Origin of the sequence: Lysobacter sp. Root667, from assembly GCF_001427715.1 — a bacterium.
Classification (GTDB): Bacteria; Pseudomonadota; Gammaproteobacteria; order Xanthomonadales; family Xanthomonadaceae; genus Lysobacter.
In genome coordinates this window covers 395,991-510,251 of the sequence record NZ_LMHF01000009.1, presented here as the reverse complement: position 1 = coordinate 510,251, position 114,261 = coordinate 395,991, and the positions used below count along the sequence as shown (strand labels likewise).

Below are 114,261 nucleotides of genomic sequence, written 5' to 3'. Positions count from 1 at the left end.
CCTGCGCCCGCGACTTGGCTTGTCTCGACTGAGAGCGACGGGTTAGCGCGGGAGCGCGGCCGCCTCGGTATGCTGGCGTTCCGATACCGTGCGCCGCCGCCCTCATGTCCGTAGCCGATACCGCCCTATCCCCGCTCAGCCCGGTCGCCTTCATCGGCGGCGGCAACATGGCGCGCAGCCTGATCGGCGGCCTGGTCGCGCGCGGCGGCGACGCCGACGCGATCCGCGTCGCCGAGCCGGTGGAGGTGCTGCGCGAAGCGCTGCAGCGCGACTTCGGCGTACGCAGCTACGGCAACGCCGCCGAGGCCGCGGACGGTGCCAGCGTGTGGCTGCTCGCGGTCAAACCGCAGGTGATGCGCAGCGTCTGCGCGGCGCTGGCGCCGCTGGCGCAGGCGCAGCGGCCGCTGGTGATCTCGATCGCGGCCGGCATCACCGCCGGCCAGCTCGAGCATTGGCTGGGCGGCGGACAGGCGGTGGTGCGGGCGATGCCGAATACGCCGGCCCTGCTCGGCGCCGGCATCACCGGGCTGTACGCCAACGCCGTCACCGGCGCGCCGCAACGCGCGCGCGCCGCGGCGCTGCTGGACGCGGTCGGGCCGACGGTGTGGATCGAACAGGAAGCGCAGATGGACGCAGTCACCGCGGTGTCCGGCAGCGGCCCGGCCTATGTGTTCCTGCTGGCCGAGGCGATGCAGGCCGCGGGCGTGAGCCAGGGCCTGACCCCGGACGCCGCACGCGCCCTGGTCAACCAGACCCTGCTCGGCGCGGCGACCATGCTGACCCGCAGCGACGAAGCCGCGCAGGTGCTGCGCGCGCGCGTGACCTCGCCCGGCGGCACCACCCAGGCCGCGATCGAAACCTTCGAGATGGGCGGCTTCCGCGCCCTGGTCGAGGCCGCGATCAAGGCCGCCACCGAACGCGGCCGCGAGCTCTCCGCCGCCAACGATTGATCTCCCGACCACCGGAACCGCCGCCATGCGCACGACTCTCGCCCTCTGCCTGCTCACTCTCGCGCTGCTGAGTGCTTGCGGCCGCGAGGCTGCGGTGCCCACCGGCTCCGGCAGCGTCGGCGCCGCGCCGCAGGAGGCGACCGCGCGCAGCGGCGACGTCACCGTGCACGCCAGCGTCCTGCAGACGTCGGCGCTGTCGCCGGCGGTCGCGCAGCAGTACGGGATCGTGCGCGACGACGCGGTGGTGATGCTGCTGGTGGCGGTGCGGCGCGGTCCCGACGGCCAGGACGTCGCGGTTCCGGCGCGCGTCAGCGCCACCGCGACCGACCTGCGCGGCCAACGCCATACCCTGGAACTGCGCGAGCTGCGTACCGGCGAAGCCGGCAGCGCGCAGTTGCTGGACTACATCGGCACGGTCGACATCGCCTTGCCCGATACCATGCGATTCGACGTGACGGTGGTGCCGGAAAGCGGCGTCGGCACCAATCTGCAGTTCAGCCGCGAGTTCTATCCGCGCTGAGCGTCGGCGAACGCTTCATCTGCCCGGATCGTCGCGGGTCAGCGCTTCGATGCGCAGCCGTTCGCGCGCATCGAACGGCGCCAGCAAGGCGGCCAGCCGGACCTGGCGTTGCGCCGCATCCAGACTGCGATCGGCCAGCACTCGCTCGCGCCCGGCGCGATACGCGGCCACGCGTCGATTCCATTGCGCGCGGCGCTGGTCGAGCTCGGCCAGCCGTTGCGCCGCCTCGGGCCCGAACGTCGCCTCGCGTTCGGCGTAGCGGCGTTCCGGCGCGGCGCCCTGCGCTTCGAACTGCGCGCTCTGGCGCATCGCCAGGGCCACAGCGTCGCTTTCGGTGCGGGTCGGATCGGCGTCCAACCCGTATGCAACATCGAGTTCCCGCAGGCGCACGGCGCGTTGCGCAGGCGTGAGCCTGCGATCGTGCAGCAGCGCCTGGCGCGCGATCGCGTGCTCGAGGCGGCGCTCTTCCTCGCCGTACCAGGCCTGCGCGACCGTGGCGCCCAGGCGACGCCGGCGCAGCTCGCGCCGGCGTTCGAGATCGGCGCGCAGATCGCTGCCCGTGTCCAGGGCCGCGCTTTCGCGCTCCAGCGCGACATAGGCATCGAACCAGGCCAGTACCTGCGCGAGCACGGCCGCACCGACGCGCGGCTGCAGATGGCGGCGCAGGTCGTCGCGGATCTCCGCGGGCGAGCGCTCGCCCAGGCGGGTGAGGAAATAGTCGAACAGGCGTCGCATGGCGCGGTCCGGCACCGCCTTGCCCGCGGCATTCAGGGTCAACGCCCCGTCGACGGCGGTGTCGCGCAGGGAGTCGTCTTGGGCGCCCGCGGGGGCATGCGCGCGCCCGCGCTGCGCAGCCAGGGCCGCCTGCACGCTCGCCGCCGACGGTCCGGCCGCGCGGGTTGGCGCCGCGTCGCGACGCCAACCCGACAGTCCCAGCACCAGCGCCACGGCGGCGGCCAACATCAGTGCGAGGGTGAAGCGCAGCATCTAGAGTCCGGCGTTTTTCAGTCTGTTGAGGTGGGCACGATAGACGCTGGGCGGGCTGGATGCGAACAGGCCGCGCAGGCCGGCGACCTGATTGACCTCGTCGAGATGGTTCCAGGCGTAGTCGTCGCGGATCACGCTGCCCAGGTGCGAGGAACAGCGTCCGACCAGGCCGTCGTTGGCTTCGAAACCGAAGAACAGCGCGCCCGCGCCCATCAGCAGGTCGCTGGGGTCGAACGCGTTGCTCAGCGGCGAGGTGCCGCCCATCGAGTAATAGCGCACGCCGCGCACGCTGGCAGCGCCCTGGCCGCAGGCGCTGGCCGGCAGGCCTTCCGGATAGCGGGCGTTGAACGCTGCCGCGCCGGCGCTGTCGAGCGAGGCCAGGGCGGCCAGCGCATCCTGCGGATCGTCGTCGCCGGACAGGAATTCCAGGAACGAGCCCAGCGCGTCGGCGAGGCCGGCGACCAGGCCGCGCCCCGGCGATCCCGGCGGGAACGCGGTGCCGATACCGTCGGCGACCTTGCTGCCGGTGTGCGGGCTGCCCATGGAGGTGATCGAGGCGACCAGGTCCGGCCGCACCGAGGCGACATAACGCACGGTCGGGCCGCCATGGCTGTGGCCGATCAGGTTGAAGCGGCTGTAGCCGTAGGTCGCCTGCAGGGTTTCCAGGTAGTCGATCAGCTGCTCGCCGCGCAGTTCGCTGGAGTTGGCCGAGGACACGTTGGCGACGTAGACCTTGGCCCCGCCCGCGCGCAGTTGCCCGGGAATGTCGTACCAGTAGTCGTAGATGCCGCCGAGTTCGTCGAAGCCGAACAGGCCGTGCACCAGCACGACCGGGTTCTTGGTCTTGGTGTAATCGTCGGCGCTGGCCGGCAGGGCCGCCGCCAGCAACAGCAGGACCGCGAGCACGCGGCCCCAGACTCCGATGCGCAGCGCGCCCGGACGCAGATTCGATCGCGACATGTTCCCTCCCAGAAACCGTGCCGTACCGTTGGCGAGGCCGGCGGCGCCGGCCCGGTCGACTGTACGAATGCGTATGGAGCCTGCACGCCGCAGCGCACCATACGGGAGCGAACTGTGATGCCCATCGCGCCGCCCTCCGCAGGAGGCCGAAGCGGCGCCGGCTAATTGTTGCGCTGCACCCAGGCGCGGATATGGCCGGCGATTTCGCGCACTCCGTCGCTGAGTGCGGCCGGCCCCGGCTGCAGGATCAGCGGCGACTTGATCTCGTGCAGCTCGCCGTCGCGCACCGCCGGGATCGCCTCCCAGCCCGGGCGCGCAGCGACCCGCTGCGGACGGAACTTCTTGCCGCACCACGATCCGAACACGATGTCCGGCGCCAGCGGGATCACTTCGGCCGAGTCGGCGAGGATGCGGTGCTTGGCCAGCGACTGCGCGGCGTGCTGCGGGAACACGTCGTCGCCGCCGGCGATCCGGACCAGCTCGGCGACCCAGCGGATGCCGGTGATCAGCGGCTCGTCCCACTCCTCGAAATACACCTTGGGGCGGCGCGGGTACGCGAGCGTCTCGCGTTCGATCTCCTCCAGCCCGCGGCGCAGTTCGCCGGCGTAGGCCACGGCCTTATCGGCGGCGCCGACCAGGGCGCCCAGGCGCACGATGTAGTCGAGGATGCCTTCGACGCTGCGGTGATTGCTGATCCATACCTCGATGCCCTGCTTGATCAGCGCGGCGGCGATCTCGGACTGGATGTCGGAGAAGCCGATCACGAAGTCGGGTTCGAGCTTCAGGATCTCGTCGATCTTGGCGCTGGTGAAGGCGCTGACCTTGGGCTTCTCCTTGCGCGCGATCGCCGGGCGCACGGTGAAGCCGCTGATGCCGACGATGCGGTGCTGCTCGCCGAGCGCGTACAGGGTCTCGGTGGGTTCTTCGGTGAGGCAGACGATGCGTTGGGGGCCCATGACGGGATTGTCGCATTACCGGCTTGCGCGCGCCGGCGATTGCCATCCGCGTCGTGCGATGCGATCTTCGCGTCCATGGAACCCGCCATCATTTATGCCCGCGAGGCCAGCGTCGCCGTCGCCGACTTCCGCCAGGTATTGGTCGACTCCGGACTGGGCGCGATCCGCCCGGTCGGCGACGAGCCGCGCCTGCAGCAGATGCTGGATGCGGCCAACCTGATCGTGACCGCGCGCCGGCCCGACGGCGAGCTGGTCGGGATCGCGCGCTGCGTGACCGACTTCGCCTGGTGCTGCTATCTGTCGGAACTGGCGGTGTCGCAATCGGCGCAGGGGCTGGGGATCGGCGAAGGCCTGCTCGACGAGGCGCGGCGCCAGCTTGGCCCCAGCGTCAGCCTGATCCTGGCCTCGGTGCCCGACGCGGTCGGCTTCTACGAACGCGCCGGCATGGCGCCGATGCAGCACACGTTCTGGTACAAGCGCGAGTATTGAGCGCTGGTTGCGGTGGCATCCATGCCATCGGGCTGCCGCGCGGTGCGCCGATGCGGCGCGGCGGCGACCACACCATCGTGGTTACGAGCCTCAGCGCAGCGACTTGCGGAAATACACCACGCGCTCGGTTTCCTCGAAGCCGCAGGCCGCGTGCGCGCGATGCGCGTCGCGGTTGTCGAGCAGGGAATCGGAGGCGAGTTCCGCGCAGCCGCGCTGCTTCGTCCAAGCTTCGACCGCGGCGATCAAAACCCGACCGACGCCGTTGCCGCGCAGTTCGGGCACCACGTACCAGCCTTCGAGAAAGCCGACCGGCGAGCCGTCGGTGCCGTTGACGTAGTCGGTACGCAGACTGGCCTCGGCGAAACCGCAGGCTTGGCCGCGCTCATCGAAGGCGAGCAGGCAGACATTGCGATCCGGACGCGACAGCAGCCCGTGCATGTCGTCGCCGTGACCGGACGGCGTCTCGCCCTCGTCGTCCGGCCACAGGGCGCGGCGCAGCTGCGCCCAGGCCGCGAGATCGGCCTCGGTCGCCGGCCGCACCCGCCAGCCGTCGTTCACGGATACAGCATCCGCTTGGACCATTCGCCGGCGCGGTCGCATTCGTACAGCCAGCGCTCGTGCAGGCGGAAATCGGCGCCGTACCAGAACTCGATCTTTTCCGGGCGCACGCGCAGGCCGGTCCAGCGCGGCGGGCGCGGCACCTCGCGGCCGTCGAAGCGCTGCTCGACCTGGCTCAGGCGCTGCTCGAAGGTCTCGCGCGACTCCAGCGTCTCCGACTGCAGCGAGGCCCAGGCGCCGAGCTGGCTCACGCGCGGACGCGAGGCGAAGTAGGCGTCGGCTTCGGCGTCGGAGACGATCTCGACCGCGCCCTCGACCCGCACCTGCACGCCGTTGCGCACGCGCGGCCAATGGAACAGCAGCGCGGCGTGCGGATTGGCCTGCAGCTCGCGGCCCTTGCGGCCGTCCAGATGGGTGTAGAACACGAAACCGCGCGCGTCGTGCGCTTTCAACAGCACGGTGCGCGCCGACGGCCGCGCGTCCAGGCCGGCGGTGGCGACGGTCATGGCGGTGGGATCGGGCTCGCCGGCGACACGCGCTTCCTCGAACAGGGCGGAGAAACCGGCGACGGCTTCGGCTAACAGAGTGTGTGTGGTCATTGGGTTATTGTGGCGCGATGCCGTCCGCCGCGCACCCCTCCGCCTCCGACGCTTACGGTGCGGATTTCGTCGAGCGCGTGCTGGACGACGCGCTGAGCCACGGCGCCCGCGTCTATGCCATCGCCGGCCTGCAGGGCAGCGGCAAATCGACCCTCGCCGCGCAGGTCGCGGCGCGCGCCCGGGAACGCGGCTTGCGGGTGGCGGTGCTGTCGGTCGACGACTGCTACCTCGGCCGCCGCGAACGCGCGCGCCTGGGCCGCGACGTGCATCCCTTGCTGGCCACGCGCGGGCCGCCGGGCACGCACGAACCCGAACTGGCCTGCGCGACCCTGGACGCCCTGCGCACGCGCGGCGCGGTGCGGCTGCCGCGCTTCGACAAACTCGGCGACCGGCGCCTGCCGCCGTCGCGCTGGCCGCAGGTGCGCGGCATCGACCTGACCCTGTTCGAAGGCTGGTTCCTCAAGACCCCGGCGCAGTCGGCGCAGGAACTGATCGAGCCGGTCAACGCGCTGGAACGCGACGAAGACCGCGACGGTCTCTGGCGCGGCTATTGCAACCGCGCCCTGGCGCGGGACTACCCGCCGCTGTGGGCGCGCCTGGACCGGCTGCTGTTCCTGCAGCCGCCGGGCTTCGAGCACGTGCCGGAATGGCGCTGGCAACAGGAGCGCTCGTTGCAGGCCGCCAGCCCCGGACGCGTCGGCATGGACCGCGCCGGGATCGAACGTTTCGTGCGCCTGTTCGAACGCGTGAGCCGGCAGGCGCTGGCGCGGCTGCCGGAGATCGCGGACTGGACGGTGGCGGTCGACGCGCGCCGGCGCGTGCTCGGCTAGAGCGCCGCGCCGCCGTGCGGCGACGGCGTCATTCGACGATGAAGCTCACGCGCAGGTTGACCCGCCACTCGCTGACCGTGCCGTCGTCGTCGGTCACGACCTTGATCTCGTTGACCCAGGCGCCCTTGATGTTCTTCACCGATTCGGCGCACTTCTTCAGTCCCGATTTGACCGCGTCCTCCATGCTGGTCTTGGAGGATGCGTTGAGTTCGATGATCTTGGCGATCGCCATGGCGTGCTCCTGTCTGGCCGGCGCGCGGGCTTGCGGCCGGAACAGCGAGCCTAGGCCGGCCGGCGTTAAGGCGACGCAACAATTGGCAGGCGCCAATGCCGGGCCGCGGCTGGCTACAATCGCCGCATGAATCCCGCGAGCAATCTGATCCTGGTGGGCCCGATGGGGGCCGGCAAGAGCTGTATCGGCCGCCGCCTGGCCGAGCGCTACGGCCTGCGCCTGGCCGACGCCGACCGCGAGATCGAGCAGCGCACCGGGACCACGGTCGCGACCATCTTCGAATGCGAGGGCGAGGCCGGCTTCCGTGCCCGCGAGCGCGCCACCCTGGCCGAACTGCTGGCCGCGGACGGGCTGTTGCTGGCCACCGGCGGCGGCGCGGTGCTGGACCCGGACAGCCGCGCGCTGCTGCGCGAACGCGGCTATGTGGTGCACCTGCAAGTGAGCGTAGAGGCACAGTTGGAGCGCCTCGCGCGTGACCGTACTCGCCCCTTGCTCGCACGCGACGACCGCGAGGACGTGTTGCGCACGCTGTCCGCGCAACGCGCGCCGCTGTACGCCGACGTCGCCGACCTGCGCTTCGATACCGAACGCATGACCGCGGCCGAGGCCGCGGACAAGCTCGCCGACCAACTCGATATCCGCTGGCGCCGCCTTGCGCACGCGCACGGAGCCCCCGCATGACCGCAGCGTCCACCCCCGTCCTGCATCACGTCAAAGTCTCCGGCGACGCGAGCTACGCGATCGACATCGGCCCCGGCCTGCTCGCGCAGGCCGAGCGCATCGCCGTGCACCTGCGCGGCCGCCATGCGCTGATCGTCAGCGACGGCAACGTCGCGCCGCTGTACGCCGATGCGCTGGAAACGGCGCTGCGCGCGGCCAAGCCGAAACTGGCGCTGGCGCGTTACGTGCTGCCGCCGGGCGAACACGAAAAGACCCTGGCCCGCTTCGGCGAATGCCTGGCCGCGCTGGCCCAGCTCGGCGCGACCCGCGACGCCACCGTGCTGGCGCTGGGCGGCGGCGTGGTCGGCGACCTGGCCGGTTTCGCCGCGGCCTGCTGGATGCGCGGCGTCGACGTGGTGCAGCTGCCGACCACGCTGCTGGCGATGGTCGACTCCTCGGTCGGCGGCAAGACCGCGGTCGACCTGCCCAGCGGCAAGAACCTGGTCGGCGCCTTCCATGCACCGCGCGCGGTCTTCGCCGACACCTCGACCCTGCGCAGCCTGCCCGCGCGCGAACTGCGCGCCGGCCTGGCCGAAGTGGTGAAGTACGGCGCGATCTTCGACGACACGTTCCTGGACTGGCTGGAAGCGCATGCCGAAGCGCTGCTGGCCGGCGACGATGCGGCCCTGGCCCAGGCGATCGCACGCAGCTGCGTCTACAAGGCCGACGTGGTCGCGCGCGATCCCTACGAGCGCGGCGACCGCGCCCTGCTCAACTTCGGCCACACCTTCGGCCATGCGATCGAAACCGAACAAGGCTATGCCGGCGCCACCGGCGACGGCCTCAACCACGGCGAAGCGGTCGCGGTCGGCATGGTCCTGGCGGCACGGCTGTCGGCCGAGCTGGGCATGGCCAGCGCCACCGACGCGCAGCGCCTGCGCGCCCTACTCGAACGTTTCGGCCTGCCGACTGCGATTCCGGCCGGGCTCACGCCGGAAGCCCTGCTCGCGCGCATGCGCCTGGACAAGAAAGCCGACGCCGCCGGCCTGCGCTTCGTCCTCTGGGACCACGCCGGTCAGGCCAGGGTCGTCGCGGGCGTGGCCGACGAGACGGTACTGCGCGTACTCGCCAGCGGTTGAGGCGGGTTGCCGCGGCGAGCGCCGCGCATCCGGCCTTGCCTGAACAACGTCCGGGCCGCACAGTGCGCCACCGGCCTGCGAGGTCGGCGGGCCGCTGCCGCAACCGGCGGCCCCATCCGTTGCAGGCGCACAGGGGCGACCGCATGAGCTCGCAGTTCGAATTTCTCGACAAGCATCACTGCGCGACCGACTCGGCCCAGGTCGCGGCGCAAATCGCGTTCGAGCGCTACGGTCCCTTCCCGCGCACCCGCACCGCCGTGGTGATCTACGCCATCGACTGGCAGGCCTGGACCGAATCCATCGCCCAGGTGGTGCGCGCCTATTCGGATCGCGGCGCGGGATCCGCGGCCGGCACGGCCACGCTGGACGCCGGAAAACGGCAATGGCGCATCGTCCTCACCGACATGCGCTTCGTCAGCGCCGGGCGCTATTCGCAAGGCGGCGGCACGGTCTATCGGGTCAATGAGTATCGCGACGGCGCGGTCCAGGTGACGGCGACCGCGGTCGGCAATCCGCCGCAGCTGGGCGAGGTCGTGCACTTCGAGCATCTGTTCGGGACGCTGGTCGGTCCGGTCGAACTGCCGCCGCAGTAGGGTTCGGAGCGCTTGGCACTTGGGAACGGTTGGAGTGGCGCGCTTCGCCTTCCAGCCCGCCCCGGCCCGACCGCACAGCGGCCGGGCGTTCAGTGCAGCGCGAGCCTCACTCCGCGATCCGGAGAGGGGCACGCGACCTGCGATGTCGAGGCGTGGTGACGTTGAGCAAGCTTTAGGGTTGCGGGCGTCGCGCTTACGCCGCCGCCTTCACCCGCGCCAGCGCCCTTTGATTCGACGCATACGGATTGTCGAGGTACGGCGCCGCGTCGCTCGCGAGCGCGGCGATCCATTCGTCGGTGCCCAGCACCGCGGCGAAGCGGCTCTGGAACACCACCGAGAACACGCGATGGATCTCTTCGGCGCTGGCCCGGCCGGCGCTGTTCTCGTACGACAGCGAGCCGCTGGCGTCGCTGAGGAATTCGACGTTCAGGCCCAGGTGCGCGGCTTCGAAGATGGTCGAGGCGTCGCAGTTGTGGGTCATGTAGCCGACCACCGTCAGGGTGTCGACGCCGTTGTGCGCGATCCAGTCCTTGAGGTCGGTGCCGGTGAAGACGCTGGGCAGGTTCTTTTCGATGTAGTGATCGCGCGGACGCGAGGCGACCACCTCGTTGAGCTCCCAGGTCGGCGTGCCTTTGACGAACACCGGCGCATCCGGGCGCGCGGTGTTCTGCACCACCACCACCGGCACGCCGGCGGCGCGGGCGGCGTCCATGGCGCGGCCGATGTTGGGCAGGGTCTGGCTCACCGGCGGGTGCTCGATGAGCAGGCCGCCGCTGAAGTATTCGTTCTGGACGTCGACGACGATCAGGGCGCGCTTGCGGGTCATGGCGGAACTCCTAAGTGATGAGAGGTGCGGGATGGGAAGAAGCTGACGACGCCTATGCTCCGCCTGGGCCGGAATCGCCGACAGTGGCCCGACTGCCAATATTCGATAGAATCGGGCCATGAATCCCGACACCATCGCCGTGGTCGCCTTCGACCGCATCAGCCCCTTCCACCTCTCGGTGCCCTGCATCGTGTTCGAGGACCGCGGTTTCGACGGCCAGCCGCGCTTCGAGCTGCGGGTCTGCGCGGCCGAACCCGGGCCGCTGCGCACCCAGGCCGGTTTCAGCATCGGGCCCGAACACGGCCTGGAGGGCCTGGACGATGCCGGGGTGGTGATCGTGCCGTCCTGGCGCAACGCCGACGAACGCCCACCCGAACCGCTGCTGCAAGCCCTGCGCCGGGCCCACGCGCGCGGCGCGCAGATCGTCGGCCTGTGCCTGGGCGCTTACGTGCTGGCCGAGGCCGGCCTGCTCGACGGCCGCCGCGCCACCACCCACTGGCACTGGAGCGAGCATTTCGCGCGCCGCTATCCGCAGGTAGGGCTGCAGTGGGACGTGCTCTATGTCGAAGACGGCGAGCTGACCACCTCGGCCGGGACCGCGGCCGCGCTGGACTGCTGCCTGCACCTGCTGCGCCGGCGCTGCGGCGCCGAACTCGCCAGCCGGGTCGCGCGGCGCCTGGTCGTGGCCCCGCACCGCCAGGGCGGGCAGGCCCAGTACATCGAACAGCCGGTGCCGGCCTCGGCCCAGGACGAGCGCCTGTCGGGCGTGCTGAGCTGGGCGCTGGCGCATCTGGACCAGCCGCACAGCCTGGACGCGCTGGCCGAACGCGCGCTGATGAGCCGGCGCAGCTTCACCCGCCGCTTCCGCCAGACCACCGGCACCACGGTCGCGCAGTGGCTGCTGAGCCAGCGCCTGGCGCGGGCGCAACGCCTGCTGGAAACCACCGACCGCGCGGTCGAGGCGATCGCCGCCGACACCGGCTTCGGCTCGGCGGTGTCGCTGCGCCAGCGCTTCGCCGCCGCGCTCAAGACCTCGCCTTCGGCCTACCGGCGCGACTTCCGCGGCGCCTGAACCCCGCCGCGACGCCGCCTGCCGCTACGACATATAGCTACAATCGGGCCGTGCGCCTGCTCCTACAACAACGCCCCGACGGCCGCGAAGCCCCGCGCTTCGTGCAACTGATGCTGCAGCCCGACCTGCTCGGCGGCTGGGCGCTGGTGCGCGAAACCGGCCAGATCGGCGGCCGCAGCACGCTGCGCCGGGAGCAGTTCATGGATCGCGACAGCGCCTTGGCCGCGCTGGAAAAGGCGCGCGACCAGCAGTTGAAGCGCGGCTTCCATCTGATGTTCGCGCAGGGCGCGGAAGCGCCCAAGTAAGCGCCGGCCCCGCCCCGCCGTCCGAATCGGGCAGTACCGTGCGCAACAGAAACGATGGAGGCTCCGTCCGCCGCCTGAGCGCTGCCGACGGCATGGCGGCGAGCCTTCAGACCGGGCCGGCACCGCAACAGAACACAGCAACGCCCCTGTCCGGCTCGCGCCGCACCCCGCCGGGCCGCGATAATGCGCCCCCGAACCGACGCCCCACGCACCAGGACCCCGAATGACCGCTCCCCACACCACGCCCGCCAACGACCGATTCCTGCGCGCCCTGCGCCGCGAGCCGGTCGACCGCACCCCGGTGTGGCTGATGCGCCAGGCCGGCCGCTACCTGCCCGAGTACCGCGCCACCCGCGCCCAGGCCGGCAGCTTCCTCAACCTGGCCAAGAATCCCGAACTGGCCTGCGAAGTCACCCTGCAACCGCTGCGCCGCTTCCCGCTGGACGCCGCGATCCTGTTCTCCGACATCCTCACCGTGCCCGACGCGATGGGCCTGGGCCTGTACTTCGCCGACGGCGAAGGCCCGAAGTTCGAGCGTCCGATCCGCAGCGCCGCCGACATCGACCGCCTGGCCGTGCCGGACATGGAAGGCGAGCTGCGCTATGTGATGGACGCCGTGCGCACGATCCGCCGCGAACTCGACGGCTCGGTGCCGCTGATCGGCTTCTCCGGCAGCCCCTGGACCATCGCCTGCTACATGGTCGAAGGCGGCGGCAGCGACAACTATTCCAAGGTCAAGGCGCTGGCGCTCAACGAGCCGGCGGCGATGCACAAGCTGCTGGGCGTGGTCACCGACGCGGTGATCGCCTACCTCAAGGCCCAGCACGCGGCCGGCGCGCAGGCGCTGCAGGTGTTCGACACCTGGGGCGGCGTGCTGTCGCCGTCCATGTACCGCGAGTTCTCGCTGCGCTACCTGCAGCGCATCGCCGCCGAGCTGCCGCGCGGCGAAGGCGCGGCGCGCGCGCCGCTGATCCTGTTCGGCAAGGGCAACGATCCGTATCTGGAAGACCTCGCCGCCAGCGGCGCCGAAGCGGTCGGCGTCGACTGGACCATCGGCCTGGGCGACACCGCGCGCCGCATCGGCGGCCGCGTCGCGATCCAGGGCAACCTGGATCCGGTCACCCTGTACGCCACGCCCGCGGCGATCCGCAGCGAAGTCGGCCGCGCCCTGGACGACTACCGCGACGGCAACGGCGGTTCGCGCGAGGGCCACGTGTTCAACCTCGGCCACGGCCTGTCGCCGGACATGAGCCCCGACCACGTCGCGGCCATGGTCAGCGCGGTGCACGAACTCAGCGCGCGCTGATCCTGGCCGCCGGGCGGTAAAGAAAAAAGCCGGCGCATGCGCCGGCTTTTTCGTGTCCGCGTTTCCAGCGCCCGCGTGCGGCGCTCAGCCGACGTCGATCTTGTTGCTGCGCAGCCGCCGCGACGGATCCGCCGGCGCGTCGCTGGGCACGCTGTATTCCAGTCGGATCTCGCGCATGTCCTTCGGCACCGACTGCTCGATGTCTTCGGGCGGCTCGCAGCCCGGGAGCAGGCGCTTGCCCAGGCCCATGCCGATCATCATCAAGGCCTGCGCCTCGTCCGACTGGGGTTCGCGCGCGAGCACCCGGTCGCCCATCAGATACGCGCTGTCGCGGCCGTCCTTGGATACCGACGACACCGCGCCGCTGGGTTTGGGCGCGCCGGCTTCGAGCTTTTCGATCGGCAGCGGATTCCAGCAGCGGCCGGTGCTGGCCACGGTCAAGCGTGCGGACAGATCGGCCATGAACTCCTCCAGCGAACCGCGCGCCTGCTCGCGCGACGCCGCCTTGGCCGCGACGCTGTAGCGGCCCTTGATCAGGTACATGCGATCGAGCTGCAAGGTCATCGCCGAACTCTTGCGTTCGCCCTGGCTGTCGAAGCCCAGGTCCAGCGAACGCCCGCTCAGCGCGGCGCCGTTGCGGCGCGCGTAGGCGAAGTCGCGCAGCTCGCCCATCTCCATCGCTTCGTAGCCGCCGGACTGTTTGCCGATCTGCGCGAGCGCATCGCGCTCCTCGCGCGCGATCTGTTCGAACTCGCTCGGCGTCAGCAGGCCCGCGGGATAGAAATAGACGTCGATCCAGCGGTCGCTGCGGTTGCTCAGCGCGTAGCGCACCGAGACGCCGAACTCCTGCCGATCGAAGCGGTGTTCGTCGACCGCCTGCCACTTGCCCAGGCGCAGCGGATAGACCACGCGGGTCTCGCGCAGAAAGCCGCCCAGCAGCGGGATCGCCGGCTCCTTGGCGGCGCCGGCGGGCGCGCTCGACGTCACGCTCGCGGTGGTGGTGTCGGCGGCGATCGCCGCGCCCGGCGCCGACGCGAGCGCCAAGGCCCAGCCGACGGCTACTGCGCAGGCACCTGCGCGAACTTGCTTACCGATCATCGCCGCCACCCCGACTCCGCTGCACGCCATCGCGCCCGATCCGACCCCAACCCGACTCCAACCTATTCCGTCGCGATGTCCCGCCGCGATCATGCGCCGCTTCCGCGCCGCCGGCCAGTCCATGCGGCGCGGGAGGATATTGCGCCCACCGCGCCGCCTTCACCGCGCCGGCGGCAGCGCGACGTCGAGCACCGCGGCCAGCAGCGAGCCGGTTACCGGTTTACGCAGGAAACAGTCGAAACCGGCCGCGACCGCCTGCGGCTCGGCCTCGGCATCGGCGCGCGCGGTAACCGCGATCAGCGGCCGCGCATAGCCCTGGGCGCGCAACTGGCGCGCCAGGTCCAGGCCATTCAGGCCGGGCAGGTCCAGATCCAGCAGCGCGGCGTCGTAATTCGCGGTGGCGATCTCGGTCAGCGCGGCCAGGCCATTGCCGACATGGGTGACCCGATGCCCCTGCACGCGCAGCAGCCCGGCGAGGACCTGGGCCACGGTCGGGTCGTCCTCGACCAGCAGCAGCGCCAGCGGCGCGCGCCGCGATTCGCCGACCCGGTCGGGCGCGGTCGCGCCGCCGCCGACGATCGCCGCCGGCAGCGGCAGTTCGAACGAGAAGCGCGCGCCCTCGCCCAGGGTGCTCTCGACCACGATCCGGCCGTTCATCGCCGCCGCCAGTTCCTGGCAGATCGCCAGGCCCAGGCCGCTGCCGCCGTAGCGCACCGCGGTGCGCACGCCTTCGGCCTGCTCGAAACGGCGGAACAAACGCGACTTCTGCTCCTCGTCCAGGCCCGGCCCGGTGTCGGCGACCTCGAAGCGCACGCCCTGCGGCACCAGCACCGACACCCGCAGCGAGACCTTGCCGCGCTCGGTGAACTTGATCGCGTTGCCGAGCAGGTTGAGCAGGATCTGCCGCACCCGGTGCGGATCGCCGCGCAGGCCGCGCGGCACGTCTTTCGCGACATCCAGTTCGAATTCGAGCCCGCGCTTGCGCGCCAGCGGCGCCATCAACGCGCTCGCGTCCTCGACCAGCACGCGCAGATCGAAGGCTTCGTCGGTCAGTTCGAGCTTGCCCGATTCGATCCGGGCCAGATCCAGGGCGTCGTTGACCAGGCGCAGCAGGTGCTTGCCGGCGCGCTGGATCGATTCGGTGTAGCCGCGCTGCTGCTGATCCAGCGGCGTATCCAGCAACAGCTCGCTCATGCCGAGCACGCCGGTCATCGGCGTGCGCACTTCATGGCCGAGCGTGGCCAGGAACCGGGTCTTGGCCAGCGAGGCCTGCTTGGCGATCTCGCGTTCGTGCTCGGCGGCCTGCCAGTCCAGCCTGCGCTTCAGGCGCCGGCGGTAGCGGTCGGCCGCCCACCACGCGCCGAGGATGATCAGACCGACCAGCGCCGCCAGCGCCGGCGGCGTGCGCCACCACGGCGGCTGCACGGTCAGCGAAAACTGGCGCGACTGCGACCAGATGCCGTCGGCGTTGGCCGCCTGCACTTCCATCCGGTAGCTGCCCGGTTCCAGTTTCGAGAACACGCGCTCGCCGTTGGCGGGCTGGATCACCCAGTCCGGGTCGTAGCCGTGCAGGCGGAAACGGTAGCGGTGCGATTGCAGATCGACGAAGGACAGCAGGCGCGCCGACACGCGCAGGTCGCGGTCCTGCGGTCCCAGCACCACCGGGCGGTCGGGATCGAGCTTGAATTCGTCCTCGTCGCGGCGGTAGCTCAGGGTTTCGATCACCAGCCGCGGCGCCTTGGCCTCGCCGAACGCGCGTCCGGCGTCGAACAGGACCACACCGTCCATGGTGCTGGCGACCGCGATGCCGGAACGGGTGAGCAGCGGATTGCGTTCGGTGAACTCCTGGCTGGGCAGGCCGTCGCGCATGCCGTAGATGCGCAGCCGCTCGCGGCGCTGGTTCCAGCAGATCAGGCCGCGGCGCGTGGTCAGCCAGACGTTGTCGCCCCAGGCCAGCACGCCGCCGGATTCGGTCGCGGGCAGGCCTTCGTCGCCGCTGACGCGCTTGAGCAGGCGCAGCCCGCGGCCGTCCCAGGCGTACTGTTCCAGCGCTTCTAGCCGATGCAGCCAGAGCCGGTCCTTGCCGGCCATGGCGAAGCCGAACACGCGGCCCTCGGGACCGCCGGGCAAGGCGTCGAAGCGGCGTGTGCGGACGTTCCAGCGCGACAGGCCGTTGGGCCCGGCCATCCACAGCGCGCCGTCCGGGCCGACCTCGATCTGCTCGATGTAGAGCGTGCTGACGCCACGCTCGTCCTCCGGCTTCACCGCCAGCTGCACCCGGCCTTCGCTGTCGCGCATCTGCAGGGACGGCGGCATGTAAGAGACCCAGACGTTGCCGTCGGGGGTCTCGACCAGTTGGTCCGGAATATCGCTGAAGGTGGCGTCGCGCGGCGAAGTGACGGTCCAGTCGCGCACCGGGCCGCCGTCCTCGGACACGCGCGCCAGTCCGAGCGTGCTGCCGAACCACATCACGCCCCGGCGCGTTTCCATCACCGAGTACAAGGCGGCGTCGGCCAGCAGCGGCACCGCCAGCGAATGCGAGCGGCCGTCGCCCAGATCGAGGCGATCGATCACGCCGCGCTCGCCGACCATCCATACATTGCCGTCGCGGGCCGGGGCCAGATCGCGCATGTAGGCCACGCGCGGCGCACCCGGGCGGCCGGTGCCGGGCTTGAGCACGGTGAACTGGCGCCAGTTCGGCGCCAGGTAGGCCACGCCCTTCTCCTCGGTCGCGAACCACCAGCCGCCTTCGTGATCCTGGAGCAGATCGAGCGTGTTGATCTGCGCGATGGCGACATCGCCCGCCAGCGGCGTGAGCCGTCCACCCAGCACGCGGCGCAGACCGCGATGGGTCGCGACCCAGTAGTTGCCGGGGCCGTCGCCGACCACGCCGTAGACGCCGGTCTTGTCGCCCGGCGCGAACCACGGCTTCTGCTCGATGCGGCCGTCGGGCGTGCGCCGAAACGCGCGCAAGCCGGCGCCGATCCACAGCGAACCGTCGTCCGCCGGCGACAGCGCGGTGACCCATGCGCCGCTGATGCCCGGATGCGCGACCGTGCGGAAACGCGTGCCGTCCCAATAGCCCAGGCCGGTGGTGGTGCCGACCCAGAGCCTGCCGGCGCTGTCGGTCTTCAGGGTCCAGATGTATTCGCCGGGCAGGCCGTCCTGGCCCGCGTCCCGGCTCGGCATGTAGCGGGTGATGCGGCCGTCCGCGTCGAGCCGGTGCACGCCGGCGCCGTCGGTGCCGAACCAGATCGCGCCGTCGGACGTGGACGCGATCGTGTAGATCTCGTCGCTGCCGATGTCGGGATGGGTGTCGCGGCTGTAGTGGACGAAGTTCTGGCGCTCGCGATCGAGCATGTGCAGACCGCCGCCGCTGAGCCCGACCCAGACCCGGTTGCGCGCGTCCACGTGCAGGGCCTGGATCATATTGCTGGGCAGCGAACCCGGATCGCCGGGCACGTGCCGCCAGACCCTGAAACTGATCCCGTCGTAGCGCGCCAGGCCATCGTGGGTGGCCAGCCAGATGTAGCCTTCGGCGTCCTGCGCCAGGGCGGCGACGGTGCTCGACGGCATGCCCTCGGCGACGCCGTAGTAGCGGAACTGCGGCGTCTCCGGCAGCGCCGCGCGCGCCGGCAGGGCCAGCGCCGCGAGCAGCAGCCACAAGGCCCAACCCGCCCAAGCGGGGCTTCCGTGCACCACCGCTGGCCTGAGCATCCCCGGTCCGATTCCTTCGCAGTACGGACGCTAGGCTCCCCGATCCGGCCCCGGCGAAGCAAGGGCCGCGACCGCGCAACTCATAGGTGCGTTCCGCGGCCGGTCCGCAACGGACCGTTGCGGACACGGCTCTACGGGTTCATCGTGCGGTCCATAGAATCCCCGGACGATGCAGGCTGGCCCTGCCTTTGGAGCGTCGCGTGCCGAACCAGCCCATCCGACCGCTCGTCTGTGCGCTCGCGCTTTGCGTGCTGGCGCCGGGCGTGCGCGCCGCCGGGCCGGACACTTACGCGCTGGATCCGGTGCATACGCGGGTGATGTTCGCGATTTCGCACGCCGGCTTCTCCAAGGCCCTGGGCACCGTCTCCGGCAGCACCGGCACGCTCAGTTTCGACCGCGACGACTGGCGCAGCGCGCGCCTGGACGTGCGCGTGCCGATCGCCAGGCTCGACCTGGGCGACGCCAAATGGAACGCCGCCGCGCTCGCCGCCGGCCTGCTCGACGGCGAGCGCCATCCCGAAGCGCGTTTCGTCTCCGACCAGATCGAACCGGTCGACGCCGACCACGCCCGGGTCTGCGGCCAGCTCAGCCTGCGCGGCCAGCCCCGGCCGCTGTGCATGGACGTGACCCTCAATGCGCTCAAGCGCCATCCGCTGCCGCCGTTCCGCCGCACCGCCGGCTTTTCCGCGACCGCCACCCTGAGCCGCGCCGAGTTCGGCATCGACGCCTGGAAGTCGATGATCGGCGACAGCGTCGAGCTGCGCATCGAGGCCGAAGCGGTGCGCGAGCGCAACGCCGGCGAGCCCGACGACGCCATGCCGGCGCCGTCCGAACCCGAAGCCGCGCCACCGGGTCCGCCGAGCAAACCCGACAACGATCCCTACGAACCCGTCCCGGTACCGCACGCATGACGATCAAGAACACCGAACTACGCTGGGGCGCGATCAGCCAGTTGCTGCATTGGGCCATCGTGCTGCTGATCACGGCGATCGCGATCCTCGGCCTGACCATGACCGACATGGCCAACGGCCCGTCGAAGATCAAGATCTACGCCCTGCACAAATCCCTGGGCCTGACCCTGCTGAGCCTGGTCGTGCTGCGCCTGCTGTGGCGCTACTACGCCGGCGCGCCCAAGCCGGTGCCCGGCACGCCGCACTGGCAGGAGCGCATCGCGGCGCTCACCCACGGGGCGCTGTACCTGCTGATGTTCGCCCTGCCCATCACCGGCTGGCTGTTCAACTCCAGCTCCGGCTACCCGCTGCAGTACTTCGGCCTGTTCAACCTGCCCAAGATCGCGGCGGTGAACCCCGGCCTGGCCGACCTGAGCCAGTCGCTGCACGCGAACGGCTTCTGGCTGCTCCTGCTGCTGGTGCTCGCGCATGCGGGCGCCGCGTTCTACCACCACCTGTTCCAGCACGACGACACCCTGCGACGCATGCTGCCGATGCGCCTGCGCCAGGCGCCGGTCGCGGTCGAAGCTGTGCCCGCCGTCGTCGCCCCCGCCCCCACTCCGGAGAACCCCGATGTCCCTTAAGCCCCTCGCCTACGCTCTGCTGTTCGCCGCCGCACCGGCCTACGCCGCCGACTACGTGCAGGCGCCCGGCTCGACCCTGACCTTCGCCACCAAGTACCAGGGCGAGGTGTTCAGCGGCCGCCTGCCCGGCTTCACCAGCAAGATCAGCTTCGATCCGGCCCGGCTGGACACCTCGAAGTTCGATGTGACCATCCCGCTGGCCGGCGCCGACACCAAGAACGCCGAGCGCGACGACACCCTCAAGGGCACCGATTTCTTCAGCATCGCCAAATTCCCGCAGGCGCGCTTCGTCGCCACCAAGTTCCGCAGCATGGGCGGCAACAACTACGCCGCCGACGGCAGCCTGACCCTGCGCGGCGTGAGCAAGCCGGTCACCCTGACCTTCACCTGGACCGGCGGCGCCAAGCCCGTGCTCAGCGGCAAGGCCACGGTCAAGCGCCTGGACTTCGGCGTCGGCGGCGGCGATTGGGCCGACACCTCGATCATTCCGAACGAAGTCGCGGTCAGCACCAAGGTAATCCTGGTGCCGGCGGCGAAGTAAGCCGGCGGCAGCGGTGCGGTGCGATGCGGTTACCGCCGCATCCACCGCCCGTAGCGTTCAGTCAGCCGAAGGCGCACAGCACGGCGCTCCAGCGACACCCCGAGCCGAATCAGGCGCCCAGAAAATCCTGCAGGCGCGCCGCATCGAACGGCCATTCCAGCTCGCGCCCGCGGCCCTCGTCGCGCAGCACCGGCACGCGCGTACCGTAGCGCTCCTCCAAGGCCTCATCCTCGTCGATGAAGACGCTGTCGAACTCGGGCGCGCGCGCCTGCGCCAGCACCTCCAGGGCCAGGTCGCAGAGGTGGCAATCGTCGCGCTGGTAGAGAATCAGGTGCATGCGCTTGCGTACTGAGGTGGCGGGGTTCGCGAGCGTCTAGAATACCTGGAGTCCATTTTGGGACGGGTTCATGGTCCTCCGCTCGATCCGCACCGCGACCCCGGGCGCGCCGCTGCCGGCGCCCGCCGCGGGCAGGAGCGACCGGCGAACCCCGCCGCCGCGCGAACCCGCAGAACGCCGCGGCGCCCGCCACCGCAAGACCGCCAACGGACGCTGATCGCGTCCCATCGCCCTCCAGCCGAGCATCCCCCAGCCCATGGCCGTCAGCACCTTCGATCTTTTCAAAATCGGCATCGGGCCGAGTTCCTCGCACACCGTCGGCCCGATGAGCGCCGCCGCGCGTTTCGTCGAACGCTGGCTGATCGAAGGCGGCACCGGTAACGGCAGCGACCTCGAACGCTGCACGCGCGTGCGCGCCGAAGTGTTCGGCTCGCTCGCCCTCACCGGCCGCGGCCACGGCACCGACAAGGCCGTGCTGATGGGCCTGGAAGGCCATTGGCCGAACCAGATCGATCCCGACATCATCCCGGACGCGCTCGAGCGCATCCGCAGCAGCAAGCGCCTGCGCCTGTTCGGCCAGCGCGAGATCGGCTTCGACGAGAAGCACGACCTGATCATGAACAAGCGCCAGAAGCTGCCGTTCCACACCAACGGCATGCGCTTCACTGCCTACGACAGCGAAGGCGAAACCATCGCCACGCGCGACTATTACTCGGTCGGCGGCGGTTTCGTGGTCAATCAGGACGAAGCGGCCGAAGACCGCATCGTCGCCGACACCACCGACCTCCCCTACCCCTTCCACTCCGGCGACGCACTGCTAGCCCAGGCGCAGCGCAGCGGGCTGAGCATCGCCGATCTGATGTTCGCCAACGAGCAGGCCTGGCGCACGCCGGAACAGATCAACGCCGGCCTCGACGAAATCTGGAAGGCGATGCAGGCCTGCGTCGAACGCGGCATCCGCCAGACCGGCACCCTGCCCGGCGGCCTGCACGTGTCGCGGCGCGCGCCGGCCTTGTTCGCCGAACTGTCGAGCAAGCCCGAGGCGGCGATGCGCGACCCGCTGACCGTGCTGGACTGGGTCAACCTGTACGCGCTCGCGGTCAACGAAGAGAACGCCGCCGGCGGTCGCGTGGTCACCGCGCCCACCAACGGCGCGGCCGGCATCATCCCCTCGGTGCTGCACTACTACGACCGCTTCTGCCCCGGCGCCAACATCCAGGGCATCCGCAACTTCCTGCTCACCGCCGCCGCGGTCGGCATCCTGTACAAGGAAAACGCCTCGATCAGCGGCGCCGAAGTCGGCTGCCAGGGCGAGGTCGGCGTGGCCTGCTCGATGGCCGCCGCCGGCCTGGTCGCGGCTTTGGGCGGCACCGCCAGCCAGATCGAGAACGCGGCCGAGATCGGCATGGAACACAACCTGGGCCTGACCTGCGACCCGATCGGCGGCCTGGTCCAGATCCCCTGCATCGAGCGCAACGCGATGGGCGCGGTCAAGGCGATCAACGCCTACCGCATGGCCATACGCGGCGACGGCAAGCACAAGGTCAGCCTCGACAAGGTCATCAAGACCATGCGCGACACCGGCCGCGACATGCAGGACAAGTACAAGGAAACTTCGCGCGGCGGTTTGGCGGTCAACGTCATCGAGTGCTGAGGAACGTGCGGAGCACGGCATGAGCGACGAGACGCGGCCCCAGGAGCTCGCCGTCGAACCGGCCCGCCATCGCGATACCGGCCTGGGCCTGTGGTCGTTCGCGCAACGCGTCGAAGTCCGCTGCAAGCGTTGCGACCGGCCCGGCGCGGTGACGGCCAGTTGGGTCGAACGGCGCTGGACCGCGCGCTACGTGTGCACGCATTGCGGCCTGGAAGCGCGCAGCGAGCGCCACGACTGGCTGGGTCCAGTCCGCCTGTGGGGCCGCCGACCCTGCGGCTACTGCGGCCATCAGTGGCTGCACGTGAACGAGCGGCGCGACGACGAAGCAGGCTCGACCCAGGTGCCGGATCTGTATTCGAGCCCCGGATTCGGCCGCCTCGCCCGAACCTGTCCGATCTGCGGGCGCAGCAGCATGGTGGAAGTATCGGCGCAGCGCCTGCACGTCGCCGACGGTCGCGATCCGCACTTCGGTCTGCCGCTGCGGCTGATCGAAACGACCAGCGCCGGCCCGCTGTGGGTGTACAACCGCGCCCATCTCGAAGAGCTGCGCCGCTATGTAGGCGCGCAGCAGCGCGAACGGCGGGTCCTGACCAACCGCTCGATGATTTCGCGCCTGCCGACCTGGATCAAGCTCGCGCGCAACCGCGGCTACGTATTGCGCATGCTGGATCGCCTGCAGCTGCGCCTGCCGACATCCGACGAGGCCTGAGCATGCGCTGCCTGCTGCTCCCGGGCATGGACGGCACCGGCGCGCTGCTCAGCGATTTCGCCGCGGCGCTGGCGCCGCAGTTCCGCCCCGAAGTCGTCGCCTATCCGCGCGACGCGGCCTGGGGCTACGACCCACTCACCGACTACGTGCGCGCACGCCTGCCGCGCGACCAGCCCTTCGTGCTGCTGGGCGAATCCTTCTCCGGGCCGATCGCGATCCGCATCGCCGCATCGCGTCCCGACGGTCTGCGCGGCCTGGTGTTGTGCGCCAGCTTCGCGCGGGCACCCAGTCCGCCGGGCTGGCGGTTGCCCGCCTCGTGGCTGGGCCGGATCGGTGCCGTCTTGCCGATCGGCCGACTCCCGACCCGACTGACGGCGGCGGCGATGCTCGGCGCCTGGGCCAGCGAGGAATGGCTTACGCGCACGCGCGAGGTGCTGGCCACGCTGGATCCGGCGGCGATCCGTGCGCGCATGCATGCGGGCAGCACGGCCGAGGAAACCGCGGCCCTGGCCCGGGTCGCCTGCCCGCTGCTGTACCTGCGCGGCCGCCGCGACCGGCTGGTGTCGCGGCACAGCTGGGAGCACATACGCGCGATCCTGCCGCTGGCGAACTACGTGGAACTCGACGGCCCGCACTTCCTGCTGCAGGCGAAGGCCGTCGAGGCGGCCGACGCGATCAAGCGCGCGTTCGCGATCTAAGCGCGCCACGTCGACGGCCGACGTCCCTGTTCGCGCAGCCTTGCGCGGCCGGTGCGGCGCGGATGCCCGCAACGGTCCGATGCTTACGCCGGCGTGGACGAGGCCTCGAAGCGGCCGGGCTGAGCGGCCGTCGCCCTCGTCCTCACGATGCCTACACATCGCCGAAGGAGAAAGCGCGCCCGGCGCCGGCCACGCGGCGCAAGGCGATTTTTCCCGCCGGACTTGTGGTTACTATTCGCCAGAGCCAGCTAGGACGCCCTCCATGCCAGCCCGCCTCAGCCGTCGCGATTTCCTCAAATGCAGCGTGGTGGCCGGCATCTCGGTCTACGTCGCCGCGCCGGGCAGCGCCGCGCTGGCGGCCCTGTTCGAACGCGACCGCCTGCGGCCGATGCCCTGGGACGCGACCACCGGCAAGATCCGCTACCGCACCGACGCCACCGCCAAGGTCTGCGGCGAAAAGCTCTTCAGCTTCGACGTGCGCGCGCGCGACCTGCCGGGCTGGCCGCAGGAGCAGGCGCACGCGATGCTGCTGCGGGTGACCCGCGCCGACCGCGCCTACGCCGGGTTCGACCTGTCGGTGCTGGGCGACGGTCTGCAGCCCGACCGCATCGTCACCGCCGCCGATCTCGCCCGCGACGGGCTCGGGTTTCCGCCGTTCTACGGAGAGCACATGCTGCTGCCCGAAGGCCGGACGCCGGCCTATCTGGGCCACGCGGTGGCGCTGCTGATCTGGCACGACTTCGCGCGTTTCCGCGCGGCCAAGACCCGGCTGAAGTTCCGCGACGACCTGATCCGCTGGGGCGCGCAGACCGGGCCGCTGGAACGCGAGCCCTGGGCGAGCTTCCGCTACGTGCGCGTCGGCGGCGCGACCGCGTTCGACGACGACGCCTATTCCAGTCTTAAAGACACGCCGCTGTTCCCGGCCGGCTATCGCAAGAACCAGCCGCAATGGCCGCAGGCCGACGCGGCGGGCGCGATCGATGCCCAGGGCATGGCCCACGCAAGCGCGATCGCGGCCAGCCTGGACGCGCCCGACGACGGGCGCCTGGTGTTGCAGCGCGAATACTTCTCGCAATCCATCGACACCGCCGCGCTGGAGCCCGACAACGGCAACGGCTGGTTCGACCGCGACAGCGCCAGCTTGCACCTGGTCGTGGCCACGCAGTCGCCGCAGGAAATCGCCGAGGACGGCGCGCGCGCGCTCGCCGCCAGCGGCTTGGACGTGAAGCGGCTGGTGCTGCATCCCTGCTACACCGTCGGCTACGGCTCCAAGGATCACAATCCGTATCCGTTCTATGCCTTGGTCGCGGGCCTGTACGGCGACGGCCGCGCGGTGCGCCTGGCCAACGACCGTTACGAACAGTTCCAGGCCAGCCTCAAGCGCCACAGTTTCCGTATGCGCTATCGGATCGCGGTGGATCGCAAGAGCGGCCGCTTCGAGATCCTGCAAGGCGAGATGCGCGGCGACGGCGGCGGCCGGCGCAACTTCTCGCCCTCGGTATGCCTGGTCGCGGCGACCGCGGCGCAGTCGATCTACTACTTCCCGCGCAGCGACCTGGCCAGCACCGTGATCTCATCGCGCGCGCTCGACGCCGGCTCGGCGCGCGGCTACGGCACGCTGCAAAGCATGGGCGCGACCGAGATACTGGTCGACGAGGTCGCGGCCGAACTCGGGCTGGACCCCATCGAACTGCGCGAGCGCAACGTGTTCAAGTCCGGGATGAAGAACACCCAGGGCGCGATCCCGGGCGGCGCCCAGCGCGCCGACGAAGTGCTGGCCAAGGCCAAGGCGCATCCGCTGTGGCGCGAACGGGCCGAGCGCAAACGCGAATACGAAGCCGCGCACCCGGGCAAGCGCTATGGCGTCGGCTTCGGCTGCGTGCAGAAGGATTTCGGCACCGGCGCCGAATCGGCTTTCGCCGAAGTCTCGCTGTCCCGCGACGGCCGCGTCGGGCTGCGCCATGTCGCGGTCGAAATGGGCACCGGCATGACCACCAGCCAGGCCGCGCTCTGCGTGCAGTGGCTCGGCCGTCCCGCCGACGACGTGCGCACCGGCGAGAGCGACTGGCCGGAGCTGCCGATGGTCGCGACCGGCGATCCCTGGCTGATGTCGCAGGCCGACCAGGATCGCCAGCAGGGCGATCCTCGCTGGACTCCGAACCGGGTGATCCCGAGCAGCGCCAGCAACTCCGCGTATTTCTACGGGCACGCTACCCGCGAAGCCTCGCGGCTGCTGTTCACCCAGGGCCTGTGGTCGGCGGCGCTGGCGCTGTGGGGCCAGGGCTACGGCGGCGGCCAGCTGGCGCCGCTGGCGGTGCGCCGCGAGGACGCGCGCTGGGTCGAAGGCAAGCTCACCGCCGGCGGACTGGTGGCGCTGACGCTGGCGCAACTGGCGGCGAAGGCGCACGAACTGGGGCTGGCGACCGGCGCGATCGTGCACACCTTCAACCGCTGGCAATGGGCCGAAGCCGAGTTCCCATTGCCCGGCGACGACGCGCGCCTGCCGCTGGACGGCATCGCCCTGCGCTGGGGCGACGGCAGCGGCGCCGGTGCCGGCACGCCGACCGCGAACGGCTACCGCATGATCGAACGCACGCGCGCCCATTACCCACCGACCCAGCGCAACAACGCCGGCGTCGTCTACTACAGTGCGATCGGCACCCTCGCCGAAGTCGCGGTCGACACCGCCAGCGGTGCGGTCGAACTGCTGAACCACCATTCCATACTCGAATGCGGCAATCAGATCGTGCCCGAGCTGGTGTCCGGCCAGTTGCAGGGCGGGCTGGCGATGGGCATCGGCCATGCCCTGCACGAGTTCCTGCCGCTGTACGAGGACGGACCCGGCAACGGCACCTGGAACTTCAACCGCTACAGCCTGCCGCGCGCGCGCGACGTCGCGGTATGGAAGCAGAGCGGCGAAGTGCTGCCGGCGCTGTCCGACACCGATCCGCCCAAGGGCATGGCCGAAGTGGTGATGATCGCGGTGGTGCCGGCGATCGCCAACGCGGTCGCGCACGCCACCGGGCACCGCTTCCGCGAGCTGCCGATCACCCCGGACAAGGTGCGCGCGGCGTTGTCGGGCGCGGCCACGGAAACCAATGCTTCGGAGAGCGCCGCATGAGCGCGCCCATCGTCAAACGACCGCTGGCCCTGCACGTCAACGGCCGCGCCCACGGCCCGATCGACGTGCCCGAAGACATGATGCTGGTCGACGTACTGCACGAATACCTCGGTCTCACCGGCACCCGCTTCGGCTGCGGCCAGGGCGTGTGCCGCGCCTGCACGGTCATCGTCGACGACGAGAACGGCCCGCGCGAAGTGCGCAGCTGCATCACCGGCGCGCACTACTTCGCCGGCAAGCGCATCCGCACCGTCGAAGGCCATGCCAAGCGCGACGACGCCGGCGCCATCGTCGAGCTCTCGCCGGTGCAACAGGCCTTCCTCGACCATTTCAGCTTCCAGTGCGGCTACTGCACGCCGGGCTTCGTCAACGCCGCCACGGTGCTGCTGGAGCGGCTGAAGAAAACACCGGTGGCCGCCGCCGAAGTCGAAGCCGCGATCACCGAAGCCCTGGACCCACACCTGTGCCGCTGCACCGGCTACGTGCGCTACTACCAGGCGGTGAAGGCGCTGGTGCTGGCGACGCCGGGCCTGGTGCGGGAGAACGCGCCATGACTCGGATCGGCTGGCGGCGCATCGTCGCCTGGGCGGTGCTGCTGATCGCGATCTGGCTGATCGGCTGCTGGCTGCTGCAGTGGTGGGCCGGGCGCGGCCCGGTGCGGAAGGTCGACGCCACGGCCGCGCAACTCGCGCGCGGCCGCTACCTGACCGACGCCGCCGACTGCGCCGCCTGCCACACCGCGCCCGGCGGCGCGCCGTTCGCGGGCGGCGTGCCCCTGGCCTCGCCGTTCGGCACCATCCACGGCACCAACATCACCCCCGATCCCGACCACGGCATCGGCCGCTACGACGCCGACGACTTCCACCACGCGCTCACGCGCGGCGAAGCGCGCGACGGCCACCAGTTGTATCCGGCGATGCCCTACGTGTCGTATCGCCCGATCGCGCGCGAAGACTCGGACGCAATCTACGCCTATCTGATGAACCAGCCCGCGGTGGCACAGGCCAATCGCAAGAACGACGTCGGTTTCCCGTTCAACATCCGCAGCGGCATCGCGCTGTGGAATCTGGCCTTCGCCGGCGCCGGGGCCGACGCGGCACCGGCTTCGCAAGGATCGTCGCCTGCCTGGCGGCGCGGGCGCTATCTGGTCGACACCCTCGGCCATTGCGGCGAATGCCACAGCCCGCGCGGCTGGGCGGGGCAACTGAAACGCGCGCAGCCGCTCGCCGGCAACAACGAACTCGGACGCTTCGCCGCGCCCGACATCACACCGCAAGGCCTGGTCGCGCGCGGCTGGAACGCGGCGCAATTGCGCGGCTACCTCGCCACCGGGCTCAGCGCCCGTGCGGTGGCTTCCGACGAGATGCTGACCGTGGTGAATCTGTCGACCAGCCGGCTTACGTCTGCGGACCTGGATGCGATGACCGCCTACCTGCTCGGCGATACGACGCCGAAAGCGAAGTCGGTCGTGAACCTGTCGAATGCCGGGTTCTCCGAGTCCGCCCGTCTCGACTACGCCAATCTCTGCGCCGGCTGCCACGGCAGCGACCGCCAGGGCGTCCCGCACGTCGCGCCGGGCCTGCGCGACAACAGCAGCGTCCGCGACAGCGATCCGCACAATCTGATAGTCGCCATCCTGGACGGTTTCCCCGAACACGATCTGCCGGGGCTGGAGCGGATGCAGGCCATGCCGGGCTTCTCCCAGGATCTCGACGATGCCGAGGTCGCCAAGCTCGCGAGTTGGCTGCGCGCGCAGCGCGGCGCCGCCCCCGTGAACGCCGACACCGTCGCCAAGCTGCGCAAGGACCAGCGCGCGCACTGAGCCCCCCAAGCCCGCGCTCGGCTTTGGGGTAGGAGCGGTGTAAGCCGCGACCGCACCAATCCGCATGGCCGCGGCGCATGGTCGGTCGTGAGATCACGGTCGCGGCTTACGCCGCTCCTACCCCAAAGCTAAAAGCTATCGGCCGACTCCATACCTTCAGGCGCCGTCGCAGCGCATGATGCGATTGTCTTCCGGTCATTTCTGACTCGTTGCGATGCAACAAACAGGGCCTCTGCTGACCGACGTTGTCATCAATATTTGTGAACTGCGCCGCAAACCCATACTGACGCGATTGACAACGTTGTCAGCAAAAAACAGCCTCGACCCCCGAAACAGGCGCAGGGACCGCTGAAACGGCCCGCGCGCCGCCGCAACGGCATGGGGAGGAACCAGCAGGCAACACGCGCGGGCCGCGCCCGCTCCGCTTTCGCGCCGCACTGCGGCGATCTACGAGGAGGTCCGAACCTCCCGCGCAGCACCGAGGCCACGCGCCTCCTTTCCGAACACAGAGGGACAGCACCGGCCGGCGACGGCCCGGGATTTCGCATCGGACTTCGCACAGGGAGAGGACGCTCATGAAGCACGCAAGATCGACCACACTGGCGCTATGGACCTGCCTGCTGGCAGCGTCCTGGGGCTCGAACGCGTTGGCGCAAAGCGCCAGCTGCGCCAACATTCCGGCCTGGAACGCGTCGACCATCTACAACCCCGGCGACAAGCTGGTCTATCAGAACCGGCTCTACCAGGCCAACATCCAGATCTGGAACGCGCCGCCGACCCACTGCCCCAGCTGCGGCTGGTACCAGGACCTCGGCGCCTGCAGCGGCGGCGGCACCAACCAGCCTCCCAGCGTCAGCCTGACCTCGCCGGCCAACGGCGGCAGCTACACCACCGGCGCCAATATCGCCGTCAGCGCCAACGCCTCCGACAGCGACGGCAGCGTCGCCCAGGTCGAGTTCTTCCGCGGCACCGTTTCGCTGGGCGTCGACACCAGCTCCCCCTATAGCGTGACCTGGAGCAACGCCAGCGCCGGCAGCCACGCCTTCAAGGCGGTGGCGACCGACAACCAGGGCGCCAGCACGACCTCGGCGACTTCGACGATCACCGTGACCGCGCCGTCCACCGACACCACCCCGCCAAGCGTGCCCGGCGGCCTGAGCTCGCCCTCGCAGACCTCCAGCAGCATCTCGCTGACCTGGAACGCGTCGACCGACAACAGCGGCGGCAGCGGCGTGGCCGGCTACGACGTGTACCGCGACGGCAGCCTGGTCGGTTCGCCGACCGCGACCAGCTACACCGCCACCGGCCTCAGCGCCAACACCGCCTACGCCTTCCGCGTGCGCGCCCGCGACAACGCCGGCAACGCCTCCGCGCAGAGCGCGCAGATCAGCGCCAGCACCACCCAGGGCGGCGGCGGCGGCAACAAGCGGGTGATCGGCTACTTCGCCCAGTGGGGCATCTACGGCCGCAACTACCGGGTCAAGAACATCGACACCAGCGGCTCGGCGGCCAAGATCACCCACATCAACTACGCCTTCGGCAACGTGCGTAACAACCGCTGCGAAGTCGGCGTGATCCAACCCTCCGATCCCAACACCGGCGCCGGCGGCGACGCCTTCGCCGACTACAGCAAAGCCTTCGGCGCGGCCGAAAGCGTGAGCGGCGCGGCCGACACCTGGGACCAGCCGCTGCGCGGCAACTGGAACCAGCTCAAGCAGCTCAAGGCCAAGTACCCGGGCCTGAAGGTGCTGATCTCGCTCGGCGGCTGGACCTGGTCGCGCGGTTTCGCCAGCGCGGCACGCCCGGAGAACCGCCAGGCCTTCGTCGCCTCGTGCATCGACGCCTACATCCGCGGCAACCTGCCGGTCACCGACGGTGCCGGCGGCGTGGGCGCGGCAGCCGGCGTGTTCGACGGCATCGATCTGGATTGGGAATACCCCGCAGCCTGCGGCCTGACCTGCGGCACGCCCGAGGACAACGCCAACTTCACCGCCCTGCTGGCCGAGTTCCGCAGCCAGCTCAACGCGGTGCGCCCCGGCCTGTTGCTGACCATCGCCGCGGGTGCGGGCGTCGACAAGGTGCGCGTCACCAACCCGGCCGCGTATCACTCGTATCTCGACTTCATCAACGTGATGACCTACGACTTCCACGGTACCTGGGATGCGAAGACCAACCATCACTCGGCGCTGTTCAATTCGCCGAACGATCCGTCGACCGGCGACCAGAAGTTCTACAACACCAACGATGCGCTCGAGGCCTTCCTGTCGCGCGGCGTACCGGCGGCCAAGCTCAACCTGGGCATCGGCTTCTACGGCCGCGGCTGGACCGGCGTGGCCAACGTCAACAACGGTCTGTACCAGAGCGGTAGCGCGGCGCCCGGCACCTACGAGGCCGGCAACGAGGACTACAAGGTGCTCAAGAACCGGCCCGGCACGATCTACACCGACGCCAACGCGCGTGCGACCTGGAAGTACGACGGCAGCACGTTCTGGAGCTACGACACGCCGGCCATGGTCATCGAGAAGATGAGCTACGTGAAGGCGCAGAACCTCGGCGGCGCGTTCTTCTGGGAGTTCAGCGGCGACGACGCCCAGGGCAGCCTGGCCACCGCGATCCGCGACGGCCTGCAGTGAGCTTGTGCAGCGCCGGACCGTTCGCGGTCCGGCGCTTGCCTCGGGGCGCCGGCCTCCCCTCGGGTCGGCGCCCCGGATTTATCCGGGCATGCTTTGCCCAGGCATGATTTTCTTGGGCATGATTTTTCTGAGTATGAAGACGACGGCCGCATGCCTGCATGCGGCCGTCTTGCATGAGCGGCACGCGAACGCCGCACGAGGTCCGACTCAGACGCTGCGCGAGCCGGAGCGGAACCGGCTCGGCGTCGCCCCCGCCGAGCGCCGCATCAGCCGGCGCAGCGCGGTCGCGTCCTCGTAGCCGACTTGCGCGGCGACCTGCTCGATCGTCATGCGACTGCTCTCGATCAGGGCCCGTGCCCGGTTCAGGCGCACGCTCTGGACCAGGGCCAGTGCGCCGGTACCGGTCGCGGCGCGCACGTGCCGGGCCAGGGTACGCGGCGACATCGCGAACTCTTCGGCCAGGGCCGCGACGCTGGGCGGCCGCGGCAACGCGGCTTCGATGCGCTGGGTCAGGCGCCGCACCAGCTCGTTGCCGTTGGACAGCATCGACGGCACCACGAACGGCGCCTGGGCCTGGCGTCCATCGATCAGCAGCACCTTGCCGACCATGTCGGCGAGCGCAGTGCCGAAGCGGCTGCGCAGCAGATGCAGCATCAGATCCGACTGCGCGAACGCCGCACCGGCGCTGCTGACCGGGCCGTCCGCGCAGACCATGCGATCGGCATCGACCACGCAATCGGGTTGCAGCCGGCGCAACTCCGAGGCCAGCCACCACGATGTAGTGACGTGGCGGCCGCGCAGCAGCCCGCCGGCCTGCAGCAGGAACACCGCCGAGCACGAGGCCGCCACCGCGCCGCCGCGCGCGCCATGCCGGCGCAACGCCGCGATCGCGAGCGCGGCGTCGTCGCGGGCCAGGCGCGCGGCGAGTTCGGGCGGGTTGTCCACGCCCAGGCCGGGAACGATCCAGGTCGAAACGTCGGCGCCGGCGCGGCCGGGCAAGGCCCGGGTTCCGATCCGCATGCCGCTGCTCAGCGCCACGTCCCCGCCCTGCGGCGACAGCAAGCGCCAGCGCGGTCGCGGCAGACGCAGGCGCGGCGCGAGTACGGCGGCGGTGCCGAGTATGTCCAATGTGTTCGCGACGCTGCTGGCATAGGCGCCGGGCAGCACCAGGACGCTGAAATCGTGCATGGCCGAAAACGCTCGAAAGATGTCTAAACAGACACTGCCAGTCTAGCGCCGCGCGGTGTGCAATGCCGTCACGCCCACCGAGGAACCATGCGATGCCGAGCCGCAGCCAGACTCAGCCCGATCCGCTGGAGGATTTCGTCGTCCGCCAGATCGTCCTCGACGGCAGCCGCAAGCGCGTCTACGTCGCCGGCAGCGGGCCGGCGGTGATCGTGATGGCCGAAATGCCCGGCATCAGCCCGCAGGTCGCGCGATTCAGTCGCTGGGTGCGCGACGCCGGGTTCACCGTCTATCTGCCCTCGCTGTTCGGCCGCGACGGCGCGATACCGGACCTGGACGAGAGCAAGGCGGTCTTCCAGCGCGCCTGCGTCAGCGCCGAGTTCCGCGCGTTCGCGGGCAAGGGATCCAGCCCGGTGACGCAATGGCTGCGCGCGCTGGCGCGGCTGGCGCATGGCGAATGCGGCGGGCCCGGGATCGGCGCGATCGGCATGTGCTTCACCGGCAACTTCGCCCTGACGATGATGCTGGAACCGGCGATGCTGGCGCCGGTGCTGTCGCAGCCGAGCCTGCCGCTGGACGACCCGGCCGGTATCGAGATGGCGCCCGAGGAACTGTCGGCGGTGCGGCAGCGCCTGGAGCGCGACGATCTCAGCGTGCTGGCCTACCGTTTCGAAGGCGATCGGTTCTGCCAGGCGCAGCGTTTCGCCGCCTATGCGCAGGCGCTAGGCGATCGCTTCGTCGCACGCGTGCTGCCCGACAGCGCAGCCAAACGCGACGAGCTGCCGCCGTTCTTCGAGCACTTGGTCGCCGGGCCGCACAGCGTGGTCACGGCGCATCTGATCGACGAAGCCGGGCAACCCACGATCGCCGCGCGCGACGAGATCCTCGCGTTCTTCGCCCGGCGCCTGGCCGGCTGAAGGCCGGGTCGCGGCCTCGGCGTTCGCGCTTCAGCGGACGAGGCGCAGCACGTCGTCGAGCAGGCCGGCGGCGGTGACCTCAGCGCCCGCGCCCGGGCCCTGGATCACCAGCGGCTGTTCGCGGTAACGGTCGGACCAGATCGCGACCTTGTTGTCGGTGCCGGCGCCGCCGGCCAGCGGATGATCGGCCGGCAGCGATTCCAGGCCTACCCGCGCCGTGCCGTTTTCCAGGCGGGCGATGAAGCGCAGGCGCTCGCCGTTCTTGTAGGCCTGCGCGTAGCGCTCGCGCAACGGCAGGTCCAGCGCCGGCAGGGCGGCGTCGACGCCGTCGCGCGAGAGGATCGCCAGCTCCGGCGGCACCAGCGAGGCGACGGCGACCTCGTCCGCGTCCAGCGCCACGCCGGACGCGCGCGCCAGGATCAGCAGCTTGCGCCGCACGTCTTCGCCGGACAGATCGTCGCGCGGATCGGGCTCGGTGTAGCCGGCGTCGCGCGCCTGCCGCACCAGCGACGAGAACGGGCGCATGCCGTCGTAATGATTGAACAGCCAGGCCAGCGAACCCGAAAGCACGCCGGCGATCGCGCGGATGCGGTCGCCGCCGGCCTGCAGTTCGCGCAGCGAACGCAGCAGCGGCAGGCCCGCACCGACCGTGGCGCTGTCGCCGTAGCCGCTGGCGCCGGCCGCGCAGGCGGCGCGGATCGCGCGCCAGCGCGCCAGCGAGGTGCCCTGGCCGATCTTGCAGGCGGTGACGACGTGGATGCCCTGGGCCAGCCACTGCGCATGATGCTCGGCGACCGCGGTGCTGGCGGTGGCGTCGATCACCACCCGCGACCCGACCTCGCCCAGCGCGGCGGCGACGGCGTCGAGCGAACTGGCCTGCGGCGCCTCGGCCAGCAGCGAAGCCGCGCGTTCCGGCGCCAGGCCGTCGGCAGCGGCCAGGGCCCGGCGCGAATTGGCCACATGCACCAGCGCCAGACGCTCGCCCAGCGGCGCGCCCTGCCAGCTTTGCAGGCGCGCCAGCACGGCGCTGCCGACGGTGCCGGTGCCCAGCAGCGCCAGCCGCGCCGGCGCCGGCGCGCGATAGGGATGCGGCGCGGGCGCCTGCTGAACCTGCACCTGCTGCAGGACGTCGGCCGCGGCGCTCATCGTTTCGCGCGCGCCGCCGTGGCCATCGCGTCGGCGGCGCGCTCCAGCGCGGCCTCGAGGTCGGCGATCAGATCGTCGACGTGCTCGATGCCGACCGACAGGCGCAGCAGGCCGTCGCCGATGCCGGCCGCGGCGCGCGCTTCCGGCGACATGGCGGCATGGGTCATGGTCGCCGGATGCGCGATCAGGCTTTCCACGCCGCCCAGCGATTCGGCCAGGGTGAAGCACTCCAGGCCGTCGACGAAGGCGCGCACGGCCGCTTCGCCGCCTTCGATCTCGACGCTGAGCATGGCGCCGAAGCCACGCTGCTGGCGTGCCGCCAGGGCATGGCCCGGATGCGATTCCAGGCCCGGGTAATGGACCACGCGCACCGCCGGGTGCGCGTCCAGCAGCGCCGCGATCGCGTGGGTGTTCTCCTGGTGCACGCGCAGGCGCGCGTCCAGGGTACGCAGGCCGCGCAAGGTCAGAAAGGCGTCGAACGGCGAGCCGGTCAGGCCCAGCGCGTTGGCCCACCAGGTCAGCTGCTGGTGGTGCTCGGCGCTCTTGGCCACGACCGCGCCGCCGACCACGTCGCTGTGGCCGTTGACGTACTTGGTGGTCGAGTGCACGACCAGGTCGGCGCCGAATTCGATCGGACGCTGCAGCGCCGGCGACAGAAAGGTGTTGTCGACCACGGTCAGCGCGCCCTGCGCGTGCGCGGCCTCGATCACGAAGCGTAGATCGGTGATGCGCAGCAACGGGTTCGACGGCGTTTCGATCCAGACCACGGCCGGCTTGGCCGCCAGCGCTTCGGTCAGCGAACGCGGATCGGTCAGGTCGGCGGTGATCAGTTCGAACGCGCCCTTGGCGGCCAGCGCGTTGAACAGGCGCCAGCTGCCGCCGTAGCCATCGTGCGGCACCACGATGCGGTCGCCGGGCTTGAGAAAGGCATGCAGCACCAGGGTGATCGCGGCCATGCCGGTGCTGGTGACGACGCCGCCGGCGCCGCCTTCGAGTTCGGCCAGGGCTTCGCCGAGCAGGTCGCGGGTGGGATTGCCGCTGCGGGTGTAGTCGTACTGGCGCTTGTCGTTGTAGCCGGCGAAGCTGAAGTTGGACGACAGCACGATCGGCGGCGTGACCGCTCCGTACGCCGCGTCGCGGTCGATGCCGGCACGGACGGCGGCGGTGCAGGCGTTGCGGGTGCGGTTCTGGGTCACGGCGGTCGTTCCTTTGTTATGAGTGCTCATGCCGCCGCCTGGCTACAGTCGGCCAGCGCTTCGCGCAGGATGGTGTCGATGTCGCCGGCTTCCTTGAGGCAGGCGTCGTGTCCGTAGATCGAGCGCAGCACGCGCAGGCGGGTTTCGCCGCGCAGGCGCTCGACCAGGTCGTAGGATTCGGACAGCGGAATCAGGCGATCTTCGCTGACCGCGACCACCGTCACCGGGGCGCGGATCAGGCTCGGGTCGAGTTGCTGCAGGTCGATCGACTCGGACAGGCGCAGGAACGCGGTGGTCGGGGTGCGCGCGACGTACTTGGCGCCGCAATGATCGAGGTAGTCCTCGGCATCGACGCGGACGCGGCCATCGCGCACCTGGGCGGCGCCGAAGCGCTCGGCGAATTCTTCCGGGGTGCGGTAGCTGAGCACGGCCAGTTCGCGCGCCAGCGCCAGGCCCTGGCTTTCGTCGCACTGCAGCGCGCCCAGCGCGACCGCGCGGCGCTGCAGGGCGCGCCAGGCGGCGGCATAGGGATGCGCGCGGTGGGTGCCGCTGATCGAGACCAGCGCGCCGAGCCGCTGCGGATGACGCGCCGCGAACTGCAGGCCGACCATGGCGCCGTAGGAATAGCCGACGAAGGCTTCTAGGCGCTCGATGCGCAGCGCGTCCAGCAAGGCGGCGATCGCGTCGGCCTGGTCGGCCGGGTCCAGGGCCACGTCGAGCGTGCCGTCGGCGCCGAGCCAGTCGAACGAGAGCAGGCGGTGGCGACCCGGATCCAGCGCGCGGCCTGGGCCGACCTGGGCTTCCCACCAGCCGCCCTCGGGGTGGGCGCGGCTGGGCGCAAGGTGGCGGTGCGCGGAGATGCCGCCGGCCACGAACAGCACCGGCAGCGCGGTGTCGCCCTGGACTTCGTAACGCAGTACCACATCGCGGCGGCCGGCGTGGCGCAGGTTCAGCTCGATCCGCAGCTCGCCGCGCACGGCGTCGCGTTCGCTGGCGGCGGCGATGAAGGCCTCGCTGCGCTCGAAGGCGATGGGGGCGTGGGTTTCGGCGAAGGCGGTAGCGGGGGCAAAGCTCATGGCGGGCATCCGAAGTGACGGGGCCATCGAGCTTGCAAGTCGCACGTACGCCAGGGCGCACGTCGCAACCATCTTCCGACCAACGCAGAGCGGGCCGCAGGAATTGGCACCTTCACACGACTTGCGTCGCGTTGGGTTGCCCCGGCTTCAAAGGGCCTGTCCCTCAGCCGGTCTCGATGGATGCGGCCAGTCTGCCCGCGCCTCGGAGGCCTGTCAATCGCTTCATCCGCATATAGCGATTAATCATAAGCCGACAACCGGCATCGCAAAAGCCGGCGGCCGCCGCATACACTTCGCGTCCATGACCCCACGCCTTCTTGTCGCGGCCAGCCTCGCCGCCCTGCTCGCCGCCTGCGCGACCACGCGGACCGCTCCCGCCCCCGCCGTCCGCACCCCGGGCGTCACCTCGATCGCCGAGCGCTACGTCTCGGCCGAGACGCCGAAGGAAGAGCTGGATTCGCTCGCCACCTGGCCGACCGAGGACGGCAAGACCTGGCTGATCGCGACCGCCAAATCGACCCACCGCCTGGACGTCTACGACGCCGACACCGGCGCCGCGTTGCGCACGGTCGGCGGCGAAGGCAAGGCGATCGGCCAGTTCGACCGCCCCAACGGCATCGCGGTCTACGCCGACCACGTGTTCGTGGTGGAACGCGACAACCGCCGCGTGCAGGTGTTCGCGCTGCCCGACTTCACCCCGCTGGGCAGCTTCGGCGAACAGGAGCTGCGCAGCCCCTACGGCATCTGGCTGACCGAGACCGAGCCGGGCGAGCTCGAGGTCTACGTCACCGACAGCTTCATGTACGGCAAGAAGTTCGACGAAGTGCCGCCGTGGGCCGAGCTCGACCAGCGCGTGCGCCGTTACCGCGTCCAGTTCGACCAGGACGGCCGCCTGCGCGCCAACTACGGCGGCTCCTTCGGCGACACCAGCGAGGCCGCAGCCCTGCGCATGGTCGAGTCGATCGCCGGCGACCCGGCCAACGACCGCATGCTGATCGCCGACGAAGACCGCCGCCACGAATCGACCCTGCGCGAGTACACCTTCGGCGGCAAGTACACCGGCCGCAGCCTGCCCGACCGCAGCTTCGGCGCCGAGGCCGAGGGCGTGGCGCTGTGGACCTGCCCGGACGGCGGCGGCTACTGGATCGCGGTCGACCAACTCGCGCCGCTGACCGTGTTCCACCTGTTCGACCGCATCACCCTGGCGCCGGTGGGCAGCTTCGAAGGCAAGGTCACCTCGCACACCGACGGCGTCGCCCTGCACGCCGCCGCCACCGCGGCCTTCCCCAGCGGCGCGCTGTTCGCCGTACACGACGATAAAGCCGTGACCGCGTTCGACCTCGCCGATGTCGCCCACGCGCTAAACTTGAAACCGGGCTGCACCGAGTAGGAAATCGCATGGTTTGGGGGCCGCGCGCCTTAGCCGTATCGCTGTGCGTGGCGGCCCTGGCCGCCGCGCCGCAGGCGCATGCCGCCAAGATCTACCGCTGGACCGACCGCAGCGGCATCACCCACTACGGCGACCACGTCCCCGACGCCGCGCCGCCGTCCGAGGTCAAGGTGATCCCGGTCCACAGCGAGCCCGGCGCGATCGCGCGGCTGCGGATCGAGTCCGACGGCAGCCGCTACCTGGCCTGGGCCGACAACAACCTGTCCGGGCCGATCGAGGTCAAGGTCGACTACAGCCAGAGCTACGGCGGCGGTGTGGGCGGCACTTCGACCCTGCCGGCGCGGGCCACGGTCGCCGCGCGCGCCAGCGCCCTGGTCGCGGTGCTCAGCAGCGAGGATTCCGGGCGCGGCGTGGAACTGCAGATGGAAAGCCTGCCCGGCGACCCCAGCGCGCGTCCGCGCAACGTCGATTACCTGCTGCCGCTGCGCCAGAACAATTTCCGCATCGACCAGGGCTACGGCGGCCAGTTCAGCCACAGCGATCCCGAGAACCGCTACGCGGTCGATTTCGCCGCCGAGATCGGCACCCCGGTGCTGGCCGCGCGCGAAGGCGTGGTGATGCAGGTCGAGTCGGACTTCGACAAGGCCGGCCTCAATCGCGAGCGGTACGGCGGCCGCGCCAACTTCGTCCGCATCGTCCACGACGACGGCAGCATGGCCCTGTACGCCCACCTCAAGGCCGACGGGGCGCTGGTCCGGGTCGGCCAGCGCGTGCGCGCCGGCCAGCAGATCGGCCTGTCCGGCAACACCGGCTTCACCACCGGGCCGCACCTGCACTTCGCGATCCAGGTCAACCGCGGCATGCGCCTGGAGTCGATTCCGTTCCGGATGAACGGGCGGGCGGGGCCGTTGCGGATTTCGGGCGGGCCTTGAGGGCTGGAGCGGTGCTTCGGGGCTGACGACGCAGGCGGGATTCGCGCGCCCCCGTCCGGCCCCGCGGGCCAGCTTCCCCCGCGGGCGGGGGAAGGCAGTCGGTATAGGGCTTTTCCAGGCGGCTATAATCGCCGGCCTACTCCTTACCTTCCGGCGCGCCCGGTGCGCGCCGTCGCCATGTCCGACGTTTCCCTAGAAGCCCTCCGCCGCCGCACCTTCGCGATCATTTCGCACCCCGACGCCGGCAAGACCACCCTGACCGAGAAGCTGCTGCTGTTCGGCGGCGCGATCCAGATGGCCGGCTCGGTCAAGGGCCGCAAGGCCGCGCGCCATGCGACCTCGGACTGGATGGCGCTGGAAAAAGAGCGCGGCATCTCGGTGACCTCGTCGGTGATGCAGTTCCCGTACGAAGGCCGCATCGTCAACCTGCTCGACACCCCCGGCCACGCCGACTTCGGCGAGGACACCTACCGCGTGCTGACCGCGGTCGACTCGGCGCTGATGGTGATCGACGTCGCCAAGGGCGTCGAGGAACGCACGATCAAGCTGATGGAGGTCTGCCGCCTGCGCGACACGCCGATCATGACCTTCATCAACAAACTCGACCGCGAGGGCAAGAACCCGATCGACCTGCTGGATGAAGTGGAATCGGTGCTGGGCATCCAGTGCGCGCCGATCACCTGGCCGATCGGCATGGGCCAGCGCCTCAAGGGCGTGGTGCATCTGCTTACCGGCGAAGTGCATCTGTTCGAACAGGGCCGCAACTTCACCCGCCAGGATTCGACTATTTTCGCCTCGATCGACGACCCGGCGCTGGAGGCGCGCATCGGCGCGGACGCGCTGCGCGAAGTGCGCGACGAGCTCGAACTCGTGCAGGGCGCATCGCACCCGTTCGACAAGCAGGCCTATCTTGCCGGCAAGCAGACGCCGGTGTCGTTCGGCTCGGCGGTCAACAACTTCGGCGTGCAGCTGCTGCTGGATTTCTTCGTCGAGCACGCACCGCCGCCGAAGCCGCGCGAGACCACCGGCCGCGAAGTCGCGGCGACGGAAAACAAGCTCACCGGTTTCGTGTTCAAGATCCAGGCGAACATGGATCCGCAGCACCGCGACCGCGTGGCGTTCATGCGCATCTGCTCTGGCAAGTTCAGTGCCGGCATGAAGGCTTTCCAGGTGCGCACCGGCAAGGAAGTGAAGCTGGCCAATGCGCTGACGTTCATGGCTTCCGACCGCGAGATCGCCGAAACCGCCTACTCCGGCGACGTCATCGGCATCCACAACCACGGCACGATTTCGATCGGCGACAGTTTCACCGAGGGCGAGGCGCTGTCGTTCACCGGCATCCCGAACTTCGCGCCGGAGCTGTTCCGGCGCGCGCGCCTGCGCGACCCGCTCAAGCTCAAGCAGTTGCAGAAGGGTCTGGCCCAGCTGTCCGAAGAGGGCGCGACCCAGTTCTTCCGGCCGCTGATGAGCAACGACCTGATCCTGGGTGCGGTGGGCGTGCTGCAGTTCGACGTGGTCGCCTATCGGCTCAAGGACGAGTACAGCGTCGACGCCAGCTTCGAGCAGGTCAGCGTCGCCACCGCGCGCTGGATCCGCTGCAGCGACGCCAAGAAGCTGGAAGAGTTCCGCGACAAGAACGCGATGAACCTCGCCCTCGACGCCGCCGGCGAACTGGTCTACCTGGCCCCGACCCGGGTCAACCTGCAACTGGCGCAGGAGCGCGCGCCGGGCGTGCAGTTCCTGGCCACGCGCGAGCATGCGCACGCGGTGGCCGTCGACTGATGTCGCGGCTGCGGCAGTGGTGGCTCTACTTGTTGAGCAAGCGCAGCGAAGTCGCCGCGCTCGACTACAAGGACGCCTACATGGCCAAGGTGATCATGGACATCCACCGCCTGCGCAGCGACAAGGCGCAGGCGATGGTGCCGCTGCACGCCCTGCACCCGATCCACCGCATCGACCGCGAATCCGCGCAGCAGGCCACCCGGGCCCGCGCCCAGGCCCTGGCGGCGCGGCGCGAGGAACTGCTCGCCCACGGCCGCCTCGACCTGGCCGCCCTGACCGAGATCATCCCCTCGGTCTCGCAGATCAAGGTCGTCCAGGACGGCGAGCGCTGGCTCGCGTTCGAGGGCAACGGCCGGCTCTATGCCATGCGCGAGGCCTTCGGCGCGGACTGCGCCCTGGCGGTCGAGGTCGAGGAATACCGCTTCGGGCGGCCGCACAAGATCCAGCGCCGGCTGCGGCGGGTGCGCCGGCTCAACGAGCTGGAATGAAACGCTGGGCGCGAAGTCCCGCCCCGCCGCGCAAATTACGCACCCCATCACAAATCTGAATAGATCGGCTAGGATCTTGCCACCGCGGCAGGGGGCCGCGGTATCAACCGCAAGGGGAGCTCTATGTATCTATTGGGTTTGATTTTGAGCGTGGTCGGCGGGCTGTGGATCGTCGTCAACGCGTTCCGTGAAAGCTTGCTGTGGGGGCTGGGTTCGCTGTTGATCCCGTTGGTCGCGTTGATCTTCGCGATCATGAACTTCTCCGCGAACAAGATCCCGCTGCTGATCTGCGTGATCGGCGCCGTGCTGACGGTCATGGGCATGCCGTCGATGTCGGAGATCGCCGCTGGCGCGCAGCCGGCGGCGTGAAGCGGCACCGTCCGGCGCGCTGGCCGCGCCGGACGTCTTGATTCCATCCGCGCCGGAACCCGGCGACCGCTCAGAACTCGTAGCCGAACAGTTCCAGGTCGCGCCGGTACAGCGCGGACACGCCGTCGATCAGTTCTGGATCGTAGTAGTCGCGATAGTGTCCGCGGCGCGAGCTGTTGATCACGCCCAGTTCGGTGGTGGGCAGCCCCAGGCGCGCGCAGATCGCGTCGTACGAGCCCTGCATGTCCTCGACCCGGCCGACCGTGTCGGCCAGCATTTCGCCGTCGGCGCCGGTGACGAAGCTGTGCTGCGGCACGAACAGGATGTGCTGCATCGGCCGCGCCTCGAACAGAATGTGCCGCATCACCCCTTTGGGATTGCGCGAGAACGCGTCGTTGGCGCGGGTCATGAACGCGCAGTAGGACACGAAGCGGTCGTAGGGATTGCGCACGAAGGCGAACTTCAGATAACCGCCGAACGCGTCCTCGCCGAGGAACGGCCGCACCTGCTGCAGGCTGATGTGGCCGTGGGTGATCGCGGCCAGTTCCTCGAACGGGAAGCGCTTGTTCACGAACAGCGCGACCTGCTCCAGATCGTCGGCGCTCATATGCGCGCGCAGGGCCTGGCGCACCGAGTGGGTGCCGGTTTTGGGGATCGCGGCGAAGACGAAACGGTGCTGGTGGGAAATGATCATGCGCGTGGTCGCGGAGCGGTACGCCGATCATAGGCAATCCGGCGCCGGCGTCACACTGAGTAATTGCTCCAGTCCGCGCTAGGATGCTGGTCGTATGCCCACCGCCCACGCCCACCACGGCTCGGTCCGCGAGGAGATCGCCAACGCGCTCACCCACGGCCTGGGCGCGACCGCCGCGCTCGCCGGCGGCGCGGTCCTGATCACCCTCGCGGCGCTGTACGGCAGCACCTGGCAATTGGCCGGCGCGATCGTGTTCGGCGTCAGCCTGCTGCTGCTGTACGTCGCCTCGACCCTGTACCACGCGATCCAGCACCCGACCGCCAAGGCGCGGTTGAAGGTGTTCGACCACTGCGCGATCTACCTGCTGATCGCCGGCACCTACACCCCGTTCACCCTGGTCCTGCGCGGCCCTTGGGGCTGGGGCTTGTTCACCGCGATCTGGTTGCTGGCCTTCGCCGGAATCGTGTTCAAGCTGTTCTACACCGGCCGCTTCAAGTTGCTGTCGACCGCGATCTACATCGCGATGGGTTGGCTGGTGATCGTGGCGATCAAGCCGCTGATCGGCGCGCTCGACGCCTGGACCCTGGGCTGGCTGCTCGCCGGCGGCCTGAGCTACACGCTGGGCACCGTGTTCTACCACCGGCCCGCGCTGCCTTACTCGCATGCGATCTGGCATATGTTCGTGATCGGCGGCAGCGTCTGCCACTACGTCGCGGTCATGGCGCAGGTGATTCCCACGCGCTGAGCCGACGCCGCGCTCATCTGCCTGAACCCCGCGCAACACGTTCACCTGCGCTTGACCGCCGACTGCGGATCGTGGGGCATCCGCATCAGGAAGGCGGCGGCGCGCGAACGACGGCGCCGACTCCGGACGGCACCGAGTCCGGACCGCTCCGGAACCGCCCCACACGCATGAGCGCCAACGACCCCCACGCCGGCCGGGGCGACACCCGACCCGACATCGCCGCACATCCGAGCCCTGCGCAGCGCGCGGCGATCGCGCTGCGGCGGCATCCCTGGTGCAGCGCCGCCGCGCTGATCCTGCTGGCCATCGCGCTCCTGGTGGCGCTGTGGGACTGGAACTGGCTGCGCGGCCCGATCGAGCGCCAGGTGCAGGCTCGCACCGGCCGCGATTTCGACATCGCCGGCGATCTCGACGTCGACCTGGGCTGGACCCCGACCATCCGCGCCGACGCGCTGCGCTTCGGCAATGCCGCGTGGTCGCAGCGACCGACCATGGCGGCCGCCGACCGCCTGCAGTTCAAAGTCGAACTGTTGCCGCTGCTGCGCGGCGAAGTGCGTATCCCCGAACTGCGCCTGAGCCGCCCGCGCCTGTATCTGGAAAACGATGCCAAGCAGGGCGGAAATTGGGTGTTCGGCGAATCCGGCGGCGATGCCCTGCAGTTGCGCCGGATCTGGATCGACCGCGGCGAGTTGAGCTTCCTCGACCCGTCCAGCCGCAGCGACATGCGCTTCGAGATCGCCAGCCAGGCAGCGCGCGCGGGCGACGACGCCGCGCCGATCGCCGCGCGCGGCAGCGGGCGCTGGAAAGGCAACCGTTTCACTCTGCAGGGACGCGCCGAATCGCCGTTGGAACTGCGCGATCGCGAACGCCCGTACCAGGTCGACGTGCGCGCCAGCGCCGGCGCGACTCACGCGCATGCGCGCGGCACATTGCTCGATCCGTTGCGGCTGCGCGACTTCGACCTGCGCCTGGCCTTGTCGGGTCAGGACATGGCCGATCTGTATCCGCTGATCGGCGTGGCCACCCCGCCGACCCCGCCCTATGCGCTCGACGGCCGCTTGCGCCGCGATATCGCCGGCACCCACACCACCTGGCACTACGACGGTTTCACCGGCAAGGTCGGCGACAGCGACCTGTCCGGCCGCGCCAGCGTCGAGACCGGCGGCGCCCGCCCCCATCTGCGCGCCGACCTGCACTCGCGCCGGCTCGATTTCGACGACCTGTCCGGCTTCGTCGGCGCCGCGCCGCAAACCGGCGGCGGCGAATCCAGCAATGCCGAACTCGCAGCGCAAGCCGCGCGCGAACGCGCCAGCGCGCGCGTGCTGCCCGACAAGCCCTACCGCCTGGACAAGCTGCGCGCGATGGACGCCGACGTGCGCTGGAAGGCGCAGCGCATCAACGCCCCGGGTTGGCCGATCGACGACATGGACGCGAACCTGCTGCTGGAAGGCGGAGTCCTGCGGCTGCAGCCGCTGGATTTCGGCGTCGCCGACGGCCGCATCCGCTCGACCGTGCACATGGACGCGCGCCGTCCGACCATCGCGACCCGCGCCGAGATCGAAGCGCGCGGCCTGACCCTGGCCAAGCTGATGCCGACGGTGGAACTGGCGCGCGACGCGATCGGCAAGGTCGGCGGCCGGGTCGTGCTCGACGGCGAAGGCAATTCGATCGCCGCCATGCTCGGCAGCAGCGACGGCGACGTCGCGATCGGCATGGGTCCGGGACGGATCAGCAACCTGCTGATGGAATACACCGGCATCGACATCGCCGAGATCGTCAAATTCAAGCTCAGCCACGACCGCCAGATCCCGATCCGCTGCGCGTTCGGCGACTTCGACGTGCGCGACGGCCTGATGCACAGCCATGCGCTCGCGTTCGACACCAGCGACACCATCCTGATCGGCGAAGGCGATATCAATCTGCGCGACGAAACCCTGGACCTGACCGTCCGCGCGCGGCCGAAAGACCGAAGCCTGCTGGCGCTGCGCTCGCCGTTGAAGGTCAGCGGCACGTTCAAGCATCCCAGCGCCAAGCCCGACTACGCTCGCGTGGGGCTGCGCGGCGCGGTGGCCCTGACGCTGGCCACGATCGCTCCGCCGGCGGCCCTGCTGGCGACGATAGAATGGGGACCGGGCAAGGACGCGGCCTGCGGCGGCCATTACGCACGCTAATCGGCGCCGCTGGATGCGGGTCGGTCCGGCGCGGATCGCTCAGCCAGCAACGCTCAGCTGGCGATGCTCAACTGGCGATGTAGCGCTGCAACTGGTCGAGTTCGAGCTGCTGGTCCTCGATCACCGCCTTGACCAGGTCGCCGATCGAAACCACGCCCACCACCTGCCCGCCCTGCACCACCGGCAGATGGCGGATGCGGCGGTCGGTGACGATCTGCATGCAGCGCTCGGCGCTGTCGTCCAGGCCGACGCTGAGCACTTCGACGGTCATGATGTCGCGCACCGGCGTGTCCGCCGATGAGCGGCCCTGCAGCACGATCTTGCGCGCGTAATCGCGCTCGGACAGGATCCCGGCCAATCGCGGGCCTTCCATTACCAATACCGCGCCGATGCGCTTTTCGGCCATCAGCCGGATCGCGTCGATGACCGGCGCGTCCGGACCGATCGCGAACACTTCAGACGCTTTCGCTTCGAGCAGTTGCCGTACGGTACGCATGGCCTTCTCCTTCCGCGATCTGGGACGGGGGCAGCGAGCCCTGACCCGAGGATACTCCTGCCGCCGGCCACCAGGTGTCTACGAGGTAGAGCGGCCGCTGCTTGGATTCTTCGTACAAGCGACCCAGGTATTCGCCTATCAGGCCCAGCGCGATCAGTTGCACGCCGCCCAGGAACAGGATTACCGCCATCATGGTCGGCCAACCGGCGACCGGGTCGCCCCACAGCAGCGCCTTGGCCACGACCCAGACGCCGAAGCCGAACGCGAACAGCGCGGTCGCCAGACCCAGGTAGGTCGCCAGCCGCAGCGGCGCGGTCGAGAAACTGGTGATGCCTTCCAGCGCAAGGTTCCACAGCCGCCAGAAATTGAACTTGCTGGCGCCGGCCACGCGCGCCTCGCGGTGATAGGGCAGCGCGACCCGGTTGTAGCCGACCCAGCCGAACAGGCCCTTCATGAAACGGTGACGTTCGCGCAGCTGGTGCAGGCCGGCCAGGGCGCGTTCCGACAGCAGGCGGAAGTCGCCGGTGTCGGCCGGGATCGGGGTCTTGGACAGCCGCCCGATCACCCGATAGAAGGCATGCGCGGTGGTGCGCTTGATCCAGCCCTCGCCTTCGCGTTCGATGCGGGTGCCGTAGACGTCGTCGTAGCCTTCGCGCCATTTGACGATGAAGGCCGGGATCAGTTCCGGCGGATCCTGGCCGTCGGCGTCCAGGATCAGGGCGGCGCCGCGCTCGACCCGGTCCAGGCCGGCGGTCAGCGCCAGCTCCTTGCCGAAGTTGCGCGACAAGCGCAGCAGCGCGACCCGCGGATCGGCGGCGGCGATACCTTCCAGCACCGTCCAGGTGCCGTCGCGGCTGCCGTCGTCGACGTAGAGCACGCGGCCCTCGACGCCGTCGGCGGCGACCGCATCCAACGCCGCGGCGATGCGCGGCTGCAGCAGCGGCAGGCTGTCGGCCTCGTTGTAGGCGGCGACGACGACGGTGAGCAGATCGCGATTCATGCGCTCAATCATAGCCGCCGGGCGCGACGGCGGTGTGCGCAGGCTTGGCCGGAATCGCGCCGCGGCCCAGCCCCCGCGGGCGCGCTCAGTCGATCTGCTTGAGGTAGCCGTTGCCGCCGATGTAGCGCATCTGGCGCTGGATCGCGTTGGCGCGGCGCTGCACGTAAGGACCGGGGCGGGCGATGCTGTAGCGCCTGGGGTTGGGCAGTACCGCGGCCATGCGCGCGGCTTCGGCCGGGCTCAGGCGCGAGGCGTCCTTGCGGTAATAGGTGCGGGCGGCGGCCTGGGCGCCGTACACGCCGTCGCCGAACTCGGCGATGTTGGCGTAGACCTCGATGATGCGGTGCTTGGGCCACATCAGCTCGATCAGTAGGGTGTACCAAGCCTCGATGCCCTTGCGCACCCAGCTGCGGCCGCTCCACAGGAACAGGTTCTTCGCGGTCTGCTGGCTGATGGTGCTGCCGCCGCGGACCTTGCGGCCGCGCGCGTTGCTCTTGCGCGCCTTCTCGATGGCCTTGAGATCGAAGCCGAAGTGCTCGGCGAAGTTCTGGTCCTCCGAGGCGACCAGCGCGACCGGCACGTTGGACGAGATCTCGTCCAGGTCGCGCCAGTCGTAGGCGACGCGGAAGCCGAAATCGCCGCTGCCCCAGGCCTCGAACTGGCGCGCGACCATGAAGGCGCTGAGCGGCGGATCGATGAAGCGCAGCACCGCGACCTGCAGGATCGAGGCGGCCAGGAACAGGAAGGGCAGCGCCAGCAGCCAGCGCAGCCAACGGCGTCGGCGGCGGGGCGCCGCCGCTGCGGGGACGGACTCGTTCACGACTTGCACTGCCTGCACTCCATCCCCATCTAGCCCGGTCTCCCCTTTCACGCGGTCGCCCGCATTATCCGTGATCGGATAAGAATGCAGCACGCACCGCGCCGCACGAGTCCCGCAATGAACGACGCCACCCCCGCCCCCACCGATGCCGCCCGCGACGACCGCGACCGCCTGACCCGGTTCCTGATCGAAGGCGCCGGCGTGCGCGGCGTGCGCGTGCACCTGGACCAGACCTGGCGCCAGATCCGCGAACGCGCCGAGTATCCGCCCGCGGCGGCCGAGCTGCTGGGCGAGGCCGCGGCCGCGGCGGCGCTGTTCACCGGCCATGCCAAGGTCGAGGGCCGGCTGTCCGTGCAACTGCGCGGCGAGGGCGCCCTGCGCACCCTGTTCGCCGAATGCACCGCGGCCGGCACCCTGCGCGGCATCGCCCAGCTGGCCGAGGAAGGCGGCGAGGTCTCGCGCGACCTGCGCCAGCTCGGCCCGGACGCGGTCCTGGCGATCACCATCGAGAACCCGCCGGTCGGCAGCCGCGCCGGCGACGACCGCGACCCGGCCCGCTACCAGGGCCTGGTGGCGCTGGACTCGGATTCGCTCAGCGGCGCCTTCGAGGACTATTTCCGCCAGTCCGAACAGCTGCCGACCCGGCTGCTGCTGGTCGCCGACGAGCGCCAGGCCGCCGGCCTGATGCTGCAGAAGCTGCCCGGCGACGGCGGCGACGAGGACGGCTGGGCCCGGGTCGGGGCCCTGTTCGACACCCTCCGGCCCGGCGAACTGCTGGATTGGGATACCGCCACCCTGTTGACCCGCCTGTTCCACGAGGACGGGATCCAGCTGCTGGGCGGCAAGGCCCTGAGCTTCGCCTGCTCCTGTTCGCGCGAACGGGTCGAGGCCATGCTGGTCTCGCTGGGCCAGGAGGAGGCCGAGGCGGCGGCCGCCGCGGCCGATGGCGAGGCCCATATCCGTTGCGAGTTCTGTGGCCAGAGCTATCGTTTCGGCGCCGAGCAGATCGGCCGCCTGTTCGCGGTCGCGGCCGCCGAAGTGGCAGGCCCGGACCGCCTGCAATAGGGCCTTCACACCGTCGTCTCGGTTTGTTAAATAAACATAAACCGTCTATAGTCTTCATCCAGGTTCTAGGGGAACTTGACCGGCCCAACCCGGTCGTATCGTCACCATGCTCACGCGCTCGCTACGCCTGTCGTTTGCCTTGATGCTCGCCTTCGGCGCGGCGTCCGGCGCGCATGCGCAGTCGTCCAAGCGCGGCGACACGACGTATCTGCCGGTCTGGAACCAGTCCAACGGCAAGGTCGAATACCTGCTGCAACTCGAACCCACCAACGCCCCGGTCGCCGGCGCGCGCTGGCGTGTCGGCAGCAATTCGCTCGATGCCGCATTCGGCCTCGATGCGGGCGACACCCTGGGGCTGGTCTGCGATCGCAAGACCGGCCTCGCCGGCGCGATCGGCAACCTCGCCAATCACTGCATGCTCGCCGCGCTCGATGAAGACGACCGCGGCGGTGCGCGTCAGGTGTCCGCGGGTGCGGCATTGAGCCGCCCCGGCGGCAAGATCGGGCTCACCGTCGGCACCGGCAAGGACAACTTGCCCGCCTGGCTGAGTCCGAACGGCCGCAACAGCAAACTCGACCAGCACACCCTGACCGTCTACGGCCAGAAGAACATCGGCCGCGAGGCCACGGTGTCGATCGGCGGCACCTGGGCGCGTGCGCGCCTGATTCCCGCCGGCGAAATGCCGACCATCGCCGACCGCTGGAACAGCAAGAGCCTCACCATCGGCGCCGGCTACGGCAACTTCGGCGCCAACATCGTCGGCCGCGTGGTCGACACCCCCGGCCAGCCGGGTCAGTGGGAAGGCCTGGGCGTCGGCCTGACCTGGCGCACCCCGTGGAGCGGACAGCTCTCGGTCGGCGCCGAGAACGTGATCACCCGCGGCAAGAACCCGTTCGCGCCGGGCAACAGCGACAAGGACGAAGGCACCGTGCCCTACGTCCGCTACGAGCAGGACCTCTAAGCAGGCTCCTCGCCGGCACCGCGATCGCGGTGCCTCTCCATTCCGTTTCGCAGCTTCCGGGCATCTTGGTGCCGCGTTGAACGTGCCTCGTCAGTCACGATCGGCATGCTCATTCGCGCAGTCGACCCAGCCCCCTGAACGCAGGCGACGCCCTCGGCCGCGCACGACCGACGACGTGCCGTAGTTCCGCGACCGGCAAGCCGGACAGGGCTCCGTCGCCGATGCGCCAGTTCGGTTCCGCGTCTCGTTTCTTGCCCTGCCCGACGCCCACGCGGCGCAATTCCATAGGGCGCCCAACCATTTCGATCGGGGTTAAAACTTCAATACGTTTGCGTACTTAGGCGGCTGAATGCGGCATAGGGCCGCTCGTGGGCAACGCTAGCTGAATGAAGTGAAGAATTTGTCAAAACTCGACATTTAACGACACTTTAATTTTTGCCATCTCATCGGTACGATCCAGCGCACCTTGCTGGAATTGGCGTCTTACTTGACTCCGCCGGCTTGGTCCCATGGGTACCACCATTCCGATTTCTGGAGAGAGAGATGACCTTTAAGACCACCCAGCTCCGCGACGCGATTACCTTCGCGCTCGCCGTGGGCGCCACTGCCGCCGCCGGCACGGGTGTGGCCTTTGCGCAAGAAGAGAGCAAAGATCCCACCACCCTCGATCGCATCGAAGTAACCGGTTCGCGCATCAAGCGCGCCGACATCGAAACCTCGCAGCCGATCTTCTCGCTCAGCCGCGAAGACATCAGCGCCCAGGGCCTGACCTCGGTCGGCGACGTGATCCAGAACATCACGTCCAACGGCTCGACGCTGAACAGCACGTACAACAACGGCGGCAACGGCGAAACCCGCGTCAACCTGCGCAACGTTGGCTCGAACCGCACCCTGGTGCTGGTCAACGGCCGTCGTTGGGTCGGTGGCACCGGTCTCGGTGGCGCGGTCGACCTCAACACGATCCCGACCGCAGCCGTCGAGCGCATCGAAGTCCTGAAGGACGGCGCCTCGACCATCTACGGTTCCGACGCCATCGCCGGCGTGGTCAACGTGATCCTGCGCCGCAACTTCGAAGGCGCCGAAGCCAACGCCTATATCGGCGCGTTCGACAAGGGCGACGGCGAGCGTCAGTCCTACGACTTCACCATCGGCACCTCGTCCGACCGCTGGAGCGCAATGCTCGGCGTCGGTTACGTGAAGGAAGAGCCGGTCAGTGCAGGCGATCGCAAGATCTCGGCGGTGCCGAACTTTGGCGCCAGCGCCGGCTTCGGCAACAGCAGCACCACGCCTCAGGGCCGCATGCAGCTGCGCGGCACCTCGCGCTTCTTCGTGCCGACGCCGACCTCGGGCACTCCGACCAGCACGCGCACCTACGACCCTGCATCCGACGCCTACAACTTTGCGCCGGACAACTATCTGATCACGCCGCAGGAGCGCAAGTCGTTGTTCGCGTCGGGCACCCTCGACATCACCGACAACGTCCGCTTCAAGATCACCACGACGTACAACGAGCGCGTGTCGGAGCAGTTGCTCGCCGCCAGCCCGATCAACCTCGGCACGATCGCGCCGGGCACGAACGGCGCCAACATCTTCATCTCGTCGCAGAGCATCTACAATCCTTACGGCGCCGACGTCACCAGCATTCAGTACCGTCCGACGGAACTGGGTGGCCGTAGCTTCAATCAGGAAGTCAGCACCTACGCCTTCGACGGCGCGTTTGAAGGCAACTTCGATCTCGGTGAGCGCACTTTCGATTGGGAAGCCGGCTATTTCTACGGCGAGAACAAGCGCTACGACACGACCTTTGGCCTGTACAACATCAGCGCGCTGCGCAATGCGCTGGGCCCGTCGTTCCGCGACGCCCAGGGCGTGGCCCGTTGCGGTACCCCGACCGCGGTCATCTCCGGTTGCGTGCCGCTGAACCTGCTCAGCGGCGGTGGCGGCTTCACCCCGGAAATGGCGTCCTACTCCGGCTTCGTGGCTCACGACAACCGTGGCTACAAGCAGAAGACCTACTACGCCAACGTCGGCGGCGACCTGTTCGACCTGCCGGGCGGCCCGCTGGCCTTCTCGTTCGGCATGGAACACCGCAGCGAAAGCGGCTTCGACCAGCCCGACGCGATCGTCAACACCGGCGACACCACCGGCAACTCGCGTAAGGCGACCGCCGGCGGCTACTCGCTGGACGAGGCCTACCTCGAACTGGCCGTGCCGGTCCTGGCCGACGTGCCGTTCGCCAAGCTGCTCGACTTCTCGCTGGCGACCCGCTACTCGGACTACAGCAACTTCGGCGACACGCTGAACAGCAAGTTCGGTTTCCGCTGGAAGCCGATCGACGACCTGATGATCCGCGGCAACTGGTCGGAAGGCTTCCGCGCTCCGTCGATTGCAGAGCTGTTCACCGGCGTCTCCGACACCTTCCAGAACGTCACCGATCCGTGCCGCGGCTTCCTCGGCTCGAACGCACCGGGTAATGCGAATCCGGATCGTCCTGCTTCGTGCGCCAGCATTCCGGCATACGTCCAGGCCAACAACCAGATCCGTACCACCACCGGCGGCAACACGCAGCTCGGCCCGGAGAACTCCACCTCCAAGACCTTGGGCTTCGTGTACAGCCCGAGCTGGGCGGAAGGTCTGGACATCTCGCTGGACTGGTGGGAGATCAAGATCGAGAACGCGATCTTCACCCAGACCGCGCAGGCGATCCTGGACAACTGCTACCGCAACGGCACGGCCAGCGCTTGCGCGCTGATCAGCCGCGCGGCTGACGGCCAGATCTCCGGCCTGCAGGCGACCCCGGCCAACGTCGGCACGATCTTCAACGAAGGCTACGACCTGACCGTCGGCTACAAGTTGCCGGAAACCTCGTGGGGCAAGTTCCGCTTCGTGTGGGATACGACCTACTTGGCCAAGTCGACCACCGACGTCAACGGCGACGGCGTCGTCTCCGAAGACCCGGTGACTGGCGAGGGCGGCGACACCGTTGGCGAATACTTCAGCCGCAACAACAACTGGCGTATCCGTTCCAACCTGGCCGTCAACTGGGAGAAGGGCGACTTCGGTGCGACCTGGTTCGTGCGCTACTTCTCGGCTCAGGACGAATCGTGCGCCACGATCAATTCGACCCAGTGGGCGAACCTCTGCTCGGATCCGACCCGCTTCACCAACCTCGACGGCAATGACCCGGGTACCGCCCCGGACGGTCCGCGCGCCCGCCCGGAGAACCGCATCGCCGCGACCACGTATCACGACGCCAGCGTCTTCTTCAACGCGCCGTGGAACGCCCGCATCACCGTTGGCGTGAACAACATCTTCGACAAGGATCCGCCGCGCGCTGCGTCGACCTTCGCCAACAGCTTCGACCCGCAGTACGAAATCCCGGGCCGATTCCTGTACTTCCGCTACTCGCAGAAGTTCTGATCGACCCGCTGCAAATGCTGCAAACCGCTACGGCCCCATACGGGGCCGTAGCTTTTTGGGGGCCATCTCACCAACTCGTGCGACCACAGCCCAGTCAGTTAACAACACTTTAATTACTTGGCGGACGCAGCTAGTATCGGCCGCAGCCTTGCCGATTTAGGCCATTCATTTTGCGCCACCCGGCAGGCTCCCATGGGACACCAAGACTGACTTGGAGAGAGAGATGACCTTGAAGACCACCCAGCTCCGCGACGCGATTACCTTCGCGCTCGCCGTGGGCGCCACCGCAGCGGCGGGCACCGGCGTAGCCTTTGCCCAGGAAACCGAAAAGGAAGCCACTACCCTCGATCGCATCGAGGTGACCGGCTCGCGCATCAAGCGCACCGACATCGAAACCTCGCAGCCGGTGTTCTCGCTGAGCCGCGACGACATCCAGGCCCAGGGCCTGACCTCGGTCGGCGATGTGATCCAGAACATCACCGCCAACGGCTCCACCCTCAACAGCACCTTCAATAACGGCGGCAACGGCGAAACCCGCGTCAGCCTGCGCAACCTCGGCTCGAACCGCACCCTGGTGCTGGTCAACGGCCGTCGTTGGGTCGGCGGCACCGGCCTCGGTGGCGCGGTCGACCTCAACACCATCCCGACCGCAGCCGTCGAGCGCATTGAAGTCCTGAAGGACGGCGCCTCGACGATCTACGGTTCCGACGCCATCGCCGGCGTCGTCAACGTGATCCTGCGCCAGAACTACGAAGGCGCCGAAGCCAACGCCTACCTCGGTACCTACTCCGACGGCGACGGCTTCCGCGAAGCCTACGACTTCACCGTCGGCGCCGCCTCCGACCGCTGGACCGCCATGTTCGGCGTCGGCTACGTCAAGGAAGAGCCGGTCATGGCCGGCGATCGCAAGATCTCGAAGGAGCCCGTCGCCGGTACCGGCAACGCCTTCGGCAGCTCGACCGTGCCCAACGGCCGCTTCGCCCTCTGCGGCGGCACCTACGATCCGGCCACCGGCACCTGTTCGGTCGGCGAGACCCGTCCCAACGGCACCGCCGGTCAGTTCACCTACAACGACGGCCAGTCGGGCCTGAATTGGCGTAACCGCACCGGCGCGGACATCTACAACTTCGCCCCGGACAACTACCTGCTGACCCCGCAGGAGCGCAAGTCGCTGTTCGCGGCCGGTTCGTTGGACATCACCGACAACCTGCGCTTCAAGACCACGCTGACCTACAACAACCGCAAGTCGGAACAGTTGCTGGCGGCGATGCCGATCGTGCTCGGCAGCGGCCCGGGCGCCAACGCCCAGTCCAAGCAGCTCACGATCAGCCCGGACAGCATCTACAACCCCTTCGGCCAGACCGTGTCGCGTATCCAGCGCCGCGCGATCGAAGCCGGCTACCGCACCTTCGAGCAGGACGTCGACACCTTCGCCGCCAACTTCGGTCTCGAAGGCACCCTGAACGTCGGCAGCAAGCCGTTCGACTGGGAAGCGGGCTACTTCTACGGCGAGAACAAGCAGAACAACGTCACCGAAGGCCTGTTCAACGTGCTGGCGCTGCGCAACGCGCTCGGCCCGTCGTTCCGCGATGCCAACGGCGTGGCCCGTTGCGGCACCCCGACCGCGGTCATCACCGGCTGCGTGCCGCTGAACTTGCTCGGCGCCGTCGGCACGATCACCCCGGAAATGCTGGCCTACTCGACCTTCGTCGCCCACGACCAGCTCGGCTACAAGCAGAAGAGCTACTACGCCAACATCGGCGGCGACCTGTTCGATCTGCCGGGCGGCCCGCTGGCCTTCTCGTTCGGCCTCGAGCACCGCAGCGAAAACGGCTTCTCGCAGCCGGACGCGCTGATCGCCTCGGGCAACACCACCGGTAACGCCACGGCTCCGACCGCCGGCGGCTACAGCCTGGACGAGGCCTACCTCGAACTGGCCGTGCCGGTCCTGGCCGACATGCCGTTCGCCAAGCTGCTCGACTTCTCGGTGGCCACCCGCTACTCGGATTACAGCAACGTCGGCGACACGCTCAACAGCAAGTTCGGTTTCCGCTGGAAGCCGATCGACGACCTGATGATCCGCGGCAACTGGTCGGAGGGCTTCCGCGCTCCGTCCATCGGCGAGCTGTTCACCGGTATCGGCGACTCGTTCCCGACCATCGCCGATCCTTGCGCCCTCGCCGGCTTCGGCAACCTGGCGCCCGACGCCCAGGCCCGATGCATCGCGCAGGGCGTCCCGGCCGGCGGTTACGACCAGGGCAACCCGCAGATCCGTATCAACTCGGGCGGCAACCCGAACCTGAAGCCGGAAAGCAGCGAATCGACCACCCTCGGCTTCGTCTACAGCCCGAGCTGGATCGAAGGTTTCGACGTCAGCCTCGATTGGTGGAAGATCGAGATCGACAACGCGCTGACGCTGCCGACCGGTCAGTTCATCGTCGACGAGTGCATCGTCGGTAACGTCCAGTTCTACTGCAACATGTTCACCCGCAACCCGGGTGGCAGCCTCAACCTGACTGCGCAGCCGGGCAACGTTGGCGGCATCACGACCGAAGGCTACGACCTGACCATCGGTTACAAGCTGCCGGAAAACTCGTGGGGCAAGTTCAGCTTCAGCTGGGATACGACCTACCTGGCCAAGTCGGACTTCGACCTGGACGGCGACGGCCGCTTCAACGAGCGCAAGAACGACGTGCCGGCTGTCGGCGCTCCGGTCGCAACCTGGGGCATCGACGAGTCCAACAACGCTCCGGGCCTGTACGCACAGAACTCCAACGCCTGGCGTATCCGCTCCAACCTGGCCATGCGCTGGGAGAAGGGCGACTTCGGCGCGACCTGGAACGTGCGTTACTTCTCGGGCCAGGAAGAGGACTGCCAGACCTTCGTGGACTACGGCTACAGCTTCCTCTGCTCGGATCCGAACCGCTTCACGGCTGAGCCGCAGGACACCAACGGCAACGGCGTTTGGGACGGCACCGGCGCTGGTGGCGATACCCTGGTCTCGGTCCAGCACGCCCGCAACCACATCGGTGCGACCACCTACCACGACGCCAGCGTCTTCTGGAACACGCCGTGGAACTCCAAGGTCACCATCGGCGTGAACAACCTGTTCGACAAGGATCCGCCGCGTTCGGTGTCGGCCTTCGCCAACAGCTTCGACCCGCAGTACGAAGTCCCGGGCCGCTTCATCTACTTCCGCTACGCGCAGAAGTTCTGATCGACCCGCTGTACGCAACACCCGCTACGGCCCCGAAAGGGGCCGTAGTTCTTTGCGGCGCCGGCCGCGCGCCAGCGCCCGGCCCGCCGCGCTACACTCCCGACGCGGCCGCGCGCGCGGCCTCCGATCCCGGAACCGCACCATGCCCTTCGAGCTCTACCCCGCCTTTTCGGTCCCCTTCGCGCAGGACTTCGTGCCCAGTCCCGAGGGTCTCAACGCGCAGCTCAAATCGCTGCTGCTGACCCGCGAGAAACAGGGCGGCTACGCCAACCCGAACCCGTCGCTGAAGCAGCAGCCCGGCGTGTTCGAAAGCGACTTCAACCTGTTCTCGTGGCCGGACGCCTGCGTGCAGCAACTGCGCCAGTTCTGCTGGACCGTCCTGGGCCGCACCATCCAGGAACTCAACGGCTACAGCGTCGAGGAAATGCAGCGCCTGCAGATCTTCTCGCACACCTGGTACCACGTGACCCGCCACGGCGGCTTCACGATTCTGCATACCCACCCGATGGCGTCGTGGTCGGGCGTGTACTGCGTGACCCCGGGCGAGATGCCGGAAGACCGCCCCGAATCGGGCGTACTGCGCTTCCACAACCCGCACCACTACAGCAATTACTTCATGGACGCCGGCAACATGCGTCAGCAGCAGCCCTACCATCACGGCACCTGGAGCATCCGCCTCCAGCCGGGCCAGCTGGTGCTCTTCCCGTCCTGGCTGCAGCACGAAGTCCTGCCCTTCTACGGCAACGACGAGCGCATCACCATCGCCTTCAATTGCTGGTTCGGAATGAAAGACGCCGCCTGAGCGGCGGCGTCGTTTCGTCCCGGCAGGCGCGCGCGGCTCAGTCGAGCTGCAGGGTCGCGTCGCCGGAGAAGGTCTCGATCCGGACTTCGCCGCTGCCGCTGCCGTAGCGGTGCTCGAAGCTCGAACCCGGGCCGTGCTTGGGCTTGACGATCTGCGCATCCGGCGCCGACAGGTCGCCGCTGAAGCTCTGGCCGTGCACGGTCGCCGACAGATTGCGCGGCAGGGTCAGCTGGACATCGCCGCTGACCGTTTCCACCGAGATCTCGCCGTTGCCGGTCAGCGCGGTCGCCAGGCGGATGTCGCCGGACACCGAATTGCCGCTGAAGCGGTGCAGCGACGATTCGCGCACCGTCACGTCGACCCGGCCGGACACCGTCTCCACGTCGACATCGCCGTCCAGGCGGCCGCGCAACTGCATGTCGCCGCTGACCGTCTCGGCGCTGACCTTGCTGCTGTTGAGCGTGAGGGTGAGATCGCCGCTGACGCTGTCGATCCGGGCCTCGCGCGGGGCCGCGGCCACCGCGACGTCGCCGCTGACGCTGTCGATCGACAGCACCGAGGAGGCCACGCCGGTGACGTCGATGTCGGCCGAGACGCCATCAATCTCGACGTCGGCACGCAGCGGCAGGGTCACCTTCAGGTCGGTGGGCTCGCTCTTGTCGCCGCCCATCAGGAAGCCCATGCCGCTGCCGCGGTTGGGGTACTTGACCTTGATCGACAGACGCTCGCCGTTGCCTTCGATCTCCAGCTTCTCGACACCGTTGCCGAGGCTGCCTTCGATCTTCACTTCCGGCCGGTCCCAGGCGCGCACGTCGATGCGGCCTTTGACGTTTTCGATCTCGACCCGTCCGCGCGGATCCAGCGGGCGGGTCTGGTTGATGGGGGTAGCGGCGAACGCCGGGGCGACGGCCAAAGCCAAGCCGAGGGCGAGTCCGAGCTTGCTTGCTTGATGGGTTGCGCGGGTCATGGTCGTCCTCCGGTAATCAGGTATAGGCCACGCGCTGGGCGAGCGCGAGGCGTCGTGCGTAGGTGCGGCGCAGCTGATCCAGCAGCAGGCGCGAATCGGGGTCGTGGGCCAGCGCATCCAGGATCAGGGCGGCGTTGCGGTCCAGCTCGTCGAAGGTGGGCTGCAGGGTGGTCGCGGTCGCGGCCGGCGCGGTGCGCTGCATTTCGTGCATCGCGGCCTGGTACTGCAGGGTCATGCCGGCGGCTTCGCGCTGGACCAGCGATTCGGCCTGCGCCTGCGGCGCGTCGTTCGCGGCCTGGTCGCGCCAGACGCCGGTGAAGCCGATCGCGAGCGCCAGGGTCGCGGCGACCGCGAACGGCGCCAGCCAGCGCGGACGCGGCGCGCGCACCGGCGCCACGGCCTGCGGCTGCAGGCGCGCAGCGATCCCGGGCCACAGGTCGGCGGCCGGCGGCTGGTCGCGGCGCAGCGCGCGCAGCTGGAAGCGCAGGGCGTCGGGCAGTTCGCCGTCCGCTGCGGGGTCTCGATGTTCGGTGTTCATGCCTGTCCTCCTAGCCGTTCGCGCAACAATCCGCGCGCCCGGTGCAATTGCGCCTTGCTGCTGCCGACCGCCATGCCGAGTTCGGCGGCGATCTCCTCATGCTTCCAGCCTTCCACGTCGTACAGCACCAGCACCGCGCGGGCACGCGGCGGCAGGCTGGCGACGGCACGCTCCAGGTCCATCGACAGCGCGGTGATGTGTCCGGCCGAGTCGGCGCTGCCGACCAGTTCGAACACCTCGTCGTCGCCATCCTCCTGCGGCTTGCCGCGGCGGCTGCGCAGCTCCATCAGCGCGGTATTGACCGCCAGCCGATGCAGCCAGGTCGTGAAGGCCGACTCGAACCGGAACGCCGGCAGCGCCTGCCAGGCCCGCACGAAGGCCTCCTGGGTGAGGTCCTCGGCGCGGGCGCCGTGCTGGCCGACCAGCCGCGCGATCACGCCGTGGACCCGGCCCGCATGCTGCCGGTACAAGGCCTCGAAGGCGCGGACGTCGCCGCCGGCCGCCGCGCGCACCAGGGCGAGGTCGCCGTCGGCACCGGCCGTTTCGGTCCTGGCGTCGCGAGTGGTCCAGTCTTGGGTCACGTAAGCGGTCAGCATGTCCATGGGATGTCCGGCCATGGCTCCGGGTTTAAATACCGCCCCGACGGCGCGGACGGCCGGCGGGCGGACGGGACGCTCAGATCAGGCCCTGCGCGGCCAGACGCTCCAGCAGAGGCTGCAGGTAAGGCTCGTACGGCTTCCAGGCCGCGCCGCGGTTGGTCAGGATGCCCTGGCGCACGCTCGCGCTGCTGGCGGTGGACACCGCGCCCGAAGAACGCTCCACCTGCAGCGCTTCGGCCTCGTACGGCAGACCGCAGAACTCGAACACCCGCCGCGCGGTGGCCTCGGTATCGCTGACCAGTGCGTCGTAGGACACGTCCAGGATGCGGTCCGGCATGACCTGGCGCCAGTGCTGCATCAGGCCGCTGTAATGGCCGAAATAGTTGCCCAGGTCGGTCTGGTCGAACGAATACAGCGCCGCGTTCGAAAAGTAGGTGCGCAGGTTGGAGAAACAGGTATCGACCGGGTCGCGCACCATGTGCAGGATGCGCGCGTTCGGCAGCGCCTTGGCGATGAAGCCGGCGTTGGTCAGATTGGGCGGCAGCTTCTCGGTCAGGAACGGCTTGCCCTTGGCGCGCCAGCGCGAGCCGGCGATGAAGCCGCGCCCGATCGCCTCGAAATCGGCCTCGGCCAGGCGCTGCACCGACAGCAGGTCCAGCGCCTGCGAGCATTTGTGGTCGGTCGCGACCTTGATCTGCGCAGTGAAGGCGTAGGTCTCGCCGCCGTCGGATACCAGGCTGTGGCCGCCGAGGATGCGTTCGAGCAAGGTCGTGCCGGAACGGTGCATGCCGACGATGAAGATCGGCGTGTACTCGTGCTCGCGCGGCTGCGCGCGCACGAACTCGGGCGTGCACAGGGCCTTGATCGCGGCGAACAGCTCGGTGGTCTTGCTCTCGTTGTAGGGGTCGAGCTTGCGCTTGGCGGCGCAACCGCGCTCCAGCGCCCGGAACGATTCCTCGTAGCGCTTGAGGTCGTGCAGTTCATTGTGCAGCGCGTAGGCGAAATAAGCCTCGGCCTCGGTGCCGGCCGGGACGCGCGCGATTTCGCGCTGCAGCCGTTCGACGTGGTTGTCGGCGTCGCTCCACTTGCGCAGCCGCGACAGCACCCAATGCGCCTGCGGGAAGCTGGGCGAGATCCGGATGCAGGTTTCCAGCTCGGTTTCGGCCTCTTCCATGCGGCCCAGGAACATCAGCACCGTGCCGCGCAGGTAGTGCGGATGCGCCGCGTTGGGGTCGAGCGCGGCGGCGCGGCTGACCAGCTCCAGGGCCATTTCCTGGTCGCCGACCGAGCTCACGATCAGCGCCATCTCGGTCAGCATCGGCGGCGACGCCGAACGCAGGAAACCCGAATGCCGGACCAGATCGAGCAGGATCGCCGCCTCGTGGAACTGGCGCAGCTTGCGGCCCAGCTCCATCACCAGGCCCGGGTGCGCGTTGGCCAGCGGCAGCGCCGCGAACAAACGCGCGCGCGCATCGCGATAGCGGTCCAACTGCAGCAGCGTGCTGCAGCTCTTGAGCAGCGCCGGCAGATGGCCGGGCTCGTGGGCGACGATCTGCTCGAAACAGTCGGCGGCCTCGCGCCACTGCTTGCGGGTGATGTAGTCCTCGCCGTTGCGCCACAGGCGCTGCTGCTTGGACTCGCCGGCCGCGGCCGGTTGGATATTGGACGGTGGACGGTTCACTGCGATTCCCAATGCGGTGTGGCCCGCGCCGCCGGACGCATCGCCGGCAGCACATGTTCGCCCAGCCAGTCGCGCGCGCGCGCCAGCGGGTCGGCATACATGCCGATCACGATATCCGCTTCCCGGGCCCGGCGCTGCGCGTCGTAAGCGGTTTCGACCGCTTTGGCGTTGCGTCCGGCGACCGCCTCGGCCTGCGCGAGCAGGGCCGCACGCGGCGCCGGCAGGCCCAGCCACTGCGCACAGGCCCAGGCGGTGCCGGCGACATCGTCGAGCAGGGTCTGCATGTCGAGCAGGCGCACGCGCCCGACGCCGGCGCTTTCGACCAGGTCCAGCACCAGCTCGCGCTGCGCCGCCCACTGCAGGCCGGCCGCGCACAGTAGGTCCGGCGGTTGCAGCGCGGTCGCGGACAGGCGCCGGTGGAACGCACCCGCGCGCAGCGCGCGTTCGGCCAGCTCGGGTATCCGCGCCTGCGATTCGGGGCGCTTCTTCAGATTCGAGACCAGGAAATCGTCCAGCGACGAGCTCAGCACCAGCGCCCGGCTGGCCGGGGCGGCGTCCAGCAGCGGCAGGGCGAGGTTGAGCGCGGCATGGGTCGGCTTGACCAGGACCGCGCCGTCCGCGTGCCAGGGCCGCGCCAGCAGCCGCACGCTGGTCGCGACCAGATCGCCCAACGCCTGGCCTTCGTGACGCGCATCGCCGAGCCGGCGCAGCAGCATCGGCTCCTTCAGCGCCACCTGGTACGGCGGCAGGTGCAGCGCGCGCGCCAGCAGGGTCGAGCCGCAGAACGAGGTGTGGAACAGCCAGCCCAATGGCGCCTGCGCCAGGCCGGCGGCGTCGACGGCGTCGGCCGGCAGCGGCCGCGCCTGCGCCAGCGGCGCGTCGATGCGGGTGTCGAGGAAGCTGGAACGTTCCAGCACGCCTTCGTCCAGGCGCAGAAAACCGTACACCCGTCCGGGTACGTGCAGATCGACCGGGAACCAGCGCGCGTCGCCCAGTTCGGGCGACGGCGGCGCCGCGCCGGCGGCGCTCATCCCGGGCCGTGGCCGGCGGCGACGGCCACGCGTTCGAACTTGATCGCGAAGGTGTAGCGCGGCGCGTAGCAGATCCGGTTCGGCGGCCGTCCGGCATGCTTGATCGCACCGTCGAAGATCACCAGCCGGCCCGGGCGCGGCGTGACCGCGCAGGCGACCTCGTCGGCGGCGTCGTAGAACATGGTCTCGCCGCCCCACTCCAGGTCCCACTGCTCGCACAGGTACCACAGCGCGGTCAGGTCGTGCTGGTCCGGCAGGCAGTCGGTATGGGTGAACAGCATGTCGCCGAAGCTGGCGACGTTGGTGTAGGCGCGGTACGGCTTGTAGCCGAAGTTCGGGCCGGTGAAGCCGAGCACCGCGCGCCGGGTCAGGTCGAAGATCGGCTGCTGCACCAGGGCTTCGAGTTTCACCTCGGTGGCCCAGTGCTTGTAGTCGTTGGTTTCCGGCCGCGCGACCTCGGTGCGGGTGAACGGCGCCCGCGCCAGGCCGCGCACGTACTCGCCGACGTTGTCCAGCAAGCCGTCGTACACCCGCAGCAGGCGGCCGTCGATCAGGATTTCACGACTGGCCGCGAGCGCGGCAGGATGTGCGACGGACATGGAGGTCTCAGCGGGCCAGTGCGGCGGCGATGCGCTGCTGTTCGTCCTTCAGCGCCTGCGGCATGCGCGGACCGTACTCGTCCAGGTAGCCGCCGATACTGTCGAACTCGGCGCTCCAGCCGGCATGGTCGAAGCCGAACAGCTTGGCGCGCGCTTCGTCCGACAGGCCGATGCCATCGAGGTTGAGGTCGGTGGTCGCCGGCAGGTGGCCGATCGGCGTTTCCACCGCGCCCGCCTCGCCCTTGACCCGGCCGATCATCCATTCCAGCACGCGCAGGTTGTCGCCGAAGCCCGGCCACAGGAACTTGCCGTCGTCGCCCTTGCGGAACCAGTTGACGTGGAAGACCTTGGGCAACTGGACCTGCTCGCTGTCGAACGACAGCCAGTGGCTGAAGTAGTCGGCGAAGTTGTAGCCGCAGAACGGCTTCATCGCCATCGGATCGCGGCGCATGACGCCGACCGCGCCGGTCGCGGCGGCGGTGGTTTCCGAGCCCATCGCGGCGCCGACCAGCACGCCGTGGGTCCAGTCGCGGGCCTCGAACACCAGCGGCACCAGCGAGGCGCGGCGGCCGCCAAATACGATCGCCGAGATCGGCACGCCCTGCGCGTCCTCGGCCTTGTCCGAATAGCTCGGGCACTGCTTGGCCGAGACGGTGAAGCGCGAATTCGGGTGCGCGGCCGGGCCCTTGGCCGGATCGTAGGGATGGCCGCGCCAGTCGGTGACCGGAGTCTGGCCGTTGTCCAGGCCTTCCCACCACGGCTGGCCGTCGGCGGTGACGCCGACGTTGGTGAAGATGGTGTCGCGCTGGATCGTTGCCAGCGCGTTCGGGTTCGACTTGCTTGAGGTGCCCGGGGCGACGCCGAAGAAACCGGCTTCCGGATTGATCGCGTACAGGCGGCCGTCGGCGCCCGGACGCATCCAGCAGATGTCGTCGCCGACCGTCCAGACCTTCCAGCCGGCGTCGCGATAGCCCTGCGGCGGGATCAGCATCGCCAGGTTGGTCTTGCCGCACGCCGAGGGGAACGCGGCGGCGACGTAGTGGATCTCGCCCTGCGGATTCTCGATGCCCAGGATCAGCATGTGCTCGGCCAGCCAGCCTTCGCTGCGCGCCTGGTGCGAGGCGATGCGCAGGGCGTGGCACTTCTTGCCCAGCAAAGCGTTGCCGCCGTAGCCGGAGCCGAACGACTTGATCGTCAGCTCTTCCGGGAAATGCATGATGAAACGGCGCTCGGGGTCGAGCTCGCCGATCGAATGCAGGCCGCGCACGAACGTGTCGTTCCGTTCGCCGCGAGCGGCTCTCTCAGTGCCCTCGCGCTCGATCCGGGCCAGCGCCGGCGCGCCCATGCGGGTCATGATGCGCATGTTGGCGACCACGTACGGGCTGTCGGTGATCTCCACGCCGCAACGCGACAGCGGCGAATCGATCGGACCCATGCAGTACGGGATCACGTACAGGGTGCGGCCGCGCATGCAGCCGTCGTACAGCGCGTCCATCTTGGCGTGGGCCTCGGCCGGCTCCATCCAATGGTTGTTCGGACCGGCATCGTCGCGCTCGCGCGTGCACACGAAGGTCAGGTGCTCGACGCGGGCGACGTCGTCGGGATGCGAACGGTGCAGGTAGCTGCCCGGGTGGGTGTCCCCGTTGAGCTTCTCCAAGGTGCCGTCGGCGAGCATGCGCTCGATCAGGGCGGCGTTCTCGGCGTCGCTGCCGTCGCACCAATGGATATGGTCGGGACGGGTCAGGGCCGCGACCTGCGCGACCCACTCGTTCAATGCGGCCAAACGGCTGCCGGCGCTCCCCGGCGCTGGAGCAGTCGGTACGTCTTTGGAAAGGGCGTTCACGGCAAGGGCCTCCAGCCGGGGGGATTGATTAAGAGTTAGGAATGAGCGTGGCCATCATGTGCTCGACATAGGCCTCGAATTCGTCGTGCTGCATCCGCGTCTGGTGCAACTGCAGGTTGAGCTGCAGGAAACCGACGTAGGCGGCGTACAGCAGTCGCGCGCGATGCTGCGCGTCGGTGCGGCTGAGCCCGGCCTGGCGGAAGGAAGCGGTGAGATAGTCCAGACGCCGCTCGGACACGCGGCCGATCACCGGCTGCACCGCCGGATGGTCCAGCGCCTTGAGCAGCTCGGAATAGATGATGTGCGACTTGACCTCGTGGGCGACGAGGTGGAACAGCGAGCGCAGGCGCTGGCGCGGATCAGGGATCGGTTCGAGCTGGCCGAACACGGTCTCCTGCTCGACCTTTTCCCAGCGCTCCAGCGCCGCGACCAGCAGGGCGTCGCGCGAAGGGAAGTGCCAGTAGAAGCTGCCTTTGGTGACCCCGAGCCGCCGGGCCAGGGGTTCGACCGCGACCGCGGCCACGCCCTGTTCGGCGATCAGGTCGAGGGCGGCCTGCGCCCAGTCGTCGGCGCTCAATCGGCCGTTGCGTTCTTGCTTGGTCTGGACGGGATGGCTCATGGATGACAAGTGTAACCATACGCCACCGACGGGAACAGTATGCAGTGCAGCATCCGTCAGTTGACAGCGACCCGGGAACCTTACCATACTCGTGCGTATGTTGAGCGTTTGATGCTGGCGTTTGAAGGCGGTGCGGCCAGGAAGCCCACGCAAACTCCTCCAGCATCACGCATGCCCGACTAGCCTGAGCCTAGCCAACACGCCGTAACGCCGCTGGAGCGTCGCCATGAGCATCGCCATTCCCTTTATCGCTTTCCTTCTTATTGGTGCGATCGCCGCCTACCACCGGCTGCGTTTGCCGGTCTGGGCCGCGCTGACCGCCACCGTGCTGGTGGCTTGCTGGCTGTTCGGCGCCAATCCGGTCGCGACCGTCATCGCCGCGGCGATCGTGGCCCTGATCGCGGTGCCGCTGCTGATCCCGCAGATCCGCCTGCCGCTGATCACCAAGCCGCTGCTGGGCTTCTACACCAAGATCCTGCCGCCGCTGTCGGAAACCGAGCGGACTGCGCTGGAAGCCGGCACGGTCGGGTTCGAGGGCGAGCTGTTCTCGGGCAAGCCGGACTGGGACGCGCTGCTGTCGCAGCCCAAGCCGGTACTCAGCGCCGAAGAACAGGCCTTCCTCGACGGCCCGGTCGAAGAGCTGTGCAAGATGACCAACGACTGGGAAATCACCCACGTCTACGCCGATCTGCAGCCGGAAGTCTGGTCCTACATCAAGCAAAACAAATTCTTCGGCCTCAACATCCCGAAGGAATACGGCGGCCTGGGTTTCAGCGCGCTGGCCAACCACAAGGTCATCCAGAAGCTGGCCTCGGTATCGAGCGTGGTCAGCTCCACCGTCGGCGTGCCCAACTCGCTGGGCCCGGCCGAACTGCTGATGCACTACGGCACCCAGGAACAGAAGGACCACTACCTGCCGCGCCTGGCCGACGGCCGCGAAGTGCCCTGCTTCGGCCTGACCGGTCCCTGGGCCGGTTCGGACGCCACGTCGATTCCGGACTTCGGCATCGTGACCATGGGCGACTGGAACGGCGCGCGCGTGGTCGGCGTCAAGCTGACGTTCGACAAGCGCTACATCACCCTGGCGCCGGTCGCGACCCTGATCGGCCTGGCCTTCCGCATGTACGACCCGGACGGCCTGATCGGCGACAAGCGCGACATCGGCATCACCATCGCGCTGCTGCCGCGGGATACCGCCGGCGTCGAAATCGGCCGCCGCCACTTCCCGCTCAACAGCACCTTCCAGAACGGCCCGATCCGCGGCCACGAAGTGTTCATTCCGCTCAGCCAGCTGATCGGCGGCGAAGCCTACGCCGGCAAGGGCTGGCAGATGCTGGTCGAGTGCCTGTCGATCGGCCGCTCGATCACCCTGCCCTCCACCGGCAGCGGCGGCGCCAAGATGGGCGCGATCGTCACCGGCGCCTACGCCCGCATCCGCAAGCAGTTCGGCCTCTCGGTCGGCCGCTTCGAAGGCGTCGAGGAAGCGCTGGCGCGCATCGCCGGCCGCGCCTACGCGGTCAGTGCGCTGTCGCAGGCCACCGCCGCGGCGGTCGCCCGCGGCGAGAACCCGGCCGTGCCTTCGACCATCGCCAAGTACCACTGCACCGAGATGGCGCGCGAAGTCGCCAAGGACGTGATGGACATCCACGGCGGCAAGGGCATCATCCTGGGACCGCAGAACTACGCCGGCCGCAACTGGCAGGCGCTGCCGATCATGATCACGGTGGAAGGCGCGAACATCATGACGCGCTCGCTGATGATCTTCGGCCAGGGCGCGATCCTGTGCCACCCGTGGGTGCTCAAGGAAATGAAGGCGGCGATGCTGCCCGACAAGGCGCAGGCGCTGCGCGAGTTCGATAAGAACCTGTTCGGCCATATCGGCTTCGCGATCTCCAACGCCGTGCGCAGCTGGTGGTACGGCTTCACCGGCGCGCGCATCGGCGCCGCCCCGGGCGACGCCTACACGCGCCGCTACTACCGCAAGCTCAACCGCTACTCGGCGACCCTGGCGGTGATGGCCGACACCTCGATGCTGCTGCTGGGCGGCAAGCTCAAGTTCAAGGAGTCGCTGTCCGGACGCCTGGGCGACGTGCTCAGCCAGCTCTACATCGCCAGCAGCATGCTCAAGCGTTACGAGGACGAGGGCCGTCCGGTCGGCGACCAGCCGCTGCTGGCCTGGGCCTTCCACGACGCCGTGCACAAGATCGAACTGGCGCTGTCGGGCGCGTTGCGCAACTTCCCGATCCGTCCGGTCGGCTGGCTGCTGTGGGCGCTGATCTTCCCCTGGGGCCGTCGTGCCCAGGCCCCGAGCGACCGCCTCGGCCATCGCGCCGCGGCGCTGCTGATGTCGCCCAACGACGCCCGCGACCGCCTCGCCCAGGGCGTGTTCACCACGCCCTGCGCCAACAACCCGGCCGGCCGCATCAATAGCTACCTGCAAAAGGTGATCCTGGCCGAGCCAGTCGAGCGCAAGTTCCTCAAGGCCCTGAAGAACAGCGACATCGAAGCGCTGGATTTCCCCAGCCAGCTCGACGAGGGCGTGCGCGAGGGCTGGATCACCGCCGAGGAACGCAAGCAACTGGAAGAACTGCGTGAGATGACGATCGACGCGATCAGCGTCGACGACTTCGACACCGAGGAGCTGCGTTCGGCCGGGTACCGCAACCTGCGCGACCACGGCCACGACGCACGCGCCGCGGCCTGACGCGGAACCGCGGCGTGCACCGCCTCGTCGCTTGAACTGAAACGGCGGGCCTTCGGGTCCGCCGTTTTCGCATGCGGCCGTCGCGCGCCCGCCGACAGCGCGAAGCCGATCCATTCGATACGCCGCCGCGCGCCGTCGGCCCGCGCCGCGACGTCGCCACCCTCCAGCGGAGTCCACCGATGAGCACCAACATCCTCGCCACCTACCGCAAACTAGAGCGCCTGCCCGCGGGCCGCTGGCTGTTCTCGCGCGCGGTCTGCCACAAGGCGCCCTACTTCGCCAGCATCGCGCCGCGTTTCCAGTCGCTGGAGCCCGGCCGCTGCGTCGCCACCCTGCGCCATCGCCGCCGCGTCACCAACCATCTCGGCACCGTGCACGCGATCGCGCTGTGCAACCTGGCCGAACTCACCGCAGGGGTGATGACCGACGCCACGATCCCGCGCAGCATGCGCTGGATCCCCAAGGGCATGACGGTCGAATACCTGAAGAAGGCGACCGGCACCATGCACGGCATCGCCACGCCCGACATCCCGGTGGTCGAAGCCGCCGCCGGCTACGACCTGCCGGTCAGCGTGGTGGTCAACAACGACGCCGGCGAAGCGGTGTTCCGCGCCCGCATCGCGATGTGGGTATCGCCGCGCAAGGCTTGAAGCGCTTGCCCCAACGAATGCCGCGATCGAGACATCGCTCGCAGGAGGCGGCGACCGCCGCATCGGCGCGACGCGACGGTGCGATGGTCGCCTTCGGCTCACCGCACCCTAGGCCCGGGCCGAGGGCGCTGCGTGCGCAAGCACAGGTCTTGCGGACGGTCCCGCACAACCCATGCAGCCCGCATCGGCTAGAGTGCCGGCCATGAGCGCGCACACCTGGATCTGGCTCTGCGGCCTGCACAGCCTCGCCTTCGCCATGTTCCATATGGCGTTCTGGAAGCTGTTCCGTTGGCGCGAGAGTTTGAAGACGGCGACCGTCGCCGACCGCGCGATCCTGCAGATCCTCAACCTGCGCCTGATCTACGTGCTGCTGGGCGTGGCCACGCTGTGCTTCGTCTTCACCGACGAGTTGCACGGCAGCGCGCTGGGCCGCGCGCTGCTGGCCGGCATGTCGCTGTTCTGGATCGGACGCACCGTCGAGCAGTTCGTGTTCCTGCGCATCGACCGGCCGCTGGTGCACGCGCTGACCGCGCTGTTCGTGCTCGGTGCGATCGCGTTCGCGATGCCGTTACTGGCCTGACCGGCCGTCGCCGTCAACCAGCCAGGCAGACCGCGGCGATCGCAAGCAGCGCCGGCACCGCCTGGACGAAGAAGATGCGGCGGTTGACCGTGGCCGCGCCGTAAACGCCGGCGACCACCACGCAGCCCAGGAAGAACAGCGCCACGTCGCGGCGCCCGCCGGCCGCGGCCCAGATCAGGCCGGCGGCGAGGAAACCGTTGTACAGGCCCTGATTGGCGGCGAGCGCCTTGGACTGCTCGGCCTTCTCGCGCGACTGGCGGAACACCTTGAGGCCGGCGGGCTTGGTCCACAGGAACATCTCCAGCACCAGGAAGCCGGCATGCAGCGCGGCGACCAGCAGGATCAGCGAGACGGCGAGCAAGGACATGGGCGACTCCGAAAGTGGACGTGCGTTCGGCCTAGTCTAGGGCCGGAACCGGCGCCGCGCTCACGGCCGCAGCTGCACGCCCTGCTGGAGGCCGAAGTCGGTCTCGGCGTCGTAGCGGCGGGTGAGGCTGGCGTAGCGCCGCAGCTGCGCGCGCGCGGCGTCGTCCAGGGCACGCCGCAGCAGTTTGCAATCCGGCTGCGCGGTTGCCGCCAGCATCGCGTCGCGCACCGCCAGCGCGGCTTCGCGGCCATGCTGGACGTGGCCGGCCTCGTGCCGTTGCAGACCGGCGTAGAAGCGCCGCCATTCGCGCGCCAGGTCGCTTTCGACGCGTGCGCCGCTCCACTCCGGAAGGGTGGTCACGATCTCGGCGCCGACCGTCACCGAAATCAGCTCGCAGCGCCCGTGGCGCGGCAGCGACTGGTAGGACCAGGTCACGTGCCAGTCGGTGCTGCCGGCGAGGCGGCGGCCGCCGAGGGCGTGCTCGGGGCCGTGCTGGCGCATCTGCCCGGCCAGCTCCAGCGCGCTGCGGCCGAAGATGCGGTAGCGGACGATGCGCTCCTCGATGCTGACCTCGGCGTTCGGCGTCTCGACCGGCGGCGCCGCGGCGCACAGCGACGCCAGGCCCCACAGCGGGACCGTCAGTCGCCACGCGCGCCGTCCTGCGGCCATGCGTTCGCTCCTCGGTATCAACGGCAGGCCGCGTCGCGGCCCGCGCCCTGCCCGCACAAATGCAGTCGCGAAATCTCCGGCGGCACGCCGAACCGGATCGGCAGGATGCTGGTGCCGATGCCCTGGGTCACGAACAGCTGCCGTCCGTCCTCTTCGAAACGGCCGACCGGATAGGCGCCATCGACTTCCTTCCACAAACCCGGCCGGCCCAGCAGCGGGAACGCGATCTGGCCGCCATGGGTATGCCCGGCCACGACCAGCGAAGCGCGCGCCGGCATCCGCCGGAACAGCAAGGGATTGTGCGTGATCGCCAGGGCAGGCGCCTTGTCGTCGATTGCGGAAAACGCGCGGCCGACATCGTGCGGCGCCTCCAGCAGGTCGCCCACGCCGACCATCCACAGCCGGCAGCGGCCGAGCTGCACCTCGCGCGCCTGGTCCTCCAGCACCACCACGCCGACCGACTCCAGCGCGCGGCGCACGCGTACGCCGTCCTTCCACCAGTCGTGGTTGCCGAGCACCGCATACACCGGCTTGCGCGCGGTCAGCGGTTTGAGGTGCTCGGCGATGGTGTCGGCGGGGATGTAGGTGCCCAGGAATACGCTCAGGATCACGTAGTCGCCGGCCATCAGCACCGCCTGCGAATCGCTGACGGCCAGCCGCGCGACCAGCCGGTCGAACTGGGCCAGGCCGTTGCGCGGCGAACCCACGTGCAGGTCCGACACCAGTTCCACGCGCAGACCGTCGCACTCCGGCGACCAGTTCGGCAGGGAAAACGCGTAGTCGCGCTCGGTCAAGGAGCCGGGCTCGATCACGCAGCCCCAGACCGCGAAGACCAGCACCAGCAGAGCGAGGATGCGCGCGCTCCAGCGCCGCCACCATCGCCGCCGCCGATCCGGCCGGTTCATCCCGCGGTTTGCTTGGCCTGCGCGTGCCAGGCCGCGAGCACTTCGGCTTCGCGCGCGGCGGACAGGCCGGCCTTGGGCTTGGCGCGACGTTCGGCGGGCAGGCCGCGCCAATACGCCAGGGTGTCGCGCACGGTCTCGCGCAGCGGCCGGTAGGTCAGGCCCGCCGCCTGCGCCTTGGCGCTGCTGATGCGGCCGAAGCCGGCGTAGTCGCCGCTGGCCGGAATCCAGATCGGCATGTCCTGCCAAGGGCTGACCTTCTGCGCTTCGAGGAACGCGGCCGGCACCCAGGTCAGGGTCGATTTCGGCGCCTTCATTGCGCCCGCGACCTGCTGGCAGACGCCCAGCACCTCGCCCATGCTCAGTTTTCCGGCCGGCGCGTCGGCGTTGTAGATGCCGAAGCTGCGTTGCTCCAGCGTGCGCAGCAGGAACGCGGCCAGATCGCGCACGTCGATGAACTGGGTCGGATCCTTAGCGCTGCCCGGGGCGAGGATCTCGCCGCCGCGGTCCGCGCGCGCCGGCCAATAGGTGAAGCGGTCGGTGGTGTCGCCGGGACCGACGATCAGGCCCGGCCGCACCACGGTCGTGCGGCCCGGCAGTTCGGCTTCGGCGGCGCGTTCGCACAGCGCCTTGAGGCCGCCGTAGGTTTCGCCGGTGACCTCGGTAACGGTGGGATCGGCCAGCTGCGCCAGCGGCGCGGTCTCGTCCTGGTTCGGGGTATCGGTCTTGGCGTAGACCGAGATCGTCGACACCAGCAGGTACTGGCCCACCCGCGAGCCCAGCAGCTTGGCCGCGCGGGTCACGTCGGCGGGCAGATACGCGGACGTGTCCAGCACCGCGTCCCAGCGGCGCTCGCCTTCCAGCGCCTTCATGTCGGTCTTGCGGTCGCCGTGCAGTTGCTCGACATCGCGGTAGTCCGCGCCCGCGAAACGCTCCGGGTTGGTCTTGCCGCGGTTGAACAGGGTCAGGGTATGGCCGGCCTTGCGCGCGGCCTCGACGAAATGCGGGCCGAGAAAACCGGTGCCGCCCATGACCAGGATCTTCAGCGGCTTCGGACGTGCCTTGCTGCGCGCGAACGAGGGCAGGACCAGCAGGCCGGCGCCGGCGAGGCCGACGGCGAGGAAATCGCGGCGGTGGGTCATCGGTCGGTCCCGGGCGTGGCGGCGTCGACCGGCAGCGTGCGCTGGGCACGGATCACCCGCCATGCGCCGAAGGTCATGCCCAGGGCCACGCCGATGCCAGCCACGAACACCATGCGCGTGCCGAAGATCGCCAGCGCCTTGTGCAGCCAGACGAAGGTCAGATCGCCTGCGCGGTAGACCACGGTGTCGATCACCGCCTTGGCCTTGTAGCGCGATTCGCGGTCGACCCGCGTGTAGATCGTCTCGCGGCCGGGCTTGGCCAGCGAGAACTCGCCCGCGCGCGTGGCCACCTGCACGATCGCCACCAGCAGCGGCAGCGGCGACAGCGCCAGCAGCGCATAGCCGAACAGGATCGCGAACGCCGGCACCAGCAGGGTCGGCGCCACGCCCCAGCGCCGCAGCAGGAAGCGCGTGAGCAACAGCTGCACCAGGATGGTGGTGCCGTTCACGAAGCCGTCGATGATCGAGTAGTAGCGCGCCGCCGCCTGCGCGTTCGGGTAGAACTGTTTCACGATCGCGGCCTGCTCGTTGTAGAGCAGCGTGCCCACGCCGACGCCGAAGAACATCACCAGCGCCAGCGCGCGCAGCACCGGCCGCTGCCAGACCAGTTTCAGGCCGGCCAGCACCGAACCGCCCATCGCGACTTCGCCGCTGGCCGCGCCGCTGACCTGCTCGCGCCGGATCGCCCACACCCGCAGGCGCAGGATGCACAGCAGGCACACCGCCAGGAACGCGGCCGACACCAGCAGCAGATTGGCCACGCCCAGACGGCCGACCAGCAGGCCGGTGATCAGCGGCCCCAACAGGGCGCCGACCGTGCCGCCGGCGCCGATGTAGCCGTATACCCGCTTGGAATGCTCGTGGTCGAACACGTCGGCCATGAAGCTCCAGAACACCGTCACCGCGAACAGGTTGAACACCGCGGTCCAGACGAAGAACAGCGCGCCGCGCCCCGCCAATTCGTGGTGGAAGGCCCAGTAGAAACCGAGCAGGCAGGCGATGAAGATCAGGTACACCACCGGCAGGAATACCCGGCGCGGGAAGCGCGACACCAGCGCGCCGTACACCGGCTGCAAGGCCAGCATGCTCAGGAAGGTGCAGGTGAACAGCACCTGCAGGGTGAACTCCTTCAGCGACACGCCGTGGCTCAGGGCCCAGGCGATCAACCCGGGCGGGAACACGGTCTCGATATCGCCCGAGGCGCCCATCGCGTCGCGCACCGGGCGCAGCACGTAGTAGCCGCAGAGCAGGCTGAAGAAGTACAGCAGCGACCACCACAGCGGCGGCGACTCGGCCAGCGCGGCGCGGAAACGGCCCCAGCGACCGGTGGCGGGCGCGGGCGCGGCGTCGGTCCGTATCGGATCGGTCACGCGCAGCGTCCCGCGGTCGGTGTCGGCTGGCTGGGATCGCGCCTCATGTCCTCGCTCCCGTGCGCGCTGGCCGGCACGTGCTGGCGGAACGTTAGCCGAACCCGCCCCACCCCGCCACCGCGGCGCATGCCGGCCGCTCGCGCGTTATTGGGAGCATTTGCTCTAATCGCCAGGCTTACGGTCGCCCGGTCACAGACAGGGCGTGGGCGTGTACGACTACATCATCATCGGTGCCGGTTCGGCCGGCTGCGTGCTCGCCAACCGCCTCAGCGAAGACCCGGACACCAAGGTGTTGCTGCTCGAAGCCGGGCCGCGCGACCGCCATCCCTTCATCCACATGCCCGCCGGCCTGTCCAAGCTGGTCAACAAGAAGGGCGTGAACTGGGATTACGACACCGCACCCGAGCACGAGCTCAACGGCCGCACCCTGTGGTGGCCGCGCGGCAAAGTGCTGGGTGGGTCGAGTTCGATCAACGCCATGTGCTACATCCGCGGCGTGTCCGGCGACTACGACGACTGGTCCGCGCAAGGCGCGACAGGCTGGGATTGGAAGACGGTGCTGCCCTACTTCCGCCGCTCCGAGCGCAACAGCCGCGGCGACGACGCCCTGCACGGCGCCAACGGCCCGCTCTACGTCTCCGACCTGCGCTACACCAACCCGCTGTCGCAGGTGTTCATCGAGGCCGGCCGCGAAGCCGGCTATGCGGTCAACCGCGACTTCAACGGCGCCGCCCAGCAGGGTTTCGGCTATTACCAGGTCACCCAGAAGAACGGCGCGCGCTGCTCCAGCGCGGTCGCCTACCTCGACCCGGCGCGCGAACGCCACAACCTGACCATCGTCACCGGCGCCCAGGTCAACCGCATCACTTTCGACAAAGGCCGCGCCAACGGCGTGATCTACGTCGCCAACGGCCAGCCCTATCACCAGGAAGTCTCGCGCGAGGTCCTGCTCAGCGGCGGCGCGATCAACTCGCCGCAGCTGCTGATGCTGTCCGGCGTCGGTCCGGCCGCGCAATTGCGCAAGCACGGTATCGACGTGGTCGCCGACGCGCCTCAGGTCGGCGAGAACCTGCAGGATCACCTCGACATCTGCACCCTGCAGCACTCGACCCAACGCGTCACCTACGACCGCGTCAGCGACCTGCGCATCGCCTTCGACTACTACCTGCGCGGCCACAGCGGCCCCGGCAGCAGCAATATCGCGGAGGCCGGCGCATTCGTGCGTTCGGCGCTGGCGCCGGACGAGCGCGCCGACATCCAGCTGCATTTCGTGCCGGCCATGCTCGACGACCACGGCCGCCGCCGCCTCGTCGGCGACGGCTACACCCTGCACGCCTGCTTCCTGCGCCCGCGCAGCCGTGGCCGCATCGGCCTGGTCAGCGCGCGCGCCGCGGACAAGGCCCGCATCGAAGCGCGTTATCTGAGCGATCCGGAAGGTTTCGATCTGAAGATGATGCTCGAATGCGCCAAGCTCTCGCGCGAACTGTTCGCGCAGAAGGCCTTCGACGCCTACCGCGGCGCGCCGATCTTCCCGCCCCGCAACGACTACAGCGACGCCGAGCTGATCGAGTTCATCCGCGAAAAGGCCGAAACCGTCTACCACCCGATCGGCACCTGCCGCATGGGCAGCGACGAGGAATCGGTGGTCGACCCGCAACTGCGCGTCCGCGGCGTCGAAGGCCTGCGCGTGGTCGACGCCTCGGTGATGCCGACCTTGATCGGTGGCAATACCAACGCGCCGACGATGATGATCGCCGAGCGCGCGGCGGATTTGATTCGCGGCCGAGCGCAGTAAGCATCGGCGGCATGTCGCAGGCTGCGGCTAACGCAGCCATTTGCGGAGTTTCGCGCAACGGCCTTCGCGCCTGCGGCGCTCATCCCCTCATCCCAACCCTCTCCCGCAAGCGGGAGAGGGAGCGGATGCGCATGCGGATCGAGCAGCGTAGCCAGTAGGCCGCAGGGTGCGGACAACCGCGCCACCGCCAATCACCGATTCGCGCGACGATGCGGTTCGCCTGCGGCTCAGCGCATCCTACGGCGCTACATTTCCACGATCGGCCCATTCGGGTCCGGCTCGGGAGGACAGCCCCCGCCCGCCGCGCAGATACCGACCAGACGCCATGCGCCGCCGCGGCACTGGTAGTAGTAGCCCGGATCGACCGGGTGATCGTAAGCCACCAGGAACATATGCCCTTCCGTCTCCGCCGTGCAGGCATAGGTCGGTTCCGCCGCGACCGGAGCGGTCGCACCCATCCCGACGAACAGAGCCAACACAGCGCCTTTCGCAGTCCATTTCTTCATTGCGTTTTCCTCCATTGAAAACCGCCGGAAGTCGTCCCTTTCCAGGCAACGAAAGCGCTCGCCTTGCCAGTGCGACAGCCACGGCGAGCGGCTTTACGGAGGCGGCGGCAGCCTCTCGATGCACGGCGGGGCCAACGCTAGCAGATGATGCGTTGCAGTGCGGATCGCTCCCGAGATTGGGGGATCGGCTTGGCGATGCATGCGGCGAACGGCGGCCCTGTTTCTGGTGCTGGTGCTGGTGCCCCACGACTGCCGTTGCCGTTGCCGTTGCTGTTGCCGTTGCTGTTGCCGTTGTTGTTGCTGTTGCATTGAAATCCAATGCCCCCGCACTCGCCCAACCCCACTCAGACCCGAAGGGCGGCGCGCAGGACGCGCGCCGTTTTATCTCGCACGGGAGGGTTGTCTAGGCAAGCCCTTCTCTTTGGTTACTTTCTCTTGGGCTAGCAAGAGAAAGTGACCCGCATGCGCAGCAGGCGGAAGCCTTTGACTTAAGTAACGAAACCCACGCAGCAAACGGAATTCGCGATCGCGGCTTACGCCGCTCCCACAGAAAGCGATGCCACTCCGAATCGAGCCAGCGCGGCAGCCGGAGGTCGTGGTCGCGGCTCATGCCGCTCCTACCCCAAGGCGAGTGGCAAGAGAAAGCGACCCGCATGCGCAGCAGGCGGAAGCCAAGAATTGAAACCTTTGCCGAACTTCGGAATTCGCGATCGCGGCTCACGCCGCTCCCACAGAAAGCAGAAGGCAGAGTCGTAGCGAAACCTCTACCGGCAGGCGAAGTTCGCGGTCGCGGCTTACGCCGCTCCTACCCCAAAGCGACGGCAGCGGGCCATGCACACGCCGGAACACATTCGAAGCTCGACCGCCGCACGTCGCGCCCCCACCAAAAAAACAGCGCGCCCCGCAGCTAGGCCTTCGCCAACACCGGCGGCAGCGGACAATGCAACACCGCGCAGATCGTGCGCAGCAATTCCGCTTCCGCGACCGCGATCCGGTTGTCGTGGCTGCCCGCCGCGGTCACCGCTTCCACCAGCAGTTGCTTGGCCAGCGGATCCAGCGCATCCAAGGCCTCCCACACACGATCCAGGGCCAGCACGCCGTCGGCCGGCGGCGCGTAAGGACGGTGCTCCTGCGGCAGTACGCGCTGCAGGCCGGCAAGGTAGGCGCGCTGCGCGGACGCCGCATCGGCGTGCCCGCTCTGCGCGACCACCGCCAGCAAGGTCGCCAGTTCCGCCGCCACCGCCTGCGGCTTGCGCCGGCCGAAGCGCGCGTGCCGCGACGGATCCAGCGACTCCACCACCTGCACGGTCAGCAACCGCGCCAGGCAGTACTCGAACAGCGAGACCCGGCCGTCGGCGTTGACCGCCGCCTGCACCGCGTCCATGAACATGTCCAGCTGCGGACGCGGGCGCAAGCGCAGCACCGGGAACGCCAGCGACGCCAGCGGCAGGCGCAGCATCGGGTGCAGGTCGGCCAGTGCTTGCAGGCGCAGACGGCGCGCCTCGTCGGCCAGTTCCGGCCCCAGGCGCGCGGCGATCTCGTAATGCTGACGCGCGGCGATCTGGGCGTCGTCGTCCAGCAGCAGGGCCAGCAACAGCGGCACCACCGCGTCGCGCTGCGCCGCCAGCGCGCGCAATCCATCGGGCAGAGTCGCGGCGATGAGGTCGGCGCGGCGGTAGTCGTCGGCGCCGGGGCGAGCGACCTGGGCCGCGACCATCGGCGGCGTCACCGCGTGCAGGCTTTCGACCGGCGGCAGCGGCGGCGGTGGCGCCGGATCGGTGAAGCCCATCGCCACGTCCTCGGCCAGGCCTTGCGGCGGCTCGATCGACCAGCGGCGGCTCAGGCTTTCCAGCTGATCGGCGCGGAACGACGGCTCCAGCGCGCGGATGCGCTCCAGCAGCGGCGGATGGGTCGCGAACAGGCCGCTGAAACCGACGCCGTCGCCGAACAGCATGTGGCTGACCTCCTCGGCATCGGCGCGGTCGTTGAGCTGGGCGCCTTCATGCAGGCCGCCGATCTTCTTCAGCGCGCCGGCCAGGCCCGCGGTCTGGCGGGTGAACTGCACCGCCGAGGCATCGGCCAGGCGCTCGCGGCTGCGGCTCACGCTGGCCTTGATCATGCGGCCGAAGAACAGACCGATGTAGCCGACCAGCATCGCCACCAGCGCCGCCACCAGAATCGCGCCCAGGCCCTTGCTGTTGCGCCCGCCGAGGCGGCCGCCCTCGAGGATCTTGCGGCCGATGATGGCCAGCATCAGGATCCCGAACAGCCCCCCCATCAGGCGGATGTTCAAGCGCATGTCGCCGTTGAGGATGTGGCTGAACTCGTGCGCGATCACGCCCTGCAGCTCGTCGCGATTGAGCCGGTCGAGCGCGCCACGGGTCACCGCGACCACCGCGTCCGACGCCGAGTAGCCGGCCGCGAACGCGTTGATGCCGGCCTCGTGTTCGAGCACGTAGAGCCTGGGCATCGGCACGCCGGACGCGATCGCGATCTCCTCGACCACGTTACGCAAGCGGCGCAGGTTGAGATCGCGGGTGTCTTCCGGCACCGGCACGCCGCCCATCTGCAAGGCGACCGATTCGCCGCCGCCGCGCAGCGAGGCGATGCGGAACAACGAACCCAAGCCGATCACGGCGATCGTGCCCAAGCTGGCCAGGGTCAGCGTTACCGGATCGGCACCGGCGAACACCAGCACCGCCAGGTCCACTGCCAACACGATGCCGGCCACGGCCAGCCCGAACAGCAACACCAGCCGGGCCGACGTGCGCCGGGCCTGCGCCTGGCGTTCGAAGAAATTCATGCAGGGAATCCGAGATGGGAGACCCGGGATTCGGGGATTCGTGGCGCGGCTCGCCGGCGCTTGCCCGGCGAATCCGGCCTTCCCGATTCCGGATCCGGGCCGGTTAGAACTTCACCTTCGGCGCTTCGCGCATTTCCGCGCGCTCGGCCGGGATTTCCAGCAGCGCGGCGGCGGCGAAGCTGAACATGCCGGCGACCACGCTGGACGGGAAGATCTCGCGCCGATTGTTGTAGGCCATCACCGAGTCGTTGTAGGCCTGGCGCGCGAACGCGACCTTGTTCTCGGTGCTGGTCAGCTCCTCGGTGAGCTGCATCATGTTCTGGTTGGCCTTGAGCTCCGGGTAGGCCTCCGAGACCGCGAGCAAACGCCCGAGCGCCCCATTCAGCTGGCCCTGGCTCGCCGCCAATTGCTCCATGGCCGCCGGATCGCCCGGGTTGGCCTTGGCCGCGGCCAGGCCCGACACCGCCGCGCCGCGGGCCGCGATCACCGCTTCCAGGGTCTCGCGTTCATGGGTCAGATAGCCTTTGACCGTCTCGACCAGGTTCGGGATCAGGTCGAAGCGCCGCTGCAGCTGCACGTCGATCTGGGCGAAGGCGTTTTTATAGGCGTTCCGGGACGTCACCAGGGCGTTGTAAATGCCCACGATCCAAACTGCGACGATGGCCACTAAAGCCAACAAAATCAGAATGCTGAACATGGTTGTTCCCCAATCCCCTTAGATCGGCGCTATTATCGAGCGCAACCCAGCATACGCAGGCGCTGCGACCGATGAAAGAAGAGCCGATCCCGCGGTCGCGACGCACGTTCTGGCGTGTAGCGAGCCTCGCCGGCCTGCTTACTTTGACCCTGGGTTCCGCCGCGCAGACTTCGTTGCGCTGGAACCCGCCGACGTCGAGCGCGCGCGTCGCCACCGCCGAACCGGCGCATGGCCTGCCGCAACCCGTGGCGAATTACGCGACCCGCAATGCGGTCATGCCGCTGGCTGCGGGCTTCGAGGTGCAGCAGTTCGAAGCCATGGCCCAGCAGTTGGTCGCCAACCAGCGCGTGCCGGGACTGGCGATGGCGATCGTGCACAACGGCCGCATCCTCAGCGCGCGCGGCTACGGCATCACCGACGTGCGCGCGGCCGAGCCGGTCGATGCCCACACCGTATTCCGCCTGGCTTCGTTGTCCAAAGGCGTGGCCGCGACCATGGCCGGTGTGCTGGTCAACGACGGCACTCTGCGCTGGGACAGCAAGCTGCTCGACTACATGCCCGGCTTCCAGCTGGTCGATCCTTCTGCGGCGCAGCAGATCACCGTCGCCGATCTGCTCAGCCATCGCGTCGGCCTGACCCACAACACCTACGACCGCGATCTCGAGAACTACACCGACTACCGCACGCTGACGCAGAAGCTCGCGTACGCGCCGATGTCCTGCCAGCCCGGCACCTGCTACGGCTACCAGAACATCGCTTTCAGCCTGATCGGCGATGTGGTCTTCGCCGCCACCGGCGACTTCTACAGCCAGGAAGTGCAGCGCCGTCTGTTCAAGCCGCTGGGCATGAACGACGCCAGCCTCGGCCTGGAAGGCATCACCGCCAGCGCGCGCTGGGCGCGTCCGCACGTGCGTGCGCGCGGCGGCTGGACCTCGGTCGCGCCCAAGCCGACCTACTACCAGTTGCCGCCGGCCGCCGGCGTCAACGCCAGCGCCAGCGACATGGCGCAGTGGCTGCTCGCACAGACCGGCCATCGTCCCGACGTGCTGCCGGCGCCGCTGCTGGCGACGCTGCACCAGCCGCTGGTCGATACCCCTGGCGAAACCCGCGGCTCGGCCTGGCGCCGTTCGCGCGTGAGCTCGGCCGGCTACGCCCTGGGCTGGCGCGTGTACGACTACGCCGGCCACCAGTTGGTGTTCCATGGCGGCGCGGTGCAGGGCTACCGCGGCCTGGTCGCACTGCTGCCCGAGCGCGACCTCGGCATCGCCGTGCTCTGGAACAGCGAGAGCGCCCTGCCCTCCGGCCTGCTGCCGACCATACTCGACCGCGCCATCGGCATGCCGCCGGAGCGCTGGCTCGACGTCGACTTCGACGATCCGACCCTGTACGTCGACGCCGACAGCGGCCGCAATCCGGCCAACCCGCCCGGCAGCGAAGCCGCGACCGCGACCGCCGCGCCGCGCTAAGCGGCGCGCAGCGACTCAAGACGATCCAAACCCCAGCCTGCGCGCTACACGCGTCGCAGGCGGTCTTCTGTAGGCGTGCCTGCGTCCTTATGCGCCCATGATCCTCTGGATCGAGCGCGACCAGCTGATGGCGTTCCTGAGCGCATCTACCTGGGGATCGGCTCGCGGCTCGCGGGTGCGGCGGCAACCGCATCGATGCGGACCACCGGGTCCGGGCGATGGTGCGGTTCGCCTTCGGCTCACCACACCCTACGGCGTTCGCGAATGCGTGTGGGCACCAGCGCCCTCCTGAGCGAGGCCGTTACGACCCGAGCCCAGGGTGAGAGGGCTGCCATGGTCAGCGGCGGCACACTGGCTGTGCCTTAGGGCTCGCGCGGGAGGCGGCCGTCGAACACCACGGCTCAGGCGCAGAAACCAGGATCGGCGACGCTGGCCACCGACGATGGCGGGTCCCCGAAGATTTCGCGGGCCCCAAATAAAAAACTCTCCCCCCGCCTGGGCTGCGGGGAGAGAGCGGGATTACGGCTTTCGGGGCTTTATTAGATCAGCGGAGCCGGGGTCGCCGGCATGGCCGCTGCGGCCGGCTTGCGAGCCGACTTCTTCGCGGCCTTCTTCGCCTTCTTGGCAGGCTTCTTGGCAGCCTTCTTAGCAGCCTTCTTAGCAGCCTTCTTAGCGGGCTTCTTGGCTACTTTCTTGGCGGCCTTCTTAGCAGCCTTCTTAGCGGGCTTCTTGGCGACCTTCTTGGCAGCCTTCTTGACGGCCTTCTTAGCAGCCTTCTTGACGGCCTTCTTGGCAGTCTTCTTGGCGGCCTTCTTCGCCGGCTTGCGGGCGACCTTCTTGGCGGCCTTCTTGGCCGGCTTCTTGGCGACCTTCTTAGCGGCCTTCTTGGCTACCTTCTTCACGGCCTTCTTGGCGGCCGGCTTCTTGGCGACCTTCTTAGCAGCCTTCTTGGCGGCGGGCTTCTTCTTCGCAGCTTTCTTCGTGGCCATGTTATGGCTCCTCGTCAGTGGTTGATCAGCGATTGATCAGGGGTATTGCAGGTTTTAAAGCCCAGTTGAACCAGAGCCGCGGGAGTCGGACCCGCGAGCAGCCGTCGACGCGCAGAGCGCGCCGGAACGGATTCTTCGACACGCTCCCCGGGGGCGGGAACGCATCCGGCCGCGTACTGCGGCCAAACAAAAACCCGATCCGCACAGGGCGAACCGGGTCGTATGGGGCGCGACGCCGACGGGGCCGAGAAGAACGATTGCGTTTTCGCGAGGGAAACGAATCCTGCGTCCACCGTTTTGACTGTCCGGGCGGAGGTTCGTTTTTTGCTGCGCGTTGTCGCGTTCGTTGTACTCACTCTCTTCCGCAGGAAACGTCTGCTGGGCGAAACCTAATCACGCTTTTTCGCACTGTCAACAATTCCGGCAACTTTTTTTTCGGACCGGCTCCCGCCGACCCTGACGGAAAACCACCACGACGACGACGCGACGACGCGGCGATCGCGCGTCGCGCATCGCATCGAATTCGAACGACTACGCTGAAAGCCATATCTGGCGCGGCTTTCAGCGCATCGCGATTTTTTTATCGCGCGTGCGCGTTGCGATGCGCGCGTTGCGTCGCAGCGCGATCGCGGTCGTTCCGAGCGTCGTTTTGCGCCCGTCGGCGACGGTGCCGAAGGGCGCCGCGTTTCGCGCCGCACAAGCCGATTTGCGCAAAAGTGCGCGAACTTTTTCCGCCGCCTTCGAAGCCGCCGGCGACCGGCGACGCACCGCGAACGGCATCGGCGGCGACGCTGCGCGCATACGGCGTGGGCACATGCGCGGCGCTGGTGAGCGTTCGATGTGGTGCCGCCGAACGTCGGTTCCGGCGCCGGCGCAGCGCTCGCGCAGCATCCACGCGGACGCTGAAAACAAGGGGTTTTTAATCGTGTTCGCGATCGGGCATCGGCAGCGGCAGCGGCAGCGGCCATCGTCGGCGGCGGAGGGAGATCGCGGAGGCGGCGGCTCGCCCTCGTCGGCGATCGGACCGGCAACCGATCGACCGACGCCGCCGCTCCGGCGCGACCGCCGAACGGCATCGGCGCGGCGCACGAGGGATGGACGCGGCGACGTCGGACGCGTGAGGAGTGGGTGAAGCGGCACGGCGACCATGGTCGCTGCCGCCCATCGGCCGCGGCGGAGCGTCTCGGTTCGCCGACGCCGCGGGCGAGTCGCCGACCGGATCGGGCCTCGCATCGCGAGCCCACTCCATGCCTCGCGCGGCGACCGAGCGCCCGACGCGGGGTGTGCGCCGGCACGAACGGCGGCGGCGCCGACGCCGAACGCGGGACGGATTTCGCAGCGAGCGGCCACGAATCGAAGGGCCATCGAGCACGGCGTATGCGCGCCGACGACGCGCTGCACCCGCCGTACGTGGCCGCAAACCGGGCGACCGCGGCGGCGACCGATATGCGTCCGCGAACCGCTTCGCCCGCTGTAGGCGGCCATAAGTCGTCAGAGGCTGACGTCAGCCACAGGCACGCGCCGCCTGCTCGCTTTCGTCACTGCACCGACTATGGCGGGTACCGATAGCCGCCGCGCGCGTCTGGCTGCAGCCGCCGCATGCGACCGGCAGATACCGGACTGGCGTGGATGGCAGGCCAGCGTCGACGACGCGGCCTGGGCGTTGCCGTCGGCCGGAAGCCGGCGAACGAGAGCGGAAGCTGACGCGGATCGGCGCCTCACTCCTGCTGCCGCGCAGCCCCGGCACGGCCGCGCGTCGCACGCGCGGACGTCGCATGGACGGATGTCGCGAGTTCCGAGTTCGCTCCGCGCCCTCGCCCACGCCCACGCCGCTCACCCGGCTGCAGGGCACCGGACCACCTGCGCCGCGCGCAAGCCTCTTAGCCAGGCCATCGCGTCGGGCCGCGCGCCGGAGCCCGACGTCCTCCACAAAAGCGAACGGCCGCACGAGGCGGCCGTAGCGGACAGGCCGGACGCGCTTGCGGTCCGGCCGGGCTTGCGTCGCGGACCGCGCGGGCCCGGCGACGCCTGCCTTCAGTGGTCGTCGTCTTCGAGCAGCTCGGCGTAGTCGTCCGGTGCGAGCAGTTCGTTGAGCTGGTCCGGTTCCTCGACCTCGACGGTGAAGATCCAGCCTTCGCCGTAGGCGTCTTCGTTGATCGTCTCCGGCTTGTCGGCCAGCGCGGCGTTGACCGCGGTGACGGTGCCGCTGATCGGCGCGTAGACGTCGGAGGCGGCCTTCACCGACTCGACCACGGCACAGGCGGTGCCGGCTTCGACGCGGTCGCCGATGTTCGGTAGCTCGACGTAGACCAGGTCGCCGAGCAGGCCTTGGGCATGGTCGGAGATGCCGACCGTGACCTTGCCGTCGCCTTCGACGCGGGCCCACTCGTGGGATTTCATGAACTTCAGATCGCCGGGGATTTCACTCATGGCTGGCCTCAAACTCTGCGGGGGCGGCTGGGGAACTGCGCCTAGTTTAGCGGCGCGGAAGCAACATGCGAGAGGGTGTGTTCATGCGCGGTCGTCCTGCCCGATCCGGAAGGGCGCGCGGCCGCTGATCAGGGCTTCGCGCAGATCCTCGACGCGATCCTGGCCCCAGAACGGCTCGCCGTCGAGCACGTAGCCCGGCAGGCCCGGCAGATCGGCGGCGATCGCGGCCTCGGTATTGCGCTGATAGGCGGCGACGGTCTCGGCCGCGTCGGCCGCGGCGAGCACCGGCGCGGCATCGAAACCGTGACGCGTCAACAGTTCTGCGAGGACCGCCGGGACGGCGATGTCGGCGTCGTGCACCCACAGCGCGCGGAATGCGGCGTCCATGTATGCGGCCGGGTCGGCGCCGGCCGCGACCAGGGCGATCGCGCAGCGGTCGGCCAGGCCGGGGTCGAGCGGAAAGTACTTGGGCGCCAGGTTCAGCGGCAAGCCGCGCTTGGCGCGCCAGCGCTGCAGCTCGATCAGGCGGTAGCGCTGGCGTGCCGGCGCGCGCTGACCCAGCGGCAGACCGCCGTTGGCCGCGAACAGGTCGAAGATCCGCGACGGCCGGTACGCCACCTCGGCGCCCGCTTCGCGCACCGCGTCCAGGAACGCGGCGTGGCCGAAGTAGGCGTAGGGCGAGATCAGGCTGAAGTAATAGTCGACGCGCGCGGCCATGGTCGCGATCAGCCCAGCACGCCGTCCTGGGGCTGGCCGTCGCGCACGAACGGGAACTTGACCACGCGCACCGGGACTTCCCTGCCGCGGATGTCGACCCGCACCTGGCCCGGCTCGCCGGCCGGCACGCGCGCGAACGCGATCGACTTGTTCAGGGTCGGCGAGAACGTGCCCGACAGGATTTCGCCGTCGCCGTTGGCGGTCAGCACCTTCTGGCCGTGACGCAGCACGCCCTTCTCGTCCATCACCAGGCCGATCATCTGGCGCGGCGCGCCGGCGGCCTTCTGCTGCTCCAGCGGAGCGCGGCCGATGAAGTCGCGGCCCTCGTCGAGCGCGACCGTCCAGGCCAGCGCGGCCTCGTAGGGCGACACCTGGTCGTCCATGTCCTGGCCGTAGAGATTCATGCCGGCTTCCAGGCGCAGGGTGTCGCGCGCGCCCAGGCCGGCCGGCTTCACGCCCACGGCCAGCAGCGCATTCCACAGCGCAACCGCGCCGGTTTCCGGCACTACCACTTCGAAGCCGTCTTCGCCGGTGTAGCCGGTGCGGGCGACGAACAGCGCGGTGCCGTCGGCGGTCTGTGCGTCGCCGGCGACGAACTTGCCGAGCTTGCCGATGCGCGCGCGGTCTTCCTCGCGCAGCAGGCTCAGCACCTTGTCGCGCGCGTTCGGGCCCTGCACCGCGATCATCGCGTAGTCCGGACGCTCCGTGACCTGCACGTCGAACGCGCGCGCCTGCTCGCCGATCCAGGCCAGGTCCTTCTCGCGGGTGGCGGCGTTGACCACCAGGCGGAAGAAGTCCTCGGCCAGGAAGTAGACGATCAGGTCGTCGATCACGCCGCCCTGCGGGTTGAGCATGCAGGTGTAGAGCGCCTTGCCGGATTTCTGCAGCTTGTCGACCGAGTTGGCGACCAGGTGACGCAGGAACTCGCGGGTGCGCGCGCCGCGCAGATCGACCACGGTCATGTGGCTGACGTCGAACATGCCGGCATCGCGGCGGACCTGGTGATGTTCTTCGATCTGCGAGCCGTAGCTGATCGGCATGTCCCAGCCGCCGAAGTCGACCATCTTGGCGCCGAGCGCGCGGTGGGCGTCGTTAAGAATGGTCTTCTGGGTCATGAGCGGCGGGCCTGGACGTTGGGGAGCCCAGGATTATCCCACGGAGACCGACCGCGATGCGCCCCGGCCCACGGTACGCCGGCGCATGGGCCGGACAGGCGCGGCACCGGTGGCACGACGGTGGAAGCGACGTGAGTCGCGATGCGCTATGCGGGTCGTCGCCGCCGTCCGGGGACCCGGCCGCGATCTACGTCGTCGCCGCAGGTAGCAGGCCGGACGACAAGCCTTACTCGGCGCCGAAGCCTTCGTTGTAGCAGCGCACGCTCGCCGGCGGCACTTCGACGAACTTGCCGCTGTCGCGGTCCAGGCGCATCGCCCAGCGCCGGGCCTCGAACATCTCCTGCGCAGCCGCATCGGGTACCGCGGTATCGACGATCGCGACCAGGCCCGGGTCGTCGACGCCGTCGCGCTGGCAGGTCGCGACCGAAACGTACTCGCCGCGCTTGAGCTTGGGATAAGGCATAACGTCGGTGATCTTCCAACGCGGCTCGTTGCCTTCGCGGCCGGCGAATTCGCCGGCGTAGAACTTGACCGAATGGTCCTCGGCGTCGTCGAGGGTTCCGATCGAACGCGCGCAGATCTGTTCCGGCGAGCTGCCCGAACCCACGCAACTGCCGGTATTGGACTTCAGGCCGTCCGGATACGGCGGCACCACGCGGCCGATCCAACTGGCCGCGGGTGCCGGTGCCGGTGCCGGTGCCGGTGCCGGTGCCGGTGCCGGTGCCTGCGCCGGTGCGGCCGCGGGCACGGCCCGCCCGGCGAGCGCCGGGCACGAAGCGGCTACGGCTGCGAGCGCAACCAGGGCGACACCGATCCACAGGCTTTCACGGCGCTTCATCGCATCCCTTCCTCGCAATATCGCGAACCCTTTATTGCCCGAACGCCTCGACCCGCAGGCTCATGCCCTCGCAGGCGACCACGCGCACCGAGGCGCCGGTCGGCAGCTCCGGGCCGATCACTTCCCAGTACGCGTCGGCGATCTGTACCCGGCCGCGGCCCTGGACGATGGCGCGGTCCAACACGAGCACGCGGCCGACCAGTTGTTCGCCGCGGCGGTTCAGCGCCGGCTGGTCGCTGCTGCGCTCGCGGCCGCGGAACCAGGTCCGGTAGACCTGGATCGACAGGAAGCTCAGCACCACGAACATCGTTACCTGCGCGAGCACCGGCAGGTCGGGGAACACCAGCACCACCACGAACACCGCGCCCGCGGCGAAGCCGAGCCAGAGCATGAACGCCCCCGGCGCCAAGGCCTCGGCCGCGAACAGCAGCAGGGCCACCGCGGCCCAGGTCACCATCTGCCAGTTCAGCTGCATCGCTCAGGCCCCCGGAAGACGCGGCGGCGGAGCGGCCGGACGACCGGGCTGACGGTCCAGCGCTTCCTTGGCCAGTTCGGCGATGCCGCCCAGCGAACCGATCACGCCGGCCGACTCCATCGGCATCATCACGAACTTCGCGTTCGGCGCTTCGGCCAGCGACTTGAAGGCCTCGATGTACTTCTGCGCGACAAAGTAATTGATCGCCTGCACGTTGCCCTGGGCGATCGCGTTGGACACCATCTCGGTCGCCTTGGCTTCGGCCTGGGCCAGGCGTTCGCGCGCCTCGGCGTGACGGAACGCGGCTTCGCGTTCGCCCTCGGCTTCCAGGATCACCGACTGCTTCTCGCCTTCGGCCTTGAGGATCGCGGCCTGGCGGAAGCCCTCGGCCTCCAGGATGTTGGCGCGCTTCTCGCGCTCGGCCTTCATCTGCCGGGCCATCGAATCGACCAGGTCGCGCGGCGGCTGGATGTCCTTGAGCTCGATGCGGTTGACCTTCAGGCCCCAGGGATGGGTGGCCTGATCGACCGCGACCAGCACCTTGGCGTTGATCTCGTCGCGACGCGACAGCGATTCGTCCAGGTCCATCGAACCGATCGAGGTACGGATGTTGGTCATCACCAGGTTGAGCGTGGCGATTTCCAGCTGCGCGACCTCGTAGGCGGCCTTGGCCGCGTCCAGCACCTGGAAATAGACCACGCCGTCGACCTTGACCACGGCGTTGTCCTTGGTGATGACGTCCTGCGAGGGCACGTCCAGCACCTGCTCCATCATGTTGATCTTGCGGCCGACGCCGTAGACCACCGGGATCAGGAAGTGCAGCCCCGGGGTCATGGTGTGGGTGTATTTGCCGAAGCGCTCCACCGTCCATTCGTAACCCTGCGGCACCATCCGCACGGTCTTGAACAGGATAATCACGCCGGCTACCAGCAGCACGACGGCCAGAATCGGTCCCATGGTGTCCCCTCCCTTTAGATAGGCGGAGTATAGGCCCAGCCGGCCGCTGCGACGGTTTGCCGCCCGGCCGCATCCAGATCAATACATGCCAGCCACCTCAAGCTTCGCGATCGATGTGCCAGACGCCCTGCTCGCCCGTGCGCGCGCCGGCGAGCGGGCCGCGTTCGAGCAGATCTATCGCTGGTTCGAGCGCCCGGTCTACACCCTGGCGCTGCGGATCCTGGGCGGCAGCGGCGGCGATCGCGAGGAGGCGGCCGAAGTGCTGCAGGACACCATGCTCAAGGTGCTGGGACGGATCGGCGACTTCCGCGGCCAGGGCGGCGGCGGCGACAGCCCGTTCTGGGGCTGGTTGCGCCAGATCGCGATCAACGAAGCCCTGATGCGCCTGCGCAGCCAGCGCCGCCACGAGCACGCCCTGGTGCTGGAAGACGACCGCTACGCCGACGAACAGGCGCCACCGCCGCCGGCCGCCGCCGACGCCTCGGCGCTGGGGCGCGCGCTGGCGCAGTTGCCGGCCGCGACCCGCAGCGTGCTGTGGCTGTACCACGCCGAGGGCTACACCCACGACGAAATCGCCGCGCTGATGCAACGCACGCCGAGTTTCTCCAAATCCCAACTCGCGCGCGGCGGTCGCCGCCTGCGCGAACTGCTGGAACCGACCACGGAGGCCACCCATGCCTGACGCCAGCTCCCGCCACGGCGTGCCCGCGCCGAGCGACTGGTCCACCGCCTTCGCCGCCCTGCCGGCGGAGACGCCACCGGCCGACGGCTGGTCGCGCCTGTCCGCAGCGCTGGACGCGCGCGGCGGTGCGAGAGCGCCGAGCGCCGCCCGTTCGCCGCGGCGTCGACGCTGGCCGGTCTGGACCGCGGCCGCCGCGGCTTTGGCGGTGATGGCGCTGGTGCCGATCGCGTTGCAGCGTGGTACCGACACGCCTGAGCCGGGCCGCATCGCGACTGCGAACGCGCCGGCCAAGAACGTGCCGGCCAAGAACGCGCCTGCCACGATCGTTCCGGCGCCCGACCGCAGCGCCGAGCCGGCCCCGACGCCGAGCATCGCCGCCGACACTCGTCCCTCCGCCCCTTCCTCGCAGGACATCGCCGCATCCGCGCCCGCCATCGCGACCCGTGAGCTGCCGGGCAAGATCGCCGGCACACAACGCAAGCCGCACCCGAAGGCGCGTCAGCCGCAACGCCGCGCCCCGGCGCCGGTCATCGAATCGGCGAGCGCCGAACCTGCGACCGCGCTGGCCGCCGCCGATGCCACCGATGTCGAAACCGCCGAAGCCGCCGCGATCGCGCAATGGCAGGCCGAGTCGGCGCAATTGGAAGCCCTGGTCGCGCTGGCCCGCGACGAGCGCGTCGGCAGCGCCGGCGCGACCCTGATGAGCGCCGACCTCGACAGCCGGATCGGCGTGATCGACGCCGCCCTGCGTCAGGACGGCCTGCCGGCCGCGCAACGCGCCTCGCTGTGGGAACAACGGGTGCAGACGCTGCGCGACCTGGCCGGCGTCGAGAGCACCCAACGCTGGCTCGCCGCCCACGGCGAGCGCTACGACGGCGCGCTGGTGCGCGTCGACTGATCCGCCATGCCGCTCCTTATCTCCTGCCCGTCCAGTCCACATCACCTCCAGAGGTCCGTATGACATCCCGCCGCCTCCGCATCACCGCGCTCGCGCTCGCGACCGCCGCGACCGTCGCTTCGGTGGCGGTCGCCCAGGACGCGACCGTGCGCACTCGCACCGTCACGACCCGCAGCGACGCCAAGACCGATGCCAAGACCGACGCCGAAATGAAAGCGGCCTTGGATCAGCTGCGCCAAGCCCAGCGCCGGGTCAGCGAACTGGCACGCTCGCGCGCCGAAGGCGCGCGCGGCCAGGCTTACGTCGCCCGCGACGAAGCCGGCCTCGCACGGCTGGGGGCGCTCGACGCGCAGCGCCAGATCGTGATCCGCCAGACCGAACAGCGCCCCTTGCTGGGCGTGGTGCTCAATTCAGATCCGCAGGCCGGCGCGCGCATCGTCGCCGTCACCCCCGACAGCGCCGCGGCCAAGGCCGGCTTGCGCAGCGGCGACCGCATCGTCGCCGTCAACGGCGACGCGGTGCGCGGCGACGACAGCGAAACCCGCCTGGCCGCGACCCGTTCCGCGCTCGACTCGCTGGACGTGGATGTGCCGATCACGATCGGCTACGAACGCGAGGGCCGCAAGACCACGGTCAAGATCAAGCCGCAGCTGGGCGAGCACGTGCTGGTGTTCGACAGCGACGAGGGCGGCATCGTCACGCCCGGCGGCAACGTGGTCATGGGCCGATTCGCCTTCGATCCCGAAGACGCCAAGTCTTATGCCTTCGACATGCAGCAGCTGCCGGCCATCAAGCAGCGCGTGCGTGCGGACATCGCGCGGACCGGCCCGATCTTCGCCTGCAAGGGCGGCGACTGCCCGACGCCGGCGCTGGTCGAGGCGTTCCGCTGGAACGGCCTGAACCTGGCCGCGGTCGATCGCGGACTGGGGCGTTACTTCGGCACCGACCGCGGCGTGCTGGTGCTCAGCGCCGGCGCCGACCTGGCGGGCCTGGAACCCGGCGACGTGATCCGCAGCATCGACGGCAAGCCGGTGAGCACGCCGCGCGACACCATGGAAGCGCTGCGCGCGCGTCCGGAAGGCAGCGAAGTCGCGGTCGCCTATCTGCGCGATCGCAAGGAAGCCAGCGCGCGGGTCAAGGTGCCCAAAAGCGTGCGCCTGCTGCTGCCGACGCCGCCGGCACCGCCCGCTCCTCCGGCACCGCCCGCACCGCCGCACGCGATGGCGCCCTCTGCGCCGCCCGCACCGCCGTCCGCGCCACGCGCACCGAGGCCGCCGGCGGCACCGCACGCACCGCCGACACTGGCACCGCCTGCGCCCCCGGCTCCTCCCGCACCGCCTCCGCCGCCGCCCCCGCCGGTCCTGGTCTGATCCGGTACGCGTAGCCGGCGCCGCATCGGGCGCCGGCAGCGGTTCATCGGCGGATTGGCGGCAGCGCGTTTGCGACGCGCGGCCGCGATCTCACACCGCGGTTCAAGGCGGCGCGGTACGAGTGACGATCCGCGCCAACCCCGCGCTTCACGACGACGCGGCCGAATGTCCGCACCGCCTGCGCCGGCTCAGCGCTTTTCCTGCGGCGCCGCCTCTACCCACTTGGCGAACACCGCATCGATCTCGCTGTCGGCGACGACCTTGCCCTGCTCCAGGCCGCCGGCCTGCTCGAACAGCGGAACGATCATCGCCATGCCGTCGATCTTGGTCTTCAGGTGCACGCCCGGCGCCTTGCCCAGGAATCCGTCCCAACGCTGGCGAACCTTGGCCCAGTAGCCGCGGGTCGCATCCCAGTAGCTGTAGGCCGGCTTGAAATCGACGTCCTTGGTCTTCTGGTAATCGTTGAAGCCGAACTCGCGCGCCAGTTCGATCTGACTGCCGTCGGGCTTGCGCAGCACCTTGGTGTTGAACTGCTCGTGGGTCCAGCCGCCCGGGGTCAGGGTGTGGCGGTTGATCGCCGAGACCGCGTTGTAGTCGCTGCGCTTGGTGTACTCGCGGCGAGGCAGCGGACGCCAGCTCAGGTCGCTGGTCCAGGTGGCCGCGCCGTTGCGGTATTCCCAACGGCCGGTGCCGCAGTAGCGCGGCGCGTCGCTGACCTCGAACACGCACTGGGTCCAGGCGCCGCGGGTCAGCTCGGCCGGGATCGCGCGCACCTGCCAGGTCTGGTCGGCGCTGAACTCGAAGCGCGTCGGCGCCTCGTAGGTCCAATCCTGACGCCAGTGTTTGGTCACGTGGCCGCTCTTCTCATCGACCAGGATGTGCTGCAGGACGATCTTGGTCGGCGTGTCCTCGACCACGATCACGGTCTCGTTGCCGCCGCTGCGCATGGCCGGCGCACGCTCGTAGCCGGGTTGCAGCAGCACGGTTTCGTCGAACGCGAAATCGACGATGTACTCGCCCTGCATGGCCAGGATCGAAGCGCGGTCGCGCGCGGCGTCGGCCGCGGCAGGCGCGGCGGCGAAGGCTGGCGTTGCCGCGCAGGAGAGCGTCAGGCAGGCGGCTAGCAGTCGGAGATTCATGGGTACGGTTCTCGGTTGATGAATGGATAACGGATTCGTTGCGGCGAATTGAATTCGGCGGATTCGGTGAAGCTCAATGCGAGGCGATCGGCTGCGAGCCGGATGCGGCGGCGCGACGCGTCATACAGCAACAGGTGTCCGGCCCGGTGCGCAGGAGCGCGCCTTCGGCCACGGCGATGCGGCGCGCATGCTCCAGGCCCAGCGCCGAAGGCGTGGCACTGTCGGCGACCACGATGCGGCGGCCGGCTTCGTCGTGGGCCAGTTGCAAGCGCAGCACCTGCGCATTCCAACCGTTGCCCAGCCGGCGCCACAGACCACGGCAAACGCGGACGAAGCGACCGCCGGCCGGTTCGTCGCGATGGTGGGGCAAGGCGCCGACGGCGAGGTCCCAGGCCAGGAAGTCGCTGTCGGGCAGCAGGTACAGGCGCCAGCACGGGCGTTCCCGTGCGTCGCGGAACAGGATCGACTCGCGCGCGGGCTCGACCTCTTCGCCGAGGCAGCGCTGCACGTCGACGCTGTCCAGCCAGCCGGCCAGCGCGTCGTGGTGGCGGCGCGGATACAGGCACAGCACGGTCGCGACCGCAGCCAGTCGCTCGGGCGCGGGCAGCGCGCCCGCGTCCGTGTTCGCTCCCGGCCGTGATCGCGACGCGCGCATGCGCTTACCAGTTCACCGCCAGGCTGACGCCCAGGTTGCGGCCCGAAGCGCTGTAGCGGTCGACGGTGCCGCTGGTCGCCGCCAGGGTGCTGGGCAGGTCGCCGCCGTCCCAGTACTTCTTGTCGCCGAGGTTGAACACGCCGACGTCGACCTTGGCGCCCGGCGCGAAGCTGAAGTGCGCGAGCAGATCGAGCACGCCGTAGCCCGGCGTCGCGAACAAGCCGGTCTGCGGCAGATCGCTCTTGCGGCGCGCGAAACGGCCGGCCAGCTCGATGCCCCAGCGGTCGCGGTCGTAGGCCAGGCCCAGCGAGCCGCGCAGCGGGTCGATCGAGGACAGCGCTGCGCCGGTGCTGCGGTCCTTGCCCTTCGACCAGGCCGCCGCGCCGCGCAGCGACCAGCCGGCCAGCGCCGGCGACAGCGCAGCGAAGTCGACGCCGCCGCGCAGTTCGACGCCGCGGATCTCGGCCTCGGCTACGTTTTGCGACTGGAACACCATCAGGCCCTGGGCGTTGTCGCCGATGTAGCGCTGCGATTCGATGAAGTCGTCGTAGCGGTTGTAGTAGGCCGAGGCCTCGAGGTAGACCGCCTCGCCCGAGTAGCGCAGGCCCAGCTCGACGCCGTTGCTGGTCTCGGGCTTGAGGTCGGGGTTGGGGATCGCGGTGTAGCCGAACTGCAGGTTGGTGAAGCCCAGGTTGACGTCGTTGTACGGCGGCGCGCGGAAACCGTGCTGGTAACCGCCGAACAGCGACCAGTCCTGGGCGAAATGCCAGACCGCGCCCAGCTTCGGCGACACTGCGGTTTCCTTGAGTTCGCTCACCGCCACGCCGGGGTTGTCGCCGGCGAAGATCGCGTCGACTTCGGGTTTGAGTTCGTAACGGTCCACGCGCAGCGCCGGCACCAGACGGAACGCGCCGTCGGCGAAGCCGATCTCGTCCTGCACGAACAGCGCCGCGACCGTGGTCCGGCTGACCGGGAAATCGCGCACCGGAAACACGTCCGGCGAGATGCTCTTGGTGACCGCGCCGGTGGTGAGATTGATGGCCTGGCCGTCGCGCTTCTGGCGGATGTCGGTGCGGGTGTATTCGAAACCGTAGGTCAGGGTGTGCTCGACCGAACCGGTGACGAAGCCCTTGTGCAGTGTGGCCTCGGCGCCGGTTGCACGCTGGTCGAAGTTGAACTCGCGCTCGCGCCGGGTCGGGTTGGTCGGACGGCCGCCGACGATGGTCACGCGTTCTTCGCTGGTGCGCTGGGTGGTCTCGCTGTCCTGACGGAAGATCTGCCACTGCAGCGAGTCGGCGAACGCGGCGTCTAGCGCGTCGATCTCGTGCGCGAACGACACCCGGGCGCGGGTCTGATGATCGTCGCCGAGCAGCGACAGAGTGCGCACGGCCGGCGCGCCCGGTGCGACCAGGGCGTTGCCGCGCGAGCTCAGCACGTCGGTGTCGGTCTGATCCTCGTTGCCTTCCACGGTCAGCTTGAAGCGTTGGTGCTCGCTGGGCGCGAACACCAGCTTGGCCAGCAGGCTGCGGCCGTCGCTGTCCTGTGGATTGGCGGCGGTGCGGGTGGCGTCCTCGCTGCGGCGCGTGCCCATGCTTTCGGTTTCCTTGCCCTGACGGTGGCCGACCGCGACCAGGCCCGACCAGCGCTCGCCGCCGAAGGCCGCGGTGGCGCCGCCGAACAGGCCGCGGTTCTCGCCCTGGTAGCCGAGCTTGAAACCGAAGTAGCTGTCCTTGCCGTCGAGCAGGTAGTCGGATGGGTCCTTGGTGACGAAGGACACCACGCCGCCGAGCGCGTCGGAACCGTACAGCGCGCTGCTCGGGCCGCGCACGATCTCGACCCGCTTGAGGGTGTCGAGGTCGACGAAGTTGCGGTTGGCGTTGGAGAAGCTGCCGATGCTGAAGCTGTCCGACACCGGGATGCCATCGGTCTCCACGCGCACGCGGTTGCCGCCCAGGCCGCGGATGCGGATGTCGCCGAGGCCGAAGCGACCGACCGCATTGCTCACGCTGATGCCCGGCTCGTAGCGGAACAGATCCTTGAGATCGCGCACGATCTCCTCGTCCATGCGCTCGCGGTCGATCGCGGTAACCACGGCCGGCACGTCCTGCAGTTCGCGCTCGGTGCGGGTGGCGGTGACGACGATGCGTTCGAGCTCGCGCGCGCCGGCGCCGGAACCGTCCGGCGATTCGGCCGTGGCGTCGGCGGGCGCGGCCAGCGCCACGTCCGGCAGAGCCAGCATCAGGGCCAGCGCGAGCGCGCTGGGAACGAGGGAAGTACGGACGGACCGGCGCAGGCCGGCATTGCGATCGACGCGATGCATGGAGTCAGCTCGAGTGGTGGATTCGGGCTGGCTGGCATGCCGTCGAACGGCTGGCTGGCGGCCTGGAGGAGGGTTTGGAGCGCCGTCCGTGGCGCGGAACCCGAGCGGGTCGGGTTGCCGATTGGCGTTACCGGAATGTGCCGCGAAGCCGCTCAGCGAGCCCGCCGCGCCCGTCATGGCATGGCCGCACCGCCTCCCTTCCCTGGGATTGCGGCGCGGCCATGCCGTGACGGGTGTCGCGGGCTACGGCGCTTACTTGGTCAGGATCAGCTTGTCGTTGCGGGTATGGCGCAGGCGATAGACCTCCCCGCCGTGGCGGATCAGGATTTCGCGCGCGCCGCGCAACAGGGCGACGCTTTCGACCAACAAGGCGTTGGCCGCCGTCACGGCGCTCGCCGCGGGGGCGACGGCGGTTACTACCGGGGGAAGGGAGCGGTCAGTACGAGGTTTGAGCTGCAACACCGGCTGGCGCAGGGACATGGCAGGTGACTCGATCAGGGGTCGAGTTGGATGATAATGATTCTCATTTGCCAGTCAACACCTGTTTGCACTGCTGGCCGGAACGCAGCCGGCACCCCGGACCTGCGCCCATCCGCAGGCCGGCCCGGGCACGGGCCCCGGATCGGGCCGCTTCAACCAGGACGGCTCAGGCGGTGGCTTTCTCGACCCGGTCCCAGTCCGGCTCGGAGTAACGGTCCAGCAGCTCCAGCGCCTGCAGGTTCTGCACCAGCTGCTCGGGCCGGGTCGCGCCCAGGATCACGCTGGACACGTGCGGGTTGCGCAAGCACCAGGCGATCGCCAGCGGTGCCGGCTCCGTGCCCAGCTCGCGCGCGACCGCGGAGTAGGCGCGTGCGCGCTCGATCCGGCGCTGCTCGGGGCTGAGCACGCTGCGCTGCAGCCAGCGATAGTCGTCGTGGTCCAGGCGCGAACCTTCGGGCACGCCGTCGTTGTACTTGCCGGTCAGCAGGCCCGAGGCCAGCGGCGACCAGATCGTGGTGCCCAGGCCGAGTTCGGCGTAGAGCGAGGCGTATTCCAGTTCGACCCGCTCGCGATGCAGCAGGTTGTACTGCGGCTGCTCCATGGTCGGCGCATGCAGATGATGGTTGCGGGCGACCTTGTGGGCCTCGCGAATCTGCGCCGCCGACCATTCCGAGGTCCCCCAGTACAGCACCTTGCCCTGGCGGATGAGCGCATCCATCGCCCACACGGTTTCCTCGATCGGCACCTCCGGATCGGGGCGGTGGCAGTAGTACAGATCCAGATGATCGACGCGCAGGCGCTTGAGGGCGCCGTGGCAGGCCTCGGTCACGTGCTTGCGCGACAAGCCTTTCTGAGTCGGCAGAGGATCCGCGGCGGCGCCGAACATCACCTTGCTCGATACGCAATAGCCGTCGCGCGGCAGGCGCAGGTCGGCGATCACGTCGCCCATCACCCGCTCGGCTTCGCCGTTGGCGTAGCCCTCGGCGTTGTCGAAGAAATTGACGCCGTTGTCCCAGGCGGTGGCGATCAGTTCGCGTGCGGCGCTGCGGCCGATCTGGGCACCGAAGGTGACCCAGGCGCCGAAGGACAGCGCCGACAGCTGCAGGCCGGAAGAACCCAGGCGGCGGTATTGCATGAGGTGCTCCGAGAGGTTCGCCCCCGCATGCTAACCGGGGCCGGGATTGGAGGGGGACAGGAATTGGGAACTGTAGGAACTCGGGGCAGGAAATAGCAGGAAATAGAAGGAGCAGGAATTAGGAACTAGTAGGAACTCGGGGCAGAAACCAGTAGAGGCAGGAATTAGTAGAAACTCACTAGTTCCTAATTCCTGCCTCTACTAGTTCCTAGCATTAACGCACTCGCCGCCGCCCGGGGCTACAATGCGCGCACTTCCTCCTCCGGGGAGTAGCCCCTCCGCCGCCGATCCGGCACGCGGGGACCTGCGTCAACACACTTGGCCCACCGGCCATGGCGCAGGAGCGGCAGCCAGCGCGCGACGCATGTCCGCGCCAGCGACCACGGGCAAGACCGAAGGCAGGCGTTGCGCGCACCCGGGTCGGGCCGTGCAGCGTTTGCCTTCGCCTCCGCGCGAAGCCCGGCCCCGGAGTTCCGATGGACACGCTTTTGATGGGCACGCCCCCACTGGCTACGGCCGCCCTTTCGACCGGCACGGTCGCGCTCGCCGAAATCGGCGACAAGACCCAGTTGCTGGCCCTGCTGCTGGCCGCACGCTTCCGCCGGCCCTGGCCCATCGTCGCCGGCATCCTGGTCGCGACCCTGCTCAATCACGCCCTGGCCGCCTGGCTGGGCGCGCTGGCCGCCCAGTGGCTGCAGCCCTCGGTGCTGCGCTGGATCGTCGCCGCCAGCTTCCTCGCGGTGGCGCTGTGGACCCTGAAACCGGACCAGCTCGACGGCGAAGGCGAGCGCCTGCCGGCGCGCGGCGCCTTCATCGCCACCGCCATCGCCTTCTTCGTCGCCGAAATCGGCGACAAGACCCAGGTCGCGACCGTGCTGCTGGCGGCCCGCTATTCGCCGCTGTGGGAGGTGGTCGCCGGGACCACCGTCGGCATGCTGCTGGCCAATGTGCCGGTGGTGGCGCTCGGCAGCCGTTTCGCCGACCGCCTGCCGCTGAAGGCCGCGCGCCTGGTCGCCGCCGCGGTGTTCGCGGTGCTGGCGCTGTGGGTGGCGGTGCGCGGGATCTGAGCCCGGGCGCCGGCGGCGGCGGCGGGCCACCCTGCCCTGGGCGACGCACGCGCGCTATGCTCGGCTGGCCCAACGGGGAGACACCATGCACGCAGTGGGCGAACGCTTGCGCGACATCGCGGTATCGCTGACGTCGCGACCCGACGAAATCATGCTCGAGATCGGCGCCGGCGGCGAGCTGATGGTCGCGCGCCTGCGCGCCGTGCTCGCGGCGATGCTGCTGCTTTTGCCGCTGGTCAACGCGATCGGCGGCGGCACCATCCAGGAAACCCTGATCGGCCTGGGCGGCGCGATCTTCGTCAACGTGTTCGCGCAGCTGTGGCTGGTGCTGGCGCGGCGGCCGCGACGCTACCGCTGGCTGCCGTTCGCTACCGCCGGCTTCGACGTCACCGCGACCACCCTGGTGTTGATCGCGCTGGCGCTTCAGCACCTGCCGTCGGGCCTCAACAGCCTGATCGTGTGGTGCGGCTACCCGCTGTCGATCGTGCTGACCGCGCTACGCAGCGACGGCCGCGTCACCCTGTTCGCGGGCGCGATGGCGATCGTCCAGTACGGTGTGCTGGTGCTGGCGGTGTTCGCGCTGACGTCCTCGCCCGAACAGCTGATTTCCAGCGACTACGGCGCGGTCGCCCCCGGCGGCCAGGGCCAGCGCGTGCTGCTGCTGCTGATGTTCGCGTTGATCACGTCCATGGTCGTGTACCGCATGCAGCGCCTGATCGAGATGTCCGGCACCGACGGCCTGACCCGGCTGCCCAACCGGACCTGGCTGGTGCACCGCATCCAGCGCCTGTTCGACGCGGTGCGCCACGACGGCGGCAGCCTGACCCTGGCCCTGATCGACCTGGACCACTTCAAGCGCATCAACGACGACAACGGCCACCACGCCGGCGACCGCGCCCTGCGCCACGTGGTCGCGGTGCTGCGCGAGCAGTCCGGCTCGACCGAATGGCTGGTGCGGCTGGGCGGCGAGGAGTTCGTGCTGCTGCTGCGCAAGCCCCTGGGCACGGCCTGGGAGCAGGTCGACGCGATCCGGCAGGTCCTGGCCGAGCGCCCGTTCGAGCCCGGCCGCGGCGCCGATCCGCTGCACCTGACCTTCAGCGCCGGCCTGGCCGGCTACCCGCAGGAGGGCTCGGACCTGTCGCGGCTGCTGCGCCGCGCCGACCGCCGCCTGCAGCAGGCCAAGCAGACCGGCCGCAACCGTGTGGTCGCGCGCGACACCTGAACCGGTCCCGCGGCTTGCCGCGGCGCGGACCGGTGGACTAGGCTGCGCCTCCGGCCCGCGTAGAGGCCGGCGGCCGCGCCCGGCGTGGTCCAATAACGATAATTTCAGCCGCCGGGATCCCGGACGGCACGGGGAGAACTGAGTGGATTCGATCGTCCGGGTGTTATTCGGCCTGTTTGGTTTGGCGGTGCTGGTCGGCATCGCATGGCTGTTCTCCAACAACAAGCGCCGGGTCGACTGGAAGCTGGTGGCGACCGGCGTGTCGCTGCAGATCGCGTTCGCGGCCGTGGTGCTGCTGGTGCCTGGCGGCAAGGACGTGTTCGATTCGATCGGCCACGGCTTCGTGAAGGTGCTCAGCTTCGTCGGCAAGGGCTCGGAGTTCATCTTCGGCAGCCTGATGGACACCTCGAAGTTCGGCTTCATCTTCGCCTTCCAGGTGCTGCCGACCATCATCTTCTTCGCCGCCCTGATGGGCGTGCTGTACCACCTGGGCGTGATGCAGGCGATCGTGCGCGCGATGGCCTGGGTCATCACCAAGGTCATGCGCGTGTCCGGCGCCGAGACCACCAGCGTCTGCGCCAGCGTGTTCATCGGCCAGACCGAAGCGCCGCTGACCGTGCGCCCCTACATTCCGAAGATGACCGAGTCCGAGCTGATCACGATGATGATCGGCGGCATGGCCCATATCGCCGGCGGCGTGCTCGCGGCCTATGTCGGCATGCTCGGCGGCGGCGATCCGGAACAGCAGGCGTTCTATGCCAAGCATCTGCTCGCGGCTTCGATCATGGCCGCGCCCGCGACCCTGGTGATCGCCAAGATCCTGGTCCCCGAAGTCGGCGAGCCGCTGACCCGCGGCACGGTCAAGATGGAAGTCGAGAAGAGCACCGCCAACATCATCGACGCGGCCGCGGCCGGCGCCGGCGACGGCCTGCGCCTGGCGCTGAACATCGGCGCGATGCTGCTGGCCTTCATCGCCCTGATCGCGCTGGTCAATTATCCGCTGATCTGGCTCGGCGACATCACCGGCCTGGCCGCCGCGATCGGCAAGCCGACCGATCTGTCGAGCCTGTTCGGCTACCTGCTGGCGCCGATCGCCTGGGTGATCGGCACTCCCTGGGTCGACGCGACCACGGTCGGCGGGCTGATCGGCGAGAAGGTGGTGCTCAACGAGTTCGTGGCCTACGCCCACCTCGCCGACATCGTCAACGGCAAGGTCGCCGGCACGGTCCTGACCGATCAGGGCCGCCTGATCGCGACCTACGCCCTGTGCGGCTTCGCCAACTTCAGCTCGATCGCGATCCAGATCGGCGGCATCGGCGGCCTGGCCCCCGAGCGTCGCGCCGATCTGGCCCGTTTCGGCCTGCGCGCGGTGCTCGGCGGTTCGATCGCGACCTTCATGACCGCGACCATCGCCGGCGTGCTCACCCACTTCGGAGCCTGAGTTGAGCAAGGTCGTCGTCGTCGGTTCCTTCAACGTCGATCACGTCTGGTCGGTCGCGGCGCTGCCGCGGCCGGGCGAGACTCTGGCCGGGCAGTACCACACCGGCCCCGGCGGCAAGGGCTTCAACCAGGCCACCGCCTCGGCGCGCGCCGGCGCCAGCACCAGCTTCGTCTGCGCGCTGGGCGAGGACGCGGGCGGACAGCTCGCACGCGCGCTGGCGACCGCCGACGGCATCGACCTGCGCGACCTGCGCAGCGACGCGCCGACCGGCACCGCCGGCATCTACGTCGATCGCGACGGCCGCAATTCCATCGTGATCGGCCCGGGCGCCAACGCCGAGCTGTCGACCGCTTTCGTCGATCTGCAGCGCGAGGCCATCGCCCAGGCCCGCGTGGTGCTGGGACAACTGGAATCGCCGCCGGCCTCGGTCGCGGCCGCGTTCGCGCACGCGCGCGGCGCCGGCGCGCTGGCCCTGCTCAACCCGGCGCCGGCCGACGCCGTGGCGACGCCGGAACTGTGGGCGCTGGCCGACGTGGTCACGCCCAACGAAACCGAGTTCTGCGCCCAGCTCAAGCGCCACACCGGCGCCGTGGTCGATCCCGACCAGCTCGCCGCCCTGGCCGACGACGAGCTGCACGCCGAGTGTCGGCGCCTGCTGCCGCACGGCAGCGTGGTGGTGACCCTGGGCTCGGCCGGCTGCTTCGTGTCCCACGCCGAGGGCCGCCTGCACGGCGACGCGCAGGCCTATTACCGGGTCGCGGCCGCGCCGGTGCGCGCAATCGACACCACCGGCGCCGGCGACGCCTTCAACGGCGCCCTGGCCGCCTCACTGGCGCGCCACGCCCAGACCCCGTTCGCGGACCACGTGGCCTACGCCAATCGCTACGCCGGCCTGTCCACCGAGCGCGCCGGGGCCGCTTCGGCGATGCCGCGCGACCACGAGCTGCGGGCCCGCTTCGGCGCGTAAGCAGGGGCCCAGGGCCGACGATTCCAACTCCGGGCTGGCGGCCGACCCCACTCCTGGCTGTCAAATGAGAATAACTCGCATTATCATAGCGGTCCCCTGCAGTTCCCGGACCCGGTAATGCCCCCTCGTCATCTGCTCGCCAGCGCCCTGCTGGCCGTCCTCGCCTCGCCCGTGGCCTACGCCGAAGAGGCCACCGACCTCGATCGGGTCACCGTGTCGGCCAGCACCAGCCGCAGCCCCGACTCCGAGGCCGCGCTGCCGAACACCATCACGGTGATCGACCAGACGCAGTTGCGTCAGCAGCTCGCCGTCACCCAGGACATCTCGCAGGTGCTGGCCAACCTGATCCCCTCGTTCTCGCCCTCGCGCCAGAAGCTCACCAACGGCGGCGAGACCCTGCGCGGACGCAAGCCGCTGTACCTGGTCGACGGCGTGCCGCAGTCCACGCCGCTGCGCGAAGGCGGACGCGACGGTCACACCGTCGACCCGGCCATGATCGAGCGCATCGAAGTGATCCACGGCGCCAACGCGTTGCAGGGCCTGGGCGCGTCGGGCGGCATCATCAACATCATCACCAAGCGCGCCCCGCGCCAGGACGGCGAGACCTTCCAGGACGTCAGCATCGGCGCCAGCACCGCCCTGCCGCACCAGAGCGACAGCACCGGCTACCGCGCGTCCTATCTGTTCGGCACCCGCAGCGGCGCCTTCGATTTCGTCGGCGGCCTGTCCTACGCCAGCGAGGGCCTGTACTACGACGGCAACGGCGACGCGATCGCGGTCAACGACATCCAGGGCGACCTGATGGACGCGCGCAGCCACAACCTGTTCGCCAAGGCCGGCTGGGAACTCGACGACGAACGCCGCCTGCAGCTCACCGCCAGCCGTTACGAGCTGCGGGGCAACAACGACTACATCACCGTCAACGGCAACCTCGCCACCGGCCAGCTTGCGACCTCCGCGCGCGGCAGCCGCGAGGGCGAAGGCGCGCGCAACCGTTCGACCTCGCTGGCGCTGGACTACGCCGACAAATCGCTGGCCGGCGGCTATTTCCAGGCGCAGTTGTACTGGGTCGATTTCAAAGGCCTGTACGGCGCCACCGACTGGGGCGATTTCTGGCGCGACGGCCGCGACCTCCATTGGTGGGACCAGTCGCAGAACGTCTCGGAAAAGCTCGGCGGCAAGTTCAGCTGGTCGCGCGACAACTTGTTCGACCAGCGCCTGCGCGTCACCCTGGGCCTGGACTGGGCGCGCGACAAGACCTACCAGGAACTGGTGGTGGCGCGGCTGAACTGGGTACCGGAAACGCAGTACGAATCCTGGTCGCCGTTCGTGCAGGCCGAGTGGTGGCTTACCGACAAGATCATGCTGACCGGCGGCCTGCGCTACGAGCGCGGCAAGCTCAAGGTCGACGACTTCAACACCATTCCCGCCAACGCCGGCGGCAGCCGTTTCGTCGAAGGCGGCTCGCCCAAGACCAGCGAAACCCTGCCGAACTTCGGCGTGGTATTCGAAGCCACCGACGCGCTCAAGTTCTACGCCTCCTACTCCGAGGGCTACACCGTCGCCGACATCGGCCGCGTGCTGCGCGGCATCACCGCGCCGAACCAGCGCGTCGACCGGCTGGTCGATCTGTCGCCGGTGGTGTCGGACAACCGCGAGATCGGCCTGGACTTCGACAACGGCCGCTGGTTGGCGCACCTGGCCGCGTACTGGTCGGACTCCGACCTGGGCTCGCGCCTGGCCTTCGACACCGCCACCCAGAGCTACAACGTGGTGCGCGAGCGCACCGAGATCCGCGGCATCGAAGGCAACGTCGCGTTCCAGTTCTCCGAGGCCGGCCGCGTCGGCCTGGGCTACGCCGGCGCCAAGGGCCGCTACGACAGCAACGGCGACGACCGCGTCGACAGCGACCTGCCCGGCATCAACATCAGCCCCGACCGCGTGACCGCGTTCTGGGACCAGACCTGGACCCCCGGCATCTCCACCCGCCTGCAGGGCAGCCGCTCGCTGGACCGCGACTTCGACCTGCGCGGCGTCCAGGTCGCCAGCGCCGACGGTTACACCACCGTCGACCTGCAGGCGCGCTTCGCCCTGCCGCTGGGCAGCCTGAGCCTGGGCATCGAAAACCTGTTCGACGAGCAGTACATCACCTACTACTCGCAGAGCACGCCGCGCGCCGACACCTACGTCGCCGGCCGCGGCCGGGTGTTCAGCGCGAGCTGGTCGCACCGGTTCTAAGCGGCCACTCGCTAGTCCGAGCCCAGCATGACCTCACGCCAGGCATCTCATCCGATCAAGCGCCGCCTGCGGGCGGCGCTGAAATGGCTACATCTGTGGCTGGGGCTGAGCGTGGGCCTGGTGTTCGCCCTGGTCGCGCTGTCGGGCACGGTGCTGGCGTTCCAGCGCGAGCTGTTGGCGTGGTCGCAGCCGGACCTGGTCGAACGCGCGCTGCCGTCGCCGGCGCAACGCGAAGCCGCGCTCGCGCGCATCGTCGCCGACTGGCAGCCGCAGGGCATGAGTTCGCTCGACCTGCCGACCGCCCAGCTGCCGGTCTGGCAAGGCTATTTCCCCGACGGCGAACGGCGCTACTTCGACGGCGCCAGCGGCGAGCTGCTGCTGATCCGCAACAAGCACAACGACGCTGTGCTATGGCTGCGCGATTGGCACACCCATCTGCTCGCGGGCAAAGCCGGCGGACAGGTGCTGGGCGTGGTCGGCCTGATCGCCTTGCTCCTGCTGCTCAGCGGTCTCTACCTGTGGTGGCCGCGATGGTCGGCGCTGGCCGCGAGCCTGCGCTGGTACCGCGGCCCGCCGACCCGGCGCTGGTTCAGCTGGCACCGCGGCGCCGGTGTGCTGTGGCTGCCGCTGACCTTGCTGGCGGTGCTGACCGGCGTCGGCATGGTCTACGACGGCCCCACCCGCACGGTCTTGCGAGCCGTATTCGGCGATGGCGCGGATGCGCGCAAGCCGCCCAAGCTCGGCGCGCGCGAGGCGGCGATCGACTGGCCGGCCCTGCTGCGCGTCGCCGACGGCCAATTGGCGGGCGCCGAGCTGCGCCGGATCGGCCTGCCCAAGGCCGACAACGGCCTGGTCACGATCCGCATGCGCGCCGCCGGCGAGTGGCACCCGGTCGGGCGCAGCGCGGTCTGGCTGGATCCCTACAAGGGCGTCGTGCTCGGTGTGCACGACGCCACCGCCCAGGGCACCGGCGCACGCGTCAGCGAAGCCCTCTACCCTTTGCACGGCGGTTTCGTCGGCGGCCGCATCTGGCAATGGCTGGTCGCCTTCACCGGCCTGGTGCCGGCCTTCCTGTTGGTCACCGGTTTCTTGTTCTGGCGCCGCCGCACCGCCCGCCACTGAGCCGTCCTGGCCGCTCAATGTCAATGGATCGGTAACACAGCCTGGTCTAGTGTGCTTGACTAGGGCAGTTGCCCTTCCCCAAGAGGAAACACGATGGCCGGCAAATTCGAGATCAGCAAACGTTCCAACGGCGAGTCCCAGTTCGTGCTCAAGGCCGGCAACGGCCAAGTGATCCTGACCAGCGAAGGCTATTCGGCCAAAGCATCCTGCACCGCCGGCATCGAGTCGGTACGCAAGAACAGCCAGGACCCGAAGCGCTACGACCGCAAGACCGCCAGCAACGCCAAGCTCTATTTCAACCTGACCGCGACCAACGGCCAGGTGATCGGCACCAGCCAGATGTACGCCGACGAGAGCGGCCGCGAAAACGGCATCGCCTCGGTGACCCTGAACGCCCCGGGCGCCACGGTCGACGACCAGGCCGGCTGAGTTCCGCGCCCGGCCGGCCAGCGCCGGCCGGGCTTCGATGCCTCGCGATTCGGACCTGCCACCGCGGCCCGGTACGGCGGCCCGGTACAATCGCCGCATGCGCATCGGTCCCCACGACATCGATCCCCGCGTGGTGCTCGCGCCGATGGCCGGCGTCACCGACAAACCGTTCCGGGTGCTGTGCAAGCGCCTGGGCGCAGGGCTGTGCGTGTCGGAGATGACCACCAGCGACGCGCGCTTCTGGGCCACCGCCAAGTCGCGCCACCGCATGGACCACAGCGGCGAGCCGGCGCCGATCAGCGTGCAGATCGCCGGCACCGTGCCTGAGATCATGGCCGACGCGGCGCGCCACAACGTCGATCACGGCGCCCAGATCGTCGACATCAACATGGGCTGCCCGGCCAAGAAGGTCTGCAACGCCTGGGCCGGCTCGGCGCTGATGCGCGACGAGGCGCTGGTGGCGCGCATCCTGGAAGCGGTGGTGCGGGCGGTGGACGTGCCGGTCACGCTCAAGATCCGCACCGGCTGGGACCACGACCAACGCAACGCGCTGAACATCGCGCGGATCGCCCAGGACGCCGGCATCCAGGCCCTGGCCGTGCACGGACGTACCCGCGACCAGCAGTACACCGGCACGGCCGAGTACGACACCATCGCCGCGGTCAAAGCCGAACTGCGCATCCCGGTGTTGGCCAACGGCGATATCGACTCGCCGCAGAAGGCCGCGGCGGTGCTTGCGCGCACCGGCTGCGATGCGGTGATGATCGGCCGCGCCGCGCAGGGGCGGCCGTGGATCTTCCGCGAAGTGGCGCACTACCTGGCTCACGGCGAATTGCTGCCGGAGCCTTCGCTGGCCGATATCCGCGGTTGGCTGCTCGGCCACCTGGAACATCTGCATGCGTTCTACGGCGAACTCTCGGGCGTGCGCATCGCGCGCAAGCACCTGGGCTGGTACGCCAAGGACCGGCCCGAGAACGCCGCGTTCCGCGCCGTGGTCAACCGCGCCGAAAGCGCGGATGCGCAGCTGCGCCTGACCCGCGACTACTTCGACGCGCTGATCGCCGGCGTGACGCCGGAGTTGTCGGCAGCGGCCTGAGCCGCGCATCGTCGACGGGATCGCAACGACTGCACACGTTATCCGCGATGCGCGCGCAGCGCGCACGCACGCACGCAACATCGACTCATCCGAATTCCGATGCCGCAACGCAAAAAAACGTTGCTGCCGTTCGTCGGTTTCTACGCAGACGTGACATCAGTCATGGGGCAGTACGGCACTCGCGCGCAAGCGCTTAGACGCGAATGATGTCAGTGCCGGAGTCACCCCACACCGGCCTGCGGCGACGTCGCAGCCACAGGGCCAGGAGGCCCGAACGGAGAACGTCAATGAACGCAAGAACCGCACTGTTCGTCGTCGCCATGGCCGCGGCCGCACCGGTCTACGCCAATGAAGTGGTGAGTACGCTGTCCCAGGAAACCGGGCTGAGCGAACGCAAGGTCCAGATGATCATCGGCAACCGCACGGCCTTTGCCGAATACACGCGCAGTTACGATCGCTCGCTCGCGCAGTTCAAGCGCGAACTCGGCAACGAGCGCTATCAGCGCCTGATGGCCGGCAAGGCGATTCAGATCGGCGACCGCCAGGTCGCGCTGGGCGGCGTCCAGGACCGCGACGTCGCGGCCAAGTAAGCCGCGGCGCATTCGCCACCGCCAGCCTTCCCTCCCCTTCGGCGAGGCGGGCGGATGGCGAATGCGGGCCACAGGCGCCGTCGCCGCTTGAAGCCGTAGCGCGCGAGCGCTCTCACCAGCAGTGGACGCAATGCGGGCGCGTTCATGCAGATGGCTGGGACCCACCCGGCCCGTAGCCGCGCGGACCTCGCGAGCACCGATTACTGCGACTACGCGTCGCTCCCAAACCGAAGCCCGGCGGCTGCGGCTCAAGCCGCTTGCGGCAACGCCGAGGGCAGTTGGCGCGGTTCGCGCGAGGGCAGCATCGCCAGGGTTTCGCCGGTGTGCGAGAGCAGGCGCAGGCTGCCGTCGGGATCTTCGGCCAGCGCAGTCAGGTTTTCGACCCAGTCGCCGTCGTTGGCGTAGACGCAGCCGTCGCGCTCGAACAGGCCCGGGCGGTGGATATGGCCGCAGATCACTCCGTCCAGGCCGCGCCGGCGTGCGTCGTCCATGCCGGCCTGGACGAAGCGCGCAATGTAGCGCTCGGCCGCGCCGCTCTGGCGCTTGAGGAACTCCGACAGCGACCAGTAGCGCAGCCCGAAGCGGCGGCGCACCCGGTTCAGCATCTGGTTGCCGGTGAGGATGCGGTAGTAGAGCCAGTCGCCGAAGCGCTCCTGCAGGCCGCCGAAATGGGTGACGCCGTCGTAGTCGTCGCCGTGGGTGACCAGCAGGCGGCGGCCGTCGGCGGCGACGTGGATGGTGCGGCGGCGGATCGACATGCGCGGCAGCGCAAGGCCGCAGAAGCGGCGGATCGGGCGATCGTGGTTGCCGGGCACGTAGATCAGTTCGGTGCCGGCGCGGCGCAGCGCATGCAGGGATTCGATCACCCGGTACTGGGCCGCGCCCCAACTCATGCGCCGCTGCGCCATCCACCACAGGTCGACGATGTCGCCGACCAGGTACAGACGGTCGCAGCGCAGGTTGCCCAGGAACTCGGCCAGTTCCGCGGCGTGGCAGTGTTTGGCGCCCAGGTGCACGTCCGACAGGAACACGGCACGGCGGCGCGGTGGCAGTTGTGCGATCGACGGGCTCATACGCGGCTCTCGCTGGCGACGGAAGCATCGTCGTGGCGCGACGCGGCCGCTTCGGCCGCCGGATCGACCACGCTCAGATAGCGTTCGCGCTTCTTCGGCCGCACGCGTTCCAGATCGACCTCGATCAGGCCGTCGACCGCGTCGCTGAAGGCCGGGTCCACGCCGAAGGCGAGGAACCGCGCCCCGCCCGGCTCGCACAGTTCGGTGTATTGCTTGTAGAGCATGGGCAGGGTCGCGCCGAGCGCGTCCAGGTTGCCCCGCAGCACCCGGAACGCGGTGCCGGCGTCGAGTTCGTCGAACTGCGGCGGCGCCGCGCGGTAGGCGAAGGGCTGCCTGGACACCGCCGCGCCCTCGCCGGCGCCGTAGTAGCGCGCGTAGTAGGCGACGATCTGCTCGCGCGCTGCCGGCGGCAGCGCGGCGCTGATCGAGACCGGGCCGTACAGGTAGCGCACGTTGCGATGGCGCGCGAGATAGGCGCCGATGCCCTGCCACAGGTAGTCGATGCTGCGGCTGCCCCAGTAATCGGGGGCGACGAAGCTGCGGCCCAGCTCCATGCCCTGAGCCAGACGCGGCACGGTGTCGTCGGCGTAGCGGAACAGCGAGGCGGTGTAGAGCCCGGCCAGGCCGCGTTCGGCCAGCACCTGGGCGCCGCGCGCGATGCGGTAGGCGCCGGCGATCTTCGAAGCCGCCGCGTCCCACAGCACGATGTGCTCGTACCAGCTGTCGTAGAGGTCCACGTCCAGGCGCCGCCCGGTGCCCTCGCCGACCGCGCGGAAGGTCAGCTCGCGCAGGCGACCGATTTCGCGCAACAGCTTGGAACCGGCCTGGAGGCGGCCGACCCGGATCTGCTTGCCGTCGAAGGTCTGACCCAGCGAGGTCAGCGCGGCGGCCTCGACGCGCAGCGCGTCCGCATCGACCGCGTCGATCAGCGGTTCCGGGCCTTCCGGCGCCGGGCGCTCGCGCACCGTGCCGATCGCATGCAGTTCGCGCCGGACCTCGCGCAGCAGGCGGTTGGGATCGGCGTCGGCCGGCAGGGTCAGCGGGCGGCCGATGCGCAGGGCGATCCGGCGTGCGCCGCGCGCGAACATTTCGCGCGCCAGCAGCGCAGTGCCGGCCGGCTTGAACAGGGCCGAGGCGCCGTAGAACAAAGCCGAATTGCGCGCCTCGATCCGCACCGGCAGCACCGGCGCCCCGGTCTTGCGGGCGAAACGCAGGAAACCGCGGCGCCAGCGCCCGTCGGTGACGCCGCGCAGGCCCAGCCGCGCGACTTCGCCGGCCGGGAACACGATCACGCACTGCTCGGCCTCCAGCGCTGCCTCGATCGCCTGCAGGCTCTCGGCGCTGGGCCGGCCGCCGAGAATCTTCACCGGCAGGATCAGCCCGTCCAGCCCGTCCAGCGCCTGCAGCAGGTCGTTGGCGACGATGCGCACGTCGCTGCGCACACTGCCCACCAGGTCCAGCAGGGCCAGCGCGTCGATCGCCCCGGAGGGGTGGTTGGCGACCACCAGCAGGCGGCCGCTGGCCGGGATGCGCTGCTTCTCGGCCGGGTCGGCGGTGTAGCGGGCTTGCAGGAACTCCAGGCCGGCGCTGACGAAGGCGAAGCCGCGCAGGTGGCCGTTCTCGGCCAGGAAGCCGTCTACGGCGTCGAACTTCGACCAGCGGCCGATGGTCCGCAGCAGCGGCCGGGCCAACCGTGCCCGGCGGCCCCGGAACCACTGCGGGAAGCGTTCTTGCAGGCGTCGTTCGAGTTGCAGCATGGCTGGCGTCGCGGTGGCGGCGTTATGCCGCGCAGCCTGGGCCGCCCCGGCGACAGTCCGATGGCGCCGACGCTTCAGCCATGTGACAGCGGTTTCCTGCGGCGGCCGCTTAACGACCCATCAACATCGGAAATGGGCACAATGCGCCGAACCGCCCGAGCCTGTATCATGGGCGGCCATCTTTTTATCCGAATCGAAGGATATTCGCCTGATGTCCAGCTACCTGTTCACTTCCGAGTCCGTGTCCGAAGGCCATCCGGACAAGATCGCCGACCAGATTTCCGATGCGGTGCTGGACGCGATCCTGGCCCAGGACAAGCGCGCGCGCGTGGCCTGCGAGACCATGGTCAAGACCGGCGCGGCGATCGTCGCCGGCGAAGTCACCACCTCGGCCTGGGTCGACATCGAGTCGCTGGCGCGCAAGGTGATCAACGACATCGGCTACAACAATTCCAACGTCGGCTTCGACGGCCACACCTGCGCGATCATCAACATGCTCGGCAAGCAGTCGCCGGACATCGCCGCCGGCGTGGACCGCAAGAAGCCGGAAGAACAGGGCGCGGGCGACCAGGGCCTGATGTTCGGCTACGCCTGCAACGAAGCTCCGGAGTTCATGCCGGCGCCGATCTACTACTCGCACCGTCTGGTCGAGCAGCAGGCCAAGGTCCGCAAGCAGAAGAATTCCAAGCTGCCGTGGCTGCGTCCGGACGCCAAGTCGCAGGTCACCCTGCGCTACGACGACAAGCACCAGGTCGCCGGCCTCGACGCCGTGGTCCTGTCGACCCAGCACGATCCGGGCGTGAAGCAGAAGGACCTGGTCGAGGGCGTGTACGAGCACATCCTCAAGCCGGTGCTGCCCAAGGCGTGGCTCGAGAAGCTGCCCAAGAACAAGGTCCACATCAACCCGACCGGCATCTTCGTGATCGGCGGCCCGGTCGGCGACTGCGGCCTGACCGGCCGCAAGATCATCGTCGACAGCTACGGCGGCATGGCCCGTCACGGCGGCGGCGCGTTCTCGGGCAAGGATCCGTCCAAGGTCGACCGCTCGGCCGCGTACGCCGCGCGCTACGTCGCCAAGAACATCGTCGCCGCCGGCCTGGCCGACCGCTGCGAAGTGCAGGTGTCCTACGCGATCGGCGTCGCCGAGCCGACCTCGATCTCGGTCACCACCTTCGGCACCGGCAAGATCAGCGACGACAAGATCGAGAAGCTGATCCGCAAGCACTTCGACCTGCGCCCGTACGGCATCGTCAAGATGCTCGACCTGATCCACCCGGTCTACCAGCTGACCGCGGCCTACGGCCACTTCGGCCGCAAGCCCAAGGAAGTCAGCTACGTCGACGCCGCCGGCAAGAAGCACACCGCGACCGCGTTCTCGTGGGAAAAGACCGACCGGGCCGACGATCTGCGCAAGGACGCCGGGCTGAAGAAGTAAGCCCAGCATCTCCGCATCATAAAAAAAGGCCGCGAAAGCGGCCTTTTTTTATGGGGTTCCGCCAGGCAGCGGGCAGCATGCGCGCGGCTACGCCTGGCGACCGTGCGCCACCGCCTGCTGCGTCGTGGACGCGCTCGGCAACGCATCGCGCGCGGCCCCGGCCTGGCTGCATGGAAGAACGGAGCGGCCACTCGCGTCCTCACCCTAACCTGCTCCAGGTCCGGCGACGGCAGCCGGCGCGCGGAACGTTCGAGTCATGGCTGTCGCGAACAGGAGCGCGCGAACGCGCATGCGCGCCACGCTCGATTGAATTTCAGCGAGCGACTTCTGCGTTGTTCATCGCCAGCGCTCGCACATACAAGCAGCAACATTTCCAGCCAATCCACACAACCATTAATCAAATAAAGTGTTCTCTCGAACATTCTTTCGACGGCTCGAATCACTCATCACCACAACTATCACTTGCCGTTGCAATCCCTCCCCGATTGCCTTCTCATGGTGTTGAGTTTTTCGCCACGGATCCAGGCGTTCAGAGCAACGCGATTCGCTTCCCGTGGTCGAAAACTGTCGCAAGCACTCGTTGGTTACTCCTGAACTCCAGAGGCACTCCATGCATCTCCATCGCCTTGCTGCGCGTTGCGCGTTTCTCGCCATCCTCGCGATCTGCATATCCGTTTCGCCCGCGCCCGCCGAAACGAAGAGGGACATGCAGGCGGCGAAACCCGCGGCCGCCGTCACCGCTCTGGACTTCAACGGCACCCGCTACCTGCATCGCTGGTCGGCGAAGAACCAGCACGAGTTCACTCCACCCGAACAGCAAGACCTGAGCCGCTGGCAGCAGATGCTGACCTTCATAACGCACCCGCAATTGAGCGACGACGCCGACGTTCGCAAGCTGGCCGAGGTCTCACGCGACTTTTACAAGAGCATCGGCGGCGGGATCCTGAAGACCGCGTCTACCGCACCGACGCCCGACCGCGCGACCGAGTATCTGGTGGCCGCCATGCTGCCGGGCAAGGACTTCACGGAAGTGGTGTTCACCCGCATCGCCGCCCATGACGGAGGCGCCCTGGTGACGATCCTCGCACAGCGGCACTACGGCGAAGGCCATGCCCAGGCCGCTGCGATGTGGCTCAAGGCCAATGGTGAAACCGCCGAGCGCGAACTGATGGCCTGGACCGGGTTGCCGGGACTCAAGCAGTTGCAAGCGTTGCCGCAAGCAAAGTGAGCGCGTTGCGGTGCGGGGCGCTGGTCGGGCTCGGACCGGACCGTGTACGTATCCCAGGACCGAGAGAATGACCTTGCACTCCGTCATTTCGATGCGCTTGGCCGCCCGCGCCCTGCGAGCGTTGCTCGTGCTCGTGCTGTTGGCCGGTGCGGGCTGCTTACAGGCACCGCCGTCCAACCGGGCTTTGGCGATCGACGCAGAGTCCTGGCTCCCGGAGAACCCGAAGGCGCAGCAGTTGATCCTGGCCGCCGATGCCGGCCAGGTCGATGAAGTACGGCGGCTGATGAAACAAGAAGGGGTCAACCCGGACAAGATTTTCAGCCGAGAGGGCAAAGCGCCGCTGATCGCGTTCTTGGTCATGTACGAGTACCCGAAGGCCTTGCAAGTGCTGCTGGAGAACGGGGCCGATCCGAATGCCCGGTTTCCGACGCCGAAAGTAGTGAAATACAAAGATGGCAGCGTGGGAACTTATTACAAAGACAATGCCATGGTTTGGGCCGCAAAAGCCGACGACACCGTTTACCTCAAGCTACTGCTCGATCATGGCGGCGACCCCAATACTCGAAATTCCAACGACGAAACGCTGCTGGTTCAAGCCTTTCTTTGGGGCAACCAATGGCACAACGTGAAGTTTCTGGTCGAGCACGGTGCGGACGTGAACGCAACAACCCGGAGTCAACCTTTTATTAGCGAATATGCGGGGGGCGGAGGCTTCGAACCAACTTACTGGCTGCTCCAACACGGCGCCAATCCCGACAATGACTCCGACAACCCCACCTATAAAACAACAATCAACGCAATCTTCTGGTACCCCAGCAAACCGGGCTACGTCGAATGGCAACGCAAGTGCCAGAAATGGCTGCTCGAACGCGGCTACAAGCGCACACCGATGCCACCGCATTTTAAAGACATGCGCAAGTCTTTCGGCTACCCGACCGAAGAGAAAGACATTCCGTTGTTGTAGTTCGGCACCACTACCGCCGCAGGGGCCAAGGCACTCATGAGCAAACGTAACGAGGGCCCGCGCTTTCATCCGTCAGTGTATGCAATGGCACCTAGTTTCCGCCTTTATTGGAGCGACTACGATATGGCAGCATCGGCTCATCCAACACCACCTCGTACCGCGCTTTTCCAAGGATCAGGAACATGACCTTGCATTCATCCACGTTGCCGCGTTTCGCCGCTCACGCGTTGCGCGCGATGCTCGTTCTCGTGCTGCTGGCCGGCGCGGGCTGTTTGCAGGCGCCGCCGTCCAACCAGTCTTTGGCGACCGACGCAGAGTTCTGGTTCCCGGAGAACCCCAAGGCGCAGCAGTTGATCCTGGCCGCCGATGCCGGCCGGGTCGATGAAGTACGGCGGCTGATGAAACAAGAAGGAGTCAACCCGGACAAGATTTTCAGCCGAGAGGGCAAAGCGCCGCTGATCGCGTTTTTGGTCATGTACGAGTACCCGAAGGCCTTGCAAGTGCTGCTGGAGAACGGGGCCGATCCGAATGCCCGGTTTCCGACGCCGAAGGTGACCAAATACAAGGACGGCAGTGTCGATATTTCTTATCCGAACAACGCCATGGTATGGGCGGCCAAAGCTGATGACACCATTTATCTCAAGCTACTGCTCGATCATGGTGGCGACCCCAATACTCGAAATTCCAACGACGAAACGCTACTGGTTCAAGCCTTTCTTTGGGGCAACCAATGGCACAACGTGAAGTTTCTGGTCGAGCGCGGTGCGGACGTGAACGCGAAAACCCAGGCTAAACCATTCATCACAGAGTACGCAGGCCCGGGCGGCTTTGAGTCGGCTTACTGGCTACTCCAGCACGGCGCCAATCCCGATAACGATTCCGACGATCCGGAATCCAAAACAACAATCAATTCGATCTTCTGGTACCCCAGCAAGCCGGATCATGTCGAATGGCAGCGCAAGTGTCAGCGATGGCTGATTGAACGCGGGTACAAGCGCCCGCCCATGCCACCCTATATCAAAGACATGCGCAAATCGTTCGGCTATCCGACCGAAGAGAAAGATATTCCGTTGTTGTAGCCAGCATTGTTAGAAGGGCAAGGAGTCACCGTGTTCCCGAACGCCGAAGAACTCAAGGAACGCCAAGTCTTGTTGCAACAACTGCGCAGCAGCGGCGATCCGGCCGC

Annotated in this window: 103 protein-coding genes, 1 pseudogene and 1 riboswitch (1 of these 105 cut by a window edge); of the genes and pseudogenes, 55 read left to right on the top strand and 49 right to left on the bottom strand. The window is 69.1% G+C overall.

From position 1 onward, the window contains the following. The first annotated feature begins 104 nt into the window (after positions 1–104). Together proC and ASD78_RS05960 are read left to right on the top strand one after the other, a co-directional pair. Positions 105–950, top strand: a complete 846-nt coding sequence (gene proC / locus ASD78_RS05965; protein WP_056099125.1) for a pyrroline-5-carboxylate reductase — start codon at positions 105–107, stop codon at positions 948–950. A 25-nt stretch (positions 951–975) separates the two neighbouring features. Then, positions 976–1,470, top strand: coding sequence for a DUF4426 domain-containing protein (locus ASD78_RS05960; protein WP_056099122.1), 495 nt, complete (start codon positions 976–978; stop codon positions 1,468–1,470). A gap of 15 nt (positions 1,471–1,485) precedes the next feature. On the opposite strand, the gene ASD78_RS05955 is transcribed toward ASD78_RS05960, so the two are convergent. The 3 genes from ASD78_RS05955 to ASD78_RS05945 form a co-directional block, all read right to left on the bottom strand. Then, positions 1,486–2,457, bottom strand: coding sequence for a lipase secretion chaperone (locus ASD78_RS05955; RefSeq protein WP_056099118.1), 972 nt, complete (start codon positions 2,455–2,457; stop codon positions 1,486–1,488). Beyond that, the gene (locus ASD78_RS05950; protein WP_055903411.1) at positions 2,458–3,417 is read right to left on the bottom strand and encodes a triacylglycerol lipase; all 960 of its coding nucleotides are present in this window, start codon (positions 3,415–3,417) and stop codon (positions 2,458–2,460) included. A gap of 161 nt (positions 3,418–3,578) precedes the next feature. Next, entirely contained in the window at positions 3,579–4,373 is a 795-nt protein-coding gene (locus tag ASD78_RS05945) for a cobalamin-binding protein (RefSeq protein ID WP_055903414.1), read from the bottom strand. Positions 4,374–4,448: 75 nt separating this feature from the next. On the opposite strand from ASD78_RS05945, the gene ASD78_RS05940 reads away from it, so the two are divergent. Beyond that, entirely contained in the window at positions 4,449–4,862 is a 414-nt protein-coding gene (locus ASD78_RS05940; RefSeq protein WP_056099115.1) for a GNAT family N-acetyltransferase, read from the top strand. 90 nt (positions 4,863–4,952) lie between these two features. Here the strand turns inward: ASD78_RS05940 and aac(6') are convergent, their stop codons facing one another. Together aac(6') and pdxH are read right to left on the bottom strand one after the other, a co-directional pair. Next, the gene (gene aac(6') / locus ASD78_RS05935; protein ID WP_156087598.1) at positions 4,953–5,444 is read right to left on the bottom strand and encodes an aminoglycoside 6'-N-acetyltransferase; all 492 of its coding nucleotides are present in this window, start codon (positions 5,442–5,444) and stop codon (positions 4,953–4,955) included. Then, positions 5,417–6,019 (bottom strand): pyridoxamine 5'-phosphate oxidase, encoded by a 603-nt coding sequence (pdxH, locus tag ASD78_RS05930; protein ID WP_055903423.1) that lies wholly within the window; start codon positions 6,017–6,019, stop codon positions 5,417–5,419. Before pdxH ends, aac(6') begins: the two co-directional genes overlap by 28 nt. Positions 6,020–6,036: 17 nt before the next feature. On the opposite strand from pdxH, the gene ASD78_RS05925 reads away from it, so the two are divergent. Next, a complete protein-coding gene (locus tag ASD78_RS05925) occupies positions 6,037–6,849 on the top strand; it encodes a kinase (RefSeq protein WP_056099106.1) in 813 nt (270 codons plus the stop codon). Between the two features lie 28 nt (positions 6,850–6,877). On the opposite strand, the gene ASD78_RS05920 is transcribed toward ASD78_RS05925, so the two are convergent. Continuing rightward, positions 6,878–7,081, bottom strand: coding sequence for a dodecin family protein (locus tag ASD78_RS05920; protein WP_055903428.1), 204 nt, complete (start codon positions 7,079–7,081; stop codon positions 6,878–6,880). 126 nt (positions 7,082–7,207) lie between these two features. On the opposite strand from ASD78_RS05920, the gene ASD78_RS05915 reads away from it, so the two are divergent. From ASD78_RS05915 to ASD78_RS05905, 3 genes are all read left to right on the top strand, one after another. After that, entirely contained in the window at positions 7,208–7,762 is a 555-nt protein-coding gene (locus ASD78_RS05915; RefSeq protein WP_056099102.1) for a shikimate kinase, read from the top strand. After that, positions 7,759–8,880: a 3-dehydroquinate synthase gene (aroB, locus tag ASD78_RS05910; protein WP_056099097.1), complete on the top strand. Its 1,122-nt coding sequence runs from the start codon at positions 7,759–7,761 to the stop codon at positions 8,878–8,880. Before ASD78_RS05915 ends, aroB begins: the two co-directional genes overlap by 4 nt. 143 nt (positions 8,881–9,023) lie before the next feature. Then, positions 9,024–9,473: a hypothetical protein gene (locus ASD78_RS05905; protein WP_056099090.1), complete on the top strand. Its 450-nt coding sequence runs from the start codon at positions 9,024–9,026 to the stop codon at positions 9,471–9,473. Between the two features lie 193 nt (positions 9,474–9,666). Here ASD78_RS05905 and ASD78_RS05900 read toward each other — a convergent pair whose 3' ends face one another. Further along, entirely contained in the window at positions 9,667–10,299 is a 633-nt protein-coding gene (locus ASD78_RS05900) for a cysteine hydrolase family protein (RefSeq protein WP_056099087.1), read from the bottom strand. A gap of 118 nt (positions 10,300–10,417) precedes the next feature. Between ASD78_RS05900 and ASD78_RS05895 the strand changes: the two genes are divergently transcribed. From ASD78_RS05895 to hemE, 3 genes are all read left to right on the top strand, one after another. After that, the gene (locus ASD78_RS05895) at positions 10,418–11,371 is read left to right on the top strand and encodes a helix-turn-helix domain-containing protein (RefSeq protein WP_055903444.1); all 954 of its coding nucleotides are present in this window, start codon (positions 10,418–10,420) and stop codon (positions 11,369–11,371) included. A 50-nt stretch (positions 11,372–11,421) separates the two neighbouring features. Continuing rightward, positions 11,422–11,676, top strand: coding sequence for a WGR domain-containing protein (locus ASD78_RS05890; RefSeq protein WP_055903447.1), 255 nt, complete (start codon positions 11,422–11,424; stop codon positions 11,674–11,676). Positions 11,677–11,899: 223 nt separating this feature from the next. Continuing rightward, positions 11,900–12,982, top strand: coding sequence for a uroporphyrinogen decarboxylase (hemE, locus tag ASD78_RS05885; protein WP_055903451.1), 1,083 nt, complete (start codon positions 11,900–11,902; stop codon positions 12,980–12,982). Between the two features lie 84 nt (positions 12,983–13,066). Here hemE and ASD78_RS05880 read toward each other — a convergent pair whose 3' ends face one another. Continuing rightward, positions 13,067–14,080 carry a hypothetical protein gene (locus ASD78_RS05880; RefSeq protein ID WP_156087597.1) on the bottom strand — a complete coding sequence of 338 codons (1,014 nt, stop codon included), beginning with the start codon at positions 14,078–14,080 and terminating at the stop codon, positions 13,067–13,069. 159 nt (positions 14,081–14,239) lie between these two features. Then, positions 14,240–17,746, bottom strand: coding sequence for an ATP-binding protein (locus ASD78_RS05875; RefSeq protein ID WP_162250131.1), 3,507 nt, complete (start codon positions 17,744–17,746; stop codon positions 14,240–14,242). 299 nt (positions 17,747–18,045) lie between these two features. Between ASD78_RS05875 and ASD78_RS05870 the strand changes: the two genes are divergently transcribed. The 3 genes and pseudogenes from ASD78_RS05870 (at position 18,046) to ASD78_RS05860 (ending at position 19,872) form a co-directional block, all read left to right on the top strand. Beyond that, positions 18,046–18,708: a YceI family protein gene (locus ASD78_RS05870; RefSeq protein ID WP_235566463.1), complete on the top strand. Its 663-nt coding sequence runs from the start codon at positions 18,046–18,048 to the stop codon at positions 18,706–18,708. Then, positions 18,705–19,241 (top strand): annotated as a pseudogene (locus tag ASD78_RS05865) (cytochrome b); the annotation flags it as partial. The gene ASD78_RS05870 and the pseudogene ASD78_RS05865, both read left to right, overlap by 4 nt. Before the next feature lie 79 nt (positions 19,242–19,320). Then, positions 19,321–19,872: a YceI family protein gene (locus tag ASD78_RS05860; RefSeq protein ID WP_055903460.1), complete on the top strand. Its 552-nt coding sequence runs from the start codon at positions 19,321–19,323 to the stop codon at positions 19,870–19,872. Between the two features lie 109 nt (positions 19,873–19,981). Here the strand turns inward: ASD78_RS05860 and ASD78_RS05855 are convergent, their stop codons facing one another. Beyond that, positions 19,982–20,209 carry a glutaredoxin family protein gene (locus ASD78_RS05855; RefSeq protein ID WP_055903462.1) on the bottom strand — a complete coding sequence of 76 codons (228 nt, stop codon included), beginning with the start codon at positions 20,207–20,209 and terminating at the stop codon, positions 19,982–19,984. A gap of 256 nt (positions 20,210–20,465) precedes the next feature. Here ASD78_RS05855 and ASD78_RS05850 point away from each other — a divergent pair, with 256 nt between their 5' ends. From ASD78_RS05850 to ASD78_RS21785, 7 genes are all read left to right on the top strand, one after another. Beyond that, positions 20,466–21,863 carry an L-serine ammonia-lyase gene (locus tag ASD78_RS05850; RefSeq protein WP_056099079.1) on the top strand — a complete coding sequence of 466 codons (1,398 nt, stop codon included), beginning with the start codon at positions 20,466–20,468 and terminating at the stop codon, positions 21,861–21,863. Positions 21,864–21,882: 19 nt separating this feature from the next. After that, positions 21,883–22,572 (top strand): hypothetical protein, encoded by a 690-nt coding sequence (locus tag ASD78_RS05845; RefSeq protein ID WP_056099076.1) that lies wholly within the window; start codon positions 21,883–21,885, stop codon positions 22,570–22,572. A gap of 2 nt (positions 22,573–22,574) precedes the next feature. Then, a complete protein-coding gene (locus ASD78_RS05840) occupies positions 22,575–23,270 on the top strand; it encodes an alpha/beta fold hydrolase (RefSeq protein WP_082575450.1) in 696 nt (231 codons plus the stop codon). Positions 23,271–23,532: 262 nt separating this feature from the next. After that, positions 23,533–26,391: a molybdopterin cofactor-binding domain-containing protein gene (locus ASD78_RS05835; RefSeq protein ID WP_056099071.1), complete on the top strand. Its 2,859-nt coding sequence runs from the start codon at positions 23,533–23,535 to the stop codon at positions 26,389–26,391. Beyond that, positions 26,388–26,945, top strand: coding sequence for a (2Fe-2S)-binding protein (locus ASD78_RS05830; protein ID WP_056099068.1), 558 nt, complete (start codon positions 26,388–26,390; stop codon positions 26,943–26,945). The genes ASD78_RS05835 and ASD78_RS05830 overlap by 4 nt, the downstream gene beginning before the upstream one ends. Further along, entirely contained in the window at positions 26,942–28,213 is a 1,272-nt protein-coding gene (locus ASD78_RS05825; protein WP_056099065.1) for a cytochrome c, read from the top strand. The genes ASD78_RS05830 and ASD78_RS05825 overlap by 4 nt, the downstream gene beginning before the upstream one ends. A 575-nt stretch (positions 28,214–28,788) precedes the next feature. Then, positions 28,789–30,846 (top strand): glycosyl hydrolase family 18 protein, encoded by a 2,058-nt coding sequence (locus tag ASD78_RS21785; RefSeq protein WP_056099062.1) that lies wholly within the window; start codon positions 28,789–28,791, stop codon positions 30,844–30,846. A gap of 207 nt (positions 30,847–31,053) precedes the next feature. Here ASD78_RS21785 and ASD78_RS05815 read toward each other — a convergent pair whose 3' ends face one another. Further along, positions 31,054–32,034, bottom strand: coding sequence for a helix-turn-helix domain-containing protein (locus tag ASD78_RS05815; RefSeq protein WP_056099058.1), 981 nt, complete (start codon positions 32,032–32,034; stop codon positions 31,054–31,056). A gap of 92 nt (positions 32,035–32,126) precedes the next feature. Here ASD78_RS05815 and ASD78_RS05810 point away from each other — a divergent pair, with 92 nt between their 5' ends. Beyond that, complete coding sequence (locus tag ASD78_RS05810) at positions 32,127–32,948, top strand: dienelactone hydrolase family protein (RefSeq protein WP_056099054.1); 822 nt, start codon at positions 32,127–32,129, stop codon at positions 32,946–32,948. A 30-nt stretch (positions 32,949–32,978) separates the two neighbouring features. On the opposite strand, the gene ASD78_RS05805 is transcribed toward ASD78_RS05810, so the two are convergent. The 3 genes from ASD78_RS05805 to ASD78_RS05795 are packed head-to-tail and all read right to left on the bottom strand — an operon-like array spanning position 32,979 to position 36,366. Further along, complete coding sequence (locus tag ASD78_RS05805) at positions 32,979–34,094, bottom strand: homoserine dehydrogenase (protein ID WP_082575449.1); 1,116 nt, start codon at positions 34,092–34,094, stop codon at positions 32,979–32,981. Continuing rightward, entirely contained in the window at positions 34,091–35,320 is a 1,230-nt protein-coding gene (locus tag ASD78_RS05800) for an O-succinylhomoserine (thiol)-lyase (RefSeq protein ID WP_056099051.1), read from the bottom strand. Before ASD78_RS05800 ends, ASD78_RS05805 begins: the two co-directional genes overlap by 4 nt. Then, on the bottom strand, positions 35,317–36,366 hold the full coding sequence (locus tag ASD78_RS05795; protein WP_056099048.1) for a homoserine O-succinyltransferase: 1,050 nt from the start codon (positions 36,364–36,366) through the stop codon (positions 35,317–35,319). The genes ASD78_RS05800 and ASD78_RS05795 overlap by 4 nt, the downstream gene beginning before the upstream one ends. A gap of 65 nt (positions 36,367–36,431) precedes the next feature. Beyond that, a riboswitch (SAM riboswitch) is annotated at positions 36,432–36,549 on the bottom strand. Positions 36,550–36,667: 118 nt separating this feature from the next. Between ASD78_RS05795 and ASD78_RS05790 the strand changes: the two genes are divergently transcribed. The 5 genes from ASD78_RS05790 to ASD78_RS05770 all read left to right on the top strand — a co-directional run bounded on the left by ASD78_RS05790 (position 36,668) and on the right by ASD78_RS05770 (position 41,327). Next, complete coding sequence (locus tag ASD78_RS05790; RefSeq protein WP_055903498.1) at positions 36,668–37,756, top strand: hypothetical protein; 1,089 nt, start codon at positions 36,668–36,670, stop codon at positions 37,754–37,756. Between the two features lie 8 nt (positions 37,757–37,764). Next, positions 37,765–38,688, top strand: coding sequence for a M23 family metallopeptidase (locus ASD78_RS05785; protein WP_082575448.1), 924 nt, complete (start codon positions 37,765–37,767; stop codon positions 38,686–38,688). Between the two features lie 177 nt (positions 38,689–38,865). Beyond that, entirely contained in the window at positions 38,866–40,470 is a 1,605-nt protein-coding gene (locus ASD78_RS05780; protein ID WP_055904043.1) for a peptide chain release factor 3, read from the top strand. Then, entirely contained in the window at positions 40,470–40,958 is a 489-nt protein-coding gene (locus ASD78_RS05775; protein ID WP_056099045.1) for a hypothetical protein, read from the top strand. The genes ASD78_RS05780 and ASD78_RS05775 overlap by 1 nt, the downstream gene beginning before the upstream one ends. 123 nt (positions 40,959–41,081) lie before the next feature. Continuing rightward, the gene (locus ASD78_RS05770) at positions 41,082–41,327 is read left to right on the top strand and encodes a hypothetical protein (RefSeq protein WP_055903504.1); all 246 of its coding nucleotides are present in this window, start codon (positions 41,082–41,084) and stop codon (positions 41,325–41,327) included. Positions 41,328–41,397: 70 nt separating this feature from the next. Here the strand turns inward: ASD78_RS05770 and ASD78_RS05765 are convergent, their stop codons facing one another. Continuing rightward, positions 41,398–42,021 carry a sulfotransferase family 2 domain-containing protein gene (locus tag ASD78_RS05765; RefSeq protein ID WP_055903507.1) on the bottom strand — a complete coding sequence of 208 codons (624 nt, stop codon included), beginning with the start codon at positions 42,019–42,021 and terminating at the stop codon, positions 41,398–41,400. 94 nt (positions 42,022–42,115) lie between these two features. Between ASD78_RS05765 and ASD78_RS05760 the strand changes: the two genes are divergently transcribed. After that, on the top strand, positions 42,116–42,766 hold the full coding sequence (locus ASD78_RS05760) for a hemolysin III family protein (RefSeq protein ID WP_056099042.1): 651 nt from the start codon (positions 42,116–42,118) through the stop codon (positions 42,764–42,766). 167 nt (positions 42,767–42,933) lie between these two features. Further along, positions 42,934–44,937: an AsmA family protein gene (locus tag ASD78_RS05755; protein WP_082575447.1), complete on the top strand. Its 2,004-nt coding sequence runs from the start codon at positions 42,934–42,936 to the stop codon at positions 44,935–44,937. Between the two features lie 67 nt (positions 44,938–45,004). On the opposite strand, the gene ASD78_RS05750 is transcribed toward ASD78_RS05755, so the two are convergent. The 3 genes from ASD78_RS05750 to mtgA form a co-directional block, all read right to left on the bottom strand. Next, a complete protein-coding gene (locus tag ASD78_RS05750) occupies positions 45,005–45,433 on the bottom strand; it encodes a CBS domain-containing protein (protein ID WP_055903513.1) in 429 nt (142 codons plus the stop codon). Continuing rightward, positions 45,393–46,433 (bottom strand): glycosyltransferase family 2 protein, encoded by a 1,041-nt coding sequence (locus ASD78_RS05745; RefSeq protein ID WP_055903516.1) that lies wholly within the window; start codon positions 46,431–46,433, stop codon positions 45,393–45,395. Before ASD78_RS05745 ends, ASD78_RS05750 begins: the two co-directional genes overlap by 41 nt. An 85-nt stretch (positions 46,434–46,518) precedes the next feature. Continuing rightward, positions 46,519–47,253: a monofunctional biosynthetic peptidoglycan transglycosylase gene (gene mtgA / locus ASD78_RS05740; RefSeq protein WP_235565821.1), complete on the bottom strand. Its 735-nt coding sequence runs from the start codon at positions 47,251–47,253 to the stop codon at positions 46,519–46,521. Between the two features lie 117 nt (positions 47,254–47,370). Here mtgA and ASD78_RS05735 point away from each other — a divergent pair, with 117 nt between their 5' ends. From ASD78_RS05735 to ASD78_RS05715, 5 genes are all read left to right on the top strand, one after another. After that, the gene (locus tag ASD78_RS05735) at positions 47,371–48,318 is read left to right on the top strand and encodes an Hsp33 family molecular chaperone HslO (RefSeq protein ID WP_056099040.1); all 948 of its coding nucleotides are present in this window, start codon (positions 47,371–47,373) and stop codon (positions 48,316–48,318) included. Positions 48,319–48,460: 142 nt separating this feature from the next. Then, entirely contained in the window at positions 48,461–49,279 is an 819-nt protein-coding gene (locus ASD78_RS05730; protein WP_056099874.1) for a hypothetical protein, read from the top strand. A 543-nt stretch (positions 49,280–49,822) separates the two neighbouring features. Beyond that, entirely contained in the window at positions 49,823–52,699 is a 2,877-nt protein-coding gene (locus ASD78_RS05725) for a TonB-dependent receptor (RefSeq protein WP_055903525.1), read from the top strand. Positions 52,700–52,922: 223 nt separating this feature from the next. Further along, on the top strand, positions 52,923–55,916 hold the full coding sequence (locus tag ASD78_RS05720; RefSeq protein WP_056099037.1) for a TonB-dependent receptor: 2,994 nt from the start codon (positions 52,923–52,925) through the stop codon (positions 55,914–55,916). A 142-nt stretch (positions 55,917–56,058) separates the two neighbouring features. After that, on the top strand, positions 56,059–56,718 hold the full coding sequence (locus ASD78_RS05715) for a putative 2OG-Fe(II) oxygenase (RefSeq protein ID WP_055903531.1): 660 nt from the start codon (positions 56,059–56,061) through the stop codon (positions 56,716–56,718). Between the two features lie 37 nt (positions 56,719–56,755). Here ASD78_RS05715 and ASD78_RS05710 read toward each other — a convergent pair whose 3' ends face one another. The 8 genes from ASD78_RS05710 to ASD78_RS05675 all read right to left on the bottom strand — a co-directional run bounded on the left by ASD78_RS05710 (position 56,756) and on the right by ASD78_RS05675 (position 64,595). Then, positions 56,756–57,685 (bottom strand): DUF4097 family beta strand repeat-containing protein, encoded by a 930-nt coding sequence (locus ASD78_RS05710; RefSeq protein WP_162250130.1) that lies wholly within the window; start codon positions 57,683–57,685, stop codon positions 56,756–56,758. Between the two features lie 16 nt (positions 57,686–57,701). Next, complete coding sequence (locus ASD78_RS05705; protein ID WP_056099031.1) at positions 57,702–58,223, bottom strand: hypothetical protein; 522 nt, start codon at positions 58,221–58,223, stop codon at positions 57,702–57,704. Beyond that, a complete protein-coding gene (locus ASD78_RS05700) occupies positions 58,220–58,819 on the bottom strand; it encodes a sigma-70 family RNA polymerase sigma factor (protein ID WP_056099872.1) in 600 nt (199 codons plus the stop codon). The genes ASD78_RS05705 and ASD78_RS05700 overlap by 4 nt, the downstream gene beginning before the upstream one ends. 79 nt (positions 58,820–58,898) lie before the next feature. Then, a complete protein-coding gene (locus ASD78_RS05695; protein WP_055903540.1) occupies positions 58,899–60,503 on the bottom strand; it encodes a sulfotransferase in 1,605 nt (534 codons plus the stop codon). Then, positions 60,500–61,534 carry a hypothetical protein gene (locus ASD78_RS05690; RefSeq protein ID WP_055903543.1) on the bottom strand — a complete coding sequence of 345 codons (1,035 nt, stop codon included), beginning with the start codon at positions 61,532–61,534 and terminating at the stop codon, positions 60,500–60,502. Before ASD78_RS05690 ends, ASD78_RS05695 begins: the two co-directional genes overlap by 4 nt. Continuing rightward, positions 61,531–62,133, bottom strand: a complete 603-nt coding sequence (locus tag ASD78_RS21455) for a 2OG-Fe(II) oxygenase (RefSeq protein WP_056099028.1) — start codon at positions 62,131–62,133, stop codon at positions 61,531–61,533. The genes ASD78_RS05690 and ASD78_RS21455 overlap by 4 nt, the downstream gene beginning before the upstream one ends. A 7-nt stretch (positions 62,134–62,140) precedes the next feature. After that, entirely contained in the window at positions 62,141–63,916 is a 1,776-nt protein-coding gene (locus tag ASD78_RS05680; RefSeq protein WP_235566450.1) for a phosphoenolpyruvate carboxykinase (GTP), read from the bottom strand. A gap of 88 nt (positions 63,917–64,004) precedes the next feature. Beyond that, positions 64,005–64,595: a TetR/AcrR family transcriptional regulator gene (locus ASD78_RS05675; protein WP_055903552.1), complete on the bottom strand. Its 591-nt coding sequence runs from the start codon at positions 64,593–64,595 to the stop codon at positions 64,005–64,007. A 226-nt stretch (positions 64,596–64,821) separates the two neighbouring features. Between ASD78_RS05675 and ASD78_RS05670 the strand changes: the two genes are divergently transcribed. The 3 genes from ASD78_RS05670 to ASD78_RS05660 all read left to right on the top strand — a co-directional run bounded on the left by ASD78_RS05670 (position 64,822) and on the right by ASD78_RS05660 (position 68,529). Further along, on the top strand, positions 64,822–67,299 hold the full coding sequence (locus ASD78_RS05670; protein WP_056099021.1) for an acyl-CoA dehydrogenase: 2,478 nt from the start codon (positions 64,822–64,824) through the stop codon (positions 67,297–67,299). A 179-nt stretch (positions 67,300–67,478) separates the two neighbouring features. Next, on the top strand, positions 67,479–67,949 hold the full coding sequence (locus ASD78_RS05665) for a hotdog fold domain-containing protein (protein WP_055904056.1): 471 nt from the start codon (positions 67,479–67,481) through the stop codon (positions 67,947–67,949). A 202-nt stretch (positions 67,950–68,151) separates the two neighbouring features. Next, positions 68,152–68,529, top strand: coding sequence for a hypothetical protein (locus tag ASD78_RS05660; RefSeq protein WP_056099017.1), 378 nt, complete (start codon positions 68,152–68,154; stop codon positions 68,527–68,529). Between the two features lie 13 nt (positions 68,530–68,542). Here ASD78_RS05660 and ASD78_RS05655 read toward each other — a convergent pair whose 3' ends face one another. From ASD78_RS05655 to ASD78_RS05635, 5 genes are read right to left on the bottom strand one after another with little or no spacing between them, the layout of a single operon-like run. Continuing rightward, the gene (locus tag ASD78_RS05655; RefSeq protein ID WP_056099014.1) at positions 68,543–68,896 is read right to left on the bottom strand and encodes a DUF1304 domain-containing protein; all 354 of its coding nucleotides are present in this window, start codon (positions 68,894–68,896) and stop codon (positions 68,543–68,545) included. Positions 68,897–68,956: 60 nt separating this feature from the next. Next, positions 68,957–69,565, bottom strand: a complete 609-nt coding sequence (locus ASD78_RS05650; RefSeq protein ID WP_056099010.1) for a DUF922 domain-containing protein — start codon at positions 69,563–69,565, stop codon at positions 68,957–68,959. 17 nt (positions 69,566–69,582) lie between these two features. Then, entirely contained in the window at positions 69,583–70,470 is an 888-nt protein-coding gene (locus ASD78_RS05645; protein ID WP_056099006.1) for a metallophosphoesterase, read from the bottom strand. Beyond that, a complete protein-coding gene (locus ASD78_RS05640; protein ID WP_082575444.1) occupies positions 70,467–71,609 on the bottom strand; it encodes an NAD-dependent epimerase/dehydratase family protein in 1,143 nt (380 codons plus the stop codon). Before ASD78_RS05640 ends, ASD78_RS05645 begins: the two co-directional genes overlap by 4 nt. After that, the gene (locus ASD78_RS05635) at positions 71,606–72,967 is read right to left on the bottom strand and encodes an MFS transporter (RefSeq protein WP_056099866.1); all 1,362 of its coding nucleotides are present in this window, start codon (positions 72,965–72,967) and stop codon (positions 71,606–71,608) included. The genes ASD78_RS05640 and ASD78_RS05635 overlap by 4 nt, the downstream gene beginning before the upstream one ends. Before the next feature lie 220 nt (positions 72,968–73,187). Here ASD78_RS05635 and ASD78_RS05630 point away from each other — a divergent pair, with 220 nt between their 5' ends. Next, complete coding sequence (locus tag ASD78_RS05630; protein ID WP_056099863.1) at positions 73,188–74,774, top strand: choline dehydrogenase; 1,587 nt, start codon at positions 73,188–73,190, stop codon at positions 74,772–74,774. A gap of 245 nt (positions 74,775–75,019) precedes the next feature. Here ASD78_RS05630 and ASD78_RS05625 read toward each other — a convergent pair whose 3' ends face one another. From ASD78_RS05625 to ASD78_RS05615, 3 genes are all read right to left on the bottom strand, one after another. Further along, positions 75,020–75,280, bottom strand: a complete 261-nt coding sequence (locus ASD78_RS05625) for a hypothetical protein (protein WP_156087595.1) — start codon at positions 75,278–75,280, stop codon at positions 75,020–75,022. Positions 75,281–76,187: 907 nt separating this feature from the next. Next, on the bottom strand, positions 76,188–78,083 hold the full coding sequence (locus ASD78_RS05620; RefSeq protein ID WP_056099000.1) for a M48 family metallopeptidase: 1,896 nt from the start codon (positions 78,081–78,083) through the stop codon (positions 76,188–76,190). Between the two features lie 103 nt (positions 78,084–78,186). Next, positions 78,187–78,780, bottom strand: coding sequence for a LemA family protein (locus tag ASD78_RS05615; RefSeq protein WP_056098998.1), 594 nt, complete (start codon positions 78,778–78,780; stop codon positions 78,187–78,189). 143 nt (positions 78,781–78,923) lie between these two features. Here ASD78_RS05615 and ASD78_RS05610 point away from each other — a divergent pair, with 143 nt between their 5' ends. Continuing rightward, entirely contained in the window at positions 78,924–80,246 is a 1,323-nt protein-coding gene (locus tag ASD78_RS05610; protein ID WP_343123532.1) for a serine hydrolase domain-containing protein, read from the top strand. 539 nt (positions 80,247–80,785) lie between these two features. Here the strand turns inward: ASD78_RS05610 and ASD78_RS19845 are convergent. The 8 genes from ASD78_RS19845 to ASD78_RS05570 form a co-directional block, all read right to left on the bottom strand. Further along, entirely contained in the window at positions 80,786–81,235 is a 450-nt protein-coding gene (locus ASD78_RS19845) for a histone (protein WP_082575442.1), read from the bottom strand. A 561-nt stretch (positions 81,236–81,796) separates the two neighbouring features. Next, a complete protein-coding gene (locus tag ASD78_RS21450; RefSeq protein WP_235566449.1) occupies positions 81,797–82,147 on the bottom strand; it encodes a hypothetical protein in 351 nt (116 codons plus the stop codon). A gap of 1,122 nt (positions 82,148–83,269) precedes the next feature. Next, positions 83,270–83,665, bottom strand: coding sequence for a glycine cleavage system protein GcvH (gene gcvH, locus ASD78_RS05595; protein WP_055903584.1), 396 nt, complete (start codon positions 83,663–83,665; stop codon positions 83,270–83,272). A gap of 81 nt (positions 83,666–83,746) precedes the next feature. Beyond that, positions 83,747–84,382 carry a 2-hydroxychromene-2-carboxylate isomerase gene (locus tag ASD78_RS05590; protein WP_056098986.1) on the bottom strand — a complete coding sequence of 212 codons (636 nt, stop codon included), beginning with the start codon at positions 84,380–84,382 and terminating at the stop codon, positions 83,747–83,749. 8 nt (positions 84,383–84,390) lie between these two features. Beyond that, positions 84,391–85,497, bottom strand: coding sequence for a glycine cleavage system aminomethyltransferase GcvT (gene gcvT / locus ASD78_RS05585; protein ID WP_056098983.1), 1,107 nt, complete (start codon positions 85,495–85,497; stop codon positions 84,391–84,393). Between the two features lie 226 nt (positions 85,498–85,723). Then, a complete protein-coding gene (locus ASD78_RS21165) occupies positions 85,724–86,335 on the bottom strand; it encodes a hypothetical protein (RefSeq protein WP_200944128.1) in 612 nt (203 codons plus the stop codon). 31 nt (positions 86,336–86,366) lie between these two features. Then, entirely contained in the window at positions 86,367–86,804 is a 438-nt protein-coding gene (locus ASD78_RS05575) for an NfeD family protein (RefSeq protein ID WP_055904067.1), read from the bottom strand. A gap of 9 nt (positions 86,805–86,813) precedes the next feature. Then, on the bottom strand, positions 86,814–87,767 hold the full coding sequence (locus ASD78_RS05570) for an SPFH domain-containing protein (protein ID WP_055903596.1): 954 nt from the start codon (positions 87,765–87,767) through the stop codon (positions 86,814–86,816). Positions 87,768–87,852: 85 nt separating this feature from the next. On the opposite strand from ASD78_RS05570, the gene ASD78_RS05565 reads away from it, so the two are divergent. Genes ASD78_RS05565 through ASD78_RS05555 form a run of 3 tightly spaced genes read left to right on the top strand, consistent with a single transcriptional unit; the run spans position 87,853 to position 90,717 of the window. Further along, positions 87,853–88,449 (top strand): sigma-70 family RNA polymerase sigma factor, encoded by a 597-nt coding sequence (locus ASD78_RS05565; protein WP_056098980.1) that lies wholly within the window; start codon positions 87,853–87,855, stop codon positions 88,447–88,449. After that, entirely contained in the window at positions 88,442–89,347 is a 906-nt protein-coding gene (locus tag ASD78_RS21070) for a hypothetical protein (RefSeq protein WP_056098978.1), read from the top strand. The genes ASD78_RS05565 and ASD78_RS21070 overlap by 8 nt, the downstream gene beginning before the upstream one ends. 59 nt (positions 89,348–89,406) lie before the next feature. Continuing rightward, positions 89,407–90,717: a PDZ domain-containing protein gene (locus ASD78_RS05555; RefSeq protein ID WP_056098975.1), complete on the top strand. Its 1,311-nt coding sequence runs from the start codon at positions 89,407–89,409 to the stop codon at positions 90,715–90,717. Positions 90,718–90,905: 188 nt separating this feature from the next. Here ASD78_RS05555 and ASD78_RS05550 read toward each other — a convergent pair whose 3' ends face one another. The 5 genes from ASD78_RS05550 to ASD78_RS05535 all read right to left on the bottom strand — a co-directional run bounded on the left by ASD78_RS05550 (position 90,906) and on the right by ASD78_RS05535 (position 96,446). Further along, entirely contained in the window at positions 90,906–91,856 is a 951-nt protein-coding gene (locus ASD78_RS05550) for a DUF6607 family protein (RefSeq protein ID WP_056098972.1), read from the bottom strand. A 73-nt stretch (positions 91,857–91,929) separates the two neighbouring features. Next, a complete protein-coding gene (locus ASD78_RS05545) occupies positions 91,930–92,511 on the bottom strand; it encodes a hypothetical protein (protein ID WP_056098969.1) in 582 nt (193 codons plus the stop codon). 4 nt (positions 92,512–92,515) lie between these two features. Next, the gene (locus ASD78_RS05540) at positions 92,516–94,747 is read right to left on the bottom strand and encodes a TonB-dependent hemoglobin/transferrin/lactoferrin family receptor (protein WP_056099858.1); all 2,232 of its coding nucleotides are present in this window, start codon (positions 94,745–94,747) and stop codon (positions 92,516–92,518) included. Between the two features lie 336 nt (positions 94,748–95,083). Continuing rightward, positions 95,084–95,311 carry a hemin uptake protein HemP gene (locus ASD78_RS19840; protein ID WP_082575441.1) on the bottom strand — a complete coding sequence of 76 codons (228 nt, stop codon included), beginning with the start codon at positions 95,309–95,311 and terminating at the stop codon, positions 95,084–95,086. A gap of 166 nt (positions 95,312–95,477) precedes the next feature. Further along, positions 95,478–96,446, bottom strand: a complete 969-nt coding sequence (locus ASD78_RS05535; RefSeq protein WP_056098966.1) for an aldo/keto reductase — start codon at positions 96,444–96,446, stop codon at positions 95,478–95,480. Between the two features lie 476 nt (positions 96,447–96,922). On the opposite strand from ASD78_RS05535, the gene ASD78_RS05530 reads away from it, so the two are divergent. The 9 genes from ASD78_RS05530 (at position 96,923) to ASD78_RS05490 (ending at position 106,618) form a co-directional block, all read left to right on the top strand. After that, on the top strand, positions 96,923–97,513 hold the full coding sequence (locus tag ASD78_RS05530) for a TMEM165/GDT1 family protein (protein WP_235565823.1): 591 nt from the start codon (positions 96,923–96,925) through the stop codon (positions 97,511–97,513). Positions 97,514–97,598: 85 nt separating this feature from the next. Continuing rightward, a complete protein-coding gene (locus ASD78_RS05525; RefSeq protein WP_056098963.1) occupies positions 97,599–98,735 on the top strand; it encodes a GGDEF domain-containing protein in 1,137 nt (378 codons plus the stop codon). Between the two features lie 142 nt (positions 98,736–98,877). Next, complete coding sequence (locus tag ASD78_RS05520; RefSeq protein ID WP_056098960.1) at positions 98,878–100,176, top strand: nucleoside transporter C-terminal domain-containing protein; 1,299 nt, start codon at positions 98,878–98,880, stop codon at positions 100,174–100,176. Between the two features lies 1 nt (position 100,177). Next, positions 100,178–101,143 (top strand): ribokinase, encoded by a 966-nt coding sequence (locus ASD78_RS05515; RefSeq protein ID WP_056098956.1) that lies wholly within the window; start codon positions 100,178–100,180, stop codon positions 101,141–101,143. A gap of 117 nt (positions 101,144–101,260) precedes the next feature. Next, positions 101,261–103,381 carry a TonB-dependent receptor gene (locus ASD78_RS05510; protein ID WP_056098951.1) on the top strand — a complete coding sequence of 707 codons (2,121 nt, stop codon included), beginning with the start codon at positions 101,261–101,263 and terminating at the stop codon, positions 103,379–103,381. A gap of 27 nt (positions 103,382–103,408) precedes the next feature. Continuing rightward, positions 103,409–104,503: a PepSY-associated TM helix domain-containing protein gene (locus tag ASD78_RS05505; protein WP_056098947.1), complete on the top strand. Its 1,095-nt coding sequence runs from the start codon at positions 103,409–103,411 to the stop codon at positions 104,501–104,503. 93 nt (positions 104,504–104,596) lie between these two features. Further along, positions 104,597–104,932: a YegP family protein gene (locus ASD78_RS05500; protein ID WP_056098944.1), complete on the top strand. Its 336-nt coding sequence runs from the start codon at positions 104,597–104,599 to the stop codon at positions 104,930–104,932. Between the two features lie 97 nt (positions 104,933–105,029). Then, positions 105,030–106,028 (top strand): tRNA dihydrouridine synthase DusB, encoded by a 999-nt coding sequence (gene dusB / locus ASD78_RS05495; RefSeq protein ID WP_056098941.1) that lies wholly within the window; start codon positions 105,030–105,032, stop codon positions 106,026–106,028. Positions 106,029–106,315: 287 nt separating this feature from the next. Continuing rightward, on the top strand, positions 106,316–106,618 hold the full coding sequence (locus ASD78_RS05490) for a hypothetical protein (RefSeq protein WP_056098938.1): 303 nt from the start codon (positions 106,316–106,318) through the stop codon (positions 106,616–106,618). A gap of 248 nt (positions 106,619–106,866) precedes the next feature. On the opposite strand, the gene ASD78_RS05485 is transcribed toward ASD78_RS05490, so the two are convergent. Both ASD78_RS05485 and ASD78_RS05480 read right to left on the bottom strand, forming a co-directional pair. After that, positions 106,867–107,691, bottom strand: a complete 825-nt coding sequence (locus ASD78_RS05485) for a UDP-2,3-diacylglucosamine diphosphatase (RefSeq protein ID WP_056098935.1) — start codon at positions 107,689–107,691, stop codon at positions 106,867–106,869. Further along, positions 107,688–109,448, bottom strand: a complete 1,761-nt coding sequence (locus ASD78_RS05480) for a GNAT family N-acyltransferase (protein WP_056098932.1) — start codon at positions 109,446–109,448, stop codon at positions 107,688–107,690. The genes ASD78_RS05485 and ASD78_RS05480 overlap by 4 nt, the downstream gene beginning before the upstream one ends. Positions 109,449–109,659: 211 nt before the next feature. Here ASD78_RS05480 and metK point away from each other — a divergent pair, with 211 nt between their 5' ends. The 5 genes from metK to ASD78_RS05455 all read left to right on the top strand — a co-directional run. Next, the gene (metK, locus tag ASD78_RS05475) at positions 109,660–110,883 is read left to right on the top strand and encodes a methionine adenosyltransferase (protein ID WP_055903663.1); all 1,224 of its coding nucleotides are present in this window, start codon (positions 109,660–109,662) and stop codon (positions 110,881–110,883) included. Positions 110,884–111,493: 610 nt separating this feature from the next. After that, positions 111,494–112,111 (top strand): hypothetical protein, encoded by a 618-nt coding sequence (locus tag ASD78_RS05470; protein WP_156087592.1) that lies wholly within the window; start codon positions 111,494–111,496, stop codon positions 112,109–112,111. Between the two features lie 67 nt (positions 112,112–112,178). Further along, the gene (locus ASD78_RS05465) at positions 112,179–113,075 is read left to right on the top strand and encodes an ankyrin repeat domain-containing protein (protein WP_235566448.1); all 897 of its coding nucleotides are present in this window, start codon (positions 112,179–112,181) and stop codon (positions 113,073–113,075) included. A 182-nt stretch (positions 113,076–113,257) separates the two neighbouring features. Then, positions 113,258–114,154 carry an ankyrin repeat domain-containing protein gene (locus ASD78_RS05460; RefSeq protein WP_235566447.1) on the top strand — a complete coding sequence of 299 codons (897 nt, stop codon included), beginning with the start codon at positions 113,258–113,260 and terminating at the stop codon, positions 114,152–114,154. 30 nt (positions 114,155–114,184) lie between these two features. Beyond that, on the top strand, positions 114,185–114,261 hold the 5' end (the start) of the coding sequence (locus ASD78_RS05455) for an XVIPCD domain-containing protein (RefSeq protein WP_056098926.1). Its footprint extends 2,344 nt past the window's final position; only the first 77 of its 2,421 coding nucleotides appear in the window; the start codon lies at positions 114,185–114,187; the stop codon falls past the right edge of the window.

Bases quoted from the DNA above. Each gene is read 5' to 3' on its own strand.
- ASD78_RS05780 (WP_055904043.1), top strand. From the start codon at position 38,866: ATGTCCGACGTTTCCCTAGAAGCCCTCCGCCGCCGCACCTTCGCGATC.
- ASD78_RS05735 (WP_056099040.1), top strand. From the start codon at position 47,371: ATGAACGACGCCACCCCCGCCCCCACCGATGCCGCCCGCGACGACCGC.
- ASD78_RS05800 (WP_056099051.1), bottom strand. From the start codon at position 35,320: ATGAGCACTCATAACAAAGGAACGACCGCCGTGACCCAGAACCGCACC.
- ASD78_RS05670 (WP_056099021.1), top strand. From the start codon at position 64,822: ATGAGCATCGCCATTCCCTTTATCGCTTTCCTTCTTATTGGTGCGATC.
- ASD78_RS05675 (WP_055903552.1), bottom strand. From the start codon at position 64,595: ATGAGCCATCCCGTCCAGACCAAGCAAGAACGCAACGGCCGATTGAGC.
- ASD78_RS05785 (WP_082575448.1), top strand. From the start codon at position 37,765: ATGGTTTGGGGGCCGCGCGCCTTAGCCGTATCGCTGTGCGTGGCGGCC.
- ASD78_RS19845 (WP_082575442.1), bottom strand. From the start codon at position 81,235: ATGGCCACGAAGAAAGCTGCGAAGAAGAAGCCCGCCGCCAAGAAGGCT.
- ASD78_RS05730 (WP_056099874.1), top strand. From the start codon at position 48,461: ATGCTCGCCTTCGGCGCGGCGTCCGGCGCGCATGCGCAGTCGTCCAAG.
- ASD78_RS05525 (WP_056098963.1), top strand. From the start codon at position 97,599: ATGCACGCAGTGGGCGAACGCTTGCGCGACATCGCGGTATCGCTGACG.
- ASD78_RS05570 (WP_055903596.1), bottom strand. From the start codon at position 87,767: ATGGGACCGATTCTGGCCGTCGTGCTGCTGGTAGCCGGCGTGATTATC.
- gcvT (WP_056098983.1), bottom strand. From the start codon at position 85,497: ATGACCCAGAAGACCATTCTTAACGACGCCCACCGCGCGCTCGGCGCC.
- ASD78_RS05565 (WP_056098980.1), top strand. From the start codon at position 87,853: ATGCCAGCCACCTCAAGCTTCGCGATCGATGTGCCAGACGCCCTGCTC.
- metK (WP_055903663.1), top strand. From the start codon at position 109,660: ATGTCCAGCTACCTGTTCACTTCCGAGTCCGTGTCCGAAGGCCATCCG.
- ASD78_RS05915 (WP_056099102.1), top strand. From the start codon at position 7,208: ATGAATCCCGCGAGCAATCTGATCCTGGTGGGCCCGATGGGGGCCGGC.
- ASD78_RS05895 (WP_055903444.1), top strand. From the start codon at position 10,418: ATGAATCCCGACACCATCGCCGTGGTCGCCTTCGACCGCATCAGCCCC.
- ASD78_RS05755 (WP_082575447.1), top strand. From the start codon at position 42,934: ATGAGCGCCAACGACCCCCACGCCGGCCGGGGCGACACCCGACCCGAC.
- ASD78_RS05470 (WP_156087592.1), top strand. From the start codon at position 111,494: ATGCATCTCCATCGCCTTGCTGCGCGTTGCGCGTTTCTCGCCATCCTC.
- ASD78_RS05795 (WP_056099048.1), bottom strand. From the start codon at position 36,366: ATGAGCTTTGCCCCCGCTACCGCCTTCGCCGAAACCCACGCCCCCATC.
- ASD78_RS05725 (WP_055903525.1), top strand. From the start codon at position 49,823: ATGACCTTTAAGACCACCCAGCTCCGCGACGCGATTACCTTCGCGCTC.
- ASD78_RS05900 (WP_056099087.1), bottom strand. From the start codon at position 10,299: ATGACCCGCAAGCGCGCCCTGATCGTCGTCGACGTCCAGAACGAATAC.
- ASD78_RS05705 (WP_056099031.1), bottom strand. From the start codon at position 58,223: ATGAACACCGAACATCGAGACCCCGCAGCGGACGGCGAACTGCCCGAC.
- ASD78_RS21165 (WP_200944128.1), bottom strand. From the start codon at position 86,335: ATGAAGCGCCGTGAAAGCCTGTGGATCGGTGTCGCCCTGGTTGCGCTC.
- ASD78_RS05845 (WP_056099076.1), top strand. From the start codon at position 21,883: ATGAGCGACGAGACGCGGCCCCAGGAGCTCGCCGTCGAACCGGCCCGC.
- ASD78_RS05550 (WP_056098972.1), bottom strand. From the start codon at position 91,856: ATGAATCTCCGACTGCTAGCCGCCTGCCTGACGCTCTCCTGCGCGGCA.
- ASD78_RS05535 (WP_056098966.1), bottom strand. From the start codon at position 96,446: ATGCAATACCGCCGCCTGGGTTCTTCCGGCCTGCAGCTGTCGGCGCTG.
- ASD78_RS05750 (WP_055903513.1), bottom strand. From the start codon at position 45,433: ATGCGTACCGTACGGCAACTGCTCGAAGCGAAAGCGTCTGAAGTGTTC.
- ASD78_RS05500 (WP_056098944.1), top strand. From the start codon at position 104,597: ATGGCCGGCAAATTCGAGATCAGCAAACGTTCCAACGGCGAGTCCCAG.
- ASD78_RS05815 (WP_056099058.1), bottom strand. From the start codon at position 32,034: ATGCACGATTTCAGCGTCCTGGTGCTGCCCGGCGCCTATGCCAGCAGC.
- ASD78_RS05490 (WP_056098938.1), top strand. From the start codon at position 106,316: ATGAACGCAAGAACCGCACTGTTCGTCGTCGCCATGGCCGCGGCCGCA.
- ASD78_RS05855 (WP_055903462.1), bottom strand. From the start codon at position 20,209: ATGCACCTGATTCTCTACCAGCGCGACGATTGCCACCTCTGCGACCTG.
- ASD78_RS05745 (WP_055903516.1), bottom strand. From the start codon at position 46,433: ATGAATCGCGATCTGCTCACCGTCGTCGTCGCCGCCTACAACGAGGCC.
- ASD78_RS05715 (WP_055903531.1), top strand. From the start codon at position 56,059: ATGCCCTTCGAGCTCTACCCCGCCTTTTCGGTCCCCTTCGCGCAGGAC.
- ASD78_RS05840 (WP_082575450.1), top strand. From the start codon at position 22,575: ATGCGCTGCCTGCTGCTCCCGGGCATGGACGGCACCGGCGCGCTGCTC.
- ASD78_RS05760 (WP_056099042.1), top strand. From the start codon at position 42,116: ATGCCCACCGCCCACGCCCACCACGGCTCGGTCCGCGAGGAGATCGCC.
- ASD78_RS05940 (WP_056099115.1), top strand. From the start codon at position 4,449: ATGGAACCCGCCATCATTTATGCCCGCGAGGCCAGCGTCGCCGTCGCC.
- ASD78_RS05555 (WP_056098975.1), top strand. From the start codon at position 89,407: ATGACATCCCGCCGCCTCCGCATCACCGCGCTCGCGCTCGCGACCGCC.
- aroB (WP_056099097.1), top strand. From the start codon at position 7,759: ATGACCGCAGCGTCCACCCCCGTCCTGCATCACGTCAAAGTCTCCGGC.
- ASD78_RS05665 (WP_055904056.1), top strand. From the start codon at position 67,479: ATGAGCACCAACATCCTCGCCACCTACCGCAAACTAGAGCGCCTGCCC.
- ASD78_RS05485 (WP_056098935.1), bottom strand. From the start codon at position 107,691: ATGAGCCCGTCGATCGCACAACTGCCACCGCGCCGCCGTGCCGTGTTC.
- ASD78_RS05710 (WP_162250130.1), bottom strand. From the start codon at position 57,685: ATGACCCGCGCAACCCATCAAGCAAGCAAGCTCGGACTCGCCCTCGGC.
- ASD78_RS05545 (WP_056098969.1), bottom strand. From the start codon at position 92,511: ATGCGCGCGTCGCGATCACGGCCGGGAGCGAACACGGACGCGGGCGCG.
- ASD78_RS05945 (WP_055903414.1), bottom strand. From the start codon at position 4,373: ATGGGCCCCCAACGCATCGTCTGCCTCACCGAAGAACCCACCGAGACC.
- ASD78_RS05830 (WP_056099068.1), top strand. From the start codon at position 26,388: ATGAGCGCGCCCATCGTCAAACGACCGCTGGCCCTGCACGTCAACGGC.
- ASD78_RS05590 (WP_056098986.1), bottom strand. From the start codon at position 84,382: ATGGCCGCGCGCGTCGACTATTACTTCAGCCTGATCTCGCCCTACGCC.
- ASD78_RS05810 (WP_056099054.1), top strand. From the start codon at position 32,127: ATGCCGAGCCGCAGCCAGACTCAGCCCGATCCGCTGGAGGATTTCGTC.
- ASD78_RS05505 (WP_056098947.1), top strand. From the start codon at position 103,409: ATGACCTCACGCCAGGCATCTCATCCGATCAAGCGCCGCCTGCGGGCG.
- ASD78_RS05805 (WP_082575449.1), bottom strand. From the start codon at position 34,094: ATGAGCGCCGCGGCCGACGTCCTGCAGCAGGTGCAGGTTCAGCAGGCG.
- ASD78_RS05960 (WP_056099122.1), top strand. From the start codon at position 976: ATGCGCACGACTCTCGCCCTCTGCCTGCTCACTCTCGCGCTGCTGAGT.
- ASD78_RS05775 (WP_056099045.1), top strand. From the start codon at position 40,470: ATGTCGCGGCTGCGGCAGTGGTGGCTCTACTTGTTGAGCAAGCGCAGC.
- ASD78_RS05880 (WP_156087597.1), bottom strand. From the start codon at position 14,080: ATGATCGGTAAGCAAGTTCGCGCAGGTGCCTGCGCAGTAGCCGTCGGC.
- dusB (WP_056098941.1), top strand. From the start codon at position 105,030: ATGCGCATCGGTCCCCACGACATCGATCCCCGCGTGGTGCTCGCGCCG.
- ASD78_RS05925 (WP_056099106.1), top strand. From the start codon at position 6,037: ATGCCGTCCGCCGCGCACCCCTCCGCCTCCGACGCTTACGGTGCGGAT.
- ASD78_RS05690 (WP_055903543.1), bottom strand. From the start codon at position 61,534: ATGAGCGCCGCCGGCGCGGCGCCGCCGTCGCCCGAACTGGGCGACGCG.
- ASD78_RS05955 (WP_056099118.1), bottom strand. From the start codon at position 2,457: ATGCTGCGCTTCACCCTCGCACTGATGTTGGCCGCCGCCGTGGCGCTG.
- ASD78_RS05460 (WP_235566447.1), top strand. From the start codon at position 113,258: ATGACCTTGCATTCATCCACGTTGCCGCGTTTCGCCGCTCACGCGTTG.
- hemE (WP_055903451.1), top strand. From the start codon at position 11,900: ATGACCGCTCCCCACACCACGCCCGCCAACGACCGATTCCTGCGCGCC.
- ASD78_RS05850 (WP_056099079.1), top strand. From the start codon at position 20,466: ATGGCCGTCAGCACCTTCGATCTTTTCAAAATCGGCATCGGGCCGAGT.
- ASD78_RS05950 (WP_055903411.1), bottom strand. From the start codon at position 3,417: ATGTCGCGATCGAATCTGCGTCCGGGCGCGCTGCGCATCGGAGTCTGG.
- ASD78_RS05770 (WP_055903504.1), top strand. From the start codon at position 41,082: ATGTATCTATTGGGTTTGATTTTGAGCGTGGTCGGCGGGCTGTGGATC.
- ASD78_RS19840 (WP_082575441.1), bottom strand. From the start codon at position 95,311: ATGTCCCTGCGCCAGCCGGTGTTGCAGCTCAAACCTCGTACTGACCGC.
- ASD78_RS05645 (WP_056099006.1), bottom strand. From the start codon at position 70,470: ATGAACCGGCCGGATCGGCGGCGGCGATGGTGGCGGCGCTGGAGCGCG.
- ASD78_RS05790 (WP_055903498.1), top strand. From the start codon at position 36,668: ATGACCCCACGCCTTCTTGTCGCGGCCAGCCTCGCCGCCCTGCTCGCC.
- ASD78_RS05920 (WP_055903428.1), bottom strand. From the start codon at position 7,081: ATGGCGATCGCCAAGATCATCGAACTCAACGCATCCTCCAAGACCAGC.
- ASD78_RS05905 (WP_056099090.1), top strand. From the start codon at position 9,024: ATGAGCTCGCAGTTCGAATTTCTCGACAAGCATCACTGCGCGACCGAC.
- ASD78_RS05650 (WP_056099010.1), bottom strand. From the start codon at position 69,565: ATGGCCGCAGGACGGCGCGCGTGGCGACTGACGGTCCCGCTGTGGGGC.
- ASD78_RS05835 (WP_056099071.1), top strand. From the start codon at position 23,533: ATGCCAGCCCGCCTCAGCCGTCGCGATTTCCTCAAATGCAGCGTGGTG.
- ASD78_RS05625 (WP_156087595.1), bottom strand. From the start codon at position 75,280: ATGAAGAAATGGACTGCGAAAGGCGCTGTGTTGGCTCTGTTCGTCGGG.
- ASD78_RS05615 (WP_056098998.1), bottom strand. From the start codon at position 78,780: ATGTTCAGCATTCTGATTTTGTTGGCTTTAGTGGCCATCGTCGCAGTT.
- ASD78_RS05825 (WP_056099065.1), top strand. From the start codon at position 26,942: ATGACTCGGATCGGCTGGCGGCGCATCGTCGCCTGGGCGGTGCTGCTG.
- ASD78_RS05720 (WP_056099037.1), top strand. From the start codon at position 52,923: ATGACCTTGAAGACCACCCAGCTCCGCGACGCGATTACCTTCGCGCTC.
- ASD78_RS05860 (WP_055903460.1), top strand. From the start codon at position 19,321: ATGTCCCTTAAGCCCCTCGCCTACGCTCTGCTGTTCGCCGCCGCACCG.
- gcvH (WP_055903584.1), bottom strand. From the start codon at position 83,665: ATGAGTGAAATCCCCGGCGATCTGAAGTTCATGAAATCCCACGAGTGG.
- pdxH (WP_055903423.1), bottom strand. From the start codon at position 6,019: ATGACCACACACACTCTGTTAGCCGAAGCCGTCGCCGGTTTCTCCGCC.
- ASD78_RS05660 (WP_056099017.1), top strand. From the start codon at position 68,152: ATGAGCGCGCACACCTGGATCTGGCTCTGCGGCCTGCACAGCCTCGCC.
- ASD78_RS21455 (WP_056099028.1), bottom strand. From the start codon at position 62,133: ATGTCCGTCGCACATCCTGCCGCGCTCGCGGCCAGTCGTGAAATCCTG.
- ASD78_RS21785 (WP_056099062.1), top strand. From the start codon at position 28,789: ATGAAGCACGCAAGATCGACCACACTGGCGCTATGGACCTGCCTGCTG.
- ASD78_RS05510 (WP_056098951.1), top strand. From the start codon at position 101,261: ATGCCCCCTCGTCATCTGCTCGCCAGCGCCCTGCTGGCCGTCCTCGCC.
- ASD78_RS05700 (WP_056099872.1), bottom strand. From the start codon at position 58,819: ATGCTGACCGCTTACGTGACCCAAGACTGGACCACTCGCGACGCCAGG.
- proC (WP_056099125.1), top strand. From the start codon at position 105: ATGTCCGTAGCCGATACCGCCCTATCCCCGCTCAGCCCGGTCGCCTTC.
- ASD78_RS05655 (WP_056099014.1), bottom strand. From the start codon at position 68,896: ATGTCCTTGCTCGCCGTCTCGCTGATCCTGCTGGTCGCCGCGCTGCAT.
- ASD78_RS05465 (WP_235566448.1), top strand. From the start codon at position 112,179: ATGACCTTGCACTCCGTCATTTCGATGCGCTTGGCCGCCCGCGCCCTG.
- ASD78_RS05765 (WP_055903507.1), bottom strand. From the start codon at position 42,021: ATGATCATTTCCCACCAGCACCGTTTCGTCTTCGCCGCGATCCCCAAA.
- ASD78_RS05480 (WP_056098932.1), bottom strand. From the start codon at position 109,448: ATGCTGCAACTCGAACGACGCCTGCAAGAACGCTTCCCGCAGTGGTTC.
- ASD78_RS21070 (WP_056098978.1), top strand. From the start codon at position 88,442: ATGCCTGACGCCAGCTCCCGCCACGGCGTGCCCGCGCCGAGCGACTGG.
- ASD78_RS05620 (WP_056099000.1), bottom strand. From the start codon at position 78,083: ATGAATTTCTTCGAACGCCAGGCGCAGGCCCGGCGCACGTCGGCCCGG.
- ASD78_RS05640 (WP_082575444.1), bottom strand. From the start codon at position 71,609: ATGACCCACCGCCGCGATTTCCTCGCCGTCGGCCTCGCCGGCGCCGGC.
- ASD78_RS05530 (WP_235565823.1), top strand. From the start codon at position 96,923: ATGGACACGCTTTTGATGGGCACGCCCCCACTGGCTACGGCCGCCCTT.